The 115343-nt window shown below is 46.6% G+C and carries 103 protein-coding genes (2 of these 103 cut by a window edge); 58 read left to right on the top strand and 45 right to left on the bottom strand.

Annotated features, from left to right (window positions below; all coding sequences use genetic code 11):
• Both FEN17_RS24050 and FEN17_RS24055 read left to right on the top strand, forming a co-directional pair.
• A protein-coding gene (locus FEN17_RS24050) for a glycoside hydrolase family 10-like protein (protein WP_138367969.1) crosses the window boundary here: on the top strand, positions 1-371 show its 3' portion. 1198 nt of this gene lie to the left of the window's left edge; only the last 371 of its 1569 coding nucleotides appear in the window; its start codon lies off the left edge, out of view; the stop codon is at positions 369-371.
• Between the two features lies 1 nt (position 372).
• Positions 373-1590: an NADH-quinone oxidoreductase subunit D gene (locus FEN17_RS24055; protein WP_138367970.1), complete on the top strand. Its 1218-nt coding sequence runs from the start codon at positions 373-375 to the stop codon at positions 1588-1590.
• 49 nt (positions 1591-1639) lie between these two features.
• Here FEN17_RS24055 and FEN17_RS24060 read toward each other — a convergent pair whose 3' ends face one another.
• Complete coding sequence (locus FEN17_RS24060; protein ID WP_138367971.1) at positions 1640-2659, bottom strand: aspartate-semialdehyde dehydrogenase; 1020 nt, start codon at positions 2657-2659, stop codon at positions 1640-1642.
• Positions 2660-2738: 79 nt separating this feature from the next.
• Positions 2739-3320 carry a 5-formyltetrahydrofolate cyclo-ligase gene (locus FEN17_RS24065; RefSeq protein ID WP_138367972.1) on the bottom strand — a complete coding sequence of 194 codons (582 nt, stop codon included), beginning with the start codon at positions 3318-3320 and terminating at the stop codon, positions 2739-2741.
• Positions 3321-3482: 162 nt separating this feature from the next.
• On the opposite strand from FEN17_RS24065, the gene FEN17_RS24070 reads away from it, so the two are divergent.
• Positions 3483-4694, top strand: coding sequence for an NADP-dependent isocitrate dehydrogenase (locus tag FEN17_RS24070; protein ID WP_138367973.1), 1212 nt, complete (start codon positions 3483-3485; stop codon positions 4692-4694).
• A 65-nt stretch (positions 4695-4759) separates the two neighbouring features.
• On the opposite strand, the gene FEN17_RS24075 is transcribed toward FEN17_RS24070, so the two are convergent.
• Together FEN17_RS24075 and FEN17_RS24080 are read right to left on the bottom strand one after the other, a co-directional pair.
• Positions 4760-5233, bottom strand: a complete 474-nt coding sequence (locus FEN17_RS24075) for a type II toxin-antitoxin system VapC family toxin (RefSeq protein ID WP_138367974.1) — start codon at positions 5231-5233, stop codon at positions 4760-4762.
• A complete protein-coding gene (locus FEN17_RS24080) occupies positions 5223-5441 on the bottom strand; it encodes a hypothetical protein (RefSeq protein WP_138367975.1) in 219 nt (72 codons plus the stop codon). The genes FEN17_RS24075 and FEN17_RS24080 overlap by 11 nt, the downstream gene beginning before the upstream one ends.
• Before the next feature lie 132 nt (positions 5442-5573).
• Here FEN17_RS24080 and FEN17_RS24085 point away from each other — a divergent pair, with 132 nt between their 5' ends.
• Together FEN17_RS24085 and FEN17_RS24090 are read left to right on the top strand one after the other, a co-directional pair.
• Positions 5574-6791 (top strand): pyridoxal phosphate-dependent aminotransferase, encoded by a 1218-nt coding sequence (locus FEN17_RS24085; protein WP_138367976.1) that lies wholly within the window; start codon positions 5574-5576, stop codon positions 6789-6791.
• A 67-nt stretch (positions 6792-6858) separates the two neighbouring features.
• Entirely contained in the window at positions 6859-7923 is a 1065-nt protein-coding gene (locus FEN17_RS24090; protein ID WP_138367977.1) for a ferredoxin--NADP reductase, read from the top strand.
• Between the two features lie 64 nt (positions 7924-7987).
• On the opposite strand, the gene FEN17_RS24095 is transcribed toward FEN17_RS24090, so the two are convergent.
• The 10 genes from FEN17_RS24095 to lipB all read right to left on the bottom strand — a co-directional run bounded on the left by FEN17_RS24095 (position 7988) and on the right by lipB (position 20008).
• On the bottom strand, positions 7988-9850 hold the full coding sequence (locus tag FEN17_RS24095) for a M56 family metallopeptidase (protein ID WP_138367978.1): 1863 nt from the start codon (positions 9848-9850) through the stop codon (positions 7988-7990).
• Between the two features lie 2 nt (positions 9851-9852).
• Positions 9853-10227, bottom strand: coding sequence for a BlaI/MecI/CopY family transcriptional regulator (locus FEN17_RS24100; RefSeq protein ID WP_138367979.1), 375 nt, complete (start codon positions 10225-10227; stop codon positions 9853-9855).
• A 195-nt stretch (positions 10228-10422) separates the two neighbouring features.
• Positions 10423-11547: a DNA polymerase III subunit beta gene (dnaN, locus tag FEN17_RS24105; protein WP_138367980.1), complete on the bottom strand. Its 1125-nt coding sequence runs from the start codon at positions 11545-11547 to the stop codon at positions 10423-10425.
• 105 nt (positions 11548-11652) lie between these two features.
• On the bottom strand, positions 11653-13308 hold the full coding sequence (gene gldG / locus FEN17_RS24110) for a gliding motility-associated ABC transporter substrate-binding protein GldG (protein WP_138367981.1): 1656 nt from the start codon (positions 13306-13308) through the stop codon (positions 11653-11655).
• Positions 13309-13419: 111 nt separating this feature from the next.
• The gene (locus FEN17_RS24115; RefSeq protein WP_138367982.1) at positions 13420-14427 is read right to left on the bottom strand and encodes a phytanoyl-CoA dioxygenase family protein; all 1008 of its coding nucleotides are present in this window, start codon (positions 14425-14427) and stop codon (positions 13420-13422) included.
• Positions 14428-14457: 30 nt separating this feature from the next.
• The gene (locus tag FEN17_RS24120) at positions 14458-15351 is read right to left on the bottom strand and encodes a 3-keto-disaccharide hydrolase (RefSeq protein WP_138367983.1); all 894 of its coding nucleotides are present in this window, start codon (positions 15349-15351) and stop codon (positions 14458-14460) included.
• Positions 15352-15553: 202 nt separating this feature from the next.
• Positions 15554-17956: a ribonuclease R gene (rnr, locus tag FEN17_RS24125; RefSeq protein ID WP_138367984.1), complete on the bottom strand. Its 2403-nt coding sequence runs from the start codon at positions 17954-17956 to the stop codon at positions 15554-15556.
• A 36-nt stretch (positions 17957-17992) separates the two neighbouring features.
• Positions 17993-18730 (bottom strand): 3'-5' exonuclease, encoded by a 738-nt coding sequence (locus tag FEN17_RS24130; RefSeq protein ID WP_138367985.1) that lies wholly within the window; start codon positions 18728-18730, stop codon positions 17993-17995.
• A 142-nt stretch (positions 18731-18872) separates the two neighbouring features.
• Complete coding sequence (locus FEN17_RS24135) at positions 18873-19283, bottom strand: hypothetical protein (RefSeq protein ID WP_138367986.1); 411 nt, start codon at positions 19281-19283, stop codon at positions 18873-18875.
• Positions 19280-20008: a lipoyl(octanoyl) transferase LipB gene (gene lipB, locus FEN17_RS24140; protein ID WP_138367987.1), complete on the bottom strand. Its 729-nt coding sequence runs from the start codon at positions 20006-20008 to the stop codon at positions 19280-19282. The genes FEN17_RS24135 and lipB overlap by 4 nt, the downstream gene beginning before the upstream one ends.
• Positions 20009-20156: 148 nt before the next feature.
• Here lipB and FEN17_RS24145 point away from each other — a divergent pair, with 148 nt between their 5' ends.
• The 9 genes from FEN17_RS24145 to FEN17_RS24185 all read left to right on the top strand — a co-directional run bounded on the left by FEN17_RS24145 (position 20157) and on the right by FEN17_RS24185 (position 32068).
• Entirely contained in the window at positions 20157-20516 is a 360-nt protein-coding gene (locus FEN17_RS24145; protein WP_138367988.1) for a YraN family protein, read from the top strand.
• A gap of 74 nt (positions 20517-20590) precedes the next feature.
• Positions 20591-21466 carry a sugar phosphate isomerase/epimerase family protein gene (locus tag FEN17_RS24150; protein WP_138367989.1) on the top strand — a complete coding sequence of 292 codons (876 nt, stop codon included), beginning with the start codon at positions 20591-20593 and terminating at the stop codon, positions 21464-21466.
• 1 nt (position 21467) lies between these two features.
• The gene (locus FEN17_RS24155) at positions 21468-24374 is read left to right on the top strand and encodes a PVC-type heme-binding CxxCH protein (RefSeq protein ID WP_138368401.1); all 2907 of its coding nucleotides are present in this window, start codon (positions 21468-21470) and stop codon (positions 24372-24374) included.
• A 112-nt stretch (positions 24375-24486) separates the two neighbouring features.
• Positions 24487-27240, top strand: coding sequence for a DUF1553 domain-containing protein (locus FEN17_RS24160; RefSeq protein WP_138367990.1), 2754 nt, complete (start codon positions 24487-24489; stop codon positions 27238-27240).
• A 4-nt stretch (positions 27241-27244) separates the two neighbouring features.
• A complete protein-coding gene (locus FEN17_RS24165; RefSeq protein WP_138367991.1) occupies positions 27245-28720 on the top strand; it encodes a DUF1501 domain-containing protein in 1476 nt (491 codons plus the stop codon).
• A gap of 15 nt (positions 28721-28735) precedes the next feature.
• A complete protein-coding gene (locus FEN17_RS24170) occupies positions 28736-29056 on the top strand; it encodes an L-rhamnose mutarotase (RefSeq protein ID WP_138367992.1) in 321 nt (106 codons plus the stop codon).
• A 36-nt stretch (positions 29057-29092) separates the two neighbouring features.
• Positions 29093-30598, top strand: coding sequence for a c-type cytochrome domain-containing protein (locus FEN17_RS24175; RefSeq protein ID WP_138367993.1), 1506 nt, complete (start codon positions 29093-29095; stop codon positions 30596-30598).
• A 26-nt stretch (positions 30599-30624) separates the two neighbouring features.
• Entirely contained in the window at positions 30625-31548 is a 924-nt protein-coding gene (locus FEN17_RS24180; protein WP_138367994.1) for a sugar phosphate isomerase/epimerase family protein, read from the top strand.
• A gap of 73 nt (positions 31549-31621) precedes the next feature.
• Positions 31622-32068, top strand: coding sequence for a barstar family protein (locus FEN17_RS24185; RefSeq protein WP_138367995.1), 447 nt, complete (start codon positions 31622-31624; stop codon positions 32066-32068).
• Between the two features lie 109 nt (positions 32069-32177).
• Here FEN17_RS24185 and pnuC read toward each other — a convergent pair whose 3' ends face one another.
• The gene (pnuC, locus tag FEN17_RS24190) at positions 32178-32795 is read right to left on the bottom strand and encodes a nicotinamide riboside transporter PnuC (RefSeq protein ID WP_138367996.1); all 618 of its coding nucleotides are present in this window, start codon (positions 32793-32795) and stop codon (positions 32178-32180) included.
• Between the two features lie 195 nt (positions 32796-32990).
• On the opposite strand from pnuC, the gene mfd reads away from it, so the two are divergent.
• Both mfd and FEN17_RS24200 read left to right on the top strand, forming a co-directional pair.
• Positions 32991-36365: a transcription-repair coupling factor gene (mfd, locus tag FEN17_RS24195; RefSeq protein ID WP_138368402.1), complete on the top strand. Its 3375-nt coding sequence runs from the start codon at positions 32991-32993 to the stop codon at positions 36363-36365.
• 83 nt (positions 36366-36448) lie between these two features.
• A complete protein-coding gene (locus FEN17_RS24200; protein WP_138367997.1) occupies positions 36449-37720 on the top strand; it encodes an SUMF1/EgtB/PvdO family nonheme iron enzyme in 1272 nt (423 codons plus the stop codon).
• 51 nt (positions 37721-37771) lie between these two features.
• Here the strand turns inward: FEN17_RS24200 and FEN17_RS24205 are convergent, their stop codons facing one another.
• On the bottom strand, positions 37772-38464 hold the full coding sequence (locus FEN17_RS24205) for a ComF family protein (protein WP_138367998.1): 693 nt from the start codon (positions 38462-38464) through the stop codon (positions 37772-37774).
• Between the two features lie 72 nt (positions 38465-38536).
• Here FEN17_RS24205 and FEN17_RS24210 point away from each other — a divergent pair, with 72 nt between their 5' ends.
• Positions 38537-39898, top strand: a complete 1362-nt coding sequence (locus FEN17_RS24210) for a dihydroorotase (RefSeq protein ID WP_138367999.1) — start codon at positions 38537-38539, stop codon at positions 39896-39898.
• Here FEN17_RS24210 and FEN17_RS24215 read toward each other — a convergent pair.
• The 3 genes from FEN17_RS24215 to FEN17_RS24225 all read right to left on the bottom strand — a co-directional run bounded on the left by FEN17_RS24215 (position 39881) and on the right by FEN17_RS24225 (position 44238).
• Positions 39881-40306, bottom strand: coding sequence for a (deoxy)nucleoside triphosphate pyrophosphohydrolase (locus FEN17_RS24215; protein WP_138368000.1), 426 nt, complete (start codon positions 40304-40306; stop codon positions 39881-39883). The two genes, FEN17_RS24210 and FEN17_RS24215, sit on opposite strands and share 18 nt — an antisense overlap.
• Positions 40307-40390: 84 nt before the next feature.
• Entirely contained in the window at positions 40391-41416 is a 1026-nt protein-coding gene (gene ruvB / locus FEN17_RS24220; protein WP_138368001.1) for a Holliday junction branch migration DNA helicase RuvB, read from the bottom strand.
• A 65-nt stretch (positions 41417-41481) separates the two neighbouring features.
• Positions 41482-44238 carry a PKD domain-containing protein gene (locus tag FEN17_RS24225; RefSeq protein WP_229208977.1) on the bottom strand — a complete coding sequence of 919 codons (2757 nt, stop codon included), beginning with the start codon at positions 44236-44238 and terminating at the stop codon, positions 41482-41484.
• A 338-nt stretch (positions 44239-44576) separates the two neighbouring features.
• On the opposite strand from FEN17_RS24225, the gene FEN17_RS24230 reads away from it, so the two are divergent.
• Both FEN17_RS24230 and FEN17_RS24235 read left to right on the top strand, forming a co-directional pair.
• Positions 44577-45608 (top strand): PorP/SprF family type IX secretion system membrane protein, encoded by a 1032-nt coding sequence (locus FEN17_RS24230; RefSeq protein ID WP_138368002.1) that lies wholly within the window; start codon positions 44577-44579, stop codon positions 45606-45608.
• Between the two features lie 95 nt (positions 45609-45703).
• Positions 45704-46492, top strand: coding sequence for an NIPSNAP family protein (locus FEN17_RS24235; RefSeq protein WP_138368003.1), 789 nt, complete (start codon positions 45704-45706; stop codon positions 46490-46492).
• Positions 46493-46562: 70 nt separating this feature from the next.
• Here FEN17_RS24235 and murQ read toward each other — a convergent pair whose 3' ends face one another.
• Positions 46563-47366, bottom strand: a complete 804-nt coding sequence (gene murQ / locus FEN17_RS24240; RefSeq protein ID WP_138368004.1) for an N-acetylmuramic acid 6-phosphate etherase — start codon at positions 47364-47366, stop codon at positions 46563-46565.
• 200 nt (positions 47367-47566) lie between these two features.
• On the opposite strand from murQ, the gene ilvD reads away from it, so the two are divergent.
• The 15 genes from ilvD (at position 47567) to FEN17_RS24310 (ending at position 62463) form a co-directional block, all read left to right on the top strand.
• Positions 47567-49249: a dihydroxy-acid dehydratase gene (ilvD, locus tag FEN17_RS24245; RefSeq protein ID WP_138368005.1), complete on the top strand. Its 1683-nt coding sequence runs from the start codon at positions 47567-47569 to the stop codon at positions 49247-49249.
• A 52-nt stretch (positions 49250-49301) separates the two neighbouring features.
• Positions 49302-51059 (top strand): biosynthetic-type acetolactate synthase large subunit, encoded by a 1758-nt coding sequence (ilvB, locus tag FEN17_RS24250; protein WP_138368006.1) that lies wholly within the window; start codon positions 49302-49304, stop codon positions 51057-51059.
• An 18-nt stretch (positions 51060-51077) separates the two neighbouring features.
• A complete protein-coding gene (gene ilvN, locus FEN17_RS24255) occupies positions 51078-51611 on the top strand; it encodes an acetolactate synthase small subunit (protein WP_138368007.1) in 534 nt (177 codons plus the stop codon).
• Between the two features lie 57 nt (positions 51612-51668).
• Entirely contained in the window at positions 51669-52715 is a 1047-nt protein-coding gene (gene ilvC, locus FEN17_RS24260; RefSeq protein ID WP_138368008.1) for a ketol-acid reductoisomerase, read from the top strand.
• A gap of 88 nt (positions 52716-52803) precedes the next feature.
• Positions 52804-54060, top strand: a complete 1257-nt coding sequence (gene ilvA / locus FEN17_RS24265; protein ID WP_138368009.1) for a threonine ammonia-lyase — start codon at positions 52804-52806, stop codon at positions 54058-54060.
• A gap of 43 nt (positions 54061-54103) precedes the next feature.
• Positions 54104-54412 (top strand): nucleotidyltransferase family protein, encoded by a 309-nt coding sequence (locus FEN17_RS24270; RefSeq protein WP_229208978.1) that lies wholly within the window; start codon positions 54104-54106, stop codon positions 54410-54412.
• The gene (locus tag FEN17_RS24275) at positions 54393-54746 is read left to right on the top strand and encodes a HepT-like ribonuclease domain-containing protein (protein ID WP_138368010.1); all 354 of its coding nucleotides are present in this window, start codon (positions 54393-54395) and stop codon (positions 54744-54746) included. Before FEN17_RS24270 ends, FEN17_RS24275 begins: the two co-directional genes overlap by 20 nt.
• Positions 54747-54750: 4 nt before the next feature.
• Positions 54751-55599, top strand: a complete 849-nt coding sequence (locus FEN17_RS24280; RefSeq protein WP_138368011.1) for an AraC family transcriptional regulator — start codon at positions 54751-54753, stop codon at positions 55597-55599.
• A gap of 57 nt (positions 55600-55656) precedes the next feature.
• Complete coding sequence (locus FEN17_RS24285; RefSeq protein WP_138368012.1) at positions 55657-55857, top strand: DUF2683 family protein; 201 nt, start codon at positions 55657-55659, stop codon at positions 55855-55857.
• A 145-nt stretch (positions 55858-56002) separates the two neighbouring features.
• Positions 56003-56146: a hypothetical protein gene (locus FEN17_RS27540; RefSeq protein WP_205748185.1), complete on the top strand. Its 144-nt coding sequence runs from the start codon at positions 56003-56005 to the stop codon at positions 56144-56146.
• Between the two features lie 166 nt (positions 56147-56312).
• Positions 56313-57725, top strand: a complete 1413-nt coding sequence (leuC, locus tag FEN17_RS24290) for a 3-isopropylmalate dehydratase large subunit (protein ID WP_138368013.1) — start codon at positions 56313-56315, stop codon at positions 57723-57725.
• Positions 57726-57738: 13 nt separating this feature from the next.
• On the top strand, positions 57739-58335 hold the full coding sequence (leuD, locus tag FEN17_RS24295; RefSeq protein WP_138368014.1) for a 3-isopropylmalate dehydratase small subunit: 597 nt from the start codon (positions 57739-57741) through the stop codon (positions 58333-58335).
• A gap of 17 nt (positions 58336-58352) precedes the next feature.
• Positions 58353-59924: a hydroxymethylglutaryl-CoA lyase-like TIM-barrel protein gene (locus FEN17_RS24300; RefSeq protein WP_138368015.1), complete on the top strand. Its 1572-nt coding sequence runs from the start codon at positions 58353-58355 to the stop codon at positions 59922-59924.
• Between the two features lie 50 nt (positions 59925-59974).
• A complete protein-coding gene (gene leuB, locus FEN17_RS24305) occupies positions 59975-61045 on the top strand; it encodes a 3-isopropylmalate dehydrogenase (RefSeq protein WP_138368016.1) in 1071 nt (356 codons plus the stop codon).
• Between the two features lie 263 nt (positions 61046-61308).
• Positions 61309-62463: a 2-isopropylmalate synthase gene (locus FEN17_RS24310; RefSeq protein WP_138368017.1), complete on the top strand. Its 1155-nt coding sequence runs from the start codon at positions 61309-61311 to the stop codon at positions 62461-62463.
• Positions 62464-62603: 140 nt separating this feature from the next.
• Here FEN17_RS24310 and purU read toward each other — a convergent pair whose 3' ends face one another.
• On the bottom strand, positions 62604-63413 hold the full coding sequence (purU, locus tag FEN17_RS24315; RefSeq protein WP_229209005.1) for a formyltetrahydrofolate deformylase: 810 nt from the start codon (positions 63411-63413) through the stop codon (positions 62604-62606).
• A 159-nt stretch (positions 63414-63572) separates the two neighbouring features.
• On the opposite strand from purU, the gene msrC reads away from it, so the two are divergent.
• Entirely contained in the window at positions 63573-64058 is a 486-nt protein-coding gene (gene msrC / locus FEN17_RS24320) for a free L-methionine (R)-S-oxide reductase MsrC (protein WP_138368019.1), read from the top strand.
• Positions 64059-64124: 66 nt separating this feature from the next.
• Here msrC and FEN17_RS24325 read toward each other — a convergent pair whose 3' ends face one another.
• Positions 64125-64421, bottom strand: a complete 297-nt coding sequence (locus tag FEN17_RS24325; RefSeq protein ID WP_138368020.1) for a muconolactone Delta-isomerase family protein — start codon at positions 64419-64421, stop codon at positions 64125-64127.
• Between the two features lie 245 nt (positions 64422-64666).
• Between FEN17_RS24325 and FEN17_RS24330 the strand changes: the two genes are divergently transcribed.
• The 3 genes from FEN17_RS24330 (at position 64667) to FEN17_RS24340 (ending at position 68018) form a co-directional block, all read left to right on the top strand.
• Entirely contained in the window at positions 64667-65230 is a 564-nt protein-coding gene (locus tag FEN17_RS24330) for an RNA polymerase sigma factor (protein WP_138368021.1), read from the top strand.
• Entirely contained in the window at positions 65208-66713 is a 1506-nt protein-coding gene (locus FEN17_RS24335) for a hypothetical protein (protein ID WP_229208979.1), read from the top strand. The genes FEN17_RS24330 and FEN17_RS24335 overlap by 23 nt, the downstream gene beginning before the upstream one ends.
• Before the next feature lie 72 nt (positions 66714-66785).
• The gene (locus tag FEN17_RS24340) at positions 66786-68018 is read left to right on the top strand and encodes a serpin family protein (protein WP_138368022.1); all 1233 of its coding nucleotides are present in this window, start codon (positions 66786-66788) and stop codon (positions 68016-68018) included.
• Positions 68019-68180: 162 nt separating this feature from the next.
• On the opposite strand, the gene FEN17_RS24345 is transcribed toward FEN17_RS24340, so the two are convergent.
• Positions 68181-69314: a glycosyltransferase family protein gene (locus FEN17_RS24345; protein WP_138368023.1), complete on the bottom strand. Its 1134-nt coding sequence runs from the start codon at positions 69312-69314 to the stop codon at positions 68181-68183.
• Positions 69315-69317: 3 nt separating this feature from the next.
• Entirely contained in the window at positions 69318-70184 is an 867-nt protein-coding gene (locus FEN17_RS24350; protein ID WP_138368024.1) for a UDP-2,3-diacylglucosamine diphosphatase, read from the bottom strand.
• A gap of 173 nt (positions 70185-70357) precedes the next feature.
• Between FEN17_RS24350 and FEN17_RS24355 the strand changes: the two genes are divergently transcribed.
• The 4 genes from FEN17_RS24355 (at position 70358) to FEN17_RS24370 (ending at position 75214) form a co-directional block, all read left to right on the top strand.
• Positions 70358-71806: an energy transducer TonB gene (locus tag FEN17_RS24355; RefSeq protein ID WP_138368025.1), complete on the top strand. Its 1449-nt coding sequence runs from the start codon at positions 70358-70360 to the stop codon at positions 71804-71806.
• 127 nt (positions 71807-71933) lie between these two features.
• Positions 71934-72797, top strand: coding sequence for an SPFH domain-containing protein (locus FEN17_RS24360; RefSeq protein WP_138368026.1), 864 nt, complete (start codon positions 71934-71936; stop codon positions 72795-72797).
• Position 72798: 1 nt separating this feature from the next.
• Entirely contained in the window at positions 72799-72984 is a 186-nt protein-coding gene (locus tag FEN17_RS24365) for a type II toxin-antitoxin system antitoxin (RefSeq protein WP_138368027.1), read from the top strand.
• Positions 72985-73033: 49 nt separating this feature from the next.
• Positions 73034-75214, top strand: a complete 2181-nt coding sequence (locus FEN17_RS24370) for a S9 family peptidase (RefSeq protein ID WP_138368028.1) — start codon at positions 73034-73036, stop codon at positions 75212-75214.
• A gap of 54 nt (positions 75215-75268) precedes the next feature.
• On the opposite strand, the gene FEN17_RS24375 is transcribed toward FEN17_RS24370, so the two are convergent.
• A complete protein-coding gene (locus FEN17_RS24375; protein WP_138368029.1) occupies positions 75269-76795 on the bottom strand; it encodes a M28 family peptidase in 1527 nt (508 codons plus the stop codon).
• Positions 76796-76935: 140 nt separating this feature from the next.
• Between FEN17_RS24375 and FEN17_RS24380 the strand changes: the two genes are divergently transcribed.
• Positions 76936-78024 (top strand): Fic family protein, encoded by a 1089-nt coding sequence (locus FEN17_RS24380; protein WP_138368030.1) that lies wholly within the window; start codon positions 76936-76938, stop codon positions 78022-78024.
• Between the two features lie 118 nt (positions 78025-78142).
• On the opposite strand, the gene hemB is transcribed toward FEN17_RS24380, so the two are convergent.
• Both hemB and FEN17_RS24390 read right to left on the bottom strand, forming a co-directional pair.
• Entirely contained in the window at positions 78143-79123 is a 981-nt protein-coding gene (hemB, locus tag FEN17_RS24385; RefSeq protein WP_171037998.1) for a porphobilinogen synthase, read from the bottom strand.
• Positions 79124-79225: 102 nt separating this feature from the next.
• Positions 79226-79912 (bottom strand): response regulator transcription factor, encoded by a 687-nt coding sequence (locus FEN17_RS24390; RefSeq protein WP_138368031.1) that lies wholly within the window; start codon positions 79910-79912, stop codon positions 79226-79228.
• Positions 79913-80079: 167 nt separating this feature from the next.
• On the opposite strand from FEN17_RS24390, the gene FEN17_RS24395 reads away from it, so the two are divergent.
• From FEN17_RS24395 to FEN17_RS24405, 3 genes are all read left to right on the top strand, one after another.
• Positions 80080-81099: an alpha/beta hydrolase gene (locus FEN17_RS24395; protein ID WP_138368032.1), complete on the top strand. Its 1020-nt coding sequence runs from the start codon at positions 80080-80082 to the stop codon at positions 81097-81099.
• 104 nt (positions 81100-81203) lie between these two features.
• Positions 81204-82028 (top strand): enoyl-ACP reductase FabI, encoded by an 825-nt coding sequence (locus tag FEN17_RS24400; protein ID WP_138368033.1) that lies wholly within the window; start codon positions 81204-81206, stop codon positions 82026-82028.
• Positions 82029-82179: 151 nt separating this feature from the next.
• Complete coding sequence (locus FEN17_RS24405) at positions 82180-82992, top strand: hypothetical protein (RefSeq protein WP_138368034.1); 813 nt, start codon at positions 82180-82182, stop codon at positions 82990-82992.
• Between the two features lie 10 nt (positions 82993-83002).
• On the opposite strand, the gene FEN17_RS24410 is transcribed toward FEN17_RS24405, so the two are convergent.
• The gene (locus FEN17_RS24410; protein ID WP_138368035.1) at positions 83003-83650 is read right to left on the bottom strand and encodes a Uma2 family endonuclease; all 648 of its coding nucleotides are present in this window, start codon (positions 83648-83650) and stop codon (positions 83003-83005) included.
• A gap of 69 nt (positions 83651-83719) precedes the next feature.
• Complete coding sequence (locus tag FEN17_RS24415; protein WP_138368036.1) at positions 83720-85261, bottom strand: YifB family Mg chelatase-like AAA ATPase; 1542 nt, start codon at positions 85259-85261, stop codon at positions 83720-83722.
• Between the two features lie 136 nt (positions 85262-85397).
• On the opposite strand from FEN17_RS24415, the gene FEN17_RS24420 reads away from it, so the two are divergent.
• On the top strand, positions 85398-86387 hold the full coding sequence (locus FEN17_RS24420) for an N-acetylmuramoyl-L-alanine amidase family protein (protein WP_138368037.1): 990 nt from the start codon (positions 85398-85400) through the stop codon (positions 86385-86387).
• 16 nt (positions 86388-86403) lie between these two features.
• Here the strand turns inward: FEN17_RS24420 and FEN17_RS24425 are convergent, their stop codons facing one another.
• Positions 86404-87252 carry a TIGR01459 family HAD-type hydrolase gene (locus FEN17_RS24425; protein WP_138368038.1) on the bottom strand — a complete coding sequence of 283 codons (849 nt, stop codon included), beginning with the start codon at positions 87250-87252 and terminating at the stop codon, positions 86404-86406.
• A 50-nt stretch (positions 87253-87302) separates the two neighbouring features.
• Positions 87303-88343 carry an aminoglycoside phosphotransferase/kinase family protein gene (locus FEN17_RS24430; protein ID WP_138368039.1) on the bottom strand — a complete coding sequence of 347 codons (1041 nt, stop codon included), beginning with the start codon at positions 88341-88343 and terminating at the stop codon, positions 87303-87305.
• 117 nt (positions 88344-88460) lie between these two features.
• On the opposite strand from FEN17_RS24430, the gene FEN17_RS24435 reads away from it, so the two are divergent.
• Positions 88461-89438 carry a 1-acyl-sn-glycerol-3-phosphate acyltransferase gene (locus FEN17_RS24435; RefSeq protein ID WP_138368040.1) on the top strand — a complete coding sequence of 326 codons (978 nt, stop codon included), beginning with the start codon at positions 88461-88463 and terminating at the stop codon, positions 89436-89438.
• On the opposite strand, the gene FEN17_RS24440 is transcribed toward FEN17_RS24435, so the two are convergent.
• Positions 89435-90490 carry a VOC family protein gene (locus tag FEN17_RS24440; RefSeq protein WP_138368041.1) on the bottom strand — a complete coding sequence of 352 codons (1056 nt, stop codon included), beginning with the start codon at positions 90488-90490 and terminating at the stop codon, positions 89435-89437. The genes FEN17_RS24435 and FEN17_RS24440 overlap by 4 nt on opposite strands.
• Positions 90491-90774: 284 nt before the next feature.
• On the opposite strand from FEN17_RS24440, the gene aroB reads away from it, so the two are divergent.
• Both aroB and FEN17_RS24450 read left to right on the top strand, forming a co-directional pair.
• Positions 90775-91809 carry a 3-dehydroquinate synthase gene (gene aroB, locus FEN17_RS24445; RefSeq protein ID WP_138368042.1) on the top strand — a complete coding sequence of 345 codons (1035 nt, stop codon included), beginning with the start codon at positions 90775-90777 and terminating at the stop codon, positions 91807-91809.
• An 88-nt stretch (positions 91810-91897) separates the two neighbouring features.
• Positions 91898-92473: a DUF4136 domain-containing protein gene (locus FEN17_RS24450; RefSeq protein ID WP_138368043.1), complete on the top strand. Its 576-nt coding sequence runs from the start codon at positions 91898-91900 to the stop codon at positions 92471-92473.
• Positions 92474-92521: 48 nt separating this feature from the next.
• On the opposite strand, the gene mraY is transcribed toward FEN17_RS24450, so the two are convergent.
• The 5 genes from mraY to rsmH all read right to left on the bottom strand — a co-directional run bounded on the left by mraY (position 92522) and on the right by rsmH (position 98797).
• Positions 92522-93733 (bottom strand): phospho-N-acetylmuramoyl-pentapeptide-transferase, encoded by a 1212-nt coding sequence (gene mraY, locus FEN17_RS24455; protein WP_138368044.1) that lies wholly within the window; start codon positions 93731-93733, stop codon positions 92522-92524.
• A gap of 70 nt (positions 93734-93803) precedes the next feature.
• The gene (locus tag FEN17_RS24460) at positions 93804-95285 is read right to left on the bottom strand and encodes a UDP-N-acetylmuramoyl-L-alanyl-D-glutamate--2,6-diaminopimelate ligase (protein ID WP_138368045.1); all 1482 of its coding nucleotides are present in this window, start codon (positions 95283-95285) and stop codon (positions 93804-93806) included.
• 9 nt (positions 95286-95294) lie between these two features.
• A complete protein-coding gene (locus tag FEN17_RS24465; RefSeq protein ID WP_138368046.1) occupies positions 95295-97436 on the bottom strand; it encodes a PASTA domain-containing penicillin-binding protein in 2142 nt (713 codons plus the stop codon).
• A gap of 5 nt (positions 97437-97441) precedes the next feature.
• Positions 97442-97858: an FtsL-like putative cell division protein gene (locus tag FEN17_RS24470; protein WP_138368047.1), complete on the bottom strand. Its 417-nt coding sequence runs from the start codon at positions 97856-97858 to the stop codon at positions 97442-97444.
• A gap of 21 nt (positions 97859-97879) precedes the next feature.
• A complete protein-coding gene (gene rsmH, locus FEN17_RS24475; protein ID WP_138368048.1) occupies positions 97880-98797 on the bottom strand; it encodes a 16S rRNA (cytosine(1402)-N(4))-methyltransferase RsmH in 918 nt (305 codons plus the stop codon).
• A 139-nt stretch (positions 98798-98936) separates the two neighbouring features.
• On the opposite strand from rsmH, the gene FEN17_RS24480 reads away from it, so the two are divergent.
• From FEN17_RS24480 to FEN17_RS24495, 4 genes are all read left to right on the top strand, one after another.
• Positions 98937-100181, top strand: a complete 1245-nt coding sequence (locus FEN17_RS24480) for a peroxiredoxin family protein (RefSeq protein ID WP_138368049.1) — start codon at positions 98937-98939, stop codon at positions 100179-100181.
• A 139-nt stretch (positions 100182-100320) separates the two neighbouring features.
• On the top strand, positions 100321-100788 hold the full coding sequence (locus tag FEN17_RS24485) for a MarR family winged helix-turn-helix transcriptional regulator (RefSeq protein WP_138368050.1): 468 nt from the start codon (positions 100321-100323) through the stop codon (positions 100786-100788).
• 60 nt (positions 100789-100848) lie between these two features.
• A complete protein-coding gene (locus FEN17_RS24490; RefSeq protein WP_138368051.1) occupies positions 100849-103254 on the top strand; it encodes a 3-hydroxyacyl-CoA dehydrogenase/enoyl-CoA hydratase family protein in 2406 nt (801 codons plus the stop codon).
• Between the two features lie 178 nt (positions 103255-103432).
• Positions 103433-103879 (top strand): RrF2 family transcriptional regulator, encoded by a 447-nt coding sequence (locus FEN17_RS24495; RefSeq protein ID WP_138368052.1) that lies wholly within the window; start codon positions 103433-103435, stop codon positions 103877-103879.
• On the opposite strand, the gene FEN17_RS24500 is transcribed toward FEN17_RS24495, so the two are convergent.
• The 8 genes from FEN17_RS24500 to FEN17_RS24535 all read right to left on the bottom strand — a co-directional run bounded on the left by FEN17_RS24500 (position 103876) and on the right by FEN17_RS24535 (position 111819).
• Positions 103876-105480 carry a hypothetical protein gene (locus FEN17_RS24500; protein ID WP_138368053.1) on the bottom strand — a complete coding sequence of 535 codons (1605 nt, stop codon included), beginning with the start codon at positions 105478-105480 and terminating at the stop codon, positions 103876-103878. The two genes, FEN17_RS24495 and FEN17_RS24500, sit on opposite strands and share 4 nt — an antisense overlap.
• 4 nt (positions 105481-105484) lie before the next feature.
• Positions 105485-106432, bottom strand: a complete 948-nt coding sequence (locus tag FEN17_RS24505; protein ID WP_138368054.1) for a glycosyltransferase — start codon at positions 106430-106432, stop codon at positions 105485-105487.
• A 55-nt stretch (positions 106433-106487) separates the two neighbouring features.
• Entirely contained in the window at positions 106488-107564 is a 1077-nt protein-coding gene (locus tag FEN17_RS24510) for an NAD-dependent epimerase/dehydratase family protein (RefSeq protein WP_138368055.1), read from the bottom strand.
• Positions 107565-107807: 243 nt separating this feature from the next.
• The gene (locus tag FEN17_RS24515; protein ID WP_138368056.1) at positions 107808-108059 is read right to left on the bottom strand and encodes a hypothetical protein; all 252 of its coding nucleotides are present in this window, start codon (positions 108057-108059) and stop codon (positions 107808-107810) included.
• A 77-nt stretch (positions 108060-108136) separates the two neighbouring features.
• On the bottom strand, positions 108137-109870 hold the full coding sequence (locus FEN17_RS24520; protein ID WP_138368057.1) for a M3 family oligoendopeptidase: 1734 nt from the start codon (positions 109868-109870) through the stop codon (positions 108137-108139).
• 43 nt (positions 109871-109913) lie between these two features.
• Complete coding sequence (locus FEN17_RS24525; protein WP_138368058.1) at positions 109914-110261, bottom strand: DUF5615 family PIN-like protein; 348 nt, start codon at positions 110259-110261, stop codon at positions 109914-109916.
• Positions 110258-110488, bottom strand: coding sequence for a DUF433 domain-containing protein (locus tag FEN17_RS24530; protein ID WP_138368059.1), 231 nt, complete (start codon positions 110486-110488; stop codon positions 110258-110260). Before FEN17_RS24530 ends, FEN17_RS24525 begins: the two co-directional genes overlap by 4 nt.
• Positions 110489-110547: 59 nt before the next feature.
• A complete protein-coding gene (locus FEN17_RS24535; protein WP_138368060.1) occupies positions 110548-111819 on the bottom strand; it encodes a cation:dicarboxylate symporter family transporter in 1272 nt (423 codons plus the stop codon).
• A 240-nt stretch (positions 111820-112059) separates the two neighbouring features.
• Here FEN17_RS24535 and FEN17_RS24540 point away from each other — a divergent pair, with 240 nt between their 5' ends.
• The 4 genes in view from FEN17_RS24540 to FEN17_RS24555 are tightly spaced (at most 30 nt apart) and all read left to right on the top strand, a layout consistent with a single transcriptional unit that may run on beyond the window.
• On the top strand, positions 112060-112887 hold the full coding sequence (locus tag FEN17_RS24540; RefSeq protein WP_138368061.1) for a heme/hemin ABC transporter substrate-binding protein: 828 nt from the start codon (positions 112060-112062) through the stop codon (positions 112885-112887).
• 1 nt (position 112888) lies between these two features.
• Positions 112889-113995 (top strand): FecCD family ABC transporter permease, encoded by a 1107-nt coding sequence (locus tag FEN17_RS24545; RefSeq protein WP_138368062.1) that lies wholly within the window; start codon positions 112889-112891, stop codon positions 113993-113995.
• Entirely contained in the window at positions 113968-114789 is an 822-nt protein-coding gene (locus tag FEN17_RS24550) for a heme ABC transporter ATP-binding protein (protein ID WP_229208980.1), read from the top strand. The genes FEN17_RS24545 and FEN17_RS24550 overlap by 28 nt, the downstream gene beginning before the upstream one ends.
• Positions 114790-114819: 30 nt before the next feature.
• Positions 114820-115343 carry the 5' portion of a hemin-degrading factor gene (locus FEN17_RS24555; RefSeq protein ID WP_138368063.1) on the top strand. It continues 523 nt past the right edge of the window, so 524 of the gene's 1047 nt are visible here — the first part of the coding sequence; its start codon is at positions 114820-114822; the stop codon falls past the right edge of the window.

Genomic DNA, 115343 nt, shown 5'->3' on the forward strand with positions numbered 1-115343 from the left:
GGTATCCGGCCCTGATTCCGACAATGCCCTGGAAAGACCACATTCCTCCGCTGGCACCTAAAAGTCTGAAAGCGACATTGTTGTCAAAAGGTTTGGAACTAAGCTGGGTACAGCCTGACGCCGCTGCGGACGGGGATAATGCCTGGTACTACATTATTTACCGGTTTTCGGCTGATGAAAAAGCCACTGCGCACGATCCCCGCAGGATTCTGGGAATGTGTTATGAAGGCGAAAAATTTATCGATTCGAGTGCGGAAGCCGGCAAAAGATATGTTTACTACGTGACGGCCGTCGATAGGCTGCATAATGAAGGCAGGCCAATCGGGCCTTTGCGCCTGGAAGTCTTTGATCAGAAGTTAGTCAGATTTTAGGATGAGCAATTCCATACAATACCAATATAAACCGGAATATTTAACCACTTCGGTACCTACCAAATATAACTCCGAAAATCTTCGTACTGAGGAAATGGTGCTCAATATGGGCCCGCAACATCCTTCTACTCACGGAGTTCTGCGATTGGAGGTTGTTACAGACGGGGAAGTAGTGGTGGATGTCGTCCCGCACTTAGGATACCTGCACAGATGTTTCGAAAAGCACGCCGAGTCGCTTCCTTTCAATCAGATCATTCCTTATGTAGATCGTATGGATTACGTCGCGGCGATGAATTCGGAGCATGCGTATGTGATGGGGGTTGAAAGGATGCTGGGTATTGAAAATGACATTCCAAAAAGAATCGAATATATCCGGGTAGTGGTCGCTGAGCTCAACCGGCTGGCCTCTCACTTTGTGGCGCTGGGCACTTATGCGATGGATATCGGCGCCTACACGCCATTTTTATGGATGATGCGTGATCGGGAGCAAATCCTGCGCTTGCTGGAATGGACTTGCGGCGCGAGAATGCTCTATAACTACATCTGGATCGGCGGATTGTTTTATGACCTGCCGGTTGGATTCGAAGAACGGTGCTTGGAATTTATTAATTATCTGAAACCGAAGCTGGTAGAGTTGCAACAGCTGGTGGTTGACAATAAGATCTTCATCCAGCGTACGGCCAATGTTGGTGTACTTCCACTGCCGGTGGCGATCAACTATGGCTGCACAGGGCCAATGTTGCGCGGTTCGGGGTTAATGTATGATTTGAGAAAAGTTGACGGGTATTCCGCCTATCCCGAGCTGGATTTTGAGGTTCCTGTGGGTGAGGGTAAAATGGGTACGGTGGGTGATTGCTGGGACCGGACCTGGGTGCGCGTGGTAGAATGCTGGGAATCTGTGAAGTTGATCGAGCAGAGCCTTGTCCAGCTGACAAGTAACTACAAAAGAACCCGTGACTTTGACCCTCAGGCAATTGTGCCCAAAAAAATCCGCCCGAAAGCCATGGACTTTTATGTCCGGGGCGAAAGCCCAAAAGGAGAACTAGGCTTCTATTTCCGTACCGACGGCCGCTCCGACATTCCCGTAAGATGCAAAGCCCGCGCCTGTTCTTTTAACAATCTTTCCGTGATAGGTGAAATGTCGAAAGGGTCCTTGCTCGCTGATTTAGTGGCTATTATCGGGTCGATCGACGTGGTGATGGGCGAGGTAGACCGGTAGGAGACAAAAAAAGAGCTGCTTTTCAGCAGCTCTCTCAATACGCTTTATTTTAAAAAACTCTTACGCCCTCAGCGACACCAACCAAATCATGCTTCGCTAAAAACTCGGCAATCTGGATAGCATTGGTTGCAGCACCTTTTCTCAAATTATCTGCTACAATCCACAGGTTCAATGTTTTAGGCTGCGACTCATCGCGGCGGATGCGTCCTACAAATGTTTCGTCTTTTCCATGCGCGGTCAAAGGCATCGGGTAAAGCGCATTTTTAGGATCATCCTGCAAAACCACACCTTCCGACTCACTCAGGATCTGACGAACTTCGTCCAAATCGAATTCATTTTCGAATTCAATGTTAACCGCCTCTGAGTGACCACCAATCGTTGGGATACGAACAGTTGTAGCAGTTACTGCAATACTGTCATCACCCAAAATTTTCTTGGTTTCGTTCGTCATCTTCATCTCTTCCTTCGTGTAACCGTTATCAAGGAAAACATCGATATGCGGCAACACATTCAGGTCAATCTGGTGCGGATAAACTTTCCCTTTACTATGGTCACCAGCGCGCTCAGCGAAAAGTTGGTCAACCGCAGCTTTACCGGTACCAGTCACCGACTGATAAGTGGAAACCACCACACGTTTGATCTTATATTTTTGGTGTAAAGGGTTCAAAACCACCACCATTTGAATAGTAGAGCAATTTGGGTTTGCGATGATTTTATCCTCTTTCGTTAATTCAACAGCATTGATTTCAGGTACTACGAGTTTTTTCGTAGGATCCATTCTCCAAGCCGAGGAGTTATCAATCACCGTAATTCCAGCTTCTGCAAACTTCGGTGCAAGTGCAAGAGAAGTACCGCCGCCTGCTGAAAAAATAGCAATTTCAGGCTTGGCTGCAATCGCTTCCTCAAAGCCGATCACCTTTATCTGTTTACCCTTGAATGTAACTTCCTTACCAACAGATCTTTCTGATGCGACGGCCAATAATTCCGTCACCGGGAAATTACGCTCTTCGAGCACTTTGAGGATTTCGCCGCCCACCAAACCGGTAGCGCCTACTACTGCGATTTTCATTCTTGCATTAGGATTAAAAATGAATAAAAAATTAACACCGTGCCGAGATGGCAAAAGTGCCGCAAATTTACAAGGAAATTTAGAATCGATAAATATATTCCGGTGTAATACACATATTTAAGGCAACATCAAATTCTCTTAGGTCATCAATTTCATCAACAGGCTCGAAAAAAGAAAGACCGACTTTAAGCACATCGGAAGGACATTGTTCCAGAAAACGATCATAATAACCGCCGCCATAACCTACCCGAAATCCTTTTTTATCGAAAGCCAGCAGCGGGATAAACACGATTTCGATATCCTCAATGTGCACTCTTTCAGACGTTTCCGGATCTGGCTCAGGGATCTGCCAGGCATTTGGGTACAGTTTGGTTTGAGGGGTTATTCTGAAATGTTGCAAGTCTTTTGTCCCCGGCACAATATACGGCGCGACAACATCGGTATCGGGCAAATTTTCCCAGACCCAGTGAATCATTTTCCAGGTATCTACTTCATTTTTAGCAGGATGGGGAAGGTAAAAGTGAATGACATTCGGTTCTGTTTTACGTAAAATACTTTTTACTACATTAAAAATCTCCTCATTCGCGACCTGGATGTCTTGTGCGTTCATTGTCAGCCGTTTCTCCAAAAACTGCTGCCTTAAAGGGGCTTTTGTTATCATTTCATTTTATCGTTGAAAGGGCAATATCAGAAAATAAACGCAATGCAAGAGGTCTTCAACATTAAACCCAACTTATTACACCTATTTTTCAGCTTTTAGCCGATTGTTTGTACTTTCACGGTCTGATTTCAAAATCTTTAACTACTGTATAGAATTAGAAATATGAGCAAAATTAAAGTTGACAATCCCGTTGTAGAACTGGATGGCGATGAAATGACCCGGATCATCTGGAAGTTTATCAAGGAAAAACTGATCCTGCCGTACCTGGACGTAGATATTAAATATTACGATTTGGGTGTGGAATACCGTGATGAGACAAATGACCAGGTGACCATTGATGCGGCGAATGCTATCAGGGAATACGGGGTTGGTATCAAATGTGCTACCATCACGCCTGACGAAGACCGCGTTAAAGAATTCAATCTGAAACAAATGTGGAAATCGCCAAACGGAACAATCCGTAACATCCTGGATGGTACCGTTTTCCGTGAGCCAATCGTAATGCAGAATGTACCTCGCCTGGTTACAAACTGGACTGCCCCTATCATTGTAGGCCGTCACGCATTCGGCGATCAGTACCGCGCAACGGATTTTGTGGTACCTGGTAAAGGAAAGTTGACCATTAAATTTGAAGGTGAGGACGGACAAGTGATTGAGCACGAGGTATATCAATATAAAGGTGCCGGTGTGGCGATGGCTATGTACAACATTGACGAGTCAATCCGTGGTTTTGCCCGCGCTTGTTTCAATGTGGCTTTGGATAAAGGATGGCCTTTGTATTTGTCAACAAAAAATACGATCCTGAAAAAATACGACGGACGTTTCAAGGATATTTTCCAGGAGATTTACGATACCGAATACGCAGGAAAAGTGCATTATGAGCACCGTCTGATCGATGATATGGTAGCTTCTGCATTGAAATGGGAAGGTAACTTTGTTTGGGCTTGTAAAAACTATGATGGTGACGTTCAGTCAGATACAGTTGCACAAGGTTTCGGTTCGCTGGGTTTGATGACTTCTGTTCTGGTTACACCTGACGGCAAAACCATGGAAGCTGAGGCAGCGCACGGAACGGTAACCCGTCACTATCGTGAGCACCAAAAAGGTAAGCCAACTTCCACCAACCCAATCGCTTCGATCTTTGCCTGGACACGTGGTCTGGCATTCCGTGGTAAACTCGACGGCAACCAGCCCCTGATCGATTTCTCAAATGCTTTGGAAAAAGTATGTATTGAAACCGTAGAAAGCGGCAAAATGACCAAGGATTTGGCTATCGGTATCTACGGAAACGACGTGAAACACGGCGAACATTTCCTGTATACCGAAGAATTCCTGGAAGCAATCGACGAAAATTTGAAAGCTGCACTGGCATAATTTGTCAGGCAGAATAAGCGAAGCCGCTAACCTTGGGTTGGCGGCTTTTTTTGTTTGACAACCAATTAATGATTTGAAATAAAATCTTCCGGAGTCTGAATCAAGATTAGATTTTCAGCGGAGCATGCGGTTTCAAAGTCAGTAGCATCATGTGACGCCAGCATTTTGATGTTGTGCAACTTACAAGTGGCCAGGATCAGTGCATCGTTTGGCAACAGATTATAAGATTCCATCATTCTCAGGTATACTGGAATAACTTCATTTCCATTTTCGAGAACTGTAAAAATGGAAAGAAATGACTGCGGTCTATCGGTAGTCAAAATCTCAGGAATTTGCTGATTTTCTTTAATTGTTCGCGGTGCTTTCTTGCCTTCAATAGCCAGAAGGTGAAATGTGTATTCACTTAGAACCACTGAATTGATCACCAGATCCAGGTTAGGATTATCGAGGAGGTGTAAAAGCAATTCTGTTCTGGAATGCTTCCTGAACTCTACAAGGATGGAGCTGTCAATAAAAACCTTGTGCTTTTCATTGGTCATAGGCGTCAAAATTACCGGAATCAAAAGATGAATTTTTTGATTGACTGAGGTAATGTTGAGCTATTTTGAGACGTGAATGCGGCTTTTGGACTTTTGAATTTGCTAGCGGAATCACGATCACTTCCACCAGATCATCATTAAATGATTCTGGCAAAGAGATTTTGAGTTCCCTATCCTTCGGTCTTTCAATAAGCCTTAGTGCATTCATGATAAAAGTGTATAATCAAATGTAACAAAATTCGGATTATAATCCTTTCCAAGAGCTAAAATCCCGTACCTTTGCGGGCAATTTGTTGATACAGATTGAAGTACCTTCTTTCACTTAATTTTTAACGTTGCAATGTCCGCAGTAGCAGAGCAAACCACACGGTTGGCCGACCGTATCAACGCCCTCGAAGAATCTTCGACGCTGGCGATGACAAAAATGGCGCGTGAACTGGCCGCACAAGGCCATAAAGTGATCAGTCTGAGCGTGGGAGAGCCAGACTTTAAGACGCCCGCACACATTTGCGAGGCTGCAAAAAAAGCCATCGACGACGGCTTTCATGGTTACTCACCAGTTGCCGGATATCCTGATCTGCGAAAGGCTATTGCTGACAAACTGAAACGTGACAATAATATAGATTGGAAACCGGAAAATATCGTGGTTTCAACTGGCGCCAAACATTCACTTGCCAATGTAATCCAGGTTTTAATCAACCCGGGCGACGAGGTGGTCATTTTTGCACCTTACTGGGTAAGTTATTCGGAAATGGTGAAGCTGGCGGAAGGTAAGTCAGTCATCCTGGATGGTGCTTTTGAAAATGACTTCAAAGTAACTGCCGAGCAGCTGGAAGCTGCGATCACGCCGCGTACTAGAATCGTGATGTATGCTTCTCCAAACAATCCGACCGGCGCTGTTTATTCTGAAAAAGAACTGAGAGAAATCGCTGCCGTGCTGGAAAAACATGAGGATGTATATGTACTGGCAGATGAAATTTATGAATATATCAACTTCACGGACGAAGGACATTTCAGCATTGGATCTATCCCTGAGCTGAAAGACCGCGTGATTACTGTAAACGGTGTGGCAAAAGGTTACGCGATGACCGGCTGGCGGATTGGCTTTATCGCCGCTGCAAAATGGATCGCTGAGGGTGTAGAGAAATTGCAGGGACAGGTAACTTCCGGCACCAATTCAATCGCCCAAAAAGCTGCCGTAGCCGCATTCAACGGTCCGATGGAGCCTTCGATCGAAATGACGAAAGCGTATCAACGTCGCCGCGACCTGGTAGTGGGCTTGCTGAAAGACATTCCAGGTTTCAAAGTAAATGTGCCGCAGGGAGCATTCTACGCATTCCCGGATGTGAGCTACTATTTCGGAAAATCGGACGACACCACTACGATCAATAACTCCGACGATTTTTCAAACTGGTTGCTAAATAAATCATTCGTTTCGACCGTAGCAGGTTCAGGTTTTGGAGCGCCAAATTGTATCCGTATCTCCACTGCCGCTGCCGACGAGGCTTTGGTTGAAGCGGTGGGACGCATCAAAAGTGCCGTCGCCACTTTGAAATAAAGCCTAATTGAACTCTAAAAAGCCTCACGGGTGTTACCTGTGAGGCTTTTGTATTACTTAGCTTCCAATGAGCAAATATTATTTTTTAAAAATTAAGGAAATTGAAAGGGAAACCGAAGAGGCTTCCACCATACATTTCTGGCACCCAATTAATGAAGTGGTTCCGTACCGGCCGGGCCAGTTTCTGACATTATTATTGCCGCAGGAAGACAAAAAAGTACGGAGATCTTACTCCATGTCGAGTTCGCCTTACACCGATGTTTCCCTCGCGATCACAATCAAAAGGGTCCCGGGAGGCTTTGCATCCAATTTATTGCTTGATACAATTAAGGAAGGCGATGTGCTGGAAGTGATGGAGCCCATGGGTTCATTTTTTCCAAAACAGTCGGATGACCAGGTGCGGCAGGTGGTTTTTATCGGAGCCGGAAGTGGGATCACACCTTTGTTTTCGATTTTAAAATCCATTTTAATGGTCGAAGGTGAAAGTGAGGTATTTCTGATTTATGGCAGCCGGAACGAAGAGAGCATTATTTTCAAGAATAAAATTGAAATGTTGCAGGCAAAATATGGCGAGCGTTTCAAGGTAGTACATACATTAAGCCAGCCTGCGGAAGCGTGGGAGGAAGAGACCGGCCGTTTGAACAAATCCCACATTTTAAAAATCATTGAAAAACTTCCAACATTAAAAACTGCTGAGGCTGAATTTTACATGTGCGGCCCGGAAGATATGATGGAAGAAGCGCACAGAGCTTTGGCGATTCTCGCTGTCCCAGATAATAAAATCCGTAAAGAAAGCTTTCTGACTGCCGTCGCTGCCCAGCCGGGCGAAGTGGTGGTAGAAGAGGAAAATGCCTTGAAAGCCAGGGAAATCACATTATTTTATGAAGGAACAGAATATAAGCTTGCCGTAAAACCGCACGAAACGGTGCTGGAAGCAGCATTAAATCATGACATTGACCTGCCATATTCTTGTCAGGCTGGTATGTGCACCGCTTGTCTTGGCAGGTGTACTTCCGGAAAGGTCCAGATGGATGAGGAAGATGCACTTTCGCAAGCCGAGATCGACGAAGGTTTTATCCTGACCTGCGTTACGCATCCGATGACCGACGATGTGATTATCGAAGTGGAATAAAGTCTTAGCGAGGTTATAAGAGCAAAATGAGCGATGGATTCCATCGCTCATTTTATTTATAAAGCTATTTTTTGGCTGGCGGCAGCGGAGGTTTCGGTGCTTTCGCCGGCTTGGCAGGGTTAGCAGCTTTTACCCGTGCCGGTGGTGGGGGAGGCGGTACCCGGTTGACATTGACATTTTTATTCATTACCCGGGCAAGACGCGCAGTTCTGGGATGTTCCGCCCGCTCAAAACTCAGCGTTTCTACGCCGATCTTCCCATTAATCTCTTCAATTTTCTCATTGATTTCCTGAATTTCACCGTCCATTTTTCGGATCGGCTCTTCTGCTTTGAGTGCCTCCTTTCTGGTTGCCGAAATCTGACTATTTAACTGTGAAATGGTTTGCTCCTGCACTTTGATCTGCTGCTCAAATTCTGCCAGCTGGTTATCCAGGTCCGTTTCATTCTTTTTGTTCTGTCCCGATCTCGACTGCTCCAACAATGTTGAGCGCTTTTCCATCAGGTCCTCACGCATTTCCAAAGCACTTTCTTTTTTAAATTCAATCTTTTCCAGTTCACGCTGAAACCGCTCTACTTCAAAGCGTTGCTTTTCCATTTCAAGATTAATTTCCTCCATCCGATGGTTCAGCGGCTCCATTTCAACTTGCAATGCAGCCATACGCTTCTGCGCCTCCGCCATTTTTTTCTGAATAGAATCGTTCATGAAGTTGCCCGCAAATTGAATGTCAGCCAATGCTTCAAAATCGATTTCAGGCACTTCCATAGCTTCAATGTCCGGTGCTACTTCTGCCAGCTCAGGTACCTCCATGTCAATTTCCAGCAGCTTATCCGGATCGTCATGTTTGATTTTGACTGTCTTATGAACCGGTTTTTTGCTTTTTGTTTTATCAACCTTTTGAGCCACAGCGTAAACCGAAACACCGATTACCAGGCTCAGAGCAAGCATCATCATCGGCAGATTACCGAATGTTCTGGCCGATTTCGGGGAAAGTCCGAGTACTCTTTGCACGCGGCGAAGTAGAAGGGGTTTTTTCGAAGCGAAAGCCATCGCCATTCTCGGCGCAGTTTGCCACTCGGCTACTTTTACCAGTGCATGCGCCAGCGACATTTTATCTCCGCAGACAGTCAGCGCAATGTCGTCGCAGCAATGTTCACGCTCGGCACGGACGCGGTCCGAGAGCCACCAGATAGCGGGGTGGAAAAAGAAAACCACTTCCATAAATGATTGCAACATATTCACCAGGTAATCATTACGCCGAATGTGGGCCAGCTCGTGCGCCAAAATTGCTTCAACCTGCGCAGTAGAAAAACCGGAAAGTAAACCAATCGGGATTAAAACCACCGGGCTGAATGCACCTATCACCATAGGAGTCAGGATTTTAGCAGATTCTTTAAACTCGATGGATTTGGAAATGTTCATTTTGGCGATGATTACTCCAAACCTAGCGCGCCACTCCCGGTCCATGACGATTTTAGCATTGAGACGAAGTCTTTCCGTAAAAATCCAGCCGCCCAAAAATCTCAATAGAAGAAACCCGGCGCCGATCAGCCAGCAAACTACCAGCTCATGCAAATGTGCCGAAAGCCAGAATTGAATTTTAAGTGTCATTGGAAGCGGATTTTTGACAACATTCAAAATCGGCGTCACAGCTTGCAGAGATACATTTTTCAGCGATTTGCCTGCATTACCCACAGCTGGGGTTGCTTTAAATTGATAGTAAATAAATGTGGCCGCGGAAGTGAGGGCTTGTAAACTAAGGAATCCGATACCCGTGGCATATCGGATGTTCGAGGCGCTTTTTCTCAAGAGATAAAAGACTGCCGCCGCAAGCAGACACAAAACAGTCGTCTGCCAGAGTGAGTGGACCAAAGTCCAGCCGAAAGCAGTAATGGTGGAATCGGAAAGAAGGTTAGAAATGAGTTTCATGGCTATAGATTATTTTCAAGGTTGTTCAATAACTGCCGAATTTCATCCAGTTCTTCCTTGGATGTTGTGTGGTTGCCCAAAGCCTGCATCACCATTTGAGCCGCCGATCCTTGAAAAACAGTATCAACCATTTTGCCTAGCAAATTTTGCTGCGTCTCTTCTTTACCCAGCAGCGCGACGTAAATGTGCGAGCGGCCGTTTTCGGTGCGGTAGAGCAAACCTTTGTCGTGCATGATTTGCATCAGCTTCAAAGTCGTCGTGTAGCCGACGTCTTTTGTAGCTGCGAGGAAGTCGTGAACCGCTCTGACAGTGCTGGGCCCAGCTTGCCATAAGTAATTTAGAATTTCCAGTTCGGAGTCGGTAGGTTTAATGTACATAGCTCAAATATTTGCATACGATAATCTTCGTATCAAATGTCTACGAAAAAAATCGTAGAAGCAAGACCTATCTACGATTTTTTTCGTATTAAACTCTTAAAATTTGTTAAATGACTGATTGTGAATATTCTTAAATGAAAAAATCCGGAAAGTAGCTCCCGGATTTTTTCATTTAAGAATTCTATTAATGTTCTGTTAAACGTAAGTGTTCAACATTACTGGCATTACTAACATGAGGATATCTTCATTCTCGGCCTGATCAACTGGAATGATTAATCCTGCACGGTTTGGAGCAGATAATTCAAATGTGATGGTTTTGCTGGAAAGATTTCCTAAAACTTCGATCAGGAATTTTGCGTTAAAGCCAATCTCCATATCATCACCATTGTACTCGCACATCAGCTTTTCATTTGCTTCATTTGAGTAATCCAAATCTTCCGCAGAGATCACCAGATCATTCAGAGACATTTTCAAACGTACCTGATGTGTTGTTCTGTTTGAATAAATAGAAATACGACGCAGCGAGCTGAGAATTTCCAATCTGCTGATCGTCAATGTATTTTGATTGTTCGTCGGGATCGCATTTTCATAATCCGGGAAACGCTCGTCGATCAGGCGGCAGATCATTTTAATGTTTCCAAAACTGAAAAATGCATTGGAAGAAGTGAATTCCGCTTTTACCGGAACGTCATCAGATGGAAGACAGGATTTCAGCAAATTCAATGCTTTCCGCTGGATGATCATGGACGTATCTACGTCAGACTTGATATCCGTGCGGCGGTAGCGAACTAATCTATGTCCGTCAGTGGCTACAAATGTGGCGTTTTCAGTACCCATCTGAACGAAAACCCCCGTCATCGCAGGGCGAAGATCGTCGGTACTTGTTGCAAATAAGGTGTTGGCAATTGCCGCGCCTAATGCAGAGGATGAAAAATCAACAGATTGTCCGCGGTTAACTGCCGGCGTTTTTGGAAAATCAATCGGGTTTTCACCAGACAATTTATAGCGACCATTATCTGAGATGATCTCGGTTCCGAAAGTCTCGCTGTTTACCTGCAAAGTGATTGGCTGCTCGGGAAGTCCACGCAATGTATCCAGTAATAATTTGGCTGGAATCGCGATTGCACCTTTTTCAGAAGACTCCACTTCGATCTCCGTGATCATCACAGTTTGAAGATCGGAAGCGGTGACAGTCAGAGCGTTACCTTCCAGTGTAAGAAGGAAATTCTCTAATATGGGAACAATTGGGTTCGTTGAAACGACACCGTTTATAGCGGAAAGCTGTTTAAGTAGAACTGATGACGAAACGACAAACTTCATAATTCGTGACGTAAGTGTTTAGATGAAAGATTTAGCCTGGGACGGTGCCCAAATTGTTTTGTAGAGAACAAAAGTATGAAAAATTGCCGATGAAGCCGCCTCTGATCAGCCGAATTTTCTGATCCGGAGATAGTAGCGCAGTGCACCGAAAAGTGCGATGAGCGCAACCGGAAGCAGTAAATTGATCGCCTGCCAGAACTTGCGATTTTCCTGAATCTGGATTTTATCCAGTGCCCGTATCTCAACTTGTTTAGCGCGCGCATTGATCAAACCATTGGCGTCGGTCATGAAATCCAGCGCATTCATGACGAAATCCTTGTTTCCAAACGTTTGCCGCGTAACCCGGTCGTAGCCGAGAGGCAGTGGCGCATTCCTCTTATAATCATAATCATTGACGATAATATCTCCGTCGGAGCAAACGATCACTTTTCCGGCATTTCCACTGGCTTTGAATTTCGCAGACCGCGGATCGGCAGGAAGAATGCGGTTTTGAAAAAGAGAATTGAATGTGCCTTCCAGCAACACAGCACCCAATTTCACTCCCGACCGATAGCTTGCAGGATCCGGGTCTTTGCGGGCTTCATTGTACCCCACCAGCGCAGGCGCATTCAGTAGCTGCGTGTAACCCGACGTCATGAGCAGCGGTATTTTTTGAATTTGAGTCGCGCCGCCCACCGTATCTATCGAGCTTAAAAATCTGGTATAGACTGCATTAAGATTACGTGTCACCGGATGCGTACCAAAATTATTCAGCAGCGGAAAAAACCGCCAGGGCACAGGCTTGATTTCAGGATTATCACCCATATTGCCTACATTCAGAAGGATTTGCGCACAGTTAAGGTAGTCTTTCACAACGTTTGTATTCACCCGCACGCCCCACTTGAAAAACAGATCATTTAGATGCAAATCAAGCGGTTGCGCATAACTTCCATCCAGACTTACGCTGTCCACTTTCGCCCCGTCCACAAAAAAAAGCGCCTTCCCTCCGCCCACTACATATTGATCAAGCTTATATTTCTCATCTTCCGAAAACGCGCTATCCGGCTTTAAAACCAACAGTGCGTCCAGCCCATCATAAGATTCCGGATTATTCATATCCAGAAAAACATCATAATTCTGCTGGATTGTAGCAATCAGATCACTCAGCCGCGCAGGCGAAATTTTGGTATGACTTACTACCAGCCCCACTTTCTTCCGCGCCTGACCATCAAGAACCCGGATCGCCGACGCGATTTCAAATTCCACGCCCTCATAGGATTGATTGAGCTGCTCTTCCGGCGTGCTAGCCTTATTTCCTTTCAATAACTGCACAGGCACCGACAATGTATCGTGCTGCACAATCACCCCAGGAAAAATAATCTTTTCGGTGCGCTTACCATCCTCATTTGCAAAAACATTGGTAGGTGTAAGTCCGCGATCGATCAGATTGAGATACTGCTTTTGCCGCTGCTCCTCGCTGGAAGCCTGGGTAGGATCGGAATAATTGACGATCAGGTGACCGTTTGCGTAGGTTTTGAACTCGTCTAGCGTTTCTCTTGTGGCACTTTCAAGTCGCTCGAAGCCGGCAGGAAAGTCGCCGGATAGATATACATTGACGATAATGTCTTTGTCAAAGTTGCTGAGAAGTTGTTTCGTGGCCTCGGTAATGCTGTAACGTTTATCCTCCGTCAAATCCAGCCTGAAAAAGAATGTTGACGCCAACCAATTCACTCCGGCCAGGACACCAATCAGCAGAACAAACCGAAGCATTGTATTTTTCATTAACCTTGACTTTCCGGGTGGATAAAACAAAAAATGGACGAATCTGTATCTCAGCATAAACGTCCATTTTTTTGCAAAAATATAAAAAACCCTCAACCGGGTCGCACATAGTTATTTCAACACGTCTTCGGACTGGGGTAAATTCGGGTTATTGTAAATGTAGACACCATTATAGTCCTGCTTTACCGGCACCTGGGTCGGGAAGTTGCGGTGGAATGGCAGGGCTTTTTCGGTAGAATAATGACATACAAAGGATTTCCTGGTCTGGTCAAGATTGGTGATCATCGAACCACCGTGGGCCAGGGCCGCATGCCAGATCAGTACATCGCCTTTCTTGATAAGCAATGTTTCTTTTGGCAATTTCAAGTCTGCACTGGTTTTGTCCAGGTAATCCGCGAATTCCAGCGGAGTTTTGGTAGAATCTGGTTTGAAAAGGATTCCTGAGCCAAAATTGAACTTCGGCATTTTGTGTGAGCCTATATAATAATACAGCGGGCCGGAATCGATTTTAATGTCTTCCAAAGCGATCCACGCAGCAGCTAAATGGCTGGGAATCTTGGCGGTAACCCAGGGAAAATCCTGGTGCGAAGGCTGCTGGCTGCCATACATAAAAACCAGACTTTGCATTACCACCACTTTCTCATTGAAAATCGCTTCCAGGAAAGATACAATGTAAGGATGCGTCATCAGCTTTTTGCCTGCTACCGATGAGTTGTGAAAATCGTTGATCTTCACATACTTACCCTGTAAAGCATCTTTTGGGAACTCCTTGATATTGCGTTCCTGGTTCGGCTTAAATTCTTCCAGATCGATGCGGACTGACAGATCGTATTTTTCAGGATGACTGACCAATTCCCTGAAATCTCCCCAGAATTTATCGATCATCGCCTCGGGAATAATGTTTTCCAGAACGACGTAACCATTTTGCTGCCAGTTTCTTAGCTTGTCAGCCATGTCGTAAGGCACATCGTAGCGTGGCGGGTGGTTTTTCAGGAAACCGGCAATGTCGGGATTCTCCTGATCGATCCATGGAAGGGTGGATTTGTCAAATTCTTTGAGTGGAAAATACTGATCTTTAATAGTTTCCGCTTTGCGAATGACGCGTCTTAAAAGGCTCATAAGGTGTATAGATATATTAATTAGGTGAGATTACTTTTTGAACTTACAACTCTTTTCGTCCGGCTCAACATAGTATGATTTGTAATTCGTAGCCTTCGGATTCATGCAGCCTTTCAAATTGAGCAGCTCAATATTCCTGAAATCGATCGGGTGACTTTCGGCTTGCAATGCAATGTACCCGCTGCCCAGCGGCGTGTTGTCTTTTTTGATCCACTCTTCTTCGTTGCCTACTTTGCCGTCTTTAAAAGTATGGTTTTTTCCGACATAACCGCCACCGATTCTGGGGTTTGTAAAAACCAGCACAGTGTCTCCTTCGATCAAATGGTACACAATCGAGTCACCGAGCACGATCGCCTCAGCAGTGACCCACTGGTCGCCATTATAAGTTTTGGATTTGGAATCGATGCAATGTGCCTCCGCCAACTTCCCGTCCACGTCCACAATGGTACCCGGTGTGCAAAGGTTTCCGGTATGTCTTTCACCAGCATTCAGGCCGCCCAGATACTGCATTTCCAATGATATCGGAAAATCCTGGTCAATACCCAGACTCGCGGCCGACTGCGAATGTAGCATGATGCCACTATTTCGCACATTCCAAGAAGCCCCGCCCGGCACCTGGTTGCCTGTAAAGCGATATTGGAGACGGATTTTATAATGTGAATACGGCTTATTGTAATACATATGCCCATATTCCGTCGTGAACTTATCGTACTCCTTGTAATTCACGCGGATCATCTTATCCTCGACAATGAAGGTGTTTTTGTAATTATCATTCACCTTATGCCCCGCAATTTTAATATCCCAACCAGTGAGGTCTTTGCCGTTGAAGAGGGATTGCCACTCTTGTTTGCTGGATGGTTTTTGGGCGAATGATGAGATTGAGATAAGGAGAAAGAATAGTAGAGTATTGCGATTGATGGACATATAGATGCTTTGATTTTTTGATGCTACGAATACACGAATGTCCACGAATGCGATTCGTGTGAAATTCGTGTATTCGTAGCATTCAATTAAAGCACCAATCGCCGATATTCTAACCGACCCCGCCCGAAATTGACCAGCAACCCAAGCTTAATTTAAGTTAATCTTACTTAGACGCTCAATTGGAAATAAGTAACAAGAATTTTTACCGTCCCCGCTTCTTAGGCTTCGGAGAAGAACCCGCCGAAGTCGGTTTCCGGCTACGACCACCCGACTTTCTTTCACGTGGTTTCCGGCTGCTCTCACGGGAACTATCCTGACGCGAACTACCACCTCTCGAACCTCCATCACGGAAATTACCACCGCCACTGCGGCTATACCCTGGTGTGGTGCCATCCAGATACAGATCCATACTCCGGCGGGCCAGGTTAGTATCCTTCACTTTCACTTTCACAGCGTCGCCAAAAGCATAGATTTTTTTCGTCCGCTGGCCGATGATCCGGTAATTCTCTTTTTCCAGTTCATAGTAATCGTCGCCCAAATCCGTCATTCGGATCAAACCCTCCGATGCAGTTGCGGTGATCTCAACAAAAATCCCGAACTCGGTGACGCCGGTGATGATACCATCGAAAACCAGCTCTTTATCCATGCCGCTCATGAATTCGACTTGTTTGTATTTGATGGATGCCCTTTCGGCTTCTGCGGCAAGTCGCTCTCTTTCAGATGAATGCTTGCATGCGACTTCGTAGCCTTCCTTATCTACCGAAGCCCCACCGTCGAGGTAATGTTGCAAAAGCCGGTGCGCCATTACATCCGGATATCTGCGGATTGGTGAAGTAAAGTGCGAGTATCTCTTAAATGCCAGACCAAAATGTCCCAAATCCTCGGTGCTATACCTCGCTTTTGCCATCGTGCGCACTGCCAAAGATTCGATCAGGTTCTGCTCCGGCTTGCCTTCCACTTTTGAAAGCATCGCGTTCATGGATTTCGCAATCTTGTTTTCCTCTTCCAGTTCCAGTTTGAGGCCTAGCTTGGCGACGAATGTAGCAAATGTTTTCAGTCGATCCGGGTCGGGGGCTTCGTGGACGCGATATACCATCGTATTTTTCACCTCACCTTTCGAAATAGCATATACGTACTCGGCAACCCGCTTGTTGGCCAGCAGCATAAACTCCTCGATCAGCTTGTTGGAATCATGCCGCTCTTTTTGATAAATGCCCAGCGGCTTACCATTTTCATCCAGCTTGAAACGCACTTCCGGCGTCTCAAAATTGATCGCGCCGTTTTTAAACCGCTCTTTCCGAAAAATTTTGGCCAATGTATTCAGTGTCGTCAGCTCGGCCGGATAATCTCCTTCGCCGGAATCCAGCACAGCCTGCGCCTCCTCATAGCTAAACCGCCGGTCGGAATGTATCACCGTTCTTCCAAACCATTGTTTAATCACCTTTCCCAAAACACTGATCTCAAAAATCGCGGAGAATGCCAGCCGATCTTCATTTGGACGCAGTGAACAAAGATTGTTAGATAACTTTTCGGGTAACATGGGTACCGTCCTGTCAACCAGATAAACCGACGTAGCCCGCCGATAAGCCTCTTTTTCCAGCTCCGTACCAGGCAAAATATAATGTGAAACGTCCGCAATGTGCACGCCCACTTCCACAATCCCATCTTCCAGATACCTCACCGACAATGCATCGTCAAAATCCTTCGCATCGACCGGATCAATCGTGAATGTCAGCACGTCCCGCAGGTCTTTCCGTCCTACAAGATCCTTTTTGGAAATTTTATCAGGAATCTTTTTTGCCTCTGCTTCCACGGTTTCGGGAAACTGGTACGGTAGGCCAAATTCGGCCAAAATCGCATGCATTTCCACATCATTGTTCCCGGCTTTGCCCAGTACACTGATGATTTTCCCCTCCGCCTGGCTTCGTCTGGTTGGCCACTCGGTTACGGTCACGATTACCTTATCACCATCTTCGGCGTCACCAGTTTCGTCAATTTCCAGGAAAATAGGGTCAAACAACTTTTTATTATCCGGCTGAACAACCGCATAGCGCGGGTTGATTTCAATGATCCCGACGATCTCTTTATTCGTACGTTCCACGATTTCAGTGACGCGCCCTTCCATCCGGTTTTTACCGGCATCATTTCGCCCGTTCCGCGACCCACGATGGTTCTTGGTCAAAGGCTGTACATTGACGATATCACCGTCCCAGGCACCATTAAGTAGCTCAGCTTCAATATAAATGTCCTGGTCCATGCCATCGATTACCGCAAAACCGAATGATTTATTCACGCGGTCAATGCGGCCGGAAAGACCTTTGTTGACAGGCTTATTCTGAGCCGCCGTGTAGGAACCGTTATTATAAACCAGCCGACCAGCTTCTTCCAGCTCGTGCAGGATTTCATTAAAAAGTTGACGCACCTTTTTGTCCTGCACGCCAAAATGATCGTGCACATCAAAAGTGCGGAAGGAATGTTCAGCATTTAAATCAAAAAAAGCCGCAATGTCAGCTTTCAGATTGTCGATATAAGAAACAATGTGATGCGGAGACCGCTCAGATCCATTTTCTTGTGTTGAGTTCTTTTTTATTTTCTTGTCTTTCATTTATTCTAAAAAATCTTCGGGCAGCCGCAATAAATGCTAGCTTTCAACCCTTGTAATATTCTCTGCGGAGACTTGCTTAAAGCATTGTAACCGAAGGTATAACTGTGCCAAAACCACGACGTCTTCCCTGCAATATCGCGAAATTTTGGCCAGATCATTTTCTTCGTAATAAACCTTCGTCACCTGGTCGCCGCTCATTTCATTTTTACTTCCCGGCACATTCAGCACCGCGGCCAGCAAATCCAGCGACGTGTAACTCTTATAATCGCCAAATTTCCAGAGGTCCATCGTGTCCTGGTGGAGAAGTTCCCAGGGTTTTTTGCCGGTAATTTGTAATGCTTTCGGGATTTCAATGCAGTGGATCAGCATCCGGCGGCAGAGGAAAGGGAAGTCAAATTCCTTACCATTATGGGCGCAAAGTACCAGCTGATCGGCGGGATATTTTTCTATTAAGGCTTTGAATTTCAAAAGCAGCTGCGCCTCGTCGTCGCCCTGCAAACTGCTCACTTTCAGCGAAAGTTCGTCCTTGTCATTCCAGTAATAAGCGCCAAAAGCAATGCAAACAATCTTGCCAAACTCCGCATAAATAGCGCCGCGGTCATAAAAACAATCGGCATTACTGACCGACTCATCGCCTTTTTTAATCGTCAAAGCCTTTTTGTCCCAAAGCTTCTGCATCCTTTCAGGAAGGTGGTCATAAGACGCAAAACCACAAACGGTCTCAATGTCAAGCAAAAGAAAATTCTTCGCCCTTTTTCGGAATTCTTCTGTCATGTATAGCGTGGGTTATAGTTAGTTAAATTTAAGTGTGGTCATTGATTGTCATTTATAGTCAGGTGTTGTCATTTGTTGTCAGGTATCGTTTAAGGTGTTTAAAAAACAACAAATGACCATCAATGACAACAATGACTATTTCCTATTCATGCAGCACACCCTTAATCCCCGGCTCGATGTCAATCAAATGCGCCTCGATGATGCTGTCTGGCACGAAGATAAACTTTTTATCGTAGATCTGTTTTCCGATGAAATAGCTCACCCAGAATTCGTTATTGAGGTGAAAAACGTCGGGCATAATCGGCTCAACCACTGCATGTTTGCCCGGCCCGATCTCCGGAAAAAAATGTCTGAGCGTAGAAGTCCGCTGGTCTGAATTTGTGCCCGATTCGGTGTTGCTGTAACCTTTTGAAGTGACAAATACATTGGTAACCGGCTCGTCATTCCGGTTGATCACGATGACATTCCACTCGTCCTGGTTCAACTCATTGGTACTCTTTACAATCGCAACCTGTATGCCCTTCACAGGGTGAAAAATAATGTCCTTTTTCATGAATTTACTGTCTGCATTTCCATCCCGAACAATTCCGCCAGGTGGTTTTTAAGTTTAAGTGATACTTCATTTTCATCCACCTCCCGGCCCAATTCCCGGGCCATAGAAGTTACATCTTTGTCGTCGATCCCGCAAGGAATGATGTTTCCAAAATACGAAAGATCGGTGTTAACATTCAGCGCAAAACCGTGCATGGTGACCCAGCGGCTCGCTTTTACACCCAATGCACAAATCTTTCTCGGATTAATTTGCGCCTCAAAATCGAGCCAGACTCCGGTTAATCCTTTAATTCTTCCCGCCGAAATTCCATACTCCTCCAATGTAAGAATGACCGCTTCTTCCAGCGTGCGCATGTATATATGTATGTCCGTGAAGAAATTATCCAGATCCAAAATCGGGTAGCCCACAAGCTGCCCCGGACCGTGATACGTAATATCACCGCCGCGGTTGATGCGGTAATATTTCGCCTGTTTTTGGGATAAATCATCCTCCGACAAAAGCAAATGATCCGCCTTGCCACTTTTACCTAATGTATAAACGTGCGGATGCTGGCAAAAGAAAAGGTAATTCGGCGTAGCAACCTGAGCCTCAGGAGCCAATGTCCGGTTATTCGTTTTAACAGCAAGCGTCTCCGCAAAAATCTTCTCCTGAAAATCCCAGGCCTCCTGATAATCCACCAGCCCCAGATCCCGGAATTGCACTTGCTTATTAATGAGGGTGTTCATTTATGTACTTCAATGTCTTTTCAAATAATTAAAATCTTCCTGTTACTTTTTCTAAAAACTGTCGTAGTGAAAAGTAGGAGCATTTATAATACAACACTTTTCAAAGGTGTAAATGTTCGTCACAGCAATTTAGGACAGTAAAATCAAAATGGCAGCACACAACGATTTGGGGCATTGGGGGGAGGCTAAGGCGGCGGGGTTTTTGGAGGAAAAAGGGTATGAGGTGATTGAGAAGAATTTCAAGAAAGGTTTTGCGGAGATTGATCTGATTGTGAAGAAAGACAAGATGCTGATTTTTGTGGAGGTCAAGACGCGCTCGAATGTTTCTTTTGGAATGCCCGAGGAATTTGTGAATGTGATCAAGGCAAGAGGCATTATGCGGTCGGCGGAGAATTATATTTTCGACAACGACTGGTTCTGGGACGTGCGGTTTGACATTGTTTCAATCCTGATTTTTAAGGATGGAAAAATCGATATCCGACACATTGAAGACGCATTCAGCAAGTAGGCCGGCCGCTGCGGGGCATAAGTAGAATCCAAGCATTCAGCCATTTAGAAGGTATTCTTCCTAAATCCTGCATCATGAAAAGTACCTTCAAACTTGATCGTCGAAAGATGATCAAAAGCAGCGCGCTTGCCTGGGCCGCTGCCGCCTCCGGCATTCAGGTCGGGCTACGTGCCGCACCCAGGCTCCAACTCGGCGCCTGCGACTGGTCGGTGGGAAGAACATTAAATCCCGAAGCATTCGACCGCGCCAAAACCATTGGTTTACAAGGCATTCAGGTCAGTTACAATACCAGTAAAGACCAGGTTGGCTTGTCCAATCCTGCAACATTGAAATCCATCCAGGATGCTTCCGCAAGAACCGGCATCGAAGTTTCCAGTCTAGCAATCGGCGAGTTAAACCGCGTACCTTATAAATCAGAACCTAAAACCGAAGAGTGGGTCTGGAATGCCATCGATGCCGCCAAAGCATTGAATGTGAAGGTAATATTGCTTGCATTTTTTTCGGAAGGTGATTTACGGAATGATGATGCGGGTAAAAGAGCGGTGATATCGAGATTGAAAAAAGCAGCTTCCCACGCGGAAAAGCAAGGCATTATCCTTGGCATAGAATCCTATCTGACGGCACAGGAAAATTTGGACATCATTAATGCGGTCGGCTCAAAGGCCGTGAAAGTTTACTACGATTTTCGCAATGCGGCCGATGCTGGAAATGATGTTTTCAAAGAAGTGCCAATGTTGGGTAAAAACCTCATTTGCGAGCTGCATATCAAGGAAAATGGTTTCAAGCTGGGCGAAGGGACGATGGACTGGCCGAAGATTGCGAAGATGGTGAACGATATCGGTTACCATGGCTGGATGCAGATCGAAGGTGCCACGCCACAGGGCGCCGACATAGTTGAATGTTACCAGCAAAACCGGAAGTACCTTGAAGGCCTCTTTTCTTACAAATGATATGATTACCAAAACATTAAGTCAGCCAAAAGCAATGTTCTTCCTGGTCGGGAGCATTACGCTACTGCTTTTTTCAGCCCAAAATATTGACAAGAAGCCATCGGCTCCCAGGCAGTCCGAAAGCATTTTGAATGTTGCCGAGGATTCGTCGAAACTATATATGCCCGACGATCTGGAAGCGACGCTCTGGGCCGAGGCGCCGATGTTTTACAACCCGACAAACATGGATATCGACGCGAAGGGACGCGTTTGGATCACGGAGGCGGTGAATTATCGTGACTTTAACACAAAACCCGCCGAGCGCCTCAGCCACAAACAAAAAGGCGACCGGGTGATGATTTTGGAAGATAAAGACGGCGATGGGAAAGCGGAATCATCCAAAGTTTTTGTAGAAGATACTTTGCTAACTTCTCCGCTGGGCATCGCGGTGGTTGGAAATAAAATCATTGTCTCCTGTGCGCCCAATCTGCTCATTTACACCGATAAAGATGGCGATGACAAACCCGACAGCCGCGAAGTTCTCCTGACCGGTTTCGGTGGTTTCGACCATGATCACTCGCTGCATTCTACGATCGTCGGGCCGGACGGGAAATGGTATTTCAATACGGGAAATGCTGGTCCTCACAAAGTTACCGACAAAAGCGGCTGGACTTTGCGGAGTGGCAGCTTGTATGTCGGAGGTACGCCGTACAGTAAATCGAATCAGGGAAACCAGAAATCGGATGATGGAAAGGTATGGGTCGGCGGGCTGGCGCTGCGAATCAATCAGGATGGGACCGGGCTGAAAGTGCTGGGGCATAATTTCAGGAACAGCTACGAAGTTTGCCTCGACAGTTACGGTAATATGTGGCAGAATGATAATGATGATCAGGTGATCACGTGCAGGGTTTCGTTTTTGCAGGAAGGCGGAAATGCGGGATATTTCTCGGCGGATGGTACCAGGTACTGGCAGGCAGACCGTCGGCCGGGACAGGATATTTTCACAACACATTGGCACCAGGACGATCCGGGCGTGATGCCTGCGGGCGACAATACCGGCGCGGGTTCACCCACGGGCATCGTGTATTATGAAGGCGACGCGCTCGGGAAAAATTACCGGGGCACATTGCTGAGCTGCGAGGCGGGTCGCAATGTCATTTTTGCTTATCAGCCTGTAAAAAAAGGCGCTGGATTTACTCTGGACCGCAAAAACCTGATCAGCTCATTTCCGCAGGCCAACGAAAGATATGAATGGTACGAAACTGACGGTGATCACCGCAAATGGTTCCGCCCGTCGGACGTGGCAGTTGGGCCGGACGGCGCGATTTACATTGCCGACTGGTACGATCCGGTAGTTGGCGGCCATGCGATGAAAGATAAAAAAGGCTACGGTCGGATTTATCGCATTACGCCGAAAGGCAAGAAGCTGACCAACCCGAAAATCGACTTTTCCAGCACAGCAGGGTTGATTGAAGCATTAAAAAACCCGGCGATCAATGTGCGAGCTTTGGCATTTGAAGGATTGAAAACCAAAGGGGAAACAGTTATCCTGGATGTGAAAAGCCTGCTGACGGCCGAAAATCCATTCCACCAGGCGAGGGCGATCTGGCTTCTGGCGCAGTTGGGTGAAAAAGGGAAAAAGGAAACCGAAACATTGCTGACTTCTGTGAATGCTGCGCACAGGTTAACTGCATTTCGTGCATTGAAAACGATCGGCGCGAGTGATCCTTTTTTACTTCAAATGTCAAAAGATACTGATCCGGCGGTGCGGCGGGAAGTGGGCATTGCGTTGCGGGATTTGTCTTCCGCGCAGGCTTTACCTGCTATAAAAGAGCTGGTTAACCGTTATGATGGTGCTGATCCGTGGATGCTGGAAGCGATCGGGACGGCGGCTTTTGGGAAGAAAAAAGAAGTGTACGCTTACATTCAAAACAAATTTCCGGCGACTCCTGAAAACTGGACGACCAGCAAAGCGAATTTGATCTGGCGGCTGCATCCGGTGGAAGCGATCGCAGATTTGAAAACGCGCGCTGCTTCTGCGAAAGTAGCGGCTCCGCAGCGTAAAAAAGCGATTACAGCTCTCGGCTTTATTAATGATAAAAAGGCGGTGGATGCGATGATAACGTTGTCGAAATCAACATTATCCGACGTTTCGGCGCAGGCTTCTTACTGGCTCAATTTCCGTAAAACGAATGATTGGGCTGATCTGGCGAATTGGGAGGAGGCGACTGCCGTGGCGATGACGCCGAACTACCGGAAAATGCTGGATTTGAAGAAAGTCATTGGCGATAAAAATCAGCCGATGAATGTGCGGATTGAATCTGCGAAGAAAATGTCGGTGGATGCGGATGGTGGCAACATTCTCGTTGACATGCGCGTGCAGGGACAGCTGCCGGATACCATCGCCAAATCGGTCAGCGAGGCCATTTTCAAGCATCCAGATCAGAATGTGCGTGTGGTGGCGAGCCAGTTTTTCCCAAGAAACGGGAAGGTTTTAAAGACAGATTTTATTGCAAGAATGTCGGCGAAGCCGGTGCATGGGAAGGAGATTTTCAGTAATACCTGTGCGGCCTGTCATAAACACGGTGAAAAAGGTGCTGAAATCGGGCCCGATCTGACTTTGATTCACAAAAAATTTGACAAATCGGCTTTGCTGGACGCGATTGTGAATCCGTCGGCTTCGATGGTGTTTGGCTATGAGAGTTACACCATCGTGACCAAGAGCGGGGAGACCTTTTTTGGATTTTTGATGAGCGACGGTGCGAATGTGGTGATCAAGGACGTCGCCGGGCAGCAGCATTCGATTAAAGCGGCGCAAATTAAAAGTCGCGAAAAAATGCCTTTGTCGCTCATGCCAGAGCCTACTGCGCTGAACCTCAACGAGCAGGATTTGGCCGATGTTACCGCATATTTGTTGAATTTTAAGTAAATTGAAACTCCTAAATATCCTTAAACCCCAGTAAATGACTCGTTCGAACTTCTTATTATTCGGCAAATAAGGGAAGCAAAAACATCATTTACAGAAGATATTGTATCATTTCATGCTTAAAAGAATCGTCATACTAACCGGCATTCTGGGCCTTACTTACGGGCTTTGGTCGTGGTGGAAGGGCAGTGAAAGTTCCGGTATAGATTACAATACGCAGGTCAAGCCGATCCTCAATAAACATTGCATGGGCTGCCACGGCGGCGTGAAAAAAGCCGGCGATGTGAGCTTCCTCTTCGAACATGAAATGCTCGAACCCGGCAAATCGGGCAAGATACCCGTGGTCCGCGGCGACGCGGATGCCAGCGAAATGATGCGCCGCATTACAAGCCACGATCCGGAAGAAAAGATGCCGAAGAACAGCACGCCGCTCAATGATGACGAGGTGGACATTCTTCGCAAATGGATCAATGAAGGCGCGAAATGGGAAAAGCATTGGTCTTACAAACGCGTCGAAAAGCCGGAGGTACCTTCTCTCAATAATCTTGGAAATCTCTTTGGTCTGCTGAATACCGGCGATAAAAAGTGGGCGAAAAATGAAATCGACCATTTTATTTTAGCCAAACTAAAAGATAAAGACCTCAAAGTTTCCCCCGAAGCCGATCGCGCTACATTGATCCGCCGAGTAAGTCTCGACCTCACAGGCCTGCCGCCAACTGAAAAAGAAGTGGCGGATTTTAAAAATGACAAATCCGAAAATGCTTACGAAAAAGTAGTTGACCGGCTACTGAAATCTCCCGCTTATGGTGAGCGCTGGACTTCCATGTGGATGGACCTGGCGAGATATGCAGATACAAAGGGCTACGAAAGTGACGGCGGCCGCACCATGTGGCGCTACCGGGATTATGTGGTGAAGTCTTTTAATGAGGATAAACCTTTTGACAAGTTTACCATTGAGCAGCTTGCCGGCGATTTGCTTCCGAGGGGAAATGATATTTTTCCAAAAGAAGAAAACATGATAGCCACTGGTTTTCACCGGAATACGATGACAAATAATGAAGGCGGGACCGATGACGAAGAGTTTCGTAATGCTGCTTTGATTGATCGGGTGAACACAACGTGGGAAGTGTGGCAGGGTACCACATTCGGTTGCGTGCAATGCCATAGTCACCCGTACGATCCGATCCCGCATGAAGATTATTACAAATACATGGCGTTTTTTAACAATGCCCGGGACGAGGATGTGTGGGATGAATGGCCGAAGCTGCGCTTTTATAAAGGTGAAGATTCGACACGTGTAGAAAGAGTGAAAAGTTGGATTAAACAAACCAATCCTGCTCAGCTGGCAGAAGTTACCCAATTTATGAAGGTGATGGAGCCTAAGATCAATGCGCACAATTTTGTAAAAGGTGACCAGTCTACAGTGCTGCTGATTTCCTATTATGGGGTCAAAAACAAAGGCAATGCGCGGATCTCGCAGGTGAATTTGACGGGTGCCGATAATGTGGTGATGAATGTGTCGACGAAGGCGGAAAATGCGGTGATGACATTGCATTTGGACAAATTGGACGGCCCGGTAATTTCTCAGATTAAAATCCCGGCGAGAGATTCTGTGATTATTGCGCCGATTGAAAAAACGGTTGGCAAACATGACATTTACCTATCATTAAACAGTCCGAAAGCACCCGAGGAATGGGTGCGCGTTACCTGGATGTCTTTCCAGAAAGCCTTACCCGGCGCAGATAAACCCGATTACCAGAACATTGTGGCGGATTATGCTACGGTGTTGACGCGACCGGCAGAAGGTATGCCGGTGGTGTGGGAAGGTAAAGGTGATTTTGCGAGAAAAACGAATGTTTTTGTGCGGGGTAACTGGATGGTAAAAGGGGCTGAGGTAACTGCGGATGTGCCCAAGTTGCTGGCCTCCATACCGGCCGGGCAGCAGAAAGACAGACTGGCACTGGCAAAATGGATCGTGAGTCGAGATAACGCATTGACGGGCCGGGTGATCGTAAACCGTTTCTGGGAGCAGCTTTTTGGAAAAGGTATCGTCGAGACGGTGGAAGATTTTGGTTCCCAGGGCGCCGAGCCGACGCACCCGGAATTGCTCGACTGGCTCGCCGTTAATTTTATGGAAGAAGATCATTGGAGCGTCAAAAAGCTTTTGAAAACCATCACGATGTCGGCCACTTACCGGCAATCTTCCAAAACCGATGAGCACAAACTCGACAAAGACCCCTACAACATCTGGATCTCGCGCGGCCCGCGGGTTCGTCTCAGCGCCGAGCAGGTACGCGACCAGGCGCTGGCATGCAGCGGATTGATTTCTCATAAAATGTACGGCCCGGGCGTCATGCCGCCGCAACCCGATAAAATCTGGCAGTCACCTTACAGCGGTGAAAAATGGACATTAAGTGAAGGCGAAGACCGTTATCGCAGAGGTGTTTATACTTACTGGAAACGCACAGCGCCGTACCCGTCGATGGTCACATTTGACGCGCCGAGCCGGGAATTCTGCCAATCGAGAAGGATTTTAACCAATACACCTTTGCAGGCATTAGTTACATTGAATGATCCGGTGTACCTCGAAGCGGCGGAAAAACTGGCAACCAGAATGCAAAAAAGAGGTAAAACACCCGAGCAGCAACTGACGGAAGGCTACCGTATGCTGACATTCCAGCCGATTGAAAAGAAAAATTTGAATGTGCTGGTGAAAGTGTATAAGGAAGCATTGAATGTATATAAAAAGAAGCCGGTCGACGCGGATAGTATTCTGGCTTACGGAAAAGAAAGATCACCGGAATTGGCTGCATTGACGGTTTCGGCCAACGTGATGTTGAATCTGGATAATGTGGTGACGAAGGAATAATAACATGGAAAAGCTACTAAAAGAACTACAACATGCAGACTTGCAGCGGCAGACGCGGCGGCATTTTTTGCAAACAACCGGTTTTGGGCTGGGGGCACTGGGGCTGGGCTCGCTTTTGGGAAGTTGCAGCACTTCGTCTGCGGAGACAGTTGGGGCTCCCGACGTGGCGAATGCGCGTATCCCGCAGTTTTTACCGAAAGCTAAACGGGTGATTTACATTCACATGGCTGGCGCGCCGTCGCAGTTGGAGCTTTTCGATTATAAGCCGGAGCTGGTAAAATACCACGGCAAGGATTGTCCTGCGGAGTTTTTGGAAGGCAAAAAATTTGCGTTTATCCAGGGTGTTCCGAAAATGCTGGGGCCGCAGGGGAAATTTGCGCAGTACGGTCAGTCGGGCGCGTGGATGTCGGATTATGTGCCTTACCTGCAAACCGTTGCGGATGAAATTACCTTTTTGAAGGCCATGCATACCGACCAGTTCAACCACGCGCCTGCGCAGTTGCTGATGCATACCGGTAGTGCGCGGCTGGGGCGCCCGAGTCTTGGAGCGTGGTCGGTGTATGGACTGGGGTCTGAAAATCAAAATTTGCCGGGCTTTATTGTGCTGGCTTCCGGTGGGCAGCAGCCCGATGCCGGGAAAAGTGTTTATGGCAGCGGGTTCTTACCTTCTGTATATCAGGGCGTTCAATGTCGGACAGGTGGTGACCCGGTGCTCTATGTGAGCGATCCGAGCGGGATGAACCGGGATATGCGGAAGCAGACCATCGAGGCAATCAATGAGATCAACCGGCAGACTTACGAGGAAGTGCAGGATCCTGAAATTCTGACGCGGATTAGTCAATATGAAATGGCTTTCCGGATGCAGATGTCAGTGCCTGAGGTGATGGATGTTTCGAAGGAGCCGCAGTTTATCCTGGATATGTATGGCGTGGAACCGGGTGAGGGAACATTTGCAATGAACTGTCTGCTGGCGCGAAAACTCGTTGAAAATGACGTGCGCTTTGTGCAACTTTTCGACTGGGGCTGGGATGGGCACGGGACTTCAAAAGACCATAATGTAGAAGGCGGTCTGCGCCAGAAGTGCCGCGAATCGGACCAGCCGATTGCAGCATTGATCAAAGATTTGAAAATGCGTGGGTTGCTGGAAGAAACGCTGATTATCTGGGGTGCAGAATTTGGCCGGACGCCAATGCAGGAAAACCGGAATGGTCTGGTGATGCCATTTATGGGCCGCGACCACCATTTGGATGCATTCACGATGTGGATGGCAGGTGGTGGTGTGAAGCAGGGATTTTCGCATGGAGAAACCGACGAGCTGGGATATTATGGTACCAAAAACCGGGTGCATGTCCATGATTTACAGGCTACTATTTTGCATTTAATGGGTTTTAACCACGAAAAATTTACCTATCCTTTCCAGGGAAGAAACTTCCGGCTCACGGATACCGAGGGCAAGGTTGTCAAAGAAATTGTCGCGTAGCATTTTAACATTTGAATGGAAAATAACCTTGTAAAAGCATTCCGGCTGCAACTGAAACCAGGTTTTGAAGCGGAGTATCAAAAACGTCACGACGAGATCTGGCCCGAACTTTCGGCCCTGCTCAAAGAGGCGGGTATCCTTGAATATTATATTTTTTTAGACCCTGAAAGTCTGGCGCTTTTTGGATTTCAGAGATTAAGAGAAACCGAAATGACTTCCACATTGCCCGACTTACCGATTATGAAAAAATGGTGGGATTATATGGCCGACATCATGGAAGTGAATGACGATAATTCGCCGAAGGCTGTAAGTTGTCCCGAGGTTTTCAGGTTATAACAACCTGGTTTTTAATACTAAACCCCTTTTACCGGAATGTTCTATACGCTTCTTCAGGCTTCTTCCTGGGCGATTTTTATTGGCAGGTTTCACCCCGCGCTGGTACATTTTCCAATTGGTTTTTTACTGATCGGCGCGCTGCTTGAAATCGGCAGGCGGACCGGGAAAATCAATGTTTCTGAAAGCAGCATCCGCTTTATTTTATTGATATCGGCGATCGGCGCGACCGTCGCTTGTATTTGCGGTTATCTGCTGTCGCTGGGCGGCGGGTATGATGCGAAGTTGCTTGACAACCACATGTGGCAGGGGATCGGCGTGGCGGTTTTTGCGTGGATTGCCTGGCTGATCAAAAGCGACGGGTTTGGAGGAAGGATACCTTTTGCCTCAGTCATATATCTCCCAGCGTTTTTACTCGCGACGATTTTAACATTGACTGCCGGGCACGACGGTGGCTCGCTGACGCACGGGCAGGGATATCTGACCCAATATACCCCCGAGCCTTTCCGCGGCATGGCCGGAATGCCGCCGCTGGAAGAAAAAGCCGAAGAGATCAAGCCGATTGCCGATGTGCAGAATGCGGTGGTTTACAATGATATTGTGCAGCCGATTTTGCAGGCACGGTGTGCGCAATGTCACAATCAGAGCAAACAAAAAGGTGATTTGCGTGTCGATCAGCTGGCATTTTTATTAAAAGGCGGCGAAGGCGGCCCGGCATTGATTCCCGGAAAAGGCGCGGAAAGTGATATGATCAAACGCTGCCTGCTTGACGAAAGCGACGATGACCACATGCCGCCCAAAGGCAAGCCGCAGCTGACTACTGATCAGATCACATTGATTTCCTGGTGGATCGATCAGGGTGCTCCGGCGGATAAGAAAGTGGCGGATTTGAAGGCAAATGAAGCGGTAACTCCGGCGCTGGCATCGCTGGGTGAAGGTGCTGCCCCTGGACTTAAAAAGGGAGCGGTAAAGCAAGAATCGGCTATCGCTGGAATGAAGGTGAAACCAGCCAGCGACCAGGCGATTGCGGCGTTGAAGAAGGCAGGATTGATCGTAAATACATTGTCACAAGACCAAAACTTGCTGGAAGTGAGCGCGGTAAATGCGCCCAATTTTGATGATAAACAAATGGACTTGCTGAAATCCGTGTCACAGCAGATCGCCTGGCTGAAATTAGGGGATACGAAAATTACGGATGCTGCATTGGAGCAGATCGGGACGTTTCCAAATCTCAATAAGCTCCATTTAGAGCATACTGTTGTCACGGACAAAGGCGTCGCTGCATTAAAAGGCTTAAAATTTCTCGAATACATTAATGTGGTGGATACCAAAGTGGGAGATGCCGGCTTGAAAGATCTGGCTACGATGAAAGGGTTGCGGTCGGTGTACGTGTGGCGGTCGGCGGTGACGGATAGCGCGGTGGCGCAGGTAGGCAGGCAAAATCCTGCATTGCAGATTGTATCCGGCTTTAATGAGGCGGCAGTTGCAGAATTTTTGAAAGCAGGCGATACCACCGCGACGAAAGGGGTAACCAAAAAGCTTTAACCACATTCAGGGATAACTTTCTTAAAATGGACCGCCGGAATTTTATGAATAAAGCGCTCGCTACGGCGGGTATGTTGACAGGTTTTGAAGCGATTGCGGATGTGAACAAAGCGCCATTTCAGTTTGATAACAAGCTTTCCCTGAAAGTATTAGGGACGAACTGGGGCTTCGCCGGGAACACCGATGCTTTTTGCGCAGCAATAAAAAAAGAAGGTTATGATGGTATCGAAATGTGGTGGCAGGGTTCCAAGGAGAAGCAAAATGAAGTTTTTGCAGCATTAAAAAAGTACGGGCTGGAAATCGGTTTTCTGTGCGGCTCGGGCGAAAATGATTATGCGACACATTTGGATGCATTCAAAAAGCAGATCAATGCGGCGACGAGCGAGTACCAGCAAAAACCTTTGTATGTCAACTGTCACAGCGGCCGCGATTATTTTACCTACGAACAAAACAGGGCTTTTATAGATCATACCTCCGAAGTTTCGGCTAAAACCGGGATACCGATTTACCATGAAACACACCGCGGCAGAATGCTCTTCGCTGCGCACATTACCCGGAATTTTATTGAAAAAAATCCTGCGCTGAGATTGACGCTCGACATTTCGCACTGGTGTAATGTGCATGAAAGTTTGCTGCAAAACCAGCAGGAAACCGTCAAACTGGCATTATCGAGGGTGGGCCACATACATTCACGGATCGGGCATGAAGAAGGTCCGCAGGTGAATGATCCGCGCGCGCCGGAGTGGGAAGAAACCGTGAAAGCGCACCTGGCCTGGTGGGACGCCGTGGTGGAGCACAAAGTAAAAAGCGGTGAAACATTGACAATCCTCACCGAATTCGGGCCACCCAATTACCTGCCGACCGTACCCTTCACCCACCAGCCGCTGGCCGATCAGTGGGCGATCAATGTGCACATGATGCAAATGTTAAGAAAGCGTTATATCAAATAAGGAGGCGATTTCCGGTAGCTTCGAACCTCTAAATTTCCATATCTTGCGGTCTGAACAAACCGCAACGCTTATTATGAAAAACACGCACTTTCTGATCGCGCAAAGCGAATCGGATGTACGCAAATCCTTCAAAAACGCATTTATTGCCAAAATCGACGGCAGCAAAACAGCGTCGCTCAAAGATTTTTATACCGAAATCAGTGCAGCCATGCAGCTGGACGACGAGCCTGTCAAAAACCTCGAATCACTCGATGAAATCCTGAATGATCTTTCGTGGATCGAAGAATCGAAAGTGATCATTTTCATAGATCAATCTGCTGACTGGCTTTCCAAAGAAAAATCAGCAGATAAAATCCTCTCAGTGATTGACATTCTGGACGCTACCGCGGAAGATTGGAAGTGGCTCGACGAAGGTGAAGAAGGTGTTTCCAAGAAAGATTTACAGATCATTTTCCAGGATTCCACGCGAATCAGAAGCTTGCTGGAAGATCAGGAGATTCCTTTCGGGGAGTTAGAATAGTCATTAATTGTCATTTGTAGTCATTTATTGTCAGGTATTGTTTGGTTTACGTTTGACATGAAAACAATAAATGACCTAATGACAACAAATGACCAAACACAACACCTGACTACTTCTGACCATACCTGACCAACAAATCCCGTCGCCACTGCACATATCCCATCATCGCCAGAATCAGGAATACTCCATAAAGTATGGCTGTGAGATGCAGCGATTTTGAGAAATACATAATCACATAAGCGGCGTCGGCGATGATCCAGAGGATCCAGTTTTCCAGGTATTTTCTGGTCATCATCCACTGGCCGATGAGGCTGGCGATGGTCAGTGCGGAGTCGGCGTAGGTGAAGCTGGCGTTGGTGAAACGGCCGAGGAGGTAGCCCCAGAGCAATGTTACTACGATAAAAATTCCGGCGAAAACCGGGTATAGGCGTTTTGGCGTGAATGTTACTTCGATACCGTCGTGGCTTTTACCGCCAAATTTCCACATCCACCAGCCGTAAATGCTGGTCACAAAGTAGTAACCCTGCAAGCTCATATCGGCATACAACTTCACCTGCCAGAAAACCGCGGCGTACAAAACCGCATTGATAATCCCGAAAAACCAGCCGAGGACATTCTGCCGGGTATTGAGGTACACGCAGATCGCGCCGGTCAGAAAGCCGAGGATTTCGAGCGGGGTTGTGGAAAAACCTGCAAGCGGGATAATTTTATTAAGCCAATCGATCATCTTTCATGATTTGATAAATGTAAAAATAGGACGAGATAGCGGATTTCGGCTTATTTTTGCGCCCAGAGGCAGCAGTTAAACAAATGTGGCACAACTGTTGTTATCAATTTTGCCGGTCGGGAAATTACCCGAAGCGGCTTTTTGCGTTTACATTCACTTGCGGAGATCACCGTCGCCGCGTATTACATTGAAATATTGGAAGTTAAAGACTTATTAACACTATACGGAGGTGATACTTACCTCAATCTGCTGAATACGCAGATTTCTTCAAAAGGTCCGGAAGCTGCGCACATTCACATCAAAGGTTTGGTGGGAAGCCTGGACGCTGTGGTGACCGCTTCAATCCAGCAAAAGAAAAAAAGTCCCGCACTCTACGTTTTGAGCGATCGTGAAGAGGCGGCTTATTTTCAGAATGACTTTCAAAATCTGGTCGGAAAAACGGAGGTTTTGTTTTACCCAACTTCTTATAAAAGGCCCTACCACTACGAGGAAGTGGATAATGCCAATGTGCTGATGCGCGGCGAAATCCTGAACAAACTCAATGTGGGCCGCTCCACGCCTTTGCAGGTGGTGACTTATCCGGAGGCTTTGTTTGAAAAAGTAATCAATAAAAAGTCACTTAAAGCGAATACTTTTTCGGTGAAAGTCGGGGAGAAACTGGACCAGGCTTTTCTGACAGAATTTCTTTCAAACTACGGTTTTGAGATCACGGATTTCGTTTTTGAAGCGGGTCAATTTTCGGTGCGCGGGGGGATTATCGACGTCTTTTCTTTTGCCAACGAACATCCTTTCCGCATTGAATTATTTGGTGACGAAGTGGAAAGTATCCGCTCTTTTGATCCGGATTCGCAGCTATCTCTTGAATCTTCCAAGCAGATCAACATTGTCCCTGACATTCAGCAAAAGTTGTCCCAGGAAACCCGGGAGTCATTTTTGAGCTTTTTGCCGTCGGATACTACGATCTGGTTTAAAGATGTGGAGCTGACTTTGGAAGTGATTGAGAACTGTTTTGAAAAAGCTGAAAAGGCCCTGCATGAAGTGACCGGCGGCGGGGTGCAGATCGTATCCAGCCCGCAGGATCTCTTTGAAACGCGACGTGGATTTTTGAGCCACATTAAGCTGTTTAAAACCGTTGAATTTGGTAAAAAGAATTATTTCAAAACAGAATCGAAGCTGCCGTATTCTGCCAAGCCGCAGCCTTCTTTTAATAAAGATTTTAAAAGACTGATTGAGGATCTGTCTGAAAATCAGTCGAAAGGATATATCAACATCATCTCTGCCGAGCAGCCCAAGCAACTCGACCGGCTGGAAAAGATCTTCGAGGACCTGGATCCTTTTGTAAAATTCCAGCCGCTGCATACTTCGCTTCGGGAAGGTTTTGTGGATGACAATGTGAAAGTCGCCTGCTACACCGATCACCAGATTTTCGCCCGTTTTTATAAATACCGGCTGAAAGAGAAATTCTCCAAGTCGAAGGCGATTACGCTGAAAGAGCTAAAATCCTTACAACCAGGCGATTTCGTCACGCACGTCGATTATGGGATCGGCCGGTTTGCCGGTATGGAGCGCAAGGAAGATGTGAACGGGACGCCGCAGGAGGCGATCAGGCTGATTTACCGGGACAACGATTTGCTGTATGTGAGTGTGCACAACCTGCACAAAATTGCTAAATATACCGGCAAGGAAGGTACGCCGCCTGCGATGAGCAAGCTGGGCTCGGGCGAGTGGGAAGCGAAAAAATCGCGGGTTAAGAAGCAGCTGAAAGACATTGCGCACGAGCTGATAGAGCTGTATGCCAAACGCCGGCAGGCGCACGGATTTCCATTCTCGCCGGATAATTATATGCAGGCCGAGCTGGAATCGTCCTTTTTGTACGAAGATACACCCGACCAGGCCACCGCGACGTCGAGTGTAAAAGAGGATATGGAAAAAAGCAGCCCGATGGACCGGCTGGTTTGCGGGGATGTGGGTTTTGGTAAAACTGAAATCGCGATCCGTGCAGCATTCAAAGCTGCTTGTGATAGTAAGCAGGTAGCCGTTTTGGTACCAACCACAATTCTCGCGATGCAGCACTATAAGACATTCAGCGAACGATTGTCGGATTTCCCGGTGACGGTGGGTTATATCAACCGCTTCAAATCGCCCAAGCAGATCAAGGAAACATTGAAGGAAGTGGAGGAAGGGAAAATCGACATTTTGATCGGTACGCACCGAATTTTAAATAAAGATGTAAAATTCAAGGATTTAGGTCTGCTTGTGATTGATGAAGAGCAAAAATTTGGTGTAAAAGCCAAAGACCGGTTGAAAGAAATGCGGGTGAATGTGGACGTACTGACGTTGACCGCCACGCCGATCCCGAGAACATTGCACTTCTCGCTTCTGGGCGCGCGAGATCTTTCGGTGATCGCTACGCCACCGCCTAATCGTCAGCCGGTTACGACGGAGGTACATACATTCAGCGAAGAATTTATCCGCGATGCGGTGAGTTACGAAGTGCGCCGCGGAGGCCAGGTTTTCTTTGTGCATAATAGGGTAAATGATATTGAGTCGATCGCCAACATTATATTGAGGCTGGTACCGGATGTAAGAATTGGCGTCGCGCACGGGCAGATGGATGGTGACAAGCTGGAAAAAGTGATGGTAGCTTTTATCGAAGGCGAATATGACGTGCTGGTTTCAACCAACATTATTGAGTCCGGTATCGACATTGCGAATGCAAATACGATCATTATCAACTCGGCGCACATGTTCGGTTTGTCGGACTTGCACCAGATGCGTGGCCGGGTAGGGCGATCGAACCGGAAGGCATTCTGTTATTTACTGACACCTTCGTCGGCAACACTGGCCAGCGATTCGCGGAAACGTTTACAGACCCTGGAAGAGTTTTCCGAGCTGGGTGACGGTTTTAAAGTAGCGATGCGCGATCTGGACATTCGCGGCGCAGGGAATTTGCTTGGTGCCGAGCAGAGCGGCTTTGTGAATGATCTGGGCTACGAGCTCTACCACAAAATGCTCGACGAGGCGGTGCAGGAATTGAAAAACAATGAATTTAAAGACCTGTTTTCCACCGCTTTGGGACTTCCGCAGAAGCTGGTGGCTGATACGCAGATCGAGACCGATTTTGCGACATTAATTCCGGATACGTATGTTAAAAATATTTCGGAAAGGTTGTCGTTATATACCCGCCTCGACAATATCGAGAAGGAAGAGGAGCTCAGGAAATTCGAGGTAGAGATCCAGGACCGTTTCGGGCCTATCCCGTCGGAGGTACTTGATTTGCTAAAAACCGTCCGTTTGCGCTGGGAAGCAGAGATTTTGCACTTTGAAAAACTAACTTTGAAGAGCAATACGATGAAAGGCTACTTCGTTACTTCGCAGAATGACGAATTCTTTCAGTCGGCCAAGTTCGGACAGGTGATAGATTACATTAAAAAACACCCGAAACAGATGGCATTAAAGGATCAAAAAGGTAAATTGATCCTGATCTGTGAAGATGTGAAAAGTATCGACGACGCGCGAAATATGCTGATGGAGATGACGGGGTCGAATGGACCAGTCGCGATGACCTAAAATATTTCGATTGATTTCATACATTTGCGGTTTCGCATACTATAAATACCAAACAAATAAGTCACTTTAAAGCAATGATTTGCATGCAAAAGATGGGTACCCGGTCGATCGCGTTGATGTTGATTGTGTTATTAGCGGCTACTTCATGTAGTAAGAACAAGAGGCCTACCAGCTTGAAGCCAGGAAAAACCAGTTCAAAAACAGGTTTGGCTTACAATGGAAAAGATGGCTTCGAGGTAAAGCAGTACAAAGCTTTGCCAGCAGGTCCTGACCTTGTATATATAGAGGGAGGACGTTTTACGATGGGCTCACTGGAAGAGGAAGTGATGAGCAGAAGGGATAATCCCAAAAGAACGGTCAGTATCCAGTCTTTTTATATGGACCAGACCGAAGTGGCAAACGTCCATTATCTTGAATATCTAAACGCAGTTCAAAGAGATTCATCTGAAGAATTCTACGCTAAGGCACTTCCTGATACCAATGTTTGGTACAACGAATTATCATTCAACGATTCGTACGTAACGATGTACCTGCGCCACCCGGGCTTCCGTCTTTATCCGGTAGTAGGTGTGTCATGGGTTCAGGCAAATGATTACTGCGAGTGGCGTACAGCTGCCGTAAGCCAGGCTAATAACACGGCCGGTGCTGCTGCTTCGGGTCCTAAGAAGAAAAAAGGATTTTCATTTGGCAAGAAGAAAAAAGAAGCTGCGGCTGCCGATGCAGCAGTGGCGGAAGCTGCCGGACCAGCACCTCAGCTGAGAATCGAAAGTGGCTATGTAATGCCTCCGTACCGTCTGCCAACAGAAGCTGAATTTGAATATGCAGCGATGGCGATGATCGGAACACAATATTCTGACGAAAACCAGGCGAATTCAAGAATTTATCCATGGGATGGTTCAACCATGCGTCAACCTCGCGGACGTAAGCAAGGAACAATGCTTGCCAACTTCAAACGCGGTCCTGGTGACTATGCGGGTATCGCAGGTAAATCAAACGATGGCGCGATCATTACCCAGGAAATTCGCTCGTATCCTGCCAATGACAATGGTTTGTATGATATGGCTGGTAACGTAAGTGAGTGGGTATATGACGTTTATCGTCCGCTTTCCAACTCCGACGTAAACGATTTGAACTCTTTCCGTCGTAACGGTTACCAGGATGAGGCTAAAAATTATGACTCTAAAAATAGCAACTCGCTGGTGAATGATGAGTTGAGGGTTTTCAAAGGTGGTTCATGGGCTGATGTAGCTTACTGGTTGTCACCAGGTACACGTCGCTACATGGCGCAAGATTCGGCAACTGCCATGGTTGGTTTCCGTTGCGCAATGATCGCTACTGGAAGTCACAAAGAATAATAGAAACTGAATTTGTTAGAGCCGCTACTTCACGTAGCGGCTTTTTTTGTTTTAATGCTCGGCCAAAGCGATTGTGAGAATGAAAAACTGATTGCAACCAGCCTGGATTAAAGTCTGCACACATTCTTCCAGCGTGGCCCCGGTGGTGAGTACGTCATCCATGATGATGATACTTTTCTGGTCGATTTTTCCTGTTATTTCAAAAACCCCTTTCACATTCTCGCGCCGCTCGGTTTTGCTTTTGCCGGTCTGAGTTTCGGTGTATTTGACCCGCTGCAAGATATCTCCCGACCAGGGGATCCCAGTTACACTTGAAAAACCTTCGGCCAAGAGGTCGCTCTGGTTATAGCCGCGCGATTTTTTCTTTTTCTCGTGCAGTGGGACGCTGATGATCAGATCGGCGGCTGGCAGCTCACCGGAAGCCAGCATTTCCTGCCCGAACATGATTCCAAGTAAGATCCCGACTTCCTTTTTGCCTTTGTATTTAAATGCATGGAGCAGCCTCTGTACTTTGCTTTTTTTAGTAAAAAGTAAAAATGCATGTGAAAAGACAATTTCGGGCACATTGACAAATTTGTAGCGCAGCGCATCCTGGTTCAAGCCATTCCTGTCAATCCTGGGCAGTGAAATGCGGCAAATCGTGCAGATCGTCTCTTCATTTCCGATCAAAGATTTTTCACAGCCTTCGCAGCAGCGGGGGAATATGAGGTCGGTAAAATCTTGGAAGAATGTTCGCAGGTTCATTTTTTGAATGTTTAAGGTGACTGATTTTCGGAGTGGCTGAATAACTTTGTGGTTCAAAAATCTTATCCGGACATGACGACACTGATCATTAATGCACTTGTTGTAAATGAGAATACCATTCAAGATTTAGACGTATTAATTGAAAATGGTCACATTAAAAAAATCGGAAAAGATTTGCAGAGCACTCCGGCAGATAGGGTAATCGACGCGGAGGGTAAGTACCTGATGCCGGGCGTGATCGATGACCAGGTGCATTTCCGCGAGCCGGGACTGACGCACAAAGCGAACATTTACACAGAATCCAGGGCGGCGGTAGCGGGCGGCGTGACCTCATTTATGGAGATGCCGAACACCGTTCCCAACACATTGACGCAGGAATTACTGGCTGATAAATACCAAATCGCCGCTAATACATCCCTTGCCAATTACTCATTTTTTATGGGTGCCTCTAACGATAATTATGAGGAGGTGATGAAGACCAATCCGGCGGAAGTTTGCGGGATCAAGATATTTATGGGATCGTCTACCGGAAATATGCTGGTGGATGCGCCGGAAGTTTTGGAAAAAATATTTGCGAATGCACCCTGCATCATCGCCACACATTGCGAGGACGAGCCGACGGTACGTTCGCGCATGGAATATTTTAAAGAAAAGTACGGCAATGATGTGCCCTACAACATTCACGCGCTGATCCGCAACGAAGATGCCTGCCTGATTTCCTCCACATTCGCCAGCTCGCTGGCGCATAAACATAAAACCAGGCTACATATCCTGCACATTTCGACAGGCGACGAAGTGGTTTTGTTCGAGCCGGGCATCCGCCAGAACGGACAGATTTTGCTTGCTGACGGTTCTAAAAAATTGGTAACCTCCGAGGCTTGCGTGCATCATTTATGGTTCGACGCGGAAGACTACCATACATTGGGCAACAAAATCAAATGCAACCCGGCTATCAAACAGCCTCACCACAAGGAAGCAATTTTGCAGGCAGTGCTGGATAATCGCATCGACGTCATCGCTACCGACCATGCACCGCATACCATGGAAGAGAAAAACCAGCACTACTGGCAGGCGCCGTCGGGGTTACCTTTGGTTCAGCATACATTGAATGTCATGCTGGAACTGAGCAAAGCGGGAAAAATTTCGATCGAGCGGGTGGTGGAGAAAATGAGCCACGCGGTGGCGGATTGTTTTCAGATCAAAGACCGGGGTTATATCCGGGAAGGTTACGCCGCGGACTTGATCCTGGTGGATACCAATGCTGATACGCTGGTGGAGCCGGCTAATATTTATGCCAAATGCGGCTGGTCGCCTTTTGAGGGCACGAATTTCGGCTCACGGGTTACACATACCTTTGTTTCAGGTCATCTGGTTTTCGAGAACGGAAATTTCAACGAAGAAAAGAAAGGGGAAAGGCTACTTTTTAGCCGCTAGGTACTGAAAATAATTGTCGATCACATTTAAATCAGCTTCGGTCCAGTCCAGTGAGGGCAGGTCCGGAGCTTCGAGCCACAGAATTTGCTCATGTTCTGTTAATGTGATCTCGTAAGATTTCAAGCGGCAGACAAACGGCACAAGGATAATTTCACGCCAGCCCTGATCTTTGGAAGTAACCGGAAGCTCGTGAATGATCTCCACTTCCACATTCAGTTCTTCCATGATTTCGCGACTAAGGGCATCTTCGTCGGATTCATTTTTCTCGGCTTTTCCCCCTGGAAATTCCCATTTTAGAGGAAACGAAAGCGCTGGACTGCGCTGGCCGGCAAGTACCTTTCCGTTATGTTCAATCACAGCACAAGGCACTCGCACAACTAACTTTTCGGAAACAAGTACTTCAATCATAGAGGCGGTCAGTAATTTACCGCAAAAATACTACTTCTATTTCTAATTTACACGTGATTGCGAAAAGTTCACAAACACAACACATTAGAACAATTCTCCCGACCGGTAATTTTTTAAAATTCCCAGGTGTTTGAAAGCTTTTTCAGTCACTTCGCGGCCTCTGGATGTACGTTTCATATATCCCTCCTGGATTAGAAATGGCTCATACACTTCCTCAATCGTCTCCGCTTCCTCGCCGCAAGCCGTCGCAATCGTCGAAAGACCGACCGGCCCGCCTTTGAATTTGTGGATAATGGTTGTCAAAATACGGTTATCCATTTCATCAAGACCATTTTGATCAACGTCCAATGCTTTCAGCGCCATTTCTGCAATTGCAACTGTAATGCGTCCGTTTCCTTTTACCTGGGCAAAGTCACGTGTGCGGCGCAGCAGATTATTGGCGATCCGGGGCGTACCACGGCTTCGACGGGCGATCTCAAAAGCGGCATCTTCTTCCAGCGGCGTGCCGAGGATTGCCGCGGAACGTTTCAGGATAGACGAAAGCAGTTGCGCATCGTAATATTCCAGCCGGGCATTGATACCGAACCTGGCGCGCAGTGGCGAGGTGAGCATACCCGCACGGGTTGTAGCGCCGATTAATGTAAAGGGATTGAGACCGATCTGAATGCTGCGGGCGTTTGGGCCGCTGTCGAGCATGATGTCAATTTTATAATCTTCCATCGCCGAGTATAAGTACTCTTCCACGATCGGATTCAGGCGGTGGATTTCGTCGATGAACAGGACGTCTTTTTCCTGCAAGTTGGTCAGCAAACCTGCCAGGTCGCTCGGCTTGTCTAGTACCGGGCCAGAGGTAATTTTGATTCCTGAACCCAGCTCATTTGCTACAATATTGGATAATGTTGTTTTGCCCAATCCCGGAGGTCCGTGAAGCAAAACGTGGTCGAGCGCATCGCCCCGCTGGCGGGCGGCTTGTACAAAAACTTTCAGGTTTTCGAGAATTTTGTCCTGCCCGGTAAAGTCGTCGAAACTAAGCGGACGCAGCGCCCGCTCAATTTCTTTTTCGGTATTGGAAAGATTTTCTTTATCTCCGGACAGGTAATCCTGGCGCATAATGAAGTGCAGATTAAAACATTTACTTAATCAAAAATAGCTGTTTTAATCTGCAAAAAGAAGGATTATCGAATCACCATCACCGACCCGCGCTTGGTAATCGGGGCACGCTCGGGGTAATAAAGCGCCTCGTACGACAGCACATAAGGATAGGCGCCGGGCTGTACCTTCTGGCCTTTGTAAGTTCCGTCCCAGCGGTCTTCCAGGTTATCAGTTGCATAAATTACCTCTCCCCAGCGGTTGTATATCCTGATCTGGAAATTGGTATAATAAGCCCCGAAAATCTGTAATATCTCATTATGACCTTCCCCATCTGGCGTAAATGCATCGGGAATAAAGAAGCGCGGCTCACATTTATCGATCACATCCGTAGCCTTTTCCGTAACACAACCTTCCCGGTTGGTCGCACGCACCACATACTTCCCTTCCTGGTTGACGGTAATTGTTCGCGTGGTATCGCCGGACGCCGGCCAGAGGTAGGATAGCTGCCCGACCCCATTTGCATCGAGGATAACAGATTGTCCGTCAGGAATACAGATCACATTTTCAGGCGCGAGATTCAGGATCGGCGAAGGCAGCTCGCCAACCTGGATCGTATCAGAATTAAAACAATCATTTCTATCTCTAACAATGACAAAGTACGTTCCCGGCTGCCCGATGGTCACATCCCGGGTTTTTTCGCCGGTACTCCAATTAAACTCGATCCACCTTTCACTTTGAACAGTCAAAACAATCGAGCTGTCGCGGCATAATGTCGTATCTGGCCCGATCGTAAATGCAGGCGGTCTTCGGAGCGTGATTTCGATGGTATCGGCCGAGAAACATTCGCCTTGCGGACCATTGAACGCGACGGCAATGTACCGGCCGGTTTCGATCGCATTATAAGTTTTCGCGCGACCAACTACTCTGCCGCGGTGAATCCAGGCGTACACTTCGGCCTGCACTTTCATATCCAGCGGCACAAAATTGCCGCAGGTATCTTTGTCCGGGCCGAGGCTGATCTGCGGAGGCGTCTCATAAATCGTCACCGGCTGAATAATCGTCGTGTCCTTACATTTATTGGTAGCCCGCAAACGTACCATGTAAGTACCTGGCTGCGTGTAAGTATAGGTAGCCTTTTGTTGTTTCGAAGGCGCGGTGAAGCTTCCGTCACCCAAAAAATCCCACTGATAAGTATCTTCGATCGGATCGCAAATCGGGCTGGCCTGGAATGTAGTAGGCGCATTGGTACAAAAACCGTCCGCCTCAAAACCAGGGCCGGAAGATTCCTGTGTGAAATCCTGCACCATATTCGGTAAACCGAGCTGGCTCTTTTTACCACCCAGATTCACGCCATCCCGCTCATATTCAACCCCGGTGAGCGAATTTCCCTCCGGCTCGCCGATGACAGCCAGATACTCACTTCCCTCTATCGCCATATAAATTCGCCCGTCGGAGCCAAATTGTAAGGCGCCAAATTTTTGCGTCGCGGAGCTGTCAATGGTGATCGCAGTCTCCTCCAACAGACTGTCTGGTAATGTTAAATCGTATTGTTTTAAATAGGAACTCGTGCCATTTTCCCCCTGGAAGGATATATACATTTTTTCCCCGGTGGGCGAAAATTCGATCCCGTACGCAGTGGGCGGCGCCGGGCCGAGATCTATTTTTTTATCATAGGTGAGGACACCCGTGGAATCGTCAAAATTGAAAAGCTCAACATAATTTCTTGGCGGCCCCGGAATGATTACCGCCAGTCTCCGCAAACCCGTTGCGCTGTCGGCAGAGGAAAATTTCATGTAACCTTCGGCCTTGTTCAGGCTGTCGTGAGCCATGCCTAATGCTGGCGAGCTGGTTTCTACCAAACCCCCGGTAGTAGCATGAAAAATCCGGAATTTATTGGTGCCATAATCGTGGGAAATGACCCAGTAAGTGCTGTCACGGTCATTACGTGCAGAGACTATACGTTCGGTGGTAGGCTGCTGTAATGTGGTGTTTTGTTCGATGATTGCGCCGAGTCCGTTGTTGCGGCGCATGTCTACCACACTTACGGTTAACAGTTTTTCACCATTAATATCGGAGGTCGTAAATACATTAAAGAGGTATTCGCAGCCCTTACAGGTCGGTTGCGGGACGATGAGGACGGATTGGGTGGAATTCGGGCTACCTTTCAGCGGGTCGCATTTCCCGTTGAAACACGGCATGACGTCCCCGTTTTTATTCCAGACCGTAATACCGTCGGAGTAAAAGAGCAGCTGACCCTTCGAATTCGCAATCGCCGAGGTACCTTCCGGCGTATTCAGTTTCCCGTCTGTGATCGGCGTGGGCGGATTATTGGAAAAATCGAGACCAGCATTTCCACCAAAATACCACTTGGCGCCTTCCTGATTGGCCGGCTCCATACATATCTTCACATTGATCCGGTCCTGGATTTTACAACCATTGGGCATAATCACTTCCACGGAATAACATCCGGAACTGTCAACATTCAATGTTTGCGTAGTATCACCTTTTGGGTACCAAACGAATCTTGCACCCTCAGGGGCACCGTTTGGGTAAGGATCAAGGATTAATGTATCGCCTGGGCAGATGGTTGTATCAGTTTTCCACTGTTGAAATTGCGGTGGAAGCTCGCCTACCTGGATAACTTTGGAGACCGTTTGCGTTGCACCACCGCTAACCGTCCGCACCAATGTAACAGTATAGCTGCCGGGAGCCATATAAGAATGTTGCGCATTTCGCCTCGTATCCGTCGCTCCACCCTCTCCAAAATTCCAGCGCCACGCAGTAGCAGTACTAAGCGTATCCCTGAAAGAAGTGGAATCCGCGCAGTCTGGATTTTGCATACATTGGTTCTGAACCAGAAACGGAGTCTGCGCTTTCGCATACACTGTGGAGAGCAGTATAAGAAAGAAAAAACAACAAAAATTTTGTTGGTACTTATTATAAAATCGACCCATGTTTCGTTACTTGTTCAAACACCCCTATCCACCGCTTTTGATATTCAGATTACCCGACAATACTAACGAAATTAAAATGTTAAAATTTTGTGGGCGATTGTCGTAAAAACCTCTCTAATTTGAATATTAATACGCAATTTGAAGATATTTTGTTAAATAAAATCGGGCATTTTTTCACGGCCCTTAACCAACCGCGAATTTGGTAGCGGCGATATGTTGAATATATGAGCAAGCGTATACTTTGCCTTTTTTTTCTGACACTACTTTGCCTGAAAGGTTGGAGCCAGGACCCGCAGTTCTCCCAATTTTACGCCAATCCGCTATACCTGAACCCGGCACTGGCTGGCGGGGCGCTTGCACCAAGAGCCACCATCAACTACCGCAACCAGTGGCCGTCGCTTTCGGCCAACTTTGTAACTACTTCTTTTGGGGCTGATGCTTTTTTTTCCAATTTCAATAGCGGCGTGGGGGTGTTGGTGACCATGGATAGTCAGGGTTTGGGAAATTTAAAATCCACCGATGTGGCACTGCAATATTCTTATCAGCTGCAAATCAATGATATGACTTCCCTGCGACTGGGAATTCAGGGCGGTTTTGCCTCGCGGACACTGGATTATTTTGGCTTGACATTCGGGGACCAATATGATAATGGCGGCTTGACGGGACAACCTACGCAGGATCCTTTCGCGAAAGGCGGGCCAAATGTTTTTTATGCCGATTTTGGTGCAGGGGCCATGTTATATTCGGATTGGTATTGGGCTGGGGTTTCGGCGCACCATTTGAACCGGCCGAATCAGGCGTTTTCGTCACTGACCGACGCAAGGTTACCCCTTAAGGCCAGTTTGCAAGCGGGTTTACGCATTCCTTTTGCAGGATATACTTTTTTGGGAGATGAAATTGACAAGGAAAAGACGATTTCTCCTGCAATTATGTACAAAAAACAAGGTAAGTATGACCAGTTCGACGCGGGAATGTATGTGACGATCGAGCCGCTGGTGCTGGGTGCCTGGTATCGTGGAATTCCTTTTAAAAAATATGCTCAGAACATTAATAACCACGAATCGCTGATTTTCCTAGCAGGTTTCAGACAGGATAAATTTTCGATCGGTTACAGTTACGATTTGACTATTTCAACATTAGGCGCAGGCAGCGGGGGCGCGCACGAGATTTCGCTCTCCTACATTTTCCCACCTTTGGATCCAAAACCGAAGCGCTCGAAAAGCAGCAAAAAACAGCTATCCTGCCCCAAATTCTGATTCTTCCAAAAATTTTGATACTCCCCGGATAGGGGTAGAGCGGGTTGTATTTGGTCTTTACCAGTACAATTCGCTTATTTTTTTTAACCATTTCTATGACATTCAATTTTAGAAGAAACTGGATCCTCGCACTTGCGATTTGTCTGGTCACATTGCATTCATTCGCCGCTGCTCCGAAAAAACAGTTCTACCAGATCAAGCTGTATCATTTGACTAGCAAAGACCAGGAAACGCGGGTCGATAATTACCTGAAAGACGCTTACATTCCGGCCATGCACCGGGCGGGGATCAAAGATATCGGGGTTTTCAAGCCGGTAGCGTCCGACACCGCGGCCGGAAAGCTCGTTTATGTTTTGATTCCTTTGAAATCCCTGGACCAGCTGCTTTCTATCCCAAAATCACTGGAAAAAGATGCGGCTTACCAGTCTGCGGGCAAGGATTATATTGATGCGGAATACAAGAATCCCCCCTACGCGCGGATCCAATCGACGGTTTTACGTGCTTTCGAAAATGCACCGGTCATGAAAAAACCGACTTACTCCACGCCAAAAAGTGAGCGGATTTATGAGCTGAGAAGCTACGAGGGCCACACGGAGAAAATCCATGTTAATAAAGTGAAACAGTTCAATGCAGGAAATGAGATCGGTATTTTCGATCGGCTGGGTTTCAATGCGGTATTTTACGGCGAAGTGATTTCGGGCGCAACCATGCCGAACCTGATGTATATGACCACATTCTCGGACAAAGCTTCACGTGATGCACATTGGAAATCTTTCACCGACGATGCAGAGTGGGGCAAAGTGAAAACAATGCCAGAGTATCAAAACAATGTTTCGAAGAATGTCACTTTGTTTCTTTATCCGGCCGAATATTCGGATTACTGATCATTTAAAAAAAACGAAAAAGACCCGGTGCTCGAAATGTGCGCCGGGTCTTTTTTTGATATAAAAAATCTTATTTACGCGCCGCAGTGATGGCTGCACGCACATTTCCATGTTTGTCCAAAAGCGATTGAGCCTCTTCGGGCGACACATTCAGCTCGTCGATAATCATTCTCAAAGCCCGGTCAACCAGCTTTTCGTTTGTCAGCTGCATATCCACCATTTTATTACCCTTCACTTTTCCCAGCCGGATCATTACCGAAGTGGTGATCATATTTAAAACCAGTTTTTGTGCAGTCCCGGCTTTCATGCGGGTGCTGCCAGTCAGAAACTCTGGGCCAACCACGACTTCTACCGGAAATTCTGCTGCTTTGGCAACCGGCGAGCCATCATTACAAACTACGCAGCCAGTGAGTAAACCTGCTTTTTGCGCTTCATTCAAACCACCGATCACATAGGGTGTCCGGCCCGAAGCTGCGATACCGACGAGCGTATCGTTTTCGTTGGGCTGGTACGGTTGCAAATCTATCCACGCTTGCTGTGCGTCGTCCTCCGCATTTTCCACCGCTTTCCTGATCGCCCCGTCTCCTCCTGCTATAATCCCGACCACCAGATCAAAAGGTACCCCAAAAGTTGGCGGACATTCCGACGCATCTACCACGCCCAGTCGGCCGCTGGTCCCGGCGCCGATATAAAACAGCCTGCCGCCTTTTTGCATGCGCGGCACGATCTGCTTTACCAACTCTTCAATTTGTGGGATTGACTTCTTAACCGCCTGCGGCACAGTCTGATCTTCCTGATTGATGGAAGTCAGAATGTCGGAGACACTCATTTTTTCAAGGTCATTATAATGTGAGGACGACTCGGTTGTTAGCATTTGAATGGTGTTTTGTGCAAATCAAAAATAATCCTTTTCCTTTTATTGTAGTTTGCCTAGATCAAATTTGGTATTAATCGTAGAATTATCACAAAAAACGCCGTGAATGTTTGGAAAATAAAAAGATAGCTCTCTTATTTGCAAGAGAGATTAAAAATTAGCGAAATTTCGCTGGACCTGTTAGTTACGCTACATTCACCATGGCAGAATTAAATAAGTTTTCGAAAACCCTTACCCAGGAAGTTACCAACCCCGCAGCGCAGGCGATGCTTTACGGCATTGGGTTGAAAGAAGAAGATTTTATAAAACCACAAATCGGCATCGCCAGCACCGGTTATGAAGGTAATCCATGCAATATGCACCTTAATGGTTTGTCGGTGTATGTGAAACAAGGTGTGCAGGCCAACGAAATGGTGGGTTTGATTTTCAATACGATTGGGGTTTCCGATGGTATGACCAATGGTAATGATGGTATGCGCTACTCGCTGCCAAGCCGTGACATTATCGCCGATTCTATTGAAACCGTAGTCGCGGCGCAGTGGTACGATGGCGTGATTGCCGTGGTAGGTTGTGACAAAAACATGCCCGGCGCCATTATGGCGATGGCCCGTCTCGATCGTCCTGCAATTATGGTGTACGGAGGAACAATCCGCTCTGGACATTATAAAGGTCAGAAACTGGATATCGTTTCGGCATTTGAAGCACTGGGAAAGAAGTTTGCGAATAATATTTCTGACGAAGACTATAAAGGTATCATCCAGAACTCGATCCCTGGTCAGGGCGCTTGTGGCGGGATGTATACGGCCAATACAATGGCTTCCTCGATCGAGGCAATGGGATTGAGCCTGCCTTTCAGCAGCTCTTACCCGGCGACGCACGAGGGTAAGCAGGAAGAATGTAAAAAGATCGGTGCGGCAATGAAGCGTCTGCTCGAACTGAACATTACGCCGAAGGATATCATCACCAAAAAGTCGCTCGAAAACGCATTAACCCTGGTGATGGCGCTCGGCGGCTCGACCAACGCAGCCCTGCATTACCTTGCAATTGCACGTGCGGCTGATATTCCGCTGACTTTGGACGACATTCAGGCGATTTCCGACCGCGTACCTTTTATTGCGGATCTGAAACCAAGCGGAAAATATTTTATGGAAGACATGCTGGAAATCGGCGGTGTTCCAGCGGTAACGAAATATCTTTTCGAAAAAGGCTACATCCACGGCGACTGCATCACAGTCACCGGTAAAACAGTAGCTGAAAACCTGGCAGAAGCGCCTGATTTGAATTTTGAAACACAAAAAATTGTGTTCCCGATCGAAACACCGATCAAGGTAACCGGACACATTCAGGTGTTGTACGGTAATCTGGCGCCAACCGGCTCGGTAGCGAAAATCACTGGAAAGGAAGGGCTTACCTTTGACGGCGAGGCGAAAGTTTGTGAGCATGAATCGGAGATCATCGATATGCTGGCGAAACACGAGATCAAACCAGGCCACGTGGTGGTAATCCGTAATGCAGGTCCAAAAGGCGGACCGGGCATGTCGGAAATGCTGAAACCGACTTCGGCTGTGATGGGTGCAGGTTTGGGAGATAAAATTGCGTTGATCACCGACGGACGTTTTTCAGGCGGTACTCACGGTTTCGTAGTGGGCCACATTACCCCGGAAGCATTCGACGGCGGCCCGATCGCACTTGTAAAAGACGGCGACCGCATCTCCATCGACGCCAACACCCGCCAGCTAACCCTCCACATTTCCGACGAAGAAATGGCAACCCGTAAAGCAGCCTGGGTACAACCAGCGCCACGCTTTACAAAAGGAATGTTGGGAAGATATATCAGGACCGTAAAATCGGCCAGCGAAGGCTGCGTGACGGACGAGGCTTAAAAAAGAATACCAATATTGAATTAGAAATTCAAAGGACTAAAACAGAGGAGTCATGGAATTCAATGAAAATCAGACAGATGCAGTGCAGATCGCGGAGCCTGCGGTTGTGGCGAAACCGGAGCTGGTGAATGGTTCACATGCGGTGATCAGGTCGCTGATTGCGGAGGGCGTGGAGACGATATTCGGATATCCCGGAGGCGCCATCATGCCGGTGTACGATGCGATTTATGATTATCAGGAGGAAATTAACCACATTCTGGTACGTCACGAGCAAGGTGCAGCACATGCGGCGGAAGGTTTTGCACGTATTACAGGTCGGCCTGGGGTATGTCTTGTAACTTCCGGACCCGGTGCTACAAACCTGGTGACTGGCATTGCCGATGCGATCATTGACTCTACTCCTATGGTTTGCATTGTGGGCCAGGTGGGCGCGCATCTGCTTGGTACTGACGCATTTCAGGAAACAGATGTGATCGGTATCACTATTCCGATTACAAAATGGAATTACCAGATCACCCGCGCTGACGAAGTGCCTGAGATCATTGCCAAAGCATTTTATATAGCTAAATCGGGACGTCCGGGCCCCGTTTTGATCGACATTACCAAGAATGCGCAGCAGGAGCTGATGTCGAAATCGTTTTCCTACAAAAAATGTGAAAACCTGATCAGCTACCGTCCGCGTCTTGCGCCGAAAGTGGAGCAGGTAGAGGCAGCTGCGAAGCTAATTAACGAAGCGAAAAAGCCTTTCCTATTTGTAGGCCACGGTGTGCAGATTTCTAAGGCTGAAAATGAATTGATCCAATTCATTGAAAAAACAGACATTCCTGCGGCGTCAACATTACTTGGGCTTTCATCGGTTTCAGTAGACCACCCGAATTATGTGGGCTGGCTGGGTATGCACGGAAACTACGGTACCAATGTGCTGACCAACCAATGTGACCTGATCATTGCGGTCGGAATGCGGTTTGATGACCGCGTGACGGGCGATGTAAGTCGCTATGCGAAACAGGCGAAGGTTGTCCACATTGAAATTGACCCGGCAGAAATAGATAAAATCGTAAAAGCGGATGCACCGGTAGTAGGCGATGCGAAACTGGCGCTTGAAATGCTGCTTCCGCTCGTGAAAGAAAGTGATCACAAAGGCTGGATCGCCGAGTTTAAGAAGTTTGATGCGATTGAAGACGAGAAAATCACGCAGCCAGAACTCGCGCCGACTACGGATAAGATCAAAATGGCTGAGGTAATCCGGACGCTTTCCAATAAAACAAATGGTGAAGCGGTTGTTTTAGCAGACGTAGGCCAGCATCAAATGATGACGGCGCGCTATTATCAGTTTAAAAAACCAAATTCCTTCATTACTTCCGGCGGTCTTGGAACGATGGGTTTTGCATTACCTGCCGCATTTGGGGCCAAAGTAGGCGCGCCTGACCGTGAGGTAGTTGCATTCATCGGCGACGGATGCTTTCAGATGACGATCCAGGAATTGGGCACGATTGCGCAGAGTGGTTTGCCGGTGAAGATCATTATTTTAAATAACAACTTCCTTGGAATGGTGCGCCAGTGGCAGCAGCTTTTCCACCAGAAACGATACTCTTTTGTGGAGCTTCAAAACCCGGATTTTATCACCATCGGAAAAGGTTTCGGGATTGACGGGCATACCTGCTCGGCGAGGGAAGATTTGAACGCTTCTCTGGATAAAATGCTGGCTTCGGACAAGCCTTACCTTCTTGAAGTGATTGTTGAAAAAGAGGAAAATGTGTTCCCGATGGTTCCTACCGGGGCTTGTGTAGCAGATATCAGACTTGAATAACAGGAAATCAGCGCAATTATGACAACATACACCATTTGTGTTTTTACCGAAAATACGATTGGTATTCTTAACAAGATTACCACCATCCTCACGCGCCGCCGGATCAACATTGACAGTCTGACGGTTTCCGAAACCGAGCGCAAAGGCATTTCGAGGTTCACCATCGTCATCCGTCACGATTCCCGCGAGGCAGTTGAAAAGCTTGTCCGCCAGATCCGTAAGGTGATTGAAGTGTTGGCCGTTTTCGGATATCTGAACAATGATATCGCTTATAATGAAATTGCATTGTTTAAAGTTTCGACGCCATACGGTGCGAAACCGCTTGACATCGAAACCATTAATAAAGTATACAAAGCGTGGGTTGTTTATTGGCACCTGAGCTATGTGATTATTCAAAAAACGGGTACCGAGGAGGAAATTTTTGAATTTTTTGATTATATCAAACCGCATGAAATCCTGGAATTTGTACGGTCGGGACGTGTGGCAGTAAGTAAGTCGCCGCAGACTTTGGTGGATTATCTGCCTGAGGCTGAGTGGGAGTATTATCAATAGAAGAAGAGCTTTAACACATATTCTTTAATCGTAATAAATCAATTTAATCAATAATCAATGGCACAATTAAATTTCGGCGGGGTCGAAGAAGAAGTAGTAACCCGTGAAGAATTTCCTCTTGAAAAAGCGCGTGAAGTACTTTCTACTGAAACCATTGCCGTGATTGGTTATGGCGTACAAGGCCCAGGCCAAAGCTTGAACATGCGCGACAACGGTTTCAATGTGATCGTAGGTCAGCGCCAGGGTGGTAAGTCCTGGGACAAAGCTGTTTCTGACGGCTGGGTGCCTGGCGAAACGCTTTTCGACATTGAAGAAGCCCTGTCAAAAGGAACGATCATTTGCTACCTGCTTTCTGACGCTGCTCAGATTGAACTGTGGCCGACTGTTAAAAAGCACCTTACTGCCGGAAAATCGCTGTATTTCTCGCACGGTTTCGGTGTAACATATAAGGATCAAACCGGCATCATTCCTCCTGCTGATGTGGATGTGTACCTGGTAGCTCCAAAAGGATCCGGTACTTCACTTCGCCGCATGTTTGTAGAAGGAAAAGGCTTGAACTCTTCTTTCGCAGTGTTCCAGGATGCAACTGGTAAAGCGCGTGAAAAATGTATCGCGATGGGTATTGGCGTTGGTTCAGGTTATTTGTTCGAAACGGATTTTTACCGTGAAGTAACTTCTGACTTAACCGGCGAGCGTGGCACATTGATGGGCGCAATCCAGGGAATCTTTGCTGCTCAGTATGAAGTACTTCGTTCAAACGGACATACGCCATCAGAAGCATTCAACGAAACAGTGGAAGAATTGACGCAATCATTGATGCCTTTGGTTGCTGAAAACGGTATGGACTGGATGTATGCCAACTGTTCTACAACTGCGCAGCGCGGTGCATTAGATTGGTGGAAACCTTTCCGCGACGCTACAAAGCCGGTTTTTGAACAACTTTACAACTCTGTAAAATCAGGCGAGCAAGCTAAAATCTCCATTACCCGCAACTCACAGCCTGACTACCGCGTGAAACTGGAAGAAGAATTGGCTGAACTCCGCGAATCGGAAATGTGGCAAGCTGGCTCAACCGTTCGCGGTCTACGCCCGGAACGCAACTAATATAGATAATGAAATTGCCGTTGGCTTAAGCCAACGGGAAAAAAATGGGAGCTTTGCTATTTTGCAAAGCTCTTTTATTTAAAATGCGATGGAAACGGCACATTCACTCCCGACTCTCGATAATATTTTTCTGGCGGCCGAGAGGCTTCGCGGCGTGATTAATCACACGCCGGTTTTATATAATGCACATTTGTCGGAGCAGTACCAGGCCAACATTTACCTGAAACGCGAGGACCTGCAGACGGTGCGTTCCTACAAAATTCGTGGTGCATATAACAAAATGGCGAGTATGTCGGCCGAGGCGCTGGCTGGTGGAATCGTATGTGCAAGTGCCGGAAACCATGCGCAGGGCGTAGCTTATGCCTGTCAGAAAATGGAAGTAAAAGGCGCGATTTTCATGCCGACGACTACGCCGGCGCAGAAGATCAAGCAGGTGAGGCTTTTCGGTAAAGAATGGATCGAGGTGCATTTAGTAGGAGATACTTACGACGATGCTTACTACGCGTCGAAGGAATACCAAACCGTCACCAATGCCGTTTTTGTGCATCCATTTGACGATTTGCAAGTGATTGAAGGACAGGGAACGGTGGGTCTGGAAATTTTTAAGGATGTCGATTTTAAGATCGATTATCTGCTGATGGCGATCGGCGGTGGCGGTTTGGCTTCGGGCATTTCTACGGTTTTCAAGCAACTATCTCCAAAAACCCAGCTGATTGGCGTCGAGCCGGAAGGTTCGCCGACGATGCAGCGATCCATCGCCGAAGGTCACGTCGTGACATTGGATAACATTGACAAATTTGTAGACGGAGCCGCTGTTCGCCGCGCAGGTGACCTGACCTTTGAAGTTTGCAGCAAGAGTTTGAATGCTATTTTGCTGGTGCCCGAGGGAAAAGTTTGCTCTACGATTTTGCAGCTTTATAATGAAGAAGCGATTGTTGCAGAGCCGGCGGGTGCATTGACGGTGGCTGCGCTGGATATGATCAAAGACGAAATCAAGGGTAAGAATGTCGTCGCATTGATCAGCGGCGGCAATAATGACATTACACGCACCGAAGAAATCAAAGAGCGCTCGCTGCTTTATGAGGGTTTGAAACATTATTTCGTGATCCGTTTCCCCCAACGCTCCGGCGCATTTCGTGAGTTTTTGAATGTACTCGGCCCAAATGACGACATTGCGCGGTTCGAATACGTGAAGAAAACCAACAAGGAACAAGGCCCGGCGCTGGTAGGAATTGAGCTGAAAAGCCGGGAGGATTTTGCGCCTTTAATCGAGCGGATGGATGCGAATAAGATCGTTTATGAGTATCTGAATGATCAGCCGGATTTGTTTCAGTTTATGGTTTAATTTTGATATTTGTTATCTTGTAATTCAATCTCATATACATACTATGGTTCAAGATAAACGACAAGTGCACGAATTGATTCGGACAAAAAAGATTGCTATTCAACAGCTAGGAGCGGAACGTTTGGGTCTCTTTGGCTCGTTTGCTCGCGGTGAACAAAAAGAAACGAGCGATATCGACATTGTCGTTGAGTTCAAAGATGGTATGAAAACTTATCGCAACTTGTTGAACCTGGCAGATTTATTGGAAGAATTATTTCAAAAAAAAGTGGATTTGTTGACTTGGGAAGGAATGGCCTCATTCGTGCAGAGTGAAGCGAAAAAAGACTTGGAATATGTCTCCTTCGCAGATTGAGTTTCTTAAACATATCCAGAAAGAGCTTCATTTTCTCTCGACGCACTCCCAAAATATAACTTTCGAAGAGTTTTTGCATGACGATTTGATTAACCGTGCTTATCAAAGGAGTCTTGAAATTATTGGCGAAGCTGCCAAGAAGGTCCCTGATGAATTACGCTACAAGTATAAGGAAGTCGACTGGCGAGGAATGACAGGGCTCAGGGATGTCCTAATTCATCAATATTTTCAGGTAGATTATCAGATTCTGTGGCAAGTCATTCAAAATCTCGTTCCCCAAGCGAAAGAATGGATAGACGAAATTATTGATAACGAAGAAGCTAATTTTTCATGACTCAATGCTACGCGTCCCCTCCGATATCAGCTCCTCCGAATTTGAATCCCTGAAAATTCAGGATATGACTTTCGTTGCCTATCGCAATGAAGTTTATCCGTCGAAATATGATGTTTTTTTCGAGGAACATGCGGTGATTGTGGTTTTGGAAGGAGAGAAAAAATTTACCAGCCCGACGCAGGAAGTGCATGTAGAGAAAGGAGATATTCTTTTTGTGCAGCGGGGTTTTTATCTGATGTCTGAATCCATTCATGAATCGTATAAAAGCCTGGTTTTCTTTTTTGACGAGAAATTGCTTAAAGAATTTGTTGGGCTGCACCCTGAGTTGTTTAATCCTGAGAAGTCAGAAACCGTTTTTGAAAAGCCGATTTTACTCTTGAAGTCGGACGATAACTTTGAGAAATTCATTCAATCGGTTTTTCCCTATTTTAAATCGCGGACTGAGCTTAAAAATCACTTTCTGAGGCTGAAATTCCAGGAATTATTGTTGCATTTGCTTGAACTGGATGGTTCAAAGCAACTTCGCGCAATCCTTTACAGCTTATATAAAGGAGAAAAGGTGGATCTCCCGTTTTTAATGAACAGCTACTACCTCAAACCGCTGACATTGAATGAGCTGGCACGTTTGTCGGGACGAAGTTTATCAGCATTTAAAAGAGATTTTCAGGACGAATTCAATACGTCGCCCGCGTTTTGGCTTAAGAATAAAAGACTGGAATACGCTGATTTTTTGCTGAGGAACAGTACCAAGAATGTTTCGGAAATTAGTACAGAGATCGGATATGAGAGCGTTTCTCATTTTATAAAAACTTATAAGGAAAGGTACGGGGCCACGCCGAAGAAGCATGGGTAGCTTTGACAGGTGGGCTGCCTGGAATTATTATATTTGTAGGAGCTAAAAATTCTGATCATGGAAACATTGCATGTTTATCCGAACAAGTCACAGCAAAAGGCGGTAGTAGCTTTTTTGGAAGCTTTAAAAATTCCATTTGACACAGAAGAATCGCTTCCGCCTCATGTATTAAAGGGAATTCAAAATGGTCAGGAAGACATTAAGTCTGGTAAATCAATCGCGCTTGAAGAATTCGAAAAACGTAGAAGATCGATTTGATGACTTATAAGGTAATTCTTGCACACACAGCAGTTGATACATTCGATGCCATTTTTGACCAAATCAATGCCAAATTCGGTATCGTGGCAGCCCGGAAATTTGAAATTAAAGAATCCGCATACTTAGGACACTTAAAAGAACTCCCTTGATTTTCAAGGCGATTGAGGAGCGGTCCACAGTCAGAAAGGGTTTTATCAATAAAAACTGCTCCTTCTTTTATGAAGTATCCGGGAGCGAAGTAAACATTCTCTATTTCTGGGACAACCGTCAGGAGCCACTACTATCATAATCTTGTTGGTTGGATAAAGATTTCCGCTCAAATCATCCATCCAAACCAAAAACACTATTTTTTGAACCTTTCCCGTTATCCGGATTCGATTGAATTTGTGGTACTTTGTAATATCAGTTCTTTCCTTTCGAGAAAGACGAAGTGGCGAAATTTTAATTTGTAACAAATGAGTAATCAGGCAAGTACCCTTTTCGACAAGGTGTGGGACGCACACGTTGTCCGCAAAATTGCTGATGGTCCGGATGTATTTTTCATCGACCGTCATTTTATCCATGAGGTGACCAGCCCGGTTGCATTCCTGGGTCTGGAAAGCAGAAATATCGGTGTAATGTACCCTGAACGTACATTCGCTACTGCCGACCATAACACGCCAACCATTAACCAGCACCTTCCGGTAGCCGATCCGCTTTCTGCAAATCAGCTTAAAGCATTGGAAACCAATTCCTTGAAATATGGTATTTCTCACTGGGGACTAGGTCACGCCAGAAACGGGATTGTGCACGTGGTAGGTCCTGAAAATGGGATTACGCTTCCAGGCATGACGATTGTTTGCGGTGATTCGCATACTTCCACACATGGTGCATTTGGTGCAATTGCCTTTGGTATAGGTACTTCCGAGGTTGAAATGGTACTTTCTTCGCAATGTATCATGCAGCCGAAACCCAAGAAAATGCGGGTGAATGTAAACGGAAAACTCGGACTCGGCGTAACACCGAAGGATGTTACATTGTACATCATTTCGAAGCTGACGACCGCGGGAGCAACTGGCTATTTTGTAGAATATGCCGGCGATGTTTTTGAAAATATGAGCATGGAGGGCCGGATGACGGTCTGCAACATGAGTATTGAAATGGGTGCGCGCGGTGGTATGATCGCTCCTGATGAAACAACTTTTGCTTATATCAATGGTCGCGAGCAGGCGCCAAAAGGTGAGAAGTGGGATAAGGCGCTGGCTTACTGGAAGACATTGAAAACAGACGAAGGCGCTGTTTTTGATAAAGAATATCATTTCGATGCTGCGGACATTGAGCCGATGATCACTTATGGTACTAATCCGGGAATGGGTCAGGGAATTTCAAAATCAATCCCAACTTCGGATCAGGTTGAAGGCGGTAAAGCTACTTACGACAAGTCGCTGAACTACATGGGCTTTCATGAAAATGAATCCATGCTGGGCAAGAAAATAGATTACGTTTTTATTGGTAGCTGCACAAATGGCCGGATTGAAGATTTCCGCGCATTTGCATCTATTGTGAAAGGTCGCAAAAAGGCCGATAATGTTACTGCGTGGGTAGTTCCGGGTTCTCACATTGTTGAGGCGCAGATTAAGGAAGAGGGGATTCTTGACATTCTTACCGAAGCTGGTTTTGAGCTGCGTCAGCCGGGATGTTCGGCTTGTCTGGCGATGAATGATGATAAAATTCCGGCTGGAAAATATGCGGTAAGTACTTCAAACCGCAATTTTGAAGGTCGCCAGGGACCTGGCGCCCGGACATTGCTGGCAAGTCCGCTCGTGGCGGCTGCTGCGGCGGTGACCGGCGTAGTTACGGATCCAAGAGAATTGTTACAAGAAGCTTAAACCGACCCCCAAAATGGCATACGATAAATTCACCATACTGAAAAGCTCGGCGGTACCTTTGCCGATCGAAAATGTTGATACTGACCAAATTATCCCTGCGCGCTTTTTAAAAGCAACAAAAAGGGAAGGTTTTGGCGATAACCTTTTCCGCGACTGGCGGTACAATGGCGATGATACACCGAAGCAGGATTTCGTTTTGAATAATCCGATCTACTCTGGAAAAATCCTGGTAGGCGGACATAATTTCGGAAGTGGATCAAGCCGTGAGCACGCTGCCTGGGCGATCTACGATTACGGTTTCCGGTGCGTGGTTTCCAGTTTCTTTGCGGATATTTTTAAAGGTAACTCGTTGAACATCGGTATTTTACCAGTTCAGGTAAGTCCTGAATTTCTGGATAAAATTTTCCAGGCGATTGAAGCTGACCCGAATGCGGAGCTGGAAGTAAACCTTCCTGAGCAAAGCATTCAAATTGTAGCGACCGGCGAAAGCGAATCTTTCGATATCAATGGCTACAAAAAACACAATCTGATGAACGGTTTCGATGATATCGACTATCTGCAAGCGATGAAACAAGAAATCAGTGAGTTTGAAACAGAAAGGATTTATTGACGGCGACGGCAGCACTTATGAACAGCCGATATATTGAAATAATGGATACGACACTCCGCGATGGCGAACAGACCAGCGGAGTGTCTTTTTCTGCTTTGGAAAAATTGACGATTGCACAAATTCTGCTTCAGGAGGTCAAGGTAGACCGCATTGAAGTGGCTTCTGCACGCGTGTCGGAAGGTGAATTTCAGGCAGTTAAGAAAATTACAGATTGGGCGAAGCAGCACGGTTTTTTAGATAAAGTCGAGGTACTTACCTTCGTCGATGGCGATGCGTCTATCAACTGGCTGTTCGAAAGTGGCGCCCGGGTCATGAATCTTTTGACCAAAGGTTCGCTAAACCATTTAAAATATCAGCTGAAAAAATCCCCGCAGGAACATTTTGAGGATATCCGGAATGTGATCGAGCTGGCAGATTCAAAAGGTATTGATTGCAACGTATATCTGGAAGATTGGAGCAACGGAATGCGGAATTCGCCGGATTACGTTTTTGCGTCGCTGGATTTCCTTGTAACACAGCCGGTTAAGCGCATTTTGCTGCCCGATACGCTGGGCATTTTGACACCTTCCGAATCGTATTCTTTTGTAAAAGCAATCGTCGATCGGTACCCCAATCAGCATTTCGAATTCCATGCGCATAACGATTATGATCTGAGCATTGCGAATGTCATGGAGGCTCTGCGCGCAGGTGCCCGCGGGCTTCACCTGACTGTAAACGGGATGGGTGAAAGGACCGGAAATGCGCCTCTGGCTAGTACAATCGCGGTTTTGAATGATATGATGCCGGAATTCAAGACGTCGGTAAACGAAAAATCGCTTTACACGGTCAGCAAGCTGGTGGAGACGTTTTCGGGGATCAGGATTCCTTCCAACAAGCCGATTGTAGGTGAAAGTGTCTTTACACAAACTGCTGGAATTCACGCAGACGGTGACAAGAAGAACAATCTGTATTTCAGCAAGTTAATGCCCGAAAGGTTTGGCCGTCAGCGGCTTTACGCATTGGGCAAAACTTCTGGCAAAGCCAACATTGAAAACAACCTGCGCGATCTTGGCATCACATTAAGTAATGCTGATCTCAAAAAGGTGACGCAAAGGATTATCGAGCTCGGCGACCGCAAGGAATCCGTGACGCCGGACGATCTTCCCTACATTATTTCCGACGTGCTCGCGAGCAGCGCCATCGAGGAAAAAGTAGTGATTGTAAATTACGTTCTGACACATTCAAAAAATCTGAAACCGTCGGCAACACTGCAGATCAAGTTTCTGGATGAAGTTTTTGAAGAAAGTGCGCAGGGCGATGGTCAGTATGACGCGTTTATGAATGCGCTGAAAAGGATTTACTATTTGAAAGGTATCAACCTGCCGATGTTGACAGATTATGCGGTCCGCATTCCGCCGGGAGGTAAAACGGACGCGCTTTGCGAGACCATTATTACTTGGGAAATTTCCGGTAAAGAAGTAAAAACCAGAGGTTTGGATTCTGACCAGACTGTTTCTGCGATCATGGCCACACAAAAAATGCTCAACCTGATTGGTATCCCGAACGATGCGAAACTCACACCGGAAATTCCGATGGTGAAAACCTTTTAAGACACTTTAATTGAATTAATTATTTATCAAGTATCCAATCAAATCTTTTAATGAAGAAAAATATCCTAATCGTTCCTGGCGACGGAATCGGGCAAGAAGTAACGGAAGTTGGAAAGAATGTATTGGTAAAAATTGCTGAAAAGTTCGGTCACGAATTCATTTATGACGAAGCTTTGATGGGCCACGTCGCGATTGAAGCCACTGGCAACCCGCTGCCTGATGAGACACTTGAAAAAATGCGTGCGTCTGACGCGATCCTTTTTGGAGCTGTCGGTCACCCGAAATATGATAATGATCCTACCGCGAAAGTTCGACCTGAACAAGGTCTTTTGAAAATGCGGAAAGAGCTGGGTTTGTATGCTAACCTTCGTCCGATCAAGTTGTTCGACGAATTGCTGGGCGCATCCTCTATTAAACCTGAGATCCTGAAAGGTTCTGATATTCTTTTCTTCCGCGAGTTGACGGGTGATATTTATTTTGGAGAAAAAGGTCGGAAAAACGATAACAATACGGCTTACGACATTGCAGAATATAGCCGCTATGAAGTGGAGCGTATCGGGCGCAAAGCTTTTGAAGCTGCAAGAACACGGAACAAAAAACTTTGCTCGGTTGATAAGGCTAATGTTTTGGAAACCAGCCGTTTGTGGAGAGAAGTAATCCAGGCTTTGGCTCCTGAGTATCCTGATATCACGGTTGAGCACCAGTTTGTAGATTCAGCCGCCATGATGCTCATCAAGGATCCGAAACGCTTTGACGTAGTGGTCACTGCGAATTTGTTCGGAGATATCCTTACTGACGAGGCGAGCCAGATCGCTGGTTCGATGGGGATGTTGGCGTCCGCTTCGGTGGGAGATAGCACCGGTGTTTATGAGCCGATCCACGGTTCTGCGCATGACATTACCGGAAAAGGTATCGCCAATCCACTGGCGTCTGTTTTGTCTGCTGCGCTGCTACTCGATATTTCATTTGGTTTGAAGGAAGAATCGGAAACGATTATTTCAGCGGTTGATAAATTGCTGAAAGATGGCTTCCGGACCAGGGATATTGCAGATGCCACAACACCAGCAGAAATGATTTTAAACACGCAAGCTGCTGGAATTGAGCTTTTAAAAAGAATTTGATTTCCTGGCAAGATTTGCCAAATAATATTTGTTAAAACCAAAAGTTGTACTTTCTTTGCAGAAGAAACTCGTGGTCAGCGAATTTTCGCCGTATTTTATGAACGCACTAGAAAAAAACATAAATCTTCTCATTCTAACTATTCCGTAAGAGCGGGAAAGGTGCTGTTTTGATTCTTTCGGAACCCTTTCCTCGACCAGGAAAGGGTTTTATATTGTCTGAAAATTATTAAATTAGTGTCCCATTAAATTTTTAATTCCCATCAATGAGTAATCGAGTCCAGATCTTCGACACAACTTTACGAGACGGCGAGCAGGTACCAGGCAGCCAATTAACCACGGAAGAAAAGATTGTTGTAGCCAGGCAACTCGAAATACTTGGGGTAGACATTATCGAAGCCGGTTTTCCGGTATCCAGTCCAGGCGATTTTCGTTCTGTCGTGGAAATATCGAAAGCAGTGCGGGAACCGGTAATTTGCGCCTTGTCACGTGCGGTTCAGGGAGATATCGATGCGGCTGCAAATGCTTTGGAGTATGCGCAGCGCGGCAGGATACATACCGGAATCGGTTCTTCTGACATTCATATTCAGCACAAATTCAATACAACCCGGGAGAAAATCATTGAAAGGGCGATATCTGCCACCAAATACGCAAAGTCGAAGGTAGAGGATGTGGAATTTTACTGCGAAGATGCAGGCCGTGCAGACCTTGTATTTTTATCACAACTGGTTGAAGCTGTGATCGGTGCGGGAGCGACAGTGGTGAACATTCCGGATACGACCGGCTACTGTCTGCCAGACGAGTATGGGGCGAAAATCAAGTATATTTTTGAGCACGTTTCCAACATTCATAAGGCCACCATTTCTATTCACTGCCATAATGACTTGGGATTAGCGACCGCAAATACGATTGCTGGTGTAAACCAGGGTGCTCGTCAGGTAGAAGTTACGATCAACGGAATTGGCGAGCGGGCCGGAAATACTTCGCTGGAAGAAGTGGTGATGGCTTTGAATGTGCATAAAGAATTGGGACTGGAAACCGGGATCAATACCCAGCATATCTACCCGACCAGCCAGCTGGTTTCTAAAATGATGCGCATGCCGGTTCAGGCAAACAAAGCGATTGTGGGAAGAAATGCTTTCGCACATTCATCTGGAATTCACCAGGATGGTTTCCTGAAAAATACTTTGAATTACGAGATTATGAACCCGCAGGACGTGGGTGTCGATAAATCAGATATTGTTCTGACGGCCAGAAGCGGACGTCATGCCTTGAAACATCGCTTCGAATTGTTGGGATTCAGCTTTGATAAACCAACGCTCGACGAGCTCTATACCAGGTTCCTTGAAATCGCCGATTTGAAAAAAGAAGTGAATGATGCAGACCTGGTTGATCTGGCAAAAACGGCTATTCCAGCTTAATTAGAATATCCTTAGAAAATGCTAACCCCTTGAATCTGAATTTGATGTTTTAAAGAATTTTTTGTAACATTACATATTCAATAACATCCATCAGATTGCAAAAAGCCCTCGGTGATTCTGACTAAGGGCTTTTTTCTTGCCTAAAAAATGATGGTCCGGTTGTTGTGAATGAAGACGCGGTCGTTAAAAACGAGCTTCAAAGCCTTCGATAAAACAGCCTTTTCCGTATCCTTTCCCAATGTTGCCATGTCTGCGGCAGTTTGCCGGTGGTCTACCGATTTCACATCCTGTGCAATGATCGGCCCTTCGTCCAGATCATTATTGACGAAATGCGCGGTGGCACCAATGATTTTTACTCCTCTGTCGTAAGCCTGCCGGTAAGGATTTGCCCCGATGAATGCGGGCAAAAATGAATGGTGAATGTTAATGATCTTGTTCGGGAAATGTCTTACAAATTCCGGCGTAATAATGCGCATATATTTTGCCAGCACCAGGTATTCGGGCTGGTAAATGTCCAGGGTTTTCAGGATCAATGCCTCGTGCTCTTCCCGCGTTTTGTTTTCATGAGAAATAAAATGAAACGGAATTCCAAACTTTCCGACAAGCGGCTGTAATGTATTGTAGTTACTTACGACCGCTAAAATATCGGCATCCAGCTCATCGAAAGCATACCGGATCAGCAGCTCACCCAGGCAGTGATGCTCCTTGGTCACAAAAAGCACAATGTCCTTTTTCTTTTTTGGATTAATCCTGAGGTTAAGACCCGCTGGCAGCTCGGTTTGAAGCACTTTCAAAACTTCATTCACGTCCGTATCTCCTTCAAATTCCGTCCGCATAAAGAAATATCCCGACGGACTTACATATTCATCATTTCGGATAATGTTCTGATTGTGTTCAAAAAGAATTCGGGTTACCTGATAGATCAAACCTTTATGATCGGGACCGTCCATCAGGAGGATATTTCGTTGCGCCATTTAATGCAGGATATTTTTGAAAGGCTTCAAATATAAAGTGTTATCATGTATAGTTGGCAGCGATATGTTTGTTTTAGACCTCGCGGCAACGAATACGCACAGATTTCTGTTAATTTCTCAAATAAAAATCAAACGATGGCAGAAGAACTGATTATCTCAACCAGCACCGACCGCTCCCGAATTTACCAGGAGCTATATCCACAAATACAGGCTTTAATTGAACCCGAAAGTGATCTGATCGCGAACCTGGCCAATATGGCGGCAGCATTGAAAGAAGCTTTCGGGTTTTTCTGGGTTGGATTTTATGTCGCGAAAGAAGGACAGCTGGTTTTGGGGCCGTTTCAGGGGCCGATCGCCTGCACGCGGATAGCGTTTAATAAGGGTGTTTGCGGTGCCAGTTACACCAGGAAAGAAACCATTCTTGTTCCTGACGTAGAAGCATTTCCGGGGCATATTGCCTGTAACTCAGCATCGAAATCGGAAATTGTGGTGCCGGTATTTTATAGGAACGGGTCGGTGGCGATGGTACTCGATGTAGACAGTGACCAGCTGGATGATTTTAATGAAACGGATGCCCGCGAATTAGAAAAACTGATCAAATTGATTGAAAGAAAATTATAAGAACATTTAAAAAATAAACCCCGGCTGAAAATGATTCAACCGGGGTTTGTTTTTTTAATGCAGTAATCAATTCAAAGAAAACATCGGCAGCCTCAGTGCGACCACATTATTGAACATGAGTTTTGAAATTTTTGGGTCCATATAATCAATCAGAGGAAATTCCGACACCAGCGACATTACCTCGAATTCACTTTCCGCTCGCACAACACACCACAACCTGGAATAGTCATCGGACAGCGCATAAGACATCAGCTTTCCCTGCTCCATCAATTCATTGATCTTTTTTCGCTGAGCAGGTATTTTTGCTGTAAAATCCTCCGACATAACCGCAGGAAGTTGAATTTCAACCATGTATTGGCTCATGATGATAGAATTAGAGTTACTAATAAAAGGATAAGAACCTGCTAATAGTTCCTCACAGTGAGCCGCGAATAATAAGGAAAACCTTTCATTATTTTCCAACCAATAACAAAAATGGTGTGTCGTACCTTTTACGGTCTGCATGATTCTGATTTTCAGACCGGGCTTAACGAACCAGTAATCGGCTATCTTTGGGTAGAGGTGCTGTATTTAACTATAAAACCGAACGAAGCACCCCTAAACTTCGGATGACCTTTAACGAACAGGAATTGGTGAGAGGCTGCAAGCAGCGCAACCGGGTCGCCCAGAAACAGCTTTATGATGTTTTTGGGGGAAAGCTCTTTGCTATTTGCCTGCGTTACACCAAAAACCGTGCAGACGCTGAGGATGTTTTGCAGGATGCGTTCATTAAGATTTATGAAAATATCGATTCGTTCAGGGCCGACAGTCCAATTGAATACTGGCTGCGGTCGGTGGTGGTGAACACCGCATTAAACCATTTGCGGCAGCAGAAGTACCTGAAAGAACTGGATGACATTGATGTACACCATAATGGACTGGCAGACAAGGAATTTACGCTGGGCAATTTCCAGTTGCAGCAGTTGCTCGAACTCATTCAGGAGCTGCCGACGGGTTGCCGGACGATTTTCAACTTATACGCCATAGAAGGCTACCAGCATAATGAGATCGCGGAGAAGCTGGGGATTTCAGAAGGTACTTCAAAGTCGCAGTATTCACGCGCCAGAAGCCTCCTTCAACAAAAATTAAACAAGGAAAAAAGATTTGAAGATGGACCCGTCCGAAAAAGATAGTTTTGAAAATCAATGGCGAAAGGCCTTGATGGATGCGTCGGAAGCTCCTCCACCTTCTGTGTGGGAGAATATTGAGGCGCATTTGGAAAAGGATAATAAGAGAGGCTTACTGCCATTGTGGTTGAATTCGCAAAGAATTTGGTTAGCTGCGGCGTCTGTTGCCGCATTGCTGTTCGTGGGTGCCGGAATCTGGTATTCAGCTAAAAATGATGTGTCTGGTACAAATAATCAGGTTGCAGTCAGTAAATCTGGAAATGCTGGAAATGCAGAAAATTCAGCTGCTGATTCTAAAACTGCTGAGGCTGACGAAAAAGGGGAGGTTGGCGCAAATGATATTACGAAAGACGAGGTTAAGTCAGCAAATAAAGTAGATAATGCTTCTGTAAGTTCGTCGGGTGCGATTGAAAATAAGCCTTCGATTGCCGGAAAAAGCAGAAAGGTATCGAGAGGAAATTCCTATGCTTCCAAAGAAAAGCATGCTGAGCATATATCTTCAGATGCGCAAAGTTTCATTGCTAAAAATTCAACAGAAAATCCGGTTGAAGCAGCTGCCCGCATTCCGGAAGCAAATGTTTTATCTGCGAATTCTTCATCGGTGAATGAATCGAAACAGAACATTTCGGCTGAATTAATGTCATCCTTACCCTACAACGACCTGGATGTGCATCTGCAAAAACGATATGTATTTTTCCGCCCGGAAATAAAAGCGGAGGAACTGGTAAAACTGTCGGCGAATAAAGAATATTGGGCAGGGATCAGTTTAATGCCAGCGTCATTTAATCCCGATTTAAAAGTCAAATCAGCGCCGACCAATTTTAGTTATCAGGCGCTGTCCAATAAAAAATCGGTATCTGGAACAAGCGAGGCGGGGGCTTCTTATGCGCTGCAAACACAGGCGGGAATGAAATTGTCGAAACACTGGTCCCTAGAAATGGGTGTAAGTTATTTAAAGGGAAATTCGAATTATCAGGGAGGCGGATATTTATTGAGTGCCAATAATAGTACCTCGGCCAATGTTTTGGAAAATGCGCTGGTAGGAATTGCGCCAAACGCTTATCCGGCTTTAACAGATAAATCTCAGAGTTTTAATAGCGGCGCGATATATGTAGATGTATCTAAAAAATCCAGTAACAATTATCAGTATCTGCAACTCCCTGTTCAGGCCGGCTTTACAATTTATCCTGAAAAGAAATTGAGCTACTCATTATTAGGTGGTATGATGGCGAATTTCTTTTTGACGAATGATCTGGAATCGGCTTCGGGAGATATTATTACCACCACTGCGAATGATGAAATTTACCGGACGGTGAACTGGGCGGCTACTACCGGTTTACGATTTAATTATCGACTCAGTTCCAAGTGGAAAGCGAGCCTCACAGGATCGTATCAAAAAGCGGTTTCATCGGGTTTCAGGTCAAATCAAAGCCTGGATGTGCATCCTTATTTGTACGGAGTAGCGTGGGGAGTTCGGTATTCTTTTTAAAAGAAAGCTAAACGTTCCAACCAATAATGGGCCTTTTGAATCTAGGATTTAACGTTCTTAAATCTATTAGCCATGAAAGTTTTAAAACGATTCAAACTGGTCCCGATCCTGGCATTTACATTATTGCTGGGTTGCACAGATGATAAGAATCCGAGCCCGGATTTAATCGTAAATCCTGTTACTATTCCGGCCAACATTGCGGATGGAACAACATCTTTCGCGTTCAATTTCCTTCATAACTTACAGCAAACGCAACCGGCGCAAGACAATCTATTTGTGTCGCCGCTAAGTCTGCACATTGCGCTAGGAATGCTTCTAAACGGCTCAGAGCGTGAAACTGCCGATGAAATCCTGAAAACGCTCGAAATGCAAGGCGTATCGGTTGCTGACTTAAACAATGCATATAAAACATTGGTTAACGATTTGCCGGTGGCCGATTCGCGGGTAAGTTTGGGGCTGGCAAACTCCATGTGGTACCGGAGCGGATTTCAGGTTGAAAATAATTTTCAAAATATTTTGAGAGATTCTTTCAATTCAGATATTACTGGTTTGATTTTTGATAATGCGGCAAAAGATAAAATTAACCAGTGGGCAAGTGATAAAACCAATGGAAAAATTAAAAAGGTACTCGACGAAATTGATGAAAATAAAGTAATGTTTTTATTAAATGCACTTTATTTTAAAGGGGATTGGAAATCACAATTTGATTCAAAGCAGACGGTTGAAATGCCTTTTAATTTGGAAGGTGGTGGAACAAAATCAGTTAAAATGATGAATGTTAAATCAACATTTCCTGCTACCTTCAATAATACTTTCAGTGCCGTTAAACTTCCCTATTCAAGTGGTCAGTTTAGTATGACTTTACTTATTCCTTATGGACAAAATACAATTGATGGCGTTCTAGCTGAAATGACCGCATCAAAATGGAGAGAAGTATCGGCTGAAATGCGTGATCGGAATGTTAAGGTAGGTCTACCGAGATTTAAGCTGGATTATTCAGCAAAATTAAATGCTACATTGGAAAAGATGGGTATCAATAAAATCTTTTCGAGCTCCGCGCAATTAGGTAAGATTAATAAGAATGAACATTTGGTAGTAGATTTTGTAAAACAAGACGCTTATCTCGGGATAGATGAACAAGGAACGGAAGCAGCAGCCGTCACCAGCATTGGTATCGATGTAACGTCGGTCAGTCCGGATGAAAACAGATATATTTGTGACAGACCATTTGGGTTAATTATTACAGAAAATACTTCCAATACAATTCTATTTATGGGTCGAATTAAAAACCCGGATAGTAAATAGGAGGATCTGTTAGCCATTAAAAACATTTAAGATAAAAAATGTCGGGAAACCGGCATTTTCGGGGTGCGTTATCGTCCGGAGGCTTTGCTTTCGGACGATTTTGTTTTTAAATGAAATATTTGGAAGATTGGTTTTGCAACCGAGTGCGGCCCAGGATGGGAATTAGTTTTTGAGCAGGATAACCGCTTTTTTGTCAAAATCAGCGTAGCCTTTCCTGGCAGCAGATAAGGCTTCTATTTGATGCAGAAACAATTTTTGGCCCTGCTGATACCACGAGCGGAATTTTTGGGAATGATCAATATGCTTTGGTAAATATTCCAGCAAAACGGAAAGATCAAATGTCTTTGACATTACTCCCGCGCCAGAAATTACGCCATCGATCGCATTACATTCCTGCTCGAAGTGATTGGGGACAGGTACCATCATCACGGGTTTTCCGAGGTACATTGCCTCGCAGACCGATTCAAAACCGGCAGTCGTGACCAGTGCTCGGCAGTTGGCCAACATGTGCAGGTATTTTTCGCTGTTGATCCGGTGGAATGTCAATGTTTCGTCAACAATGAACTCATCACTGACATCAGGGTTATCCCAAAAACAATTCAGCCTTACCTCAGGATGCTGCTGGTGCCACGAGATAATTTGCTGGCTCAGACTGTGATGCGTCATGTACACCAGGAAAAAGTCGCCATTTTCCGGGGTAAGTTGTGTCACCTCCTGCCTCAGAAGTGGTGGAACAACCTGAATGTTGTTTGTTGAAGGAATTTCGCGAAAAGAAAGTGCAAGTTTTTTCGCAGCCAGCCAGGACGTAGAATTAGAATTCAGATTAATCAAAAACTGGTTAAACCTGCTGTTTTCAGGAAAAACAAACCTCGGATGCAGTAAAAGATATTGATGCGCAATGCAGACCATCGGAATTTTCGATCGGTACAGTACATTATATAGTCCACCGTAAGTTTCGTAAAAACTAATGATCAGGTCCGGCTGGATTTTTTGCACCGACTCGTGGATCTTGCGGAGATTTTTGAGGTATTTCGGAATGCTGGTGACGTGTGTGTAAATCGTCTTCCGGACATTCATACCGCCGCCCTGGGCATTATAAATGATATTTGGCGCTTCGACATTAAATACCGGCGCCATAATTTGTTCATCAAAAAACTTTGGAATGTTGCGCCCAGGAGAACTTCCGACCATTGCCGCCGCAATTTCATGGCCAGCCGAACGCAAAATCTGGCCCAAAGAAATCGCCTGGGTCAAATGCCCGCGACCTTCTCCCTGAACCATAAAAAGGATCCGCATAGCTTACAGGTAACGTTGATTACGATTGGTCGGCAGACCGGTGAATGCGACCTGCTTCTCTACAACCCGCAAATTTTCCACATTATCCTTGATCTTGGCAGGTTTCGCCGGCTTTTGTGCAATCGCCTGCTGATCGTAATATAAAAGGCTCCAATTTCCATCGAAATCCTCCACCAGCGCACTCAATGTCTCCACCCAGTCGCCGGAATTCATATATTTTATCCCATCAATGTCCCGGATTGCGGGATGATGGATGTGTCCGCAGATCACGCCATCACAATCGCGCGACTTGGCCAGCTCGGTCAGTTTTTCTTCAAAATCAGTCATATAATTGACCGCCATTTTCACCGACTGCTTTACGCGCTGGGAAAGTGAATAATAGGATAAGCCCCGCCACTCGCGGTATCTGTTATAAAATTTATTAACCCACAAAAGGAAGGTATACCCCATATCACCCAGGTATGCAAGCCACTTCAGATGGGTAGTGATAGAATCAAAAACATCGCCGTGCGTCACGTAGAAGCGCTTTTCGCCGGAATTCAGGATGTAATCTTTACGGATCTGGAAATGTTTTCCCAGCCGCAGCGGAATGATCTGGTCCAGAAAATCGTCGTGGTTTCCGCGGATATAAATGACCTTCGTTTTATTATCCTCGATCATTTTGAGCACCCGCTTGAAAAACATGGTATGCTTCCGTTTCCAGACGCCATACTTTTTCAACTGCCAGGCGTCAATGATGTCACCGTTCAAGATAAGCTTTTTACAAGTATAGCTTTTCAGAAAACTAGTTACTTCTTCCGCCTTGGAACCTCCGGCTCCCAAGTGCAGATCAGAAATAATAATGGTACGAAAGTGAGTTGTATCTCCCATGATACAAATTTTCTCATTTTATGTTACCTGGATGTTACTGTCAGTTTATCAGTAAGTTAAGTTTGAGCTAAAACTAGTACTACATATAATGTTTAAGATTTTTCAAACAGTAATTATTAGATAACAAAGAAAAACGGGTAAGTAACCTATATTTGACAAAAACCTACTCACCCATGAAAATCATCATTACCCTTTTACTTCTGGTCCACCTTACGGCCGCAGGACAGGCAGTTTACCAGGCGCACGACGTCGAAAAAGTGGCCGAACCTGCATCCGGCGTCCCTTATCTCAATCAATTTATCTCCGCCAACTTGCAGATACCTTTCAAAAGTTCGATAAAAGGTCTGAATGGAAGGGTTTATCTCAAAGGCATTGTGGAAACCGACGGCAGCATGACCAACATTGAGGTCGTCAGAGGCATCGATACCTTGTGTAACCGGGAAGCTGTACGAGTTTTAAGCCTGTACAGGGCATGGAAACCGGCTACACTCAAAGGCGAAAAAGTAAGACAATATGTTTCCTTTCCCATCACATTCAAGGCGGCGGCCCGCACAAGTTACGATAGCACGCAAGCCGCAATGGTCGATTATTTCGATAATAAATACAGGGTCACGACCGATTTAAAAAATGCCGAATACCGGGTCACACAACCTGTCGATGACAATGGTTATATCCGCCATCATGTTGTGTATGACCAAAGTAGAGGCGGAAAATGGAAACAGGTGGGCATCGCAGCATTCAAAAACCTGGATATTTGGCAGCGACTCGATTACCCTGATGCGCCTGCGGATTCTGTAAAAGCTTACCAGATATCGGCGCGTGACATGAATATGGCCAGCCATACTTCGGAATACGTTTTTCAGACCGACGGAAAGCTGCTTTCTTACACGGAGTATGGATTGCTCACCAAAGCAACATTGCAAAAAAGTTACGACCTCCGCGGCATGTTGCGCACATTGCGTATTTTTTCGGATAGTGTGACGAGTGAAATAAACTGGTATGACACCGGCCAGATCGCCACCGCGACCGAAACCACGGTACCAAAACCGCCGCAAGTAGAGCAAAGAATTTATATCAATGCATGGAACAGAGCGGGGGAACAGGTGGTGAAAGATGGCGATGGCTACTGGCGGTCGGCGGAGCGAAATTATGATGGGAAGTGGCTTTTTGAAGAAGGGCGCGTCATTTCGGGCGCAAAAAACGGTAAGTGGATTGGTAAACTGGCAGACAGCACATTACATTATGAAGAACAATACGAGCTGGGTGTGCTAGATAAAGGTATTGCTTACCATCAGGAAGAAAAAGTAGAATATGAGCAAGCGAAAATCAATCCAATGTTCAAAGGCGGCATGACAGAATTTTATAAATTTCTCGGCACAAATATCCGCTTTCCGATCGAAGCTGCGCGGCGCGGCGTCACCGGGAGGGTGAAGCTTTCATTTGTTGTTCGGGAAGATGGTAGTCTTTCTAACTATAAAATCGAGAACCGGCTGGGCTTTGGGCTGGAAGAGGAAGCGATTCGCGTGGTAAAGAAAATGGATGGCATGTGGGAGCCGGGCGTCCTGCGGGGTAAAAAAGTAAATGTCAAATATTACGTCCCGATTAATTTTCAGCTGGAATAAGTCTTCCTACCATTTATCCTATCCCAAAGCCAGTCAGCGGCTTTGGGATTTTTTTATCCGAATTATAAAGGTGAATTGATTTTGATTTGATAATATTGTGATATCACTTTACTATCAAATTCAAGCTATGAATGAGAAAGAATTACGCTCGATGTCAGGCTATTTGCTCTTTGCAATCGGCCTGCTAATGCTCTTCGGAGGTATTTTGTATGTTGCCAGCACCGGTAATCCGATTGAGGGCATTCTGATGTCGCTTGCCGGGTTTATTATTTTGATCGGTCTGACGGTCATCAACCCGAATGAAGCCGTGGTGACCACATTCTTCGGTGATTATATGGGTACCATGAAGCAAAGTGGTTTGCGTTGGGTAAACCCGTTTTTTCGCCGGAAAAAAATCAGTCTGCGCGCCCGGAACCTCAACGGACAAAAACTGAAAGTAAATGATAAGCTCGGTAATCCCATCGAAATTGCGGCGGTGGTTGTGTGGCGCGTGGGAGATACTGCCAAATCGAGCTTTGAAGTGGATGATTATGTAAAGTATGTGGAGATACAATCAGAGGCAGCGGTGCGGCATCTGGCGGGGATTTATGCCTACGATACGATGGAAGATGAGGCCCTGAACATTCAGGAAGTAACATTGCGCGACGGCAGCGGGAAAATCAACGAAATGCTCGAAGCTGAGCTGACCGAGCGTCTTTCCCGCGCCGGAATCGACGTACTCGAAGCCCGGATCAGCCACCTTGCTTATGCGCCTGAAATTGCCGGGGCAATGTTACAAAGGCAACAAGCTTCGGCAGTTGTAGCAGCCCGTCGGCAGATTGTAAATGGTGCCGTGGGAATGGTGGAAATGGCGCTTGCAATGCTCTCCGAAAAAGGAATTGTGAACCTGGACGAAGAGCGTAAAGCGGCAATGGTCAGTAACTTACTGGTAGTTTTGTGCGGTGAAAAAGCTGCGACACCCATTTTGAACGCCGGCACATTGTATCCCTGATATGGCTGAAAAAAAAGCATTTGTTTTACGTGTCAATCCTGATATGCTCAAGGAACTCGAAGCCTGGGCACAGCAGGATTTTCGCAGTTTGAACGGTCAGATCGAATATTTGCTGAGCGAGGCACTGAAAAAGCAGCGGAAATTGAAACCAAAGGGCGGAGAGCCGATTGAGGAAAAGAATGATTAAATTGTTAAAATTGCGTAAACAGTTGTCCTACTAATTTATTTTGACCCAAATGAAGCACTTCATTAACCTTTTGCTTTTTACAATACTTTCCAGTCCGCTTTTTGCACAAATTCCCCCGACATTTCAGTGGCTCTCCGATGGCAGCGGCTTTCGGGATGTGGAAGAAAATGAGATTATTGAAGTTGCTTTGCCTTCTAATCAGCCCAAAATATTGGTTTCAAAGTCACAGCTTACACCGTCGGGCGGTAGCGCTTTGACTATCAAAAGCTACACATTCAGCAAGGCAGGCGATAAAGTTTTGGTATATACCAATGCAAAAAAAGTCTGGCGTTATCCGACGCGTGGCGATTACTGGCTGTATGATTTGACCGGAAAATCCCTTAAACAACTTGGAAAAGGCCTTCCTGAATCTTCCTTAATGTTTGCCAAATTCTCACCCGACGGCAAAAAAGCGGCGTACGTGAGCAAGCACAATGTGTATGTGGAAGACTTGCAAAGCGGCGAAATCAAGCAGTTGACCAATGATGGCACCGACCGCGTGATCAACGGAACATTCGATTGGGCTTATGAAGAAGAATTTGACTGCCGCGACGGTTTCCGGTGGAGCGACGACAGCAAATCCATCGCTTACTGGCAGCTCGACGCGCGGAAGATCCGTAACTTTTTAATGATCAATACCACGGATTCCATCTATTCCTACAATGTTCCTGTTGAGTATCCCAAAGTAGGCCAGACGCCTTCGCCCTATAAAATTGGTGTGGTGGACATTGCCAGTGCGCAGACGAAATGGATGAACATTCCGGGAGATCCGCAGAATACCTACGTGCCAAGAATGGAATGGTCGGGGATGCCTAATGAGCTGGTAATCCAGCAGCTGAACCGCAAGCAAAACGAAAGCACATTAATGTATATCAATACGGCTGACGGCAGCGCCAAGCCATTTTATACCGAAAAAGATGCTGCCTGGATTGATATCAAAAGTCGCTGGGAAGACGAGCCTGTGGGTTGGGATTGGGTGAATGGTGGAAAAGAATTTTTGTGGGTGAGTGAAAAAGATGGCTGGCGGCACACCTACCGCGTGAGCCGCGACGGTAAAAAAGAAACATTGGTTACAGTCGGGAATTACGATATGATCAGCCCGGTGCGCATTGATGAGAAAAACAATATGTACTATTTCATGGCGTCGCCGGACAATGCTACCCAAAAATATCTTTACAAAATTACCCTTGACGGAAAAGGCAAAGCCGTGCGCGTGACGCCTGCCGATCAGTCGGGAACGCATAATTATCAGATTTCTCCCGAGGGAAAATTTGGAATGCACGAGTTTTCAAATGCCAAGACGATGCCTATGATGGAGTGGGTTTCGTTTCCAAAACACGTTTCGATCGATCCGAATAATTCCATCGCCAAGTCTGCCGACAAGATCAATGCTGGAAAACTGAACATTGAATTTTTCAAGGTAAAAACAGCTGAGGGTGTAGAAATCGACGCTTGGATTGTGAAACCGACCAATTTTGATGCTTCTAAAAAATACCCGATCGTGTTCACGGTTTACGGCGAGCCTGCTAATACGACCGTAAAAGATACGTACGGAACCGGCCGCAACCGGCTTTACGAAGGCAGCATGGCCGACGACGGGTACATTTATGCTTCTATGGATAACCGCGGTACGCCATCGCCAAAAGGTGCAGCCTGGAGAAAATCCATCTATAAGAACATTGGTACCATCAACATTAAGGATATGGACGGCGCGGCGACTGAGATTTTCAAGAAATATTCTTTTATCGATACTTCGAGAGTGGCTGTGCATGGATGGAGCGGCGGCGGTTCGTCTACATTGAATTTAATGTTCCAGCATCCCGAGCATTTCAAAACAGGTATCGCGGTGGCGGCAGTGGGGAACCAGCTGACTTATGACAACATTTACCAGGAGCGCTACATGGGCCTTCCACAAGAAAATCCGGAAGATTTTACCAAAGGTTCACCGATCACTTATGCCAAAAACCTGCGTGGAAATCTGCTGTACATTCACGGCACAGGTGACGATAATGTGCATTATCAGAATGCTGAAATGCTTGTCAATGAATTGATTAAAGCAAATAAGGTATTCCAGTTTATGCCTTATCCAAACCGATCGCACAGTATTAATGAAGGAGCAGGTACCTCGAAGCATTTGAGGACGCTTTTCACGGATTATCTTAAAAAGAATTGCCCTCCGGGCGGGAGGTAATGTTGCATTTTTAACAAAAAACGCAGCTCGAAGGCTGCGTTTTTTGTTGAATCTTTATTTGCCGTATAACTTCTTAGCAGCGGGCTCATATTTATCCCCAGCCGACCATTGCGGTGCAGTTTTCCGATCTGCGATCAATCTCGATGCGTAGCTGTAAGCCTGGCTGAATTTTAGCAGATAATCAAAATCAATCGTCTCCGGATTGTCGGTAGCCTGGTGATAGTTCTTCATCAAATCAGCACTGAACTCCTTAAAACCCGGCGTGAATTGCGGTGCCGGAATTCCTTCTTTGGCAAAATTGACATTGTCCGACCGGTCGAATAAACCTTGCTCAGGTGCAGGATCAGCGAAAACAGTCAAGCCAAATGCTTTGCAGGCTGTTTCTATTTCAGCACTTGCACCGGTTCTGTTCAATCCCGTCACGGCAACCACACTTGTATCCGTGTAACCCGCACCATCCGAGTTCATATTAAAAATACATTTGTTCAGAGGCAGCAGCGGATGCGCCGCGTAATATTTGCTGCCCAGTAACCCCATTTCCTCGCCGGTCAGTGCGATAATCAGTACCGAACGTTTCGGCGGATTTTTACTCAAAGCCTCAGCCGCTGTCAGCAATGCTACCACACCGATTGCATTATCGCGCGCACCATTAAAAATGCTGTCTTCTGGCGCGAAAGGCTGGCCGCCCTGTTTACCGACGCCAATGTGGTCATAATGAGCAGTCAACAAAATGTATTCATCTTTCAAAGCCGGGTCACTGCCAGGAATCCATCCAACCACATTGTAGCTATTAATTAGCTGCGATTTTCGCCCAGGCGTCTTGAAATCCACTTCCTTCGCGCCACGCAATGCACGCGCGAACTTCGCCTCCTTACCATTTACCCAAGCGTGCGGGATAGCCGGCGCAGCGCCCTTATCCACATCCGCAAGCGACATTTTTTCCTTATCAAAATTCCGGAGCACAATGTTCCAGGGAATCGGCGCATTAAAAAGCTCGATCACCGCAACAGCTCCTTTTTCCGCAGCGATTTTGCGTTTTTCATTCGAAGTAGCAATGATTTCAGCCGGTGTTTGCGTCTCAGTCGTACCACTTTCTACCAGCACAATTTTACCTTTTACATCAAGACCTTTATAATCGTCCCAACCTTTCGCCGCATTTTCAAGCCCAAAACTGGCATAAACGACAGGTGCTTTCAGGCTGGTTGGCCCGCCGCTCATCAAGATCCAATCCTGTCCGCTTTTCATAATCTCCGCATCTGCCGTAATCTCGCCCGGCCCCGCCGCTCCCATTTTCTCAAAAGGAACATTCTGAAAATAGGAATTGGTATTTGGCCCGGTCCCGCCAGGCACCGTACCCAGCCCCAGCCTCCGGAACTGCTCCGCAATGTACCGCGCCGCCACCAGGTTCCCCTGCTCCCCAGTCCGCCGCCCCAGCAACTCATCCCCCGCCAAAAACCGCATATGCGCCTCCACCTCGGATTTTTTAGCTTGGAATTCGGGGAGATTTGGGGTTTTCTTTTGGGAGAAGGAGGGATGAATGTATAAGCTTAAAAAAAGTGCTAAAAAGGATATTTTTTTCATTTGCAAGCTGAGGTCGGTTTATTGAAATTGTTTTAAAAAACTTGATCTTGTAATAATTCTCAGGTATTTAATAATGTAGTTTGGATCCGTCTTCCGCCTGAAAATTTCGCGAGTTGTTAAATATAAAGTTAAATAAATTAATGGAACAACCTTTTGAGCTGTCCCTACTGCCTTTGTCCGTGGATGTGGAGACCAGGAAAGTGCTTCGGAAGGTGACGGAGGCGCATAAACATCTTGCCGAGCTGAAAGGGACTGTCCGTACAATTCCAAACGAGTCGATCCTGATTAATACCCTTGTTTTGCAAGAAGCGAAGGATAGTTCGGCTGTCGAAAATATCATTACGACGCACGACGAAATTTTCAAAGCTGAATTACTAAGCGAGCATGTTCTGAGTTGGGAGACCAAGGAGGTTATCAATTACGCGCGTGCACTTCGAAAGGGTTTTGCCCTTGTGAAAGAAAGCGGGTTTCTGTCGTCTAATTACATTATTCAAATTCAGGAAGAGTTGGAAGCAAATAAGGCAGGCTTTCGGCGGGTGCCAGGCACTGTTTTGAAGAATGAAGCATCGGGTCAGGTTGTCTTTACGCCGCCGCAGAAACATGACGAAATTGTCCGGCTGATGTCCAATCTTGAAAAATACATGAATGAACACACACCCGAAGACCTGGATCCATTAGTTAAAATGGCGATCATTCACTATCAGTTTGAGAGCATTCATCCTTTTTACGACGGAAACGGCAGGACTGGCCGGATCATCAACATCCTTTATCTCACGATGATGGGTTTGCTCGACATCCCTATTTTGTATCTGAGCCGCTACATTATTCAGCACAAGCCGGACTATTATCGCCTTTTACAGGAAGTGAGAACAAAAGATAACTGGGAAGAGTGGATTTTGTTTATGCTCGTCGGGGTGAAAGAAACAGCGAGCGATTCAATTTTGCTTATCGATAGCATCAGAAATCTGATGGATAATTTCAAACAGGAAATACGAACCCGTTTCCCGAAAATGTATAGCAAAGATTTACTGGAAACACTTTTTAAGCATCCTTATACCAAAATCGAATTCCTCGAAAATGATCTTGGGATACATTATCAAACTGCAAGGACTTATCTGGAAAAATTGAGTCAAGCAGGGTTAGTGGAGAAGGTTCAGCTGGGAAAATCTAATTTTTATGTGAACCAGCATTTGTTCAGATTATTCGCCGAAGCGAAAAACAGGTCATAACGTTTATAAAAAACAGCACTTTTTTATAAACGTTATGAATGTCATTTATAAAAAAGTGGCATTTCTTATAAACGTTCTCAGCTTCGTTTATAAGAAATGCCACTTTTAATAGAATGTATTACCCATTCAATATCACCGCCGCTTCCTTCGCGAAATACGTCAAAATACACTTCGCCCCAGCACGCCGGATACTCATCAGCACTTCCATCATGGCCCTATCGCCGTCGAGCCAGCCGTTTTGGGCGGCGGCTTTGATCATGGCGTATTCGCCGGAGACGTTGTAGGCTGCGATCGGGATGTCGAAGTTTTCGTCGAGCAGGCGAATGATGTCGAGGTAGGAAAGTGCGGGCTTCACCATCAGCATATCAGCGCCTTCTTCGAAATCCAGCTGCGCTTCCAGCAATGCTTCGCGCTTGTTGGCCGGGTTCATCTGGTAGGTCTTTTTGTCGCCGAATTTCGGAGCCGATTCCAGCGCATCGCGGAAGGGTCCGTAGAATGCGCTGGCGTATTTGGCGGAGTAAGACATAATGCTCACGTCCGTAAAACCATGTGAATCAAGATGTTTACGAATGTAACCAACCCGCCCGTCCATCATATCGCTCGGCCCGAGAATGTCGGCGCCGGCTTTGGCTTGTGCCAGCGACATATTACCCAGAATTTCCAGCGTCGCATCATTCACGATTTTGCCATTTTCAACCAAACCGTCGTGACCGTCAGAACTATACGGGTCCATCGCGACGTCGGTCATGATCACCAGCTCCGGAAATTTCTCTTTGATCGCCGTGATCGCTTTGAGATAGAATGTATTCTCATGATAACTTTCGCTGGCAAGACGGTCCTTTTTCCCTTCGGGATAATTTGGAAAAAGATCGATGGCGCGTATGCCAAGATCCGTCACTTCTTTCAGTTCTTCCAAAAGATTATCCAGCGAAAACCGGTAGATACCTGGCATCGATTTGACCTCAACCTTTTGATTGAAACCTTCCTGAACGAACATTGGAAAGATAAAATCGGAAACTTGTAGCGTAGTTTCCTGCACCAGCTCCCTGATTCCGGCTGATTTTCTATTGCGTCGGGGACGACGGGATAATTGGATCATGATAGGTTTTAGGCGATCAGCATTACACTGTCGGTGTTTTTGATTGCGACATTAAAAGCGTCTTGAAAGAAAACCAACCATAGAAAACGGAAGTTCCGGTTTTTAGCCAACCAGCAACTTGAAACCTTCGCCGTGCAGGTTCATAATCTGAATAGAAGGATCTTCGCGCAGATATTTACGCAATTTGGTAATGTACACATCCATGCTGCGCGCATTGAAGTAAGAATCGTCGCCCCAGATGGTTTTGAGGGCGAAACTGCGGCTGATAGGCTGGTTGAGATTTTGGCAAAACAATTTTAAAAGCTCTGATTCCTTGCTGGTCAGCCTGGCCGATTTTTCGTTTGCCGTGAGCTGCTGGTGGCTGTAATCAAAAACATACTGCCCGATCTGATAAACTTTCGCCTCCTCGGCAGCGTCAGGCTGTTTTTTATAGCGACGAAGGATCGCTTCAATGCGAAGTAAAAGCTCTTCCCGGTCAAAAGGTTTGGTCACATAATCGTCCGCGCCTACCCTGAAACCCTGCATCGTATCTTCCTTCATCGATTTCGCAGTAAGGAAAATGATGGGTACGTCGCGCCCGGTCATCCGCACTTCTTTTGCCAGCGAAAACCCGTCTTTTTTTGGCATCATCACATCGAAAATGCACAGGTCGTATTCTTTATCGACAAAACTCTGCCATCCTTTTTGCCCGTCGGTCGCCAAGTCCGTCGGGAAACCCTTGTCTATCAGATATTCCTGTAAAAGAGAACCCAAATTCGCGTCGTCCTCGACCAGTAAAAGATTAGGCATGGGCAGTGGCATTAGTTAGGTTGCAAGATAGTAAATCGCGATCGGGGAGTAAGGAAACGGCTGTTTTTACTTCTCTCAGAAATCGGCGGATTACTTTTTTAATTGATGATTAAGTGCCTAAAACTAACGATCTTTCGAGTGTTGGAAACCTTCTTAGCTCATAAAAAATGTTAAAATTCCTTCTCTGGACGGTGGGATTGATCGTCCTTCTTACAATCGTCTATTTTGTTGGCCCCAAAGTTCCCGAAGCGCGCCTGACGCCGGTTTTACCCACAATAACTACCGACCTTGCCAAACTGGACGACGAGATACGCAAGACTGAGCTCGCGACTCCCAAGTTGAAGCCTGACAATGAGGCGCGTATCATTTGGGCAGATTCAGGCAAAAAAGAAAAGACTACGTATAGTGTTGTTTACATTCATGGTTTCGGCGCAAGCTGGGCCGAAGGTGACCCGGTGAATGTGGACCTTGCAAAAAGATACGGCGCTAACTTATACCTGGCACGTTTGCACGACGCCGGTATCGCCGATACCAATGCATTTGACGATCTGACCCCCGCCAATTTCCTCGCTGGCGCAAAACGCGCACTGGCGATCGGGAAAGTTTTAGGAGATAGCGTGATCCTGATCGGCACTTCTGCGGGCGGGTTACTTTCATCTTATCTGGCTGCAAACCATCCCGAGATCAAAGGTTTAATCCTGTATTCACCTTGCTTTGCTGTGGCAAACCCTTCATTGAAACTCATAACCCACCCCTGGGGAAAGCAAATCCTGCATAATGTGATGGGTGAGCATAATATGGGAAAAGATGATGATGCGGAAAAGGCGAATTACTGGTTGCAGGGTTATCATACCAATGGTTTGCTGACATTGCAGCAAATGATGGATGCAATCGTAAAACCAGCGACATTCCAGCAAATCAAAATGCCGGTTTTTGTGGGTTATTATTATAAAAATGAAAAAGAGCAGGACCCGGTGGTCTCTGTGGAGGCGATCAGGAAAATGTTTAAAGAGCTCGGCACGCCGGCTGATATGAAAGTGGAGAAAGCATTTCCGGAAGCTGGCGACCACGTGATCGCTTCACGGCTGCGGTCCAAAGATGTGAAAAGCGTATATGAGGCAACGGACGCATTCTTCCAGGAAAAGCTGCACATGAAGCCGGTCGAAGCAGCGGTAATGCAGCCTTGAAAACAATATTGGAAGCAATAAGAATCTGGTTTTAGCGGCTAAAATTGTTTTACTTTGCCGCCCTAAAAGGATATATCCTAATTAATTAACAATAGAACAGGAACATGGCTTACGGTTTATTAAAAGGAAAGAGAGGAATCATTTCAGGTGCATTGGACGAAAATTCCATTGCCTGGAAAGTTGCACTGAAAGCGAAAGAAGAAGGTGCCATTTTTACATTGACCAATGCGCCGATCGCGATGCGGATGGGTGCAATTAATGATCTCGCCAAACAATGCGACGCCCAGATCATTCCCGCTGATGCCACTTCTGTTGAGGATATCGAAAATCTTTTTAGCAAATCCGTTGAAATCCTGGGCGGAAAAATCGATTTCGTGCTGCATTCCATCGGAATGTCTTTGAATGTAAGAAAAGGCAAAGAATACGGTGACCTGAACTACGACTGGTTCCAAAAAGGCATCGACATTTCTGCAATTTCGCTGCATAAATTTTTGCAGGTAGCCGAAAAACAGGATGCATTGAGTGAGTGGGGATCGGTTGTGGCATTATCCTACATTGCGGCCCAGCGCACCTACTCTTTTTACAGCGACATGGCCGAGGCCAAAGCTTTGCTCGAAAGCATTGCTCGCAGTTACGGTTATCGCTACGGAAAAGCCAAAAATGTGCGTGTAAATACCATTTCGCAGTCTCCTACCAAAACCAAAGCCGGTTCTGGAATTGAAGGGTTTGATGCATTTTATGAATTTGCAGAGAAAATGAGCCCGCTGGGCAATGCTACTGCCGATGATTGCGCCAACTACGCCATCACATTATTCTCCGATCTGACGCGTTTTGTGACCATGCAAAATTTGTATCACGACGGCGGATATTCATCAACAGGTATTTCCGAAGATCTCGTCGAGCTGATCCAGAACCAGCATAAAGCGTAACATTGCTGAGCTACATATCAAATATTAAAACCCTTCAAGGCACACGTTTTGAAGGGTTTTCTTTTTTTGTTAAAATATTTGTCCGGAGCGCCCGTTTGGCGTTGTGTGCTATCTGTGAACCAGCTAGTTTTAGCCAAAATAAAATAGACCTATGAAGCCTCAATCAAGTAACCCCTTTTTCAAAAAGTATCACTCCCCAGCCAAGTTTTTGTTTGCTTCGATGACCGCATTATTCCTCTTTTCATGCGGAAAAGAAAAAGAGGCGACGCAGGCAGCCCCTGACGCGCCGGTTTATTCGCTTATTTTTTTAGATAAAACCCAAAGCGTGCACGTCGATAAGAACTACGTGAACGAAAAATACCGCCAGGCGCTGACCGACATCATTGAGAAAAATATGAAAAACAAGGGCGACAAGCTGGAAGTATATTTTATCCACGAAAACACCTCCAAAGCAAGAGCATTGTCGCTGACAGTCCGGAGTGAAAGAGATGATATGTCCGCCGCCAATGCAACCGACCGGGAAGGCATTGAGACTGCATTTCAATTGTCACTTCAAAAAGAAAAGGGGATATATCTACGTCAATTATTGGCAAAACTGAACCAACAGAATACGGGATCGTCCAATCAATCCACCGACATCTGGGCAAGTTTACCTGTGATTGCCAAAGCCGGCGAAAGTGGTTCGGATGTGAAAGTGTATTATTTCAGTGATATGGTCGAAAGTGTAAAAGGCGCAGACAGAAGGGATTTCCACGTAAAACCGCCAAAGGACGATTCTGAGGCAGAATCAGATGCAAAAACGGATTCAAAAAAACTGGAACAATACGCAATTGGCTCTCCACAGGTAACAATTGTTTCACCTTTCGAACCGACTGCTTCAACCAAAGAAAACAATCCGCACGTAACACATTACTGGCAGACGCTTTTTCAGGAATTGGGGGGAGTAAGTATAGAGGAACTTTGAGTAGGGGAATCTAGAAGCCTTGAAGGGCTTTTAGATTTTCATTTTCATTAAAAATTGCCGCGACAGGGATTTCGAAGCCTTCGACGACGAAGCTTTTAATGTCGCCTCTGGATGACTTGAAAACGAGTTGATACTCTTCTCCTTCAAGATAATACTGCTCAATAGTTTGATTTTCAGCATCAATAATCCAGTATTCCGGAATTCCATGCGACTGATAATCCTGAAATTTCACGCCACGGTCGCGCTTCGCGGTAGAATCTGATAAAACTTCAATCACCAGGTCCGGAGCGGGAAATAATGTTTGATTATCGGATAACTGCTCCGCCTTCTCCTTTCCAAAAAAGCAGATATCCGGCTCGTAATCATTTCTCGAAAGCGTGATCATGATTTTTTCGATACCTACAAAACCTAAATCGTGCTTGGTCACGTAAATGTTCAGCAGTTGTGCTAGGAGTAGCGAGACCTTGTTGTGCTTTTTCTTCACCGGAGAGTGCACGATGATTTCACCATTAATAAACTCAACCTTCTCCTGCTCCGTAATATCATTGTAGAATTGTATTCTACGCTCGCGCTCCTTATCCAGCACAGCCTGGACTTCCTGCATCAATAAATATGCATCCGGTTCGTCAAGAATGGTGGAAAGAATACGCCTGCTCATCTCTTTTTTTACAAGTTGTGTTTCCAAATTTAAAAAACTTAAGGTTAAAAAATAATACAAAAAGGCTGGCTAGCCTGCCCAGTTATCCCGATCCAGACTGCGATATTGAATCGCCTCGGCGAGGTGTTCGACTTTGATATTGTCACTATCTGCCAGATCGGCGATGGTGCGTGATACTTTCAAAATGCGGTCGTAAGCTCTGGCAGATAAGCCGAGTCGCTCCATGGCTTTGCGTAGAAGTGCTTTTCCGACTTCTTCAATCACGCAGATTTCCTTGACCATTTCAGGCGTCATCATGGCATTGGAATAAATTTCTTTTCTGTCTTTGAAGCGCGCGATCTGGCGCTGGCGGGCTTTGATCACGCGCTCACGGATCTGTTCGCTGCTCTCGGATTTGCGGGTGGAGGAAATCTGATCGAAAGATACCGGGGTAACTTCTACGTGAAGGTCGATCCGGTCCAGGAGCGGGCCGCTGATCTTGTTCAGGTATTTTTGCACAACACCCGGCGCGCAGACACATTCTCGCTCGGGATGGTTATAATAGCCACAGGGACAGGGGTTCATGCTCGCGATTAGCATGAAATTGGCCGGATATTCCACCGACATTTTTGCCCGCGAAATCGACACTTTTCTTTCTTCCAGCGGCTGCCGCATTACTTCCAGCACACTCCGCTTAAATTCCGGCAGCTCATCAAGGAAAAGCACACCATTATGGGCCAGCGATATCTCTCCCGGCTGCGGATAACTGCCTCCGCCAACAAGCGCCACATCGCTGATCGAATGATGCGGCGCGCGAAATGGTCTTGTAGAAACCAATGTTGCCTGTTTTCCCAGCCTCCCGGCAACCGAATGAATTTTGGTCGTTTCCAGGGCTTCCGGCAGAGACAACGGAGGCAGAATGCTGGGAATCCGTCTGGCCAGCATCGTTTTTCCAGCCCCCGGTGGACCGATCATGATCGCGTTATGCCCGCCGGCAGCGGTGATTTCCAAAGCACGTTTAATATTTTCCTGACCTTGCACGTGTTCGAAATCCGCTTCGTACTCATTTTGTGAGGTAAAAAACAAATCCCTCGTGTCCACCACAAGCGGATCGATTTTCAGCTTGCCTTCAAAAAAGGCGATTGCATCGGTGAGATTTTCTACGGGGATAATGTCAATGTTGTTGACGATTGCCGCTTCGTGCGCATTTTCGGCTGGAAGTACAAAACCTTTGAACCCGCGCTTACGGGCTTCGATCGCGATTGGCAAGACACCTTTAATCGGTCTTAAAATACCGTCGAGGGAAAGTTCACCGAGGATAATGTAGTCTTCGGTGTTGAGCTCGCAGGTGATTTGCTCGGAAGTTACGAGCGTGCAGAGCGCGATCGGCAGGTCGTAAGATGAACCTTCCTTTTTGATATCCGCGGGTGCCAGATTGACGACCAGCTTTTGCCGGGGCATTTTGTAGCCAAAATATTTGAGGGAAGCTTCGACCCGCTGCTGACTTTCCTTCACCGCACTATCGGCCAGCCCGACCATAAAAAAGCCGATCCCCTGACCGACATTTACCTCAATGGTAATGATTTGCGCATCTACGCCAAATACAGCACTGCCATAAGTTTTAGCCAACATGTGTGTGTAATTTGAATGATAAATAGGAAGATTTTTGGCAAAAATAGCAGGAAATTGCAGAATCGAGTCATCCTATTTCCGGGACTTGACTATGCTGACATTGCTGCTTACTTTAAGTTCTAATCGCCAAATCCGTATGAATAAAATATATGTGTTTCTCTTTCTGCTAGTTAATGTGGGCGTTTCTGGCCAGCCTGTCACCGCGCTCACCGGGAAAATTATTTGCATCGATCCTGGTCACGGCGGTACAGCGGCCACGGATCATTATCGCGTGGGGCCGTCGGGTGAGCGGGAAGAGTGGATCAACCTCCGGGTCGGGTTAATGTTGCAAAAAATGCTGGAAGCCAGGGGCGCGAAAGTGATCATGACTAGGACCGAGGACAACGAAGTTTCCTTACTGGACCGATCCAAACTTGCAATCGAAAATAAAGCAGATCTTTTTATCTCGATCCATCATAATGCTACTGCGGATTCTTCCGTCAATTTTCCGATCATTTATTTTCACGGAAATGAATCGGAAAACATCGCCAGCGTAGCGTTTGGATTATCGCTTGGCGGACATTTGCGCGAAAACCTTCATCACAAGCAGGCAGAACTTTCGGTAGTGTCCGATTTTACGATTTTTCCTGAGGCAGGTGCGTCGGTTTTGCGCAATACTTATGGCATTCCGGCTGTGTTGGCCGAGGCTTCATTTTTTACAAATGCGAAGGAGGAACAAAAGCTGAAAACGGAGGCGCATAACCGGAAAGAAGCCGTGGCTTATGCAGAGACCATTGAACATTTCTTCCAAAAACCCATCGCGAAAATCCTTCCTAAAAACTCAAAGGTCCCTGCCATACCTGCATTCAAAGTTTTCCAGGAAGCCGAACGTATGACGCCAATCGCTAAACGCTGGCGACAGGATTTTGAAGAAGCCAATACAGTGTTTGCCAAAAAAGATACCGCGTCGCTCAGGCAAGCTTACGACCTCTACACCCGCTCAGCCCGCTCATTTCCAGATTCTTACGTAGCAGCCAAATGTCACCAGCGCCGCGCCGTCATTCTGGATAAACTAGGCAAAACCGAGGAAGCAAACCAGGAATCCCAGCGTGCGTCGGAGTTTTATGTTACGCTTTCGGAGAAATAATAGGTTGAAAACGCTCCTACTCAACCACCGCCGAAACGCAAATGTAAGTCGGTATAATTCCGGTCGCCCTAATCCGCACTTCGGCGTCTTCTGCCTGGGTGTTACCGGTAAGTACCAGCGCCGTGTCCAGACCAAATTTGTTGCCGCCCAGGATGTCGGTATGCAAAGTATCGCCGACCATCAGAATATCTCTTTTGCTGACGTCAGGGTAGTTTTTAATGTGTTGATATGCAAAAATAAACATTTGCGGATCGGGCTTTCCGAAGCGGATAAACTGCCTGCCGATGGTATCTTCAATCATTTTGGCAAGAGCCCCTACTGCGATCGAAAGGCGGCTTTTTGAGGCAGGATAAGTTTTGTCCGTATTCGCGACGATCACCGGAATGTTACGTTTCCGAAGTAAATTCAGGGTTTTGGTAAGGTCAGTATTCCAGTCAAAACCCTCGTCGTCAAGGAAAACTAATGCATTAATGTCACCCACATGGTCCAGGTCTAACTGGCGGATCGACATGGTTTTCAGCTCAGCAGTTTCAATATAATGTGCCGACTTATCGGTACCCACGTACGCCACAATCCCTTTTCTTACTTTCAAATCCAGATATTCCCGAGCCAGCATCCCGGAAGAAATGATCCGGTCGGGCGTTACGTCATTGATACCCAGCTTCACATAGCTCTGAGCGAGTTCCTCAGGGCCGCGGGAAGCATCATTGGTCACCACGTAAAAGTCTTTGTTGTGCTCCCTGAGATACGCAAATGTATTTTCAATGCCCGGAATCAGGCCATTATATGTTTTTAAAACGCCGAAAGCGTCGAAGAAAATCACATCATATTTGGAGATAACAGACTTAAAATTGTCGAGGATCATGGTGGTGAGCTGGTGTCTTAGGAGTGAAAAATGAGTAGTGTGGGTATTTATTAGAGTTTCAAAACCCTCAGGATTTTTTCGGCATCAAAACCGTCGATCGATGGAAAATATAACTCATAAGCTTCTTTCTGCAATTTGGTGCAGTACGAACGGTGAAAGAAATATTTGCCGTATTTAATGACATAGTTAAGGATAAAAAACCGGTAGGCTTCCTTCATAAAAAGGACTTCGCGCTCGGTAAGCGGATAAATTTTATGGTATTCCTGTAAAAAAATCATAAACCGGTCTTCCATCAGCGGGCCCATCAGGTAGCTGAAAACCGTACGGTCGCCAACATTGGAAACCACCCGGCTGAAAAAGTAAAAATCCATGATCCTGGACGAAACCCGGAACCAGTCATAGTCCCATCTTGAAAAAATCTTCAGATCATCAGTGACCGAAAAGTTGCCAATATTCCAGTCTACAAATACCGGCATTTTATCAAAACTGCTGACATTCAGGCGCTGAATGTTCTTCATAAAAATATCGCACTGCCTTTTCAATGTGCTGATATACCCGCGGTGTTCGTATTTGCCGGTATCCGTTTCCAGGATTTCGAGCAAATGCTGGATGTCGGTACGCAGGTTTTTGGAAGATTTCGGGATCGACTTGCTTGCCCGGAAACAAGCCAGGTGAAACTTGGCGGCCTCAGCGCCCAATTTCCGGATCTGGTCCTCATTCAGCCTCCGTGGAAGCCGGTTCATAGCCCTGATCGGATTGTAAAACACGACCCAGGTATCCACAAAATCTTCCTGGTAACGGTAGGTGTAAACCTGATTATTCTTGACAAGCGACCTCGCCAATACATTCTCAAAAGGATACAGCAAATTATTGGCAAGCGCCTGAATGATCCGGTGATCTTCTTTGAAATGCTCATATTTGCCAAAGTAGGAGAGCTTGGCAATCACAATATCATCATTATCGAGGGTAACCCTGAAAACGTGGTTGGTCGAAACTTTGGCGCTAATGTCCACTACCAACTTCACACCGATCGAACTATCGAAGCCAGCCCAGGCATGGCGGATAATTTCGGGATAATCTTTTAAACGCATTACATCAAATCGTTAGGTTTTCAGCAGGTTGATGCCGGGCTCCGGAGAGTTTTACGGCTTCAAAGGTAGCATAAAAAAATATTCCCATAATTTTGTAAAAACTTACACTTTCCGACTTTGTTCTATCTTTTCTCCCGCTTCCTGATCCGCCTCGGCCTGCCGATTTATTTAAGAAAACTTTTTATTAAAGGAGAGAAGAAGCTGCCCCAGGAGTTGCCGCTGCTTTTTGCTTCCAATCACTCGGGTTCGTTTTTCGATGCACTGGTGATTGGCTCGGTTTTGCAAAAGCCCATGTACACACTTACCAGAGGGGATGTTTTCAAAAAACCTAAAATAGCATTCTGGCTTCGACAGATTAACCTGATCCCGGTTTTCAGAGGATCGGAGGGAAGGCAATATGTTAAGAATCATGACGTTACCACCGATGAAAGTCACCAGGCACTGAAAAAGGGCGCTCCAGTACTGGTATTTTCGGAGGGGATTTGTGTCAATGAATGGAACTTGCGACCGCTGGGTAAGGGTACCGCCCGGATGGCCCATAAAATCTGGTTTGGTGACGACGCGCTGCCCACGATGAAGGTAATCCCGACCGGTGTAAACTATGAGCATTTCCGCGGCTTCGGCAAGCGGGTTTCCCTTCAATTTGGAGATCCGATCAGTCAGTCGGATATCGCTACCAGCCCGGGGGATTATGAAAAATGGCTGCGCGAGTTCAATGAAATTTTGACCGCAAAAATGAATCATGAAATCCTGACCATCCCCGGAGACTTACCGAGGACGGAACAGATACACAGGCTAAATGCTTTTTTTGGCGGGGAACCTGCCCGGGGTAATGGTAATGTACTGCTTCGGGCAATCGGCGCCGTCGGACGTATCATTCACCAGCCGATCTATTCATTTTTCACTAAAAAGGCCGCAAAGCTCACGGCCAGGACCGTTTTTTACGATTCGGTTCTGTTTGGATTGCTGGTGTATGTGTATCCGATAATTGTAGGGCTGCTCTCTCTGATCCTGGGAATTTTTGCCGGCTGGGCCGCAGGATTAGGCTTATTTATAACGTTGCCGCTGCTGGCCTGGGTAGGAAGTAAGTATTAGTCTTTCACCCGACCAAATCCCATCGTTTTCAACATCCAGTCTGGCAGCGGCTTTTGGGTTTTTCTTTTTTGTAAATCCATAAACCAGCCTACTTTTTTCAAAATCGGGACTTTGTGGGTTTCCACGAGCTCGATCAATGTTCCGTCCGGATCTTCCAGATAAGCGAAGCGGCCTGCCGCGGATTCCATGCCGAAGGAACTCTCGCTGTCGATCGTGAAAGGATAGCCCTGGGATTGGAGTTTGGTTTTTAATGTGTTCATATCCAATGTGTCAAAGCATAAATGGATATAGCCACAATCTCCCCAGAAACGGTTTTCAAATATCTTCTTAGGCGTCCGGTCGATGGCCTGGATGAGCTCGATCTGAATGTCGCCCAGCAACTTACTGAATGCGCCATGCGGGCTGAAACTTTTGCGAAGCAGCATTCTGCGGAAACGCTGTCCTGGAATGGAAGCGGGAATGTCGTCAAATGTTCCTGTTAAATCATAAACCACTTCCAGCGGCTGCAACAGGTTTTCGTAAAAAATCACAGACTGGTCAATGTCCGAAACGCCGACTACCACCCCTGCCACGCCGCCGACAGGCTTTCCGGTTTTCTGAAACCAGGTATTGTCGCTCGTGATCTGAAATGTATTTCCGTAGGGATCGGTACCCCAGAAACCTTCACCTTCCGGTAATGTTACTAGCGGGCCGACTGCCTCCTTGGATTGGCTTTTGAGCCACTCGTGCGCCTTTTTAACATCCGGCGCTTTAAACCGTATTGCATTAATACCCAGATCTCCGGGCTCGATTTTGAAATTGGAAGGCTGAGATTTTCTGCTCGTGAATGACCATACTTCCAGACCGCCGCCACCAGCCATATTGATCGCCAGCACGGCATGTCTTTGTTGTACTTTTCCACCGGTATAAGGGATCATCAGCGGCGCCTCCGCTTTTTCATCAAAAACCGGAACATCAAAACCCAGCACCTGACGATACCATTTCCATGTTTCGGGCACATTTTGACAACCAATTCCTACTTGTTGGATTCCTGAGATCAGCGGAGTACTCATTCGTTGAGTTGTATTTTAAAATGAAATAAATGACAGGGTTGTTCGGATCGGCAATTTTACGAAATAAAATGCAAACCAGTCGCCGGGTGGGGAAGTTGAACTGAAATTGTAGATCGGGGAAAATTTCTTGGGATACAAACGCCAATAGTTTATTTGATAAACATAATAATTCCTATCTTTAAAATAGATTTCCAGAATATTATTTCAGAAAGAAGGGAATCAACGCATCCATTTGGGTGCTCTCATCGTATGTGTGATGAGCTTGTCTCAATTGAAGTTTTCGAATGAACCAATCAGTAGTTATTGCGCCGATAAGCGAAAGCTTAAAGGGATTTTTAAGTTCTTTTCAATATTCAAAAGTAGTTGTAATAGCCGATAACAATACCAAAAAACATTGTTATCCAGCTTTAAAGGCAGTTTTACCCAAACATACGATCGTTACCGTTACTGCGGGGGAGGCAAACAAAACCCTGGCAACGTGCGAAAAAATCTGGGAAGCGCTTACAAAAGAGGAACTCGACCGGCATGCGCTGGTGATTAATCTGGGTGGCGGCGTGATTGGGGATATGGGTGGATTTTGTGCGGCGGTTTATAAACGTGGAATAGATTTTATACAAGTGCCGACGACTTTGCTTTCGCAGGTCGATGCCAGCGTCGGAGGTAAGTTGGGAATTGACTTTCAGGGTTTTAAAAACCATTTAGGTGTTTTCAATATTCCAAATAGTGTACTAATAGATCCGGCGTTTCTGAAGTCTTTGCCGGAGCGTGAATTGCGATCTGGTTTTGCGGAAGTGATCAAACATTGCCTGATCGCGGATAAGGATAAGTGGGAGGAAATCAGTCATAAAGATTTTGAGGAGCAGAATTGGGAGGACCTGATCGGACATTCGGTGAAGATCAAGCAGCGGGTAGTAGAGGAAGATCCCAGGGAAAAAGGGTTGAGGAAGATTTTGAATTTCGGACACACATTAGGGCATGCGGTGGAAACCTGTTTTTTGGAAAAACCCACAAATCAGCGTCTGTACCACGGAGAAGCCATCGCAATCGGGATGATCATGGAAAGCTTTCTGTCTCTGGAAAGAAAAATGATCGACCAGCAAACGATGACCGATATTGAAGAATTTCTGTTTGCCACGTATGGTAAGGTAGAGATTGCGCCGGAGGATGTAGAGAGAATCATCGCCCTGACGCGTCAGGACAAGAAAAACAAAGGAAAAGAAGTGCGGTTTTCATTGCTGGAAGGAGCAGGGCAATGTGCTTATGATATTGTAGTAACTGCTTCGGAAATGCGTAAATCAATAGCTTATTATTTGGGATAATTTTTTACAGATCTTGGGATAAGCTACTGGTTGTCAACAATGTATTGATACATTCTGAAATATATTTTATTCACAACCTGACAAATTAATGCTTATGCTGAGGTCTATTTTACTTTATTCCGCGTTGTTACTGGTAATTATAATTGCGGGCTGCTCGGGTGGTCGGAAAGTGTTTGTGGAGCATGATTACAGCTACGAAACCAACTTTAAAGATTACTCTTCCTATACTTTTCTGGAATGTGAGCGGGATACCAACAATCTTTGCACAGAAATTTACGAAGCGATCCGTCGCCAGATGCAGGTGAGAGGCTACAAACTCACCGCCGAAAAACCTACATTACTCGTCAACTACGGTATCTTCTACGATAACCTGCGTTACCAGGGTTATATGCAGCCGGTCATCAAAAACTGGGTAGATACCGAAAATGACGGTTTCCGCTACGAACCAATCAAATACGCGCTGGACAAAGGAACATTGATCGTCTCCCTGATCGACGCGGAAAGTGACCAGGTCGTTTGGAGAGGCTACGCGTCAGGTATTTTCAAAGGCGTAGAAAATTCTAATAACCACTACCGCAGCGTCGTAAGAAGGATTTTTGACCAGTATCCGCTTTTTGCGAAGGGATATGATCCGAGGAGATATAGCGAGGCGGTTGGGAGATAAATTATTTGGTTGGCTGTTAGCTAAAAGCTAACAGCCAACTGCCAAAACCTACCGCAACTTCAAAGTTGCCAGCGTCAGAATGGCAAGAATAATCCCAACAATCCAAAAACGCGTCACAATCTTCGATTCGTGGATGCCTTTTTTCTGGTAATGATGGTGCAGCGGGGACATCAGGAAAATCCTTCGGCCTTCGCCGTATTTATTTTTCGTGTATTTAAAATAGCTGACTTGCAGAATTACCGAGGCATTTTCAGCGATAAATATCCCGCACATGATCGGGATCAGCCACTCTTTCCGTATCGCCAGCGCAGTTACCGCGATCACGCCACCCAGCATTAAACTTCCCGTATCGCCCATAAAAACCTGGGCAGGATAAGCATTGTACCATAAAAACCCGACGCAGGCCCCGATAAACGCCGCGCAAAAAATCACCAGCTCACCCGAGTTGGGGATATACATGATGTTCAGGTACTGAGAGAATTTGGTGTTACCCGACAGGTATGCCAGCACACCCAAAGTCAATGCAATAATCCCCGAAACACCCGCCGCCAGTCCGTCGATACCATCGGTAATGTTGGCACCATTAGAAATAGCGGTAATGATAAAAATCGCGATGATGGTGTAAATAATCCAGGTATACTGCTCAGGCAGGCCGAAGAGCAGCGATTTGTAATCAAATTCGTTGTTCTTAAAAAAAGGAATCGTCGTCACCGTCGGGTGGATCATATCGCGGTAGCGCTGGATTTCGCCGAGATTGGAACTCAGCAGTGGTTTGTCGTAGATCCGGATCCTTACATTATCATTAAAAGAAAGCGTAATCCCGACGATCAGCCCCAAACCTACCTGCCCGACAATCTTAAACCGGCCGTGCAGCCCGTCTTTATTATTCTTGAATTTTTTAAGATAATCATCCAAAAACCCGATCATTCCGGTCCAAACCGCAGTAATGATGAGCAGGACAATGTAAACATTAGTTAGTTTGGCAAAGAGTAAAACCGGAATGAGCAGGGATGCCAGAATGATAAAACCGCCCATAGTAGGCGTTCCGGCTTTTTCCATTTGTCCTGCCAGCCCCAGGTCGCGGATGGATTCGCCCATCTGCTTTTTTCTCAGAAAATTAATAATGGTTTTTCCCCAGGTAGCAGCGATAAACAGCGATAACACCGTGGAACCCAGCGCTCTGAAAGATATATATTGAAAAACCCCTGCGCCGGGGATGTTGAAATGCTTATCCAGATATTCAAAAAGGTAATAGAGCATGTATTCGCTTATTGGGGTGAGTGCTGCAAAATTGCTTTATTTCGGACATTACGCAAAAGGCCCGCCGCTTTTAATTTGAACGCCGTTTTTCAAAAACCTCACTCAAAACCTCCTTATCATCAAAGTGCGTTTTGACACCTTTGATATCCTGGTAATTTTCATGGCCTTTTCCCGCGATCAGGATAATGTCGCCTGGATTTGCTTCCAGGCCCGCTTTAAAAATCGCTTCCCGGCGATCAGGCACCACTTTTGTTTTTTTATAATCCAGTGGCGGAACACCTTTTTTCATTTGTTCCAAAATGTCCATCGGATCTTCAAAACGCGGATTATCAGAAGTTAAAATCACTTCATTACTGTATTTGCAGGCGATTGCAGCCATTTTCGGGCGTTTTTCGGCATCCCGGTTTCCGCCGCAGCCTACCAGCGTGATCACCTTTTCATTGCCGCTCCTTAAATGTGTAATGGTTTCCAGCACATTTTCCAAAGCATCCGGCGTGTGTGCGTAATCGACGATACCCACAATGTGATCAGAAGAATGAAACTGTTCAAACCGCCCAGGAGGGCTTTTCAAATTCGAAAGCTCCGTCAAAACGGAATCCGCTTTTTCACCCAGAAGCAAAGCCGCGCCATACACCGAAAGCAGGTTATAAGCATTAAAACGTCCGATGACCCGGAACCATACTTCCTGCTGGTTGATCTCCATGTGCATTCCGGCCAGCGTATCCGAAATCACTTTTCCTTTGAATGTTGCCAGCGTTTGCAGCGAGTAGGTTTCCACGCGCGCCTGCGTATTCTGTACCATCACCGCGCCTCTGCGGTCATCAATATTCACCAATGCAAAAGCCGTCTTCGGCAGTGCGTCAAAAAAGCCTTTTTTAGCTTTAATGTAGTTATCAAATGTTTTATGAAAATCGAGGTGATCGTGGGTAATGTTGGTAAAAATGCCTCCTGCAAACTGTAAGCCGGTAATCCGGTGCTGCACCACGGAATGTGAGCTGACCTCCATGAAAACGTGCGTGCAATTCTTCGCCAGCATTTGCGCCAGAAGCTGGTTCAATGCAATCGAATCGGGCGTGGTGTGCGTCGATACAATTACCTCATCCTCAATCTGGTTCTGAACCGTAGAGAGTAAACCGCACCGGTATCCCAGCGCCCTGAAAAGCTGGAAAAGGAATGTAGCAACCGAAGTTTTTCCATTCGTGCCGGTGACGCCCACCAATGTTAAGCTTTTGGAAGGCTGGCCATAAAACGCAGCCGCAATGTAACCCATCGCTTCCGCTGAGTCGGCAACTTGTATGTAAGTAGTACTTTCATAAATATTTGCGGGAAGTTCTTCGCAAAGAATGGCGCTGGCACCCAGACCGGTAGCAGTTTCAATAAACTGGTGCCCATCGGTTTGCGTCCCTCTCAGGGCAACGAACAAACTTCCGGGAAGGACTTTCCTGGAATCCAGGATGATATTTTTAACAGTAATATTCGACGGCCCGGTGATTCGCGCACCTCGTACTTCGTCCAACAAACTGCTCAGGATTTTGTCTTGATTGCTTTCCATCAACGGAATTTACTGTAATGTTAGAAGGATGTTTTTCTCGCTGCCTTCATTGACTCCTGGCGGTAACGATTGTTCCACCACTTTTCCCGAGCCTTTGAAAGAAACCGTAAATCCTTTATTTTCAAGAATATACAAGGCATCGCGCATAGCCATGCCCTGCAAGTTGGGTACTTCCCGCAAGCTCATATTCCGGGACTGCCAGTTGGTTTTTCCTTTTTTAAAGAGCGAAGCCGCTGCATATTCCGTTTGCTCAGGTACCGGCGTCAGTTTCAGTTCTTTGCTGATAATCTGCAAATCAGACGTTTTTCCAGCCCACTTTACGTCTCCGACTGCTTCGGGAATCGTATCCTGAACCGGTTTTTGAATACTCACATCGTAGGCATAAATCCGGTCGGCTACTTCTTTGAAAACCGGCGCGGCCACGCTTCCCGCGTACCTGGTGTAGTCGGCGCCTTTGCTTTTAGGGTTATCAATGATCACAATGCAGCTGTATTTTGGCTTGTCGGCCGGAAAGTAACCAGCAAAAGAGGTGTAGTTTTTACCCTCGGTATACACACCATTGATCAGCTTCCGCGCCGTACCCGTTTTTCCGGCGATCTGGTAGAGGTTACTTTTAATGTGTTTGGCCAAACCACTGTTCACAACCCCTTCCAGCATTTTCTTCACTTTCCGAACTGTTTCCGGCGAGCAAATCGGCTTATCCGCAACATAGGGCGGGATTTTATCTTCCACTCCTTCTGCATTCCGGACTTCCTTCACAATCATCGGGCGCACCCAGTAACCATCATTGGCGACAGCATTATATAATGCAAGTGTCTGTAAAGGCGTCATTTGCATTTCGTAGCCGTGCGCCATGAAGTACATCGAGTAACCGCTCCAATGTTTGGACGTCCGGTCGCGGATCAGTGGCGGTTTTTCACCTTTCATGTGGATACCCGTGGGCTGGGTCAGGTGAAATTGTTTCAGGTATTTCAGATATTGGTCCGGCTTATTGGCAAAATGGCGCAGCATCAGTTGAACAATGCCAATGTTAGACGATTTTTCCAAAACTTCTGAGGCTGTAATAATGCCAAAACCGCCCCGGTGCGCGTCGCGGATAATGTGATTTTTGAAGCGCATCGCCCCATTTCCAGTATTTACCTTGACCTGGTCCGGGTCCATGCGGGTTTCTTCCAGAATCGCCATCATGGTCGCCAGCTTGAATGTCGAGCCCGGGTCATTGCTGCCAGCCAGCGCGTAGTTAAAGTCTTCCACCAAATGGTCGCCTCTTTTTGTAAGGTTTGCCATCGCCCTGATTTCGCCAGTTTTGACTTCCATAATCACCACCGAGCCAAAATCCGCGTCCATTTCTACCAGCTTCCGGCGCAGCGCGATCTCGGCCATATCCTGGTAATTCATATCCAGTGTCGTGTAAATGTCGCGGCCCGCTTCCGGCTGCACATTCAATGCATCGCCGACCGGGATCTTGATACCGCCTTCCACCATTTCCACCCAGCCGATACCCGACTTACCTTCCAGCTTTTTATCAAAACTCGCTTCCAGTCCAATGTATCCTCTTCCGGATTTCGCATCGATTCCGCCGATTGTCCGGTCGGCCATCGGGCTGAAAGGTTTATAGCGTTTGTAGATCGTCTCGAACTTCCCGCCGCCGCCTTTTCTTGCTTTTGTAAAAAACGGCCACTTTTTAATTTTTTCCCTATCTAAATGACTGATTACCTTGCTTTTCAACCGCAGATATCTCTTAGTTCTGCTTACACGGTAGCTGATGATTTTTCTTTTAAAACCCGCCGCGTCATTTTCGTGAAAGCTTTTGGCGAGCAAGGAAGCCAGCTCGTCGACGTGGCTGTAAAAGTAGGCTGAATCAGAAGTTTTGGTGTCCAGACCAATGTAGTAGTAGGGAAGCGACGTCGCGAGGAGGCTGTTATCATTGGAATAAATGTTGCCCCGCATCGCCGGAATGGTATCGATTTTCAGATCATTTTTGACTGAATATTCCGCCCAGGTTTTGCCTTTGAATGTATCATAATATTGTACGCGGATCAGCTTGGCGAAGACTAGGATAGCCAGCAGAAAAAGTGACCATCCAACAATCCGCGCGCGGGCGATCAGGGCTTTCTTGTTGTTCTGCCCGCTCTCGATTTCGTTTTTCATGGTTCTCAGTCTTCTTCTTCGGCCTTGATATGGATCTTTCTTGGTGGGATCAGGTTTTCCTGCAGCCCCTCGGTTTTCACTTTTTCAATCACCACCGACTGCTTCCTGCTCTTCATATATTCCGAGTGAATCGAGGTGTATTCCGCCCGCAGATCGTCCACTTCCTTTTTCAGCTTAATGCTATTGCGCACATACTGCTCCGACTGAAACCCGATCCGCTCATAAGCCACCAGCAGCAGCACAATCCATCCAAAATAATAGAAATATTTCACCGGCAAACGCTCCTCATGCCCCGGCAAATTGTCCCCGAAAACCCTGTCCAGTGGCAAAAACTTATTCAGCCAATTAAACAAATGATACTCCCGCTTCTTCTTCGGCGGTTTGGGAGGGATGGGCTTCGGTTTTCTCTTGTTTTCCGCCATGTTTTTCAGGATGTTGAGTTTCTATATTTTTTCCGCCACCCTAAGTTTCGCACTCCTCGCCCTCGGGTTGACGGCAACTTCTTCCGCCGTGGCTTCGATGGGTTTTCGGGTGATGCTTTTTAGTGGTTTGATTTCGTTGCCGTAAAAGTCTTTTTCAACTTCGCCGTAAAATTTTCCTTTCTGGATAAAGTTTTTAACCAACCTGTCTTCCAATGAATGATAAGACATTACGACCAGCCGGCCGCCGGGTACCAATACCTGCGGCACCTGGGTCAGGAATTCTTCCAGCACACTCAATTCATCATTAACCTCAATTCTCAGCGCCTGGAAAACCTGCGCGAAATATTTATTTTCCCGGTGTTTCGGGGCGTATTTGATCAGAATGTCTTTCAGATCATTCACGGTATCGATTTGCGAATTATGCCGGGCCGAAAAAATCGCTTCCGCCGCGGTTTTCGCATTCGTCACCTCGCCATACATGCCCAGAATACGCTGCAATTCGCCGGTCGATCTGGTATTGAGCACTTCGCGGGCTGTTTTTTCATTCGCCGGGTTCATTCTCATATCCAGGTCGGCATCAAAGCGGGTCGAAAAGCCTCTTTCAGGCGTGTTGATCTGATGGGACGAAACGCCCAGATCGCCGAGGATACCATCTACCTGATCCGCCTTATATAATTTGAGGTAACGCCGGAGGTGGCGAAAATTGGCGGCGATGAAGGTAAATCTTTTATCGTCTTTGAATTCTTCGGCATTTGCGGCGGCGTCGGGATCCTGGTCGAACACGAGCAGGCGGCCGGTAGTAAGCTTTTCAAGAATGGCCCGGGAATGTCCGCCGCCGCCGAAAGTTACATCCACATAGGTGCCTTCGGGGTTAATTTGCAGACCTTCAAGGCACTCCTGCAACATGACAGGCTCATGGTAAGTACTTTGTGGAACCATTTGTTAAAAGCATTGTAGCAGGAACTTATTCTCGCCGGGAGGCAGTTACAAACTTAGCAATTTTAATGCGTAGGAATTACCGGCGATAAAGGATTTAATTTTATCGCTACATTAACGTACCCATGTTAAACTCCTGTTTATGAGATTGATTATTTCCGCTGCGGCGTGCCTGTTTTGTTTAATCCAAATAGGCTGCAAATCGGGCAGCGAAGCCAATTTGAAAGAAGGTACCTGGCGCGCCACATTGACCCGCGACAACCAGGAACTTCCACTTTTACTCGACATTTCTAAGAACCCTGACGGTAAAACCTACTCCGTTTTTGCATTAAACGGAAAGGAAAAACTCCGCATGGATACGGCCTATTTTGCCAACGATTCGCTGGTGATCCCGATGCAATTGTTTGATGCTAAAATTGTTGCGAAAGCAGATGCCGAATCACTGAAAGGTACTTACTACAGGCTTGCGAATGGTGTGGTGGCGGGCTCGCTGCCTTTTGAAGCCAAAGCAGGCGAGAATTACAGGTTTTTCAAAGAAGGCGTCGCCAAAACCGGCAAGAATGTGACGGGTAAATGGATGACGTACTTCATGGATGATAAAGGCGACTCTACCCAGGCCGTCGGAAATCTGACGCAAACCGGTACCGACGTTTCCGGCTCTTTTCTCACCACCACTGGCGACTACCGGTTTCTGACCGGCAGTGTCAATGGTGACAGTCTTTTCCTCTCCACATTCGACGGTTCCAATGCGAAATTATTCAAAGCTGCGATCCAGGATAATAATGTGCTGAAAGGTGCATTGTGGTCGGGTGTGAAGGCGTACAAAACGTGGGAAGCGAAACTGGACCCGAATGCAGCATTGCCCGACGCAGCGAAGCTCACATTCCTAAAACCAGGGTTTGAAACGGTGGATTTTACATTCCCTGATTCCGACGGAAAAATGTGGTCACTGAAAGATCCGAAATTTCAGGGTAAGGCGGTCATTATCCAGATTATGGGCTCGTGGTGCCCGAATTGTATGGACGAAACCAACTTTATGGCGCCCTGGTACAAGAGCAACAAAGACCGCGGCGTAGAAATGATCGGTCTGTCATTCGAGCGTTCCGATGACCCGAAAGTGTCTAATCCGAAACTGAAAAGAATGATCAGCCGCTTCGACATTCAATACCCGATCCTGCTGGCCGGTACCAACACCGACGAGGCGACGGCCAAAGCATTACCGATGCTGAACAAAGTCATGTCATACCCCACCACCATTTTCATCGACCGCAAAGGAAAAGTGCGCGAGATTCACACCGGCTTCTCCGGCCCCGGAACCGGCAAGTACTACGATGAATTTGTAACAGACTTCAACAGCTTGATGGACAAGCTGATCGCTGAAAAATAACGCATTTCCAAGACGCATTGGCTGACATCCGGTCAATGCGTTTTTATTTTTTTCAAAAATAGTATGCTTGCATAATGCTGGCTTGATTTCTTACATTTGTAAGAAGGGCATATCCCGGTTTATAGCGATTTTTGAGACGATGCGGAAGGAAAAAACCATTGATTTTCAGATAAAATGGGCATGGCATTCGATATCCAGGATGTACAATGCCTATGCCGCCCGCCACGATACTACGATGGCTGTGGGATATGTTTTGCTCAACATTGACATAGAAAACGGCACCCCGGCAACCAAGATCGCGCCGCTGCTTGGCATGGAGCCGCGAAGCCTGGTGCGCATGCTTAAAAACCTGGAAGAGAAGGGGTTAATTACCAGGGAAGTAAGCGAAACCGACAAACGTTTCGTGCGGATCATGCTGACGGATCTTGGAAAAGAAAAGCGTGAGATTGCCCGTGAAGGCGTAATTTCTTTCAATACAATGATCCGCGATAAAATTCCGCTGGACAAGCTGGTTACTTTTTTTGAAGTGATCAAAGACATTAACCGGCTGGTGGAAGACGAAAACCAGAAACTGAAAGCCGGCGAGCTGGACGAGCCGGAGCTTTAAGCGATATAAATGCCTGATAATAAAAGTAGAAGGCAGTTCTGAAAACCAAACCTTTTTAAAATGAATCGTTCAATTCGTAAAGTTGCGGTCCTGGGCTCGGGGATTATGGGGTCGAGGATTGCTTGTCATTTTGCCAACATTGGGGTGGAAGTATTGCTGCTGGACATTGTCCCGAAAGAACTTTCTGAAGCCGAAAAAGCGAAAGGTATCACCACCGAGCACCCGGCGTTTCGCAACCGAATTGTAAACGAATCATTTCAGCAAACATTAAAGGCCACGCCGGCTTCCTTGTATAGTGCCAACTTTGCGTCGCGGATCAAGCTGGGCAATTTTGACGATAACCTGGCCGACATTAAAAATTACGATTGGGTGATCGAAGTCGTGGTAGAGCGGCTGGACATTAAGAAAAGTCTGTACGAAAAAGTGGACGCGCTGCGCAAGCCAGGCACATTAATCACCTCCAATACGTCCGGTATACCGATACATTTGATGGCGGAAGGCCGCAGTGAAGACTTTAAGAAGAACTTTTGCGGTACCCATTTTTTCAACCCGCCGAGGTACCTCCGCCTGCTCGAAATTATTCCTACGCAGGATACGGATCAAAGCGTCATCGATTTTCTGATGCATTACGGCGATCTTTTCCTGGGCAAGACGACGGTTTTATGTAAGGATACGCCCGGTTTTATCGCGAACCGGATCGGTATTTACGCGCTGGTGCAGACGATCCGCGTGGCTGAGGAAATGAAACTTTCGGTGGATGAAGTGGATAAACTGACCGGACCTGTGGCAGGACGTCCGAAATCCGGAACACATCGCCTTTCCGACGTGGTGGGTTTGGATACGACCGTCCACGTAGCCAACAATTTATATGCTTCCGGCGAGGGTAGCGACGAGTCGCGCGAGGCATTTATTCTGCCGTCGATTTTACAAAAACTGTTTGAGAATAAATGGCTCGGTGATAAAACAGGTCAGGGTTTTTATAAAAAAATAAAAGACGAGAAGGGTAAGTCCGTCATCCTCGCGCTGGACTTCGATACATTGGAATACAAACCTTCCGGAAAGGTAAAATTTGAAACGCTGGAAGGTACCAAGGCGATCAATGATGTTTTGAAACGCTTTCCGGTGCTGGTGGCAGGTGAGGATAAGGCGGGAGAGTTTTACAGAAGAACATTCGCAGACGTATTCCGCTACGCCAGTTTGCGCATTCCCGAGATCGCCGACGAAGTTTTCCGGATCGATCAGGCGATTTCGGCTGGTTTTGGCTGGCAGTACGGACTGTTCGAAACCTGGGACGCGATTGGTGTGAAAAATATGGTCGGGATCATGGAGAGTCTAAACCTGAAACCGGCCGATTGGGTGTATGAAATGATAGCGGCGGGGAATGAAGCATTTTATAAAGTTGAGAAAAACAGGCGGTTGTACTATGATATTCCTTCCAAATCCTATAAAAAGATTCCAGGCCAGGATAGCTTCATTTTATTGAGCAACCTTTCCGACAACATTGTCTGGAAAAATGCGGGCGCGAATTTATACGATCTCGGTGATGGCATTCTGAACCTGGAATTCAAATCCAAAATGAATACGATGGGTTCCGACGTGATCGCCGGGATCCAGAAAGGTATCAGCACGGCTGAAAAGGATTTCCGCGGAATTGTGATTGGGAATGAGTCCAGCGAAGCATTTTCGGCCGGGGCCAACCTGGCCATGCTATTTATGTATGCCATCGAGCAGGAATTTGATGAGATCAATATGGTGATCGCTGAGTTCCAGCAGACGATGATGCGCGCGAGATATTCGGCGGTGCCGGTGGTGGTGGCGCCACATTCGCTTGCCCTGGGCGGCGGTTGCGAGCTGACATTGCACGCGGATAAAGTGGTAGCCCACGCAGAAACGTACATTGGCCTCGTCGAGTTTGGCGTGGGCCTGATCCCGGCCGGTGGCGGGACCAAGGAAATGGCGCTGCGGTGCTCCGATATGTACCAAAATGGTGATCCTGAGCTCAACATTTTGCAAAATGCTTTCATGAACATTGCCCAGGCCAAAGTTTCAACATCGGCGCAGGAAGCATTGGAAATGAATTATTTACAGAAAAAAGACCAGATCGTTTTGAACAGGTCGCGGCTGATTGCCGAGGCAAAACAAGCGGCGATCGAGCTGGCTGAAAATGGTTATACCCAGCCCAAGCATCGGACCGATATTAAGGTGCAGGGAAAAACCGGCATCGCTTTGTTCATGGCGGGCATTGCGCAAATGCGGATGGCCAATTACATTTCCGACCATGACGCCAAAATCGCCAATAAGCTGGCGTACGTCATCAACGGCGGCGACCTGAGTTATGCCCAGAATGTGACCGAGCAGTATCTGCTGGATCTGGAAAGAGAAGCGTTTTTGTCGCTGTGCGGGGAGAAAAAGACAATGGAAAGAATGCAGGGGTTGCTGAATGGGGGCAAGCCGCCCAGAAACTAGGTAAGTGTGGTAATGTCTTGGAAAATCTCTCTGGGAATTATTGCAGGCGCATTTTATGTTCTGAAAATGTTATATTTTTCCTTTAAAAGTTCGATATTTAGAACCAATCATTTGAAATATAACCGTGAAAAAATTCAATTAAACGCATACTGATCCAATTTATAAGGATACTTGATCAATGATTTCGAAAAAAGCAAAATATGCCTTGAAGGCGCTGAAAGTTTTGGCGGAACAATATGGAAAAGGCCCGGTGCTGATTTCCTATATTGCTGAAAAAGAGAAGATTCCAAAGAAATTTCTGGAAGCAATTTTGCTGGATCTTCGGAACAATGGTGTTTTGCAAAGTCAGAAGGGCAAGGGAGGCGGCTATTTGTTACGGGTGCCGCCTGGTGAGGTGAATTTTTCCAAAGTTTTGCGGATTATCGATGGACCTATCGCCCCGGCGCTTTGTGTTTCCATGTTTTTCTACGGACGCTGCGATGATTGCAAAGATGAAGAAACGTGCAGCCTGCGGTCAGTTTTGGAAAAATGGCGGGATGCAAACCTCGCAGTTTTGGACAAGACGACATTGAGTGATCTGCTGCAGGCAGAAAATGCGGCGCAGACGGACGTTCTGCTGAATTAAAGCCGGTCTTTCCGGACGTACAGCAGGGTATCGTCGAAATCGCCAACCAACTTATAATTAGCGTTAATGTATTGAAACAACTCAGGGAAACTCTCTATTCCCTGGGTTGTTTTGTTTTGTACCCAAAAGCTGTTTTTACCCACAGCATCCAGGACAAATGCTGGCTTAGTACGCTGAATATCTGACAGATATCTTTTCCGGTAAGTGTCCCGCAGCGGATGTTCAAAAATCGATCTTTCTGAATGGTTTTCGGCAGTACCTTGCGCCAGCTGTGCTTCCACATAATAGATACATTGCCAGCCCCAGACCACCATATAGTCACCCTTTTTGCTCAATTTGTTCACTTCCGTCACCACCGGACTTTCACCCAATGTAGTCACGTTGACTGAGTAAAAGTTGTTCAGCTTTCTTTCTTTGACGAATGAATACGCATCATTTCCTGAAAACCAAACCAATAGAATCGCAGGAAAAACGATCGACCATTTTACAATTTTGGTCAACCCATAGGCTGCTAATAATGTGAAAGGGGCAATGCAAAAATTGAGATAATGCACAAAATCGTTGCCGGATTTGGTGACTGCGTAAATGCTGGAAAGCAGCAGCAAGCCGATAAAAACCGGTACCTGCATGTTTTCTCTTTTCTTGAAAGTTTGAAAAATAAGGATCAAACCTAAAATCGCCGGGGCAAGTATTGAGGTTGTAAAAACCTTAAAATCAGGAGATAATGCGAATATCCCCGCGAATTTCTGAGGAATTCCTGCAAGTCCGGTGCCTCCTGCGTAGATGACATTTCCGAGAATGTAAAAATCGATCAAATCCTGGAAAACGTGGTAAATCAGCGTCCAGATAAAGACTGCCAGCGGGAATGTTAATCCACCGAGCATCAATGTCAGTAGCGACTTGTAATTTTTGGTATAACGAAATTGAAGGAAACAATACCAACCAGCCACCAGCGCAATCACCGCGGCCTGCGGCACGGCTTGTAATTTTGCGAAAGGGATAGCACCCGCGACGAGCCCGGTCACAAAAGCGTTGGACCGGACATCTTTTAGTGGCAGACTAAACCTGGATAACAGCCAGATTCCCAGCGACAAAAGCAAAACCGGCAGCTGCTCGCTGGAATAATGTACAAAGTCAACTTCCTGCGTAAATGCTAGGAAAAGTAAGGGAATGATGATAACCCGCCGCGCAATGTTGGTGGTAAACCAGTTTTTTAATGCTAAGAAAAGAAAAAATAAAGAGCCGATCGCGCAGGCCAGGCCCATCAATCTTCCGGTAGAATAATTGATTTGAAGCCCAAAAAATTTTGGAATTACTAAAAGATAATTGTCGAGCGGGCCTATCGTGGTCCCGTCGACGGAGCGCCAGTATACCGGGTCCTGAAAAAGCGTGATCGCGTGGCTGAGCATCTGGCTTTCGTCGGGGTTCAATTCCCGGTTGAATGCGATGACCGGAAGCCGCATGAAAGCAAGCAGGAATAGGCAGAGTATCAAAAAAACAGGCGTGCTGACACGTTTGTAGCTGCCCGACAAAACGACTAAACCCGCCAGTATATATCCAAAAAGCCAATATACCGTCGGAGAATGATCGAATGTGACCATAGGCTCAGCTGAAAGTCTCTACTTTTTCCACAAAATCGCGGTAGTGGACGGCAGGAATGAAATGCTGCTGCGAGCGATATTGCAGCACCATGAAAACCAGAAAAAGCGAAATCAGAAACGATTGTAACATCAGGATCACCAGCGTGCTGCCCAATGTTGACGCCCAGCCGGGAGTAGCATTTCCGATCAGTTTCAGGAATAAGATGATGAATATGAATGCGATGGCGACGCCTGACATCATCATGGAAAATATCAGGATCCGGACCGCAGTTGTGTCCACCATCACAGAAATAGCGCTCAATCCGTGCAAAACCAACGAAACGAAATTCATTTTGCTTTCGCCAGCCAGTCGCGTGGCGCGGTTTGTCGGTACAGAATCGTAAGGTATGCGGGATTTAATGATGCCACCTGGGTAGTTGTTCCAGATTTCAGAAACACGGACCAGGTTTTGAAGCCGGCTCTGCGGTACCAAACTGAAATTCCCGAAGGTGATCAGCTTGCCGGTCAAAGCCTGGAAAACGAATTTGTAAATTTTATAAAAAGAACGGAACAGCAGGCTCTCGGTGCGTTTCTTCCGCTCGGCGAAAATGATCTTGTCAGGTTCCTGTAACGATTTCGCTGCCAGCTTGTTGATGTCGATCGGTGCGTCTTCTCCGTCTGCATCCATCACAATTACCTTGTCCACCGGCAGGTGCTCTGCAACCCAGGAAAGTCCGATCGCGATCGCCTTTTGGTGACCCAGATTCCGGTACAATCTCAGTAATTTGATTTCCTTACCATCAAATGCTGCGAAAGGCTGTGTCCTGCTTTTCGAAGAACAATCGTCGACGATCAGCAGGGTAGTATTGGTCTTAATGTGGGTGTCAAGATCAGAATTGATCTTTTTAATCAGCAGGTTCAATGCCTCCCAGTCATTGAATTGTGGAATTATTATTACGAAGTTATCCGACATGGGGAGATAGAATAAGATCCCCGAAGTTATGGATTTTCGGGGATCTTAATATGATTTAAACCGTTTTTAGTCCAAGTCGGGAAGAAATTCCGTCGTGGATCTGAGTAAGGGTTTCTACCAACCCGTATTCCCAATTCCAACCTGGGTAATGTGACTTGAATTTCGAAAGGTCGCTCACGTACCAGATGTGGTCGCCGATGCGGTTGGTATCCGAGTAAGAATAAGAAAGTTTGTTGCCGGTAATCTGCTCGCAAAGCGCAATCGCTTCGAGCATTGAACAGTTGGCAAAACGCCCGCCGCCCGCATTGTAAACTTCGCCCGGACGTGGATTTTGGTAAAAATGCCAAAACATATTCACCAGGTCATGGCTATGAATGTTGTCACGTACCTGCTTTCCTTTATAACCGAAAATCGTGTAGTGATTGCCGGTAATCGCACATTTCATCAGGTAAGCCAAAAACCCGTGCAGCTGCGCGCCTGAGTGGTTTGGACCAGTAAGGCAGCCTCCGCGGAAAACGGCAGTTTTCATACCAAAATAGCGGCCATATTCCTGCACCATAATGTCGGCAGCTACTTTTGAAGCACCGAAGATGGAATGTTTTGTATGATCAATGCTGTGATGCTCGTCGATACCATTCGTGAAATAAGGATGGCTTTCGTCGATTTCCCATCTTGTTTCCAGCTCCACCAGCGGCAAGTAGTTCGGGTTATCCCCGTACACTTTGTTGGTTGAAGTAAATATAAAAACAGCCTCTGGTGCATGCAGGCGTGTCATTTCAAGCATATTCAAAGTGCCTACCGCGTTCACACCAAAATCGGTGAAAGGCTCGCGGGCAGCCCAGTCGTGGCTGGGTTGTGCTGCGGCGTGGACGATCATTTTTATGTCGCTGCCGTATTCTTTGAAAATCGGTTCCAGCTGGCTCGCTTCGCGGATGTCAGCCGAGTAATGTTTGTAGTTTCCGAACGCTTCCTGGATCCTGTTACGGTTCCATTCCGTGTTTCCGTCCGCACCGAAAAAGTATTCTCTTAGATTGTTATCAACACCAATGACCAGATCAAATTTGTCAGCCAGAAAAGCAACCGATTCACTTCCTATCAGTCCGGCCGAGCCGGTTACCAATGCTATATTCATGTTTTTGTGTACTTTAAATTGCGTGTATTGTTTCTTGAAATGCGGTATTACCCTGTCTTGGAAATGTAAAGTAAATTAAAAATGTTCAATTGTCACAACGGGGTTATCCAATGGATTCGTGCCAGGGGGATCATGCTGGGGCAACTATATTGAAAATGTTCAATCGGGTATAAAAAGAGGGACACAAAAAAAGATATCCCCACCGCGATGAGGATATCTTGAAAATATTTTAAAATAAAATTCTTATTGCTTCACTACCGCGCTGCCTGAGCCGCCGTACAATTTGGCCCGGATATCATTCACCCTTGTATCCAGCTCAGGTTTCGGATCGTATTTGTAGGACATCTGGCGCGGCAAAGAATCCGGGCTGACACCGTACACATACTGGTTTCCTTTGTTCACATCCTTCTGCTCAATGGTATTGTACTTTTGGTAATTGCAGGAAGAAAGTAGCGCAACACCGGCAACAAATGCTATTATTTTATTGAATTTCATTTCTTGGATCGTTCATAGGATTGTGCGCAAAAATAACCGCCAATTTCATAACCACCAAATCGAGGCTACGCGAAATGTCATTTTTTTAGCTCGGCCAGCTCGTTCCGCACAAATTGCATCAACTCCGTGATATTCTGCTCCGAAAAATCGAAAGAGATATTCGCAGCCTGATAAATTTCGCCGATCGTGGCCGTGTAGCCCAGCTTCAATGCATCCAGGTAACCTTGGAGGCCCTGCGCCGGATTTTCGCGGTAATTTTTCCAAACGCCGATGGCGCCGAGCTGTGCGATACCATATTCTATATAATAAAAAGGTACCTCATAAATGTGCAGCTGACGTTGCCAAATGTATTGCTTGAATTTTTCCAGCTCCGACCAGTCCGTGATCGAATCTGCAAATGCCTCATATATACCCGTCCAGGCTTCGGTGCGCTGCTCCGGCGTATGGTCCGGATTTTCGTACATCCAATGCTGGAACTTATCGATCGTCGCTACCCAGGGTAATGTTTCAATGATCGATTCCAGATGCTGGATCTTGGCGCGTTTCAGGTCGGTTTCATTTTCGAAAAACTCGTCCCAGAAATCCATCGTGATCAGCTCCATCGACATGGAAGCGAGCTCCGCGACTTCGGCAGGGGTATGTTTGAAAGAATTCAATGTCAGGTCCCGCGTCACCAGCGAATGTACCGCGTGGCCGCCTTCGTGCAGCAATGTTACCAGGTCGCGCAGGTTGGAAGTTGCATTCATGAAAATAAACGGAACACCGATTTCGTCCAACGGATAATTGTACCCGCCCGGTGCTTTGCCTTTCCGCGATTCCAGGTCCAGATGCTTCATGGTTTTCATGATACGCAAACAGTCGCCGAGGAAAGGGTCCAATCTCGAAAAGCAGCGGATTGTTTTGTCCAGCAGTTCCTCGCCGGTTTGGAAAGGTTTCAGCGGCGGCAAACCTTTCGGGTCCACTTTCGCATCCCAGGGACGTAACTCGTCCACATGCAATGCTTCTTTCCGCGCGGTCGCCATATCATTCAGCAGCGGTACTACTGCTTTTTTCACTGAATCATGAAAATTGAAGCAATCCTGCTTGGTATAGTCAAACCGGCCCATCGCTGCGAACATATAGTCACGGTAATTGTCAAAACCGGCGTTTTTGCCCACCTGATCTCTCAGGGTAACCAGCTTGTTCAGAAGCTCGTCAAGCGTTTCGTGGTCTTCATAGCGGCGACCAGCAATTGCGCGCCAGGCTTCTTCACGGATTGTTCTGTCTGTGGATTGCAGGCGGTCCGAAGCTTTTTGCAAAGTCATTTCCTCGCCATCGAGCGTCACGGTCATAGCACCGGCGATGGCCCCGTAGCGGCGTTCCTCGGTCTGCATTTCCGTGATCAGCGGAATGTTCTCCTCGCGGAAAATCTCGATCGCCTTTTTCATCCCGCGTAGCGTGATTGCGTAGCCGGGTTCCGTCAATTTGTCCAGAAATGGATTTTCAACCACTTTCTTGTCCAGCGCATTACCATATTCAGCAAGTTTAGGCTGGATTTCCGTGATGAAAAACTGCAAAGCATTGATCAATCCCTGGTTCGCCGTATCGCAAGTCTGGCGAATGTACCGCCAGGCAAAATTCTCTGAAAGATAAGATTCGATCTCGCTCCGGTCTGATAACCATTGCCTTAAATCCTCTTCCGAATTGATCTCCCTGGTTTTCAGATTTTCAAAAAACGGCTCAACATCCTCCCACCGCTTCAACTCAAACTCTTCCCCAATAAAAGGCCTGCTTTTTCTTGTCGGTATATCAACTGTATTTTGGTCTGTCATTTTGATTTTAAATTTTACTTAAATAAAGAACTTTCAATGTTTGTTAGAATGGTCTCGATCTGATTTTCTGAATAGTTACGGTCGTAAAATGTCCAAAAAGTGAATCCATTCTTTCGCTCAGCAACCTGACCAATATTTGAGAAATGGCGTTGGTATCTTTGAAATGATACCTAATAAATAATACGCTGATGCCAGAAATGTTGTGAGCAAAAACCCACTCGCCAAAATCTTTGTCTTCGGTTAAAATGATTTTTGGAGGATTTCGGGACAATTCGATGATAGATTCGTCAGTCAGTCCTCGGTTCAACTCAGAAATGGAATGCACGTCAAATCCTGCATTCCTAATGTAACTGATTAAACTGTGGTCAATATTTTCATCGGCGAGGATCATGCAGCCGACTCCAGCGTTTCTTCGTTTGCAAGCAGTTCGGCCGCATATTGTAATGCAGCCTGGATTGCATCTCTTTCAAGGTTTGGATACATCGTCAATATATCTTCAACAGATGCTCCTTCACCCAGTTTGCGCAGAATCAACTCGACCGTAAGCCGGGTACCCTTGATGACCGGCTTGCCGAGCATTACCCGATGATCAGAGGTGATGAAATTTCGGTAATCCATAAAAAACATTCTGATTTGAAAAATTTAAAACTATCCAAAAGTTTCAGAAAATACCAATCCTAGGGCTGGGTGCTTTGGGGTTGGGTGGCGTCGGTGAGGTTGTCGGTGATGACGTTTTCGGTTTCCTTCACATTAGCAAAAGCATAGTGCATTTTGTCGCGGTCGAATTCCTTTTCATTATTAGCCAGCCAGATCGTGGCGACTCCATTTCCGATGAAATTGGTGATCGCGCGGGCTTCGGACATGAAGCGGTCGACGCCCAGCAGCAGGGCCAGACCTTCTACTGGAATCACTTTAATCGCTGTTAATGTGGAGGCTAAAACCACAAAACCGCTTCCGGTAACTCCGGCCGCGCCTTTGGAAGTAACCATCAGAATGCCAATCAGCGAAAGAATTTGACCTAAATTTAAATGCACATTGAAAACTTGCGCCAGAAAAATTGTCGCCATGGAAAGGTAAATCGTCGTGCCATCGAGATTGAAGGAATAACCCGCCGGTACCACCAGCCCGACCACCGGTTTGGAGCAGCCCATTCTTTCCAGTTTTACCATTAAAGAGGGCAAACCGGCTTCCGAAGACGAAGTCCCGAGCACGATGAGCAGTTCCTCGCGGATGTATTTCAGGTAACTCCATAAATTGACTTTATAAGTCCTGAGAACCAACCCCAGCACCCCGAAAATAAAGATTGCCATCGTGGCGTAAACCGTCCCCATCAGCTTGGCGAGGGGTAGCAGGGTGTCGATTCCGTATTTTCCGATGGTGTATGCCATCCCGCCAAATGCGCCGACGGGCGCGAAAATCATCACCAGATGCAGCGCCTTGAAAACATATTTTGAAGCGAAATTCAGCCAGTGAATGATTTTGTCTTTCCCGGAATACTTGCTCAAAACAGTCCCGATCACAAGCGAGGCCAGCAAGACTTGCAGCGTAACATTATCCAAGAAAAATTGCAACCAGCTGAAATCCTGGCCTTTGCTGGCATAAGCCGAGATGTCGCCTTTTTTCAGGTTTCCGGTCACTACGCCGTCGCCAGGACGGATAATGTTGGCGACGATTACACCGACTACCAGTGCCAGTGTCGTCACTACTTCGAAGTAAATCAGTGCCTTAGCCCCAACTTTGCCGACTTTTTTCAAATCCCCCATCCCGATGATACCGAGGGTGATGGTCAGGAAAATGATCGGGTTGATGAAAATCTTGACAACCTGGATAAACCCTTTTCCCAAAAAATCCATTTCCACCGCCTTTTCGGGATAGTAGTGGCCGAGCAGGGCGCCGCAGGTGATGGAGGTAAGTACCCAGAAAGTGAGGTTCGTAAATAACTTTTTCAATTTCAACAAGATATAATGTCAGAAATCAGGCCCGGTACTTTCCAGCCAGGGTTTGTTTGAGGGAAAGAGGTAATGATCAATTTACGATATTAAAAGTGTGCAGCAGGTTTTTCTAGCGTGCAAACCAATTTTTTGTTAACTATTTATACTTGGTCTAAATTAATAACATATATTTGCCAGCGAAGGAAATTCACAGTTAACATTCTCTGGTCGACGGATTTTTATAAAAACAAACATTACATGCCCTCCTCTTTTAAACATTTATTTGCCCTGCTATTTTGCCTTTTTGCAGCTCAAACCTTTGCTCAGCAGCCGCGCATCGTTTCGGCAAATGGTACACTCAGCGAAATCTTAGTGGGGCTCGGTCTCGAAAAACAAATTGTCGGCGTCGACATTACCAGTACCTATCCTGCGTCTCTCGATAAAATCCCGAAAATCGGCCACAACCGCAGCATTGCAGCCGAGGGGATTCTGGCATTAAATCCTGACGTCATCATTTATACTGACCAAAGTATGCTGGCACCGGCCCTAGTGAAGCAGCTGAATAGTTCTGGCAAAAAGCTCGTCGAGTTTAAGCACGAATATTCCAAAGAGGGCGCGATCAGGCTGATACGGGATGTAGGGGCCTATTTCAATGCAAGGCCGCAGGCCGAAAAAATGGTGAAAAGCCTGGAAGCCGATCTCAAAAAGGTAGGCGCGCCGAAGTCGCCCAAGAAGCTGCTTTTCATTTATGCAAGAGGCACGGGTACCCTGATGGTGTCGGGCACCGGGACTTCGGTGGATAAAATGTTCCTGCTCGCAGGCCATAAAAATGCGGTGCAGGGATTCACGGATTTTAAACCACTCACCGCCGAGTCGCTGATTACGGCAAATCCGGACATACTGGTGCTGTTTTCGAGCGGACTGGAAAGTCTGGAAGGCGCGGAGGGGCTGCTGAAACTGCCTGGCGTAGCAAATACGACAGCCGGAAAAAATAAGAAAATCGTCGCGATGGACGGCCAGCTTTTGACGGGATTCGGTCCCCGGCTGGGTAAAGCCGCTTTGGAGCTTTCTCAAAAAGTGAATTAAAATGATCTCCGAAACGATCCGCAAAGTGCCCGCAATGCAGCCGACCAGTCAGGAAAGGCTCGCCCTGCCTTCTTCGCTCGGAAGAATGGTGTGGATATTAGGCATTTTGCTTTTGGGTTGCATTGCATTTTCGGTTTGTATAGGAGCATTGTCTATTAGCCTGAAAGAGTTGTGGGAAATTGTTGCAAGCCAGCTGGGTATCATTCAAAAAACCAATGTGGAAGAGCAAAAATCCATCGTTTTTTGGGTGATACGCCTCCCACGCGTTTGTCTGGCGGTACTTATCGGTGCTGCGCTGGGCATTGCCGGCGCTTCTTTGCAGGGATTGTTCCGTAACCCCATCGCCGATGCGACGTTGATCGGCGTCACTTCCGGTGCTTCATTGTTCGCCATTTTTGTGTTAATGCTGAATGTCAAATATTTCAGTATGCTGAATGAGCTCGCCGGGGTTTACAGCATTTCGTTTGTCGCTTTTGTCGGCGCTGCTCTCACAACACTTCTGGTTTATCAATTATCAAAAATCGCCGGCGACGGCGGGGTTACCACATTGCTTTTATGCGGTATTGCAATCAACGCTTTTGTGGGCGCGATCACCGGCCTGATGACTTATCTGGCTGACGATCAGCAGCTCCGGAGCATTACATTCTGGAATCTGGGAAGCCTGGGCGGCGCTACCTGGACGTCGGTGCTGGCCGTGGCGCCCTTTGTCGCCATTTCAGTTTTGTTTATGCCCTACCTTTCAAAAGCGCTCAATTTGCTGGTGCTCGGCGAAAGTCAGGCGGCAAGTTTGGGTGTTAATTTAAAGTCACTTAAACAAAAAGTGATCATTCTCGCCACGATGGGCGTGGGCGCATCGGTAGCTGTGGCGGGGACAATCGGATTTGTGGGGCTGATTGTGCCGCACATTATCCGCACCACTTTTGGGCCCAACCATAAAACACTGATCATCGGCTCGGCGCTTTCGGGTGCGATTGTACTGACATTGGCCGATACCATTTCACGGACCATCGTCGCGCCGTCGGAGCTGCCGATCGGGATACTTACCTCGCTGCTGGGGACGCCGTTTTTCATTTACATTTTATGGGAACAAAAACGGAAAAGGCTATGATGGAGGCGCATAAAGTGGGCTACCGGGTAAGGAACCGCACATTGTTGGATAATGTCAGTTTTTCGGTGCAGCCTGGTGAATTCTGGGCGATTGTCGGCGCAAATGGTGCAGGTAAGTCTACCCTGATCAAAATGCTTTCTGCGGAAAATGCGCCTTCGTCCGGCTCCATCGCGTTTTTTGATCAGGACCTGAAAAAATACAGGCTCAAAGACCTGGCGCGAAAAAGGGCGGTGCTGGCGCAGCAAAATGTGATCAGCCTTTCATTTACGGTGCAGGAAATTGTGCTCATGGGCCGGTACCCGTTTTACGAGTCGGAGCCGGCGCACCGGGATTTGGCGATTGTGGATATCTGCCTGAAAAAGGTCGGGATCGCAGACCTGAAAAATCGGATGTACCCGACATTATCGGGCGGCGAGCAGCAGCGGGTGCAGGTAGCCAGGGCGCTGGCGCAGATCTGGGAGGTTGAAAACGGGCTTCTCCTGCTCGATGAGCCGACGACTGGGATGGATTTGCTGCACCAGTTTCAAACATTCCAGCTGGCCAGGGAACTGACAACCCGCGGATTTTCGGTGGTCGCAGTGGTGCATGACCTCAATCAGGCATTACAGTATGCAGATAAGGTTTTAATGTTGAAAGACGGTCAATGTTACGCGATCGGCTCTCCCGAAGAGGTGTTGACAGAACGTTTTATCAAAGCTGCATTTGGACTTTCGGTTCAGATAATCCGGCATGACAGCGCGGCTTTTCCTATCATCGTGCCGCATGCGATGCCGGTCAGAGAGACGATTTCTTAAAATATAATTTTTGAACAAAACATACGTAAAATGAAAACTACCCTATCACCGGACCGAACTGATTTAAAGGCAAAATGGGCTGAATTTAAAGCTGAGAACCCAAAAACACGGATACGCGATGCCGCCAAAGAACTTGGTACCAGCGAGGCGGCACTCGTCGCTGCCGGCATCGGCGAGTCGGCGGTTTTGCTGGACGGGGATTTCAGGGAGCTGATTAAAGAAGTAGGTTCTCTCGGGCATGTGATGGCGCTCACGCGGAATGATCATGTAGTGCACGAAAGAAAGGGTGTTTACGAAAAAATATCATTCAATAATCACGTGGGGCTGGTTTTGGGGGAAGATATCGACTTGCGCCTATTTCTGGGCGACTGGAAATTCGGCTTCGCGGTTTCCGAAAATGACCGCCACAGCCTGCAATTTTTTAATAGTTTCGGGGAGGCTACCCACAAAATTTACCTGACCGAAAAAAGCAATAAAGAAGCCTACGACGCCTTGGTTGAGAAGTACAAGGCTGCTGACCAGGATGTTACCTTGCTTGTTTCCGAAAAGCCCGT

Origin of the sequence: Dyadobacter luticola (assembly GCF_005860805.1) — a bacterium.
Classification (GTDB): domain Bacteria; phylum Bacteroidota; class Bacteroidia; order Cytophagales; family Spirosomataceae; genus Dyadobacter; species Dyadobacter luticola.

Excerpts from the sequence above, each read along its gene's own strand:
- FEN17_RS24055 (WP_138367970.1), top strand. The coding sequence starts at position 373 with ATGAGCAATTCCATACAATACCAATATAAACCGGAATATTTAACCACT.
- FEN17_RS24060 (WP_138367971.1), bottom strand. The coding sequence starts at position 2,659 with ATGAAAATCGCAGTAGTAGGCGCTACCGGTTTGGTGGGCGGCGAAATC.
- FEN17_RS24065 (WP_138367972.1), bottom strand. The coding sequence starts at position 3,320 with ATGATAACAAAAGCCCCTTTAAGGCAGCAGTTTTTGGAGAAACGGCTG.
- FEN17_RS24070 (WP_138367973.1), top strand. The coding sequence starts at position 3,483 with ATGAGCAAAATTAAAGTTGACAATCCCGTTGTAGAACTGGATGGCGAT.
- FEN17_RS24075 (WP_138367974.1), bottom strand. The coding sequence starts at position 5,233 with ATGACCAATGAAAAGCACAAGGTTTTTATTGACAGCTCCATCCTTGTA.
- FEN17_RS24080 (WP_138367975.1), bottom strand. The coding sequence starts at position 5,441 with ATGAATGCACTAAGGCTTATTGAAAGACCGAAGGATAGGGAACTCAAA.
- FEN17_RS24085 (WP_138367976.1), top strand. The coding sequence starts at position 5,574 with ATGTCCGCAGTAGCAGAGCAAACCACACGGTTGGCCGACCGTATCAAC.
- FEN17_RS24090 (WP_138367977.1), top strand. The coding sequence starts at position 6,859 with ATGAGCAAATATTATTTTTTAAAAATTAAGGAAATTGAAAGGGAAACC.
- FEN17_RS24095 (WP_138367978.1), bottom strand. The coding sequence starts at position 9,850 with ATGAAACTCATTTCTAACCTTCTTTCCGATTCCACCATTACTGCTTTC.
- FEN17_RS24100 (WP_138367979.1), bottom strand. The coding sequence starts at position 10,227 with ATGTACATTAAACCTACCGACTCCGAACTGGAAATTCTAAATTACTTA.
- dnaN (WP_138367980.1), bottom strand. The coding sequence starts at position 11,547 with ATGAAGTTTGTCGTTTCGTCATCAGTTCTACTTAAACAGCTTTCCGCT.
- gldG (WP_138367981.1), bottom strand. The coding sequence starts at position 13,308 with ATGAAAAATACAATGCTTCGGTTTGTTCTGCTGATTGGTGTCCTGGCC.
- FEN17_RS24115 (WP_138367982.1), bottom strand. The coding sequence starts at position 14,427 with ATGAGCCTTTTAAGACGCGTCATTCGCAAAGCGGAAACTATTAAAGAT.
- FEN17_RS24120 (WP_138367983.1), bottom strand. The coding sequence starts at position 15,351 with ATGTCCATCAATCGCAATACTCTACTATTCTTTCTCCTTATCTCAATC.
- rnr (WP_138367984.1), bottom strand. The coding sequence starts at position 17,956 with ATGAAAGACAAGAAAATAAAAAAGAACTCAACACAAGAAAATGGATCT.
- FEN17_RS24130 (WP_138367985.1), bottom strand. The coding sequence starts at position 18,730 with ATGACAGAAGAATTCCGAAAAAGGGCGAAGAATTTTCTTTTGCTTGAC.
- FEN17_RS24135 (WP_138367986.1), bottom strand. The coding sequence starts at position 19,283 with ATGAAAAAGGACATTATTTTTCACCCTGTGAAGGGCATACAGGTTGCG.
- lipB (WP_138367987.1), bottom strand. The coding sequence starts at position 20,008 with ATGAACACCCTCATTAATAAGCAAGTGCAATTCCGGGATCTGGGGCTG.
- FEN17_RS24145 (WP_138367988.1), top strand. The coding sequence starts at position 20,157 with ATGGCAGCACACAACGATTTGGGGCATTGGGGGGAGGCTAAGGCGGCG.
- FEN17_RS24150 (WP_138367989.1), top strand. The coding sequence starts at position 20,591 with ATGAAAAGTACCTTCAAACTTGATCGTCGAAAGATGATCAAAAGCAGC.
- FEN17_RS24155 (WP_138368401.1), top strand. The coding sequence starts at position 21,468 with ATGATTACCAAAACATTAAGTCAGCCAAAAGCAATGTTCTTCCTGGTC.
- FEN17_RS24160 (WP_138367990.1), top strand. The coding sequence starts at position 24,487 with ATGCTTAAAAGAATCGTCATACTAACCGGCATTCTGGGCCTTACTTAC.
- FEN17_RS24165 (WP_138367991.1), top strand. The coding sequence starts at position 27,245 with ATGGAAAAGCTACTAAAAGAACTACAACATGCAGACTTGCAGCGGCAG.
- FEN17_RS24170 (WP_138367992.1), top strand. The coding sequence starts at position 28,736 with ATGGAAAATAACCTTGTAAAAGCATTCCGGCTGCAACTGAAACCAGGT.
- FEN17_RS24175 (WP_138367993.1), top strand. The coding sequence starts at position 29,093 with ATGTTCTATACGCTTCTTCAGGCTTCTTCCTGGGCGATTTTTATTGGC.
- FEN17_RS24180 (WP_138367994.1), top strand. The coding sequence starts at position 30,625 with ATGGACCGCCGGAATTTTATGAATAAAGCGCTCGCTACGGCGGGTATG.
- FEN17_RS24185 (WP_138367995.1), top strand. The coding sequence starts at position 31,622 with ATGAAAAACACGCACTTTCTGATCGCGCAAAGCGAATCGGATGTACGC.
- pnuC (WP_138367996.1), bottom strand. The coding sequence starts at position 32,795 with ATGATCGATTGGCTTAATAAAATTATCCCGCTTGCAGGTTTTTCCACA.
- FEN17_RS24200 (WP_138367997.1), top strand. The coding sequence starts at position 36,449 with ATGCAAAAGATGGGTACCCGGTCGATCGCGTTGATGTTGATTGTGTTA.
- FEN17_RS24205 (WP_138367998.1), bottom strand. The coding sequence starts at position 38,464 with ATGAACCTGCGAACATTCTTCCAAGATTTTACCGACCTCATATTCCCC.
- FEN17_RS24210 (WP_138367999.1), top strand. The coding sequence starts at position 38,537 with ATGACGACACTGATCATTAATGCACTTGTTGTAAATGAGAATACCATT.
- FEN17_RS24215 (WP_138368000.1), bottom strand. The coding sequence starts at position 40,306 with ATGATTGAAGTACTTGTTTCCGAAAAGTTAGTTGTGCGAGTGCCTTGT.
- ruvB (WP_138368001.1), bottom strand. The coding sequence starts at position 41,416 with ATGCGCCAGGATTACCTGTCCGGAGATAAAGAAAATCTTTCCAATACC.
- FEN17_RS24225 (WP_229208977.1), bottom strand. The coding sequence starts at position 44,238 with ATGCAAAATCCAGACTGCGCGGATTCCACTTCTTTCAGGGATACGCTT.
- FEN17_RS24230 (WP_138368002.1), top strand. The coding sequence starts at position 44,577 with ATGAGCAAGCGTATACTTTGCCTTTTTTTTCTGACACTACTTTGCCTG.
- FEN17_RS24235 (WP_138368003.1), top strand. The coding sequence starts at position 45,704 with ATGACATTCAATTTTAGAAGAAACTGGATCCTCGCACTTGCGATTTGT.
- murQ (WP_138368004.1), bottom strand. The coding sequence starts at position 47,366 with ATGCTAACAACCGAGTCGTCCTCACATTATAATGACCTTGAAAAAATG.
- ilvD (WP_138368005.1), top strand. The coding sequence starts at position 47,567 with ATGGCAGAATTAAATAAGTTTTCGAAAACCCTTACCCAGGAAGTTACC.
- ilvB (WP_138368006.1), top strand. The coding sequence starts at position 49,302 with ATGGAATTCAATGAAAATCAGACAGATGCAGTGCAGATCGCGGAGCCT.
- ilvN (WP_138368007.1), top strand. The coding sequence starts at position 51,078 with ATGACAACATACACCATTTGTGTTTTTACCGAAAATACGATTGGTATT.
- ilvC (WP_138368008.1), top strand. The coding sequence starts at position 51,669 with ATGGCACAATTAAATTTCGGCGGGGTCGAAGAAGAAGTAGTAACCCGT.
- ilvA (WP_138368009.1), top strand. The coding sequence starts at position 52,804 with ATGGAAACGGCACATTCACTCCCGACTCTCGATAATATTTTTCTGGCG.
- FEN17_RS24270 (WP_229208978.1), top strand. The coding sequence starts at position 54,104 with ATGGTTCAAGATAAACGACAAGTGCACGAATTGATTCGGACAAAAAAG.
- FEN17_RS24275 (WP_138368010.1), top strand. The coding sequence starts at position 54,393 with ATGTCTCCTTCGCAGATTGAGTTTCTTAAACATATCCAGAAAGAGCTT.
- FEN17_RS24280 (WP_138368011.1), top strand. The coding sequence starts at position 54,751 with ATGCTACGCGTCCCCTCCGATATCAGCTCCTCCGAATTTGAATCCCTG.
- FEN17_RS24285 (WP_138368012.1), top strand. The coding sequence starts at position 55,657 with ATGGAAACATTGCATGTTTATCCGAACAAGTCACAGCAAAAGGCGGTA.
- leuC (WP_138368013.1), top strand. The coding sequence starts at position 56,313 with ATGAGTAATCAGGCAAGTACCCTTTTCGACAAGGTGTGGGACGCACAC.
- leuD (WP_138368014.1), top strand. The coding sequence starts at position 57,739 with ATGGCATACGATAAATTCACCATACTGAAAAGCTCGGCGGTACCTTTG.
- FEN17_RS24300 (WP_138368015.1), top strand. The coding sequence starts at position 58,353 with ATGAACAGCCGATATATTGAAATAATGGATACGACACTCCGCGATGGC.
- leuB (WP_138368016.1), top strand. The coding sequence starts at position 59,975 with ATGAAGAAAAATATCCTAATCGTTCCTGGCGACGGAATCGGGCAAGAA.
- FEN17_RS24310 (WP_138368017.1), top strand. The coding sequence starts at position 61,309 with ATGAGTAATCGAGTCCAGATCTTCGACACAACTTTACGAGACGGCGAG.
- purU (WP_229209005.1), bottom strand. The coding sequence starts at position 63,413 with ATGGACGGTCCCGATCATAAAGGTTTGATCTATCAGGTAACCCGAATT.
- msrC (WP_138368019.1), top strand. The coding sequence starts at position 63,573 with ATGGCAGAAGAACTGATTATCTCAACCAGCACCGACCGCTCCCGAATT.
- FEN17_RS24325 (WP_138368020.1), bottom strand. The coding sequence starts at position 64,421 with ATGAGCCAATACATGGTTGAAATTCAACTTCCTGCGGTTATGTCGGAG.
- FEN17_RS24330 (WP_138368021.1), top strand. The coding sequence starts at position 64,667 with ATGACCTTTAACGAACAGGAATTGGTGAGAGGCTGCAAGCAGCGCAAC.
- FEN17_RS24335 (WP_229208979.1), top strand. The coding sequence starts at position 65,208 with ATGGACCCGTCCGAAAAAGATAGTTTTGAAAATCAATGGCGAAAGGCC.
- FEN17_RS24340 (WP_138368022.1), top strand. The coding sequence starts at position 66,786 with ATGAAAGTTTTAAAACGATTCAAACTGGTCCCGATCCTGGCATTTACA.
- FEN17_RS24345 (WP_138368023.1), bottom strand. The coding sequence starts at position 69,314 with ATGCGGATCCTTTTTATGGTTCAGGGAGAAGGTCGCGGGCATTTGACC.
- FEN17_RS24350 (WP_138368024.1), bottom strand. The coding sequence starts at position 70,184 with ATGGGAGATACAACTCACTTTCGTACCATTATTATTTCTGATCTGCAC.
- FEN17_RS24355 (WP_138368025.1), top strand. The coding sequence starts at position 70,358 with ATGAAAATCATCATTACCCTTTTACTTCTGGTCCACCTTACGGCCGCA.
- FEN17_RS24360 (WP_138368026.1), top strand. The coding sequence starts at position 71,934 with ATGAATGAGAAAGAATTACGCTCGATGTCAGGCTATTTGCTCTTTGCA.
- FEN17_RS24365 (WP_138368027.1), top strand. The coding sequence starts at position 72,799 with ATGGCTGAAAAAAAAGCATTTGTTTTACGTGTCAATCCTGATATGCTC.
- FEN17_RS24370 (WP_138368028.1), top strand. The coding sequence starts at position 73,034 with ATGAAGCACTTCATTAACCTTTTGCTTTTTACAATACTTTCCAGTCCG.
- FEN17_RS24375 (WP_138368029.1), bottom strand. The coding sequence starts at position 76,795 with ATGAAAAAAATATCCTTTTTAGCACTTTTTTTAAGCTTATACATTCAT.
- FEN17_RS24380 (WP_138368030.1), top strand. The coding sequence starts at position 76,936 with ATGGAACAACCTTTTGAGCTGTCCCTACTGCCTTTGTCCGTGGATGTG.
- hemB (WP_171037998.1), bottom strand. The coding sequence starts at position 79,123 with ATGATCCAATTATCCCGTCGTCCCCGACGCAATAGAAAATCAGCCGGA.
- FEN17_RS24390 (WP_138368031.1), bottom strand. The coding sequence starts at position 79,912 with ATGCCTAATCTTTTACTGGTCGAGGACGACGCGAATTTGGGTTCTCTT.
- FEN17_RS24395 (WP_138368032.1), top strand. The coding sequence starts at position 80,080 with ATGTTAAAATTCCTTCTCTGGACGGTGGGATTGATCGTCCTTCTTACA.
- FEN17_RS24400 (WP_138368033.1), top strand. The coding sequence starts at position 81,204 with ATGGCTTACGGTTTATTAAAAGGAAAGAGAGGAATCATTTCAGGTGCA.
- FEN17_RS24405 (WP_138368034.1), top strand. The coding sequence starts at position 82,180 with ATGAAGCCTCAATCAAGTAACCCCTTTTTCAAAAAGTATCACTCCCCA.
- FEN17_RS24410 (WP_138368035.1), bottom strand. The coding sequence starts at position 83,650 with ATGAGCAGGCGTATTCTTTCCACCATTCTTGACGAACCGGATGCATAT.
- FEN17_RS24415 (WP_138368036.1), bottom strand. The coding sequence starts at position 85,261 with ATGTTGGCTAAAACTTATGGCAGTGCTGTATTTGGCGTAGATGCGCAA.
- FEN17_RS24420 (WP_138368037.1), top strand. The coding sequence starts at position 85,398 with ATGAATAAAATATATGTGTTTCTCTTTCTGCTAGTTAATGTGGGCGTT.
- FEN17_RS24425 (WP_138368038.1), bottom strand. The coding sequence starts at position 87,252 with ATGATCCTCGACAATTTTAAGTCTGTTATCTCCAAATATGATGTGATT.
- FEN17_RS24430 (WP_138368039.1), bottom strand. The coding sequence starts at position 88,343 with ATGCGTTTAAAAGATTATCCCGAAATTATCCGCCATGCCTGGGCTGGC.
- FEN17_RS24440 (WP_138368041.1), bottom strand. The coding sequence starts at position 90,490 with ATGAGTACTCCGCTGATCTCAGGAATCCAACAAGTAGGAATTGGTTGT.
- aroB (WP_138368042.1), top strand. The coding sequence starts at position 90,775 with ATGAACCAATCAGTAGTTATTGCGCCGATAAGCGAAAGCTTAAAGGGA.
- FEN17_RS24450 (WP_138368043.1), top strand. The coding sequence starts at position 91,898 with ATGCTTATGCTGAGGTCTATTTTACTTTATTCCGCGTTGTTACTGGTA.
- mraY (WP_138368044.1), bottom strand. The coding sequence starts at position 93,733 with ATGCTCTATTACCTTTTTGAATATCTGGATAAGCATTTCAACATCCCC.
- FEN17_RS24460 (WP_138368045.1), bottom strand. The coding sequence starts at position 95,285 with ATGGAAAGCAATCAAGACAAAATCCTGAGCAGTTTGTTGGACGAAGTA.
- FEN17_RS24465 (WP_138368046.1), bottom strand. The coding sequence starts at position 97,436 with ATGAAAAACGAAATCGAGAGCGGGCAGAACAACAAGAAAGCCCTGATC.
- FEN17_RS24470 (WP_138368047.1), bottom strand. The coding sequence starts at position 97,858 with ATGGCGGAAAACAAGAGAAAACCGAAGCCCATCCCTCCCAAACCGCCG.
- rsmH (WP_138368048.1), bottom strand. The coding sequence starts at position 98,797 with ATGGTTCCACAAAGTACTTACCATGAGCCTGTCATGTTGCAGGAGTGC.
- FEN17_RS24480 (WP_138368049.1), top strand. The coding sequence starts at position 98,937 with ATGAGATTGATTATTTCCGCTGCGGCGTGCCTGTTTTGTTTAATCCAA.
- FEN17_RS24485 (WP_138368050.1), top strand. The coding sequence starts at position 100,321 with ATGCGGAAGGAAAAAACCATTGATTTTCAGATAAAATGGGCATGGCAT.
- FEN17_RS24490 (WP_138368051.1), top strand. The coding sequence starts at position 100,849 with ATGAATCGTTCAATTCGTAAAGTTGCGGTCCTGGGCTCGGGGATTATG.
- FEN17_RS24495 (WP_138368052.1), top strand. The coding sequence starts at position 103,433 with ATGATTTCGAAAAAAGCAAAATATGCCTTGAAGGCGCTGAAAGTTTTG.
- FEN17_RS24500 (WP_138368053.1), bottom strand. The coding sequence starts at position 105,480 with ATGGTCACATTCGATCATTCTCCGACGGTATATTGGCTTTTTGGATAT.
- FEN17_RS24505 (WP_138368054.1), bottom strand. The coding sequence starts at position 106,432 with ATGTCGGATAACTTCGTAATAATAATTCCACAATTCAATGACTGGGAG.
- FEN17_RS24510 (WP_138368055.1), bottom strand. The coding sequence starts at position 107,564 with ATGAATATAGCATTGGTAACCGGCTCGGCCGGACTGATAGGAAGTGAA.
- FEN17_RS24515 (WP_138368056.1), bottom strand. The coding sequence starts at position 108,059 with ATGAAATTCAATAAAATAATAGCATTTGTTGCCGGTGTTGCGCTACTT.
- FEN17_RS24520 (WP_138368057.1), bottom strand. The coding sequence starts at position 109,870 with ATGACAGACCAAAATACAGTTGATATACCGACAAGAAAAAGCAGGCCT.
- FEN17_RS24525 (WP_138368058.1), bottom strand. The coding sequence starts at position 110,261 with ATGATCCTCGCCGATGAAAATATTGACCACAGTTTAATCAGTTACATT.
- FEN17_RS24530 (WP_138368059.1), bottom strand. The coding sequence starts at position 110,488 with ATGGATTACCGAAATTTCATCACCTCTGATCATCGGGTAATGCTCGGC.
- FEN17_RS24540 (WP_138368061.1), top strand. The coding sequence starts at position 112,060 with ATGCCCTCCTCTTTTAAACATTTATTTGCCCTGCTATTTTGCCTTTTT.
- FEN17_RS24545 (WP_138368062.1), top strand. The coding sequence starts at position 112,889 with ATGATCTCCGAAACGATCCGCAAAGTGCCCGCAATGCAGCCGACCAGT.
- FEN17_RS24550 (WP_229208980.1), top strand. The coding sequence starts at position 113,968 with ATGGGAACAAAAACGGAAAAGGCTATGATGGAGGCGCATAAAGTGGGC.